General features: G+C 52.0%; 94 protein-coding genes, 3 rRNA genes, 2 pseudogenes and 4 riboswitches (1 of these 103 cut by a window edge). Of the genes and pseudogenes, 81 read left to right on the top strand and 18 right to left on the bottom strand.

Annotated features, from left to right (window positions below; translation table 11 throughout):
• The first annotated feature begins 434 nt into the window (after positions 1-434).
• From NST07_RS02940 to nadE, 3 genes are all read left to right on the top strand, one after another.
• Positions 435-1,793: an ATP-binding protein gene (locus NST07_RS02940; RefSeq protein ID WP_342481020.1), complete on the top strand. Its 1,359-nt coding sequence runs from the start codon at positions 435-437 to the stop codon at positions 1,791-1,793.
• A gap of 159 nt (positions 1,794-1,952) precedes the next feature.
• The gene (locus NST07_RS02945; protein ID WP_038585544.1) at positions 1,953-2,387 is read left to right on the top strand and encodes a BrxA/BrxB family bacilliredoxin; all 435 of its coding nucleotides are present in this window, start codon (positions 1,953-1,955) and stop codon (positions 2,385-2,387) included.
• A gap of 146 nt (positions 2,388-2,533) precedes the next feature.
• Positions 2,534-3,343 carry an ammonia-dependent NAD(+) synthetase gene (gene nadE / locus NST07_RS02950; protein WP_341089610.1) on the top strand — a complete coding sequence of 270 codons (810 nt, stop codon included), beginning with the start codon at positions 2,534-2,536 and terminating at the stop codon, positions 3,341-3,343.
• A 92-nt stretch (positions 3,344-3,435) separates the two neighbouring features.
• Here nadE and NST07_RS02955 read toward each other — a convergent pair whose 3' ends face one another.
• On the bottom strand, positions 3,436-4,254 hold the full coding sequence (locus NST07_RS02955; RefSeq protein ID WP_341089611.1) for an alpha/beta fold hydrolase: 819 nt from the start codon (positions 4,252-4,254) through the stop codon (positions 3,436-3,438).
• A gap of 268 nt (positions 4,255-4,522) precedes the next feature.
• Here NST07_RS02955 and acpS point away from each other — a divergent pair, with 268 nt between their 5' ends.
• On the top strand, positions 4,523-4,915 hold the full coding sequence (gene acpS, locus NST07_RS02960) for a holo-ACP synthase (RefSeq protein WP_341089613.1): 393 nt from the start codon (positions 4,523-4,525) through the stop codon (positions 4,913-4,915).
• A gap of 108 nt (positions 4,916-5,023) precedes the next feature.
• Positions 5,024-6,091: pseudogene (gene mutY / locus NST07_RS02965) on the top strand (A/G-specific adenine glycosylase); the annotation flags it as partial.
• A 959-nt stretch (positions 6,092-7,050) separates the two neighbouring features.
• Here mutY and NST07_RS02970 read toward each other — a convergent pair.
• Entirely contained in the window at positions 7,051-7,659 is a 609-nt protein-coding gene (locus tag NST07_RS02970; protein ID WP_341089615.1) for a superoxide dismutase, read from the bottom strand.
• Between the two features lie 597 nt (positions 7,660-8,256).
• On the opposite strand from NST07_RS02970, the gene NST07_RS02975 reads away from it, so the two are divergent.
• The 6 genes from NST07_RS02975 (at position 8,257) to folE (ending at position 12,260) form a co-directional block, all read left to right on the top strand.
• Positions 8,257-8,676, top strand: coding sequence for a GNAT family N-acetyltransferase (locus tag NST07_RS02975; protein ID WP_076112803.1), 420 nt, complete (start codon positions 8,257-8,259; stop codon positions 8,674-8,676).
• Positions 8,677-8,857: 181 nt separating this feature from the next.
• Complete coding sequence (gene lepB, locus NST07_RS02980; RefSeq protein ID WP_341089616.1) at positions 8,858-9,475, top strand: signal peptidase I; 618 nt, start codon at positions 8,858-8,860, stop codon at positions 9,473-9,475.
• Between the two features lie 18 nt (positions 9,476-9,493).
• The gene (gene queG / locus NST07_RS02985; protein ID WP_341377206.1) at positions 9,494-10,720 is read left to right on the top strand and encodes a tRNA epoxyqueuosine(34) reductase QueG; all 1,227 of its coding nucleotides are present in this window, start codon (positions 9,494-9,496) and stop codon (positions 10,718-10,720) included.
• Complete coding sequence (locus tag NST07_RS02990; protein WP_341089618.1) at positions 10,686-11,261, top strand: methylated-DNA--[protein]-cysteine S-methyltransferase; 576 nt, start codon at positions 10,686-10,688, stop codon at positions 11,259-11,261. The genes queG and NST07_RS02990 overlap by 35 nt, the downstream gene beginning before the upstream one ends.
• 103 nt (positions 11,262-11,364) lie before the next feature.
• Positions 11,365-11,616: a YneF family protein gene (locus tag NST07_RS02995; protein ID WP_341089619.1), complete on the top strand. Its 252-nt coding sequence runs from the start codon at positions 11,365-11,367 to the stop codon at positions 11,614-11,616.
• 50 nt (positions 11,617-11,666) lie between these two features.
• Entirely contained in the window at positions 11,667-12,260 is a 594-nt protein-coding gene (gene folE / locus NST07_RS03000) for a GTP cyclohydrolase I FolE (protein WP_341089620.1), read from the top strand.
• A gap of 146 nt (positions 12,261-12,406) precedes the next feature.
• On the opposite strand, the gene NST07_RS03005 is transcribed toward folE, so the two are convergent.
• Complete coding sequence (locus tag NST07_RS03005) at positions 12,407-13,582, bottom strand: Fe-Mn family superoxide dismutase (RefSeq protein WP_341097534.1); 1,176 nt, start codon at positions 13,580-13,582, stop codon at positions 12,407-12,409.
• 253 nt (positions 13,583-13,835) lie between these two features.
• The gene (locus tag NST07_RS03010; protein ID WP_341089621.1) at positions 13,836-14,876 is read right to left on the bottom strand and encodes an alpha/beta fold hydrolase; all 1,041 of its coding nucleotides are present in this window, start codon (positions 14,874-14,876) and stop codon (positions 13,836-13,838) included.
• Between the two features lie 288 nt (positions 14,877-15,164).
• Here NST07_RS03010 and NST07_RS03015 point away from each other — a divergent pair, with 288 nt between their 5' ends.
• Positions 15,165-15,911 carry an IclR family transcriptional regulator gene (locus NST07_RS03015; RefSeq protein WP_341089622.1) on the top strand — a complete coding sequence of 249 codons (747 nt, stop codon included), beginning with the start codon at positions 15,165-15,167 and terminating at the stop codon, positions 15,909-15,911.
• A gap of 2,200 nt (positions 15,912-18,111) precedes the next feature.
• Positions 18,112-18,306 (top strand): annotated as a pseudogene (locus NST07_RS03020) (helix-turn-helix transcriptional regulator); the annotation flags it as partial.
• Between the two features lie 174 nt (positions 18,307-18,480).
• Here NST07_RS03020 and acnA read toward each other — a convergent pair.
• Positions 18,481-21,225: an aconitate hydratase AcnA gene (gene acnA, locus NST07_RS03025; protein WP_341089623.1), complete on the bottom strand. Its 2,745-nt coding sequence runs from the start codon at positions 21,223-21,225 to the stop codon at positions 18,481-18,483.
• Positions 21,226-21,491: 266 nt separating this feature from the next.
• Here acnA and NST07_RS03030 point away from each other — a divergent pair, with 266 nt between their 5' ends.
• The 9 genes from NST07_RS03030 to NST07_RS03070 all read left to right on the top strand — a co-directional run bounded on the left by NST07_RS03030 (position 21,492) and on the right by NST07_RS03070 (position 29,236).
• Positions 21,492-22,520: an amidase domain-containing protein gene (locus tag NST07_RS03030; RefSeq protein WP_341089624.1), complete on the top strand. Its 1,029-nt coding sequence runs from the start codon at positions 21,492-21,494 to the stop codon at positions 22,518-22,520.
• A 19-nt stretch (positions 22,521-22,539) separates the two neighbouring features.
• Positions 22,540-23,631, top strand: a complete 1,092-nt coding sequence (locus tag NST07_RS03035) for a D-alanine--D-alanine ligase (RefSeq protein WP_342481021.1) — start codon at positions 22,540-22,542, stop codon at positions 23,629-23,631.
• Positions 23,632-23,680: 49 nt separating this feature from the next.
• Positions 23,681-23,998: a hypothetical protein gene (locus tag NST07_RS03040; protein ID WP_038585586.1), complete on the top strand. Its 318-nt coding sequence runs from the start codon at positions 23,681-23,683 to the stop codon at positions 23,996-23,998.
• Entirely contained in the window at positions 23,995-25,002 is a 1,008-nt protein-coding gene (uvsE, locus tag NST07_RS03045) for a UV DNA damage repair endonuclease UvsE (protein ID WP_341089627.1), read from the top strand. Before NST07_RS03040 ends, uvsE begins: the two co-directional genes overlap by 4 nt.
• Positions 25,003-25,164: 162 nt before the next feature.
• Positions 25,165-26,043: an inositol monophosphatase family protein gene (locus tag NST07_RS03050; protein ID WP_340895002.1), complete on the top strand. Its 879-nt coding sequence runs from the start codon at positions 25,165-25,167 to the stop codon at positions 26,041-26,043.
• A 22-nt stretch (positions 26,044-26,065) separates the two neighbouring features.
• Positions 26,066-26,356 (top strand): hypothetical protein, encoded by a 291-nt coding sequence (locus tag NST07_RS03055; RefSeq protein ID WP_341089629.1) that lies wholly within the window; start codon positions 26,066-26,068, stop codon positions 26,354-26,356.
• 105 nt (positions 26,357-26,461) lie between these two features.
• Positions 26,462-27,748 (top strand): stalk domain-containing protein, encoded by a 1,287-nt coding sequence (locus tag NST07_RS03060; protein WP_342481022.1) that lies wholly within the window; start codon positions 26,462-26,464, stop codon positions 27,746-27,748.
• A gap of 151 nt (positions 27,749-27,899) precedes the next feature.
• Positions 27,900-28,463 carry a peptide deformylase gene (gene def, locus NST07_RS03065; protein ID WP_341097536.1) on the top strand — a complete coding sequence of 188 codons (564 nt, stop codon included), beginning with the start codon at positions 27,900-27,902 and terminating at the stop codon, positions 28,461-28,463.
• Positions 28,464-28,615: 152 nt separating this feature from the next.
• Positions 28,616-29,236, top strand: a complete 621-nt coding sequence (locus NST07_RS03070) for a hypothetical protein (RefSeq protein ID WP_342481023.1) — start codon at positions 28,616-28,618, stop codon at positions 29,234-29,236.
• Positions 29,237-29,376: 140 nt separating this feature from the next.
• On the opposite strand, the gene NST07_RS03075 is transcribed toward NST07_RS03070, so the two are convergent.
• Both NST07_RS03075 and NST07_RS03080 read right to left on the bottom strand, forming a co-directional pair.
• A complete protein-coding gene (locus NST07_RS03075; protein ID WP_341089635.1) occupies positions 29,377-30,693 on the bottom strand; it encodes a glutamate-1-semialdehyde 2,1-aminomutase in 1,317 nt (438 codons plus the stop codon).
• Positions 30,694-30,792: 99 nt separating this feature from the next.
• The gene (locus NST07_RS03080; protein WP_341089636.1) at positions 30,793-31,845 is read right to left on the bottom strand and encodes an LCP family protein; all 1,053 of its coding nucleotides are present in this window, start codon (positions 31,843-31,845) and stop codon (positions 30,793-30,795) included.
• 102 nt (positions 31,846-31,947) lie between these two features.
• Here NST07_RS03080 and bcp point away from each other — a divergent pair, with 102 nt between their 5' ends.
• Positions 31,948-32,412 carry a thioredoxin-dependent thiol peroxidase gene (gene bcp / locus NST07_RS03085; RefSeq protein WP_341089638.1) on the top strand — a complete coding sequence of 155 codons (465 nt, stop codon included), beginning with the start codon at positions 31,948-31,950 and terminating at the stop codon, positions 32,410-32,412.
• Between the two features lie 119 nt (positions 32,413-32,531).
• Positions 32,532-36,821 (top strand): acyl-CoA dehydratase activase-related protein, encoded by a 4,290-nt coding sequence (locus tag NST07_RS03090; RefSeq protein ID WP_342481024.1) that lies wholly within the window; start codon positions 32,532-32,534, stop codon positions 36,819-36,821.
• A gap of 97 nt (positions 36,822-36,918) precedes the next feature.
• Here NST07_RS03090 and NST07_RS03095 read toward each other — a convergent pair whose 3' ends face one another.
• On the bottom strand, positions 36,919-37,605 hold the full coding sequence (locus NST07_RS03095) for a DinB family protein (RefSeq protein ID WP_341377214.1): 687 nt from the start codon (positions 37,603-37,605) through the stop codon (positions 36,919-36,921).
• A gap of 231 nt (positions 37,606-37,836) precedes the next feature.
• Here NST07_RS03095 and NST07_RS03100 point away from each other — a divergent pair, with 231 nt between their 5' ends.
• Positions 37,837-38,283 carry a MarR family transcriptional regulator gene (locus NST07_RS03100; protein ID WP_341089642.1) on the top strand — a complete coding sequence of 149 codons (447 nt, stop codon included), beginning with the start codon at positions 37,837-37,839 and terminating at the stop codon, positions 38,281-38,283.
• Between the two features lie 2 nt (positions 38,284-38,285).
• Positions 38,286-39,815 (top strand): DHA2 family efflux MFS transporter permease subunit, encoded by a 1,530-nt coding sequence (locus tag NST07_RS03105; RefSeq protein ID WP_341089643.1) that lies wholly within the window; start codon positions 38,286-38,288, stop codon positions 39,813-39,815.
• A gap of 79 nt (positions 39,816-39,894) precedes the next feature.
• Here NST07_RS03105 and NST07_RS03110 read toward each other — a convergent pair whose 3' ends face one another.
• Together NST07_RS03110 and NST07_RS03115 are read right to left on the bottom strand one after the other, a co-directional pair.
• Positions 39,895-40,197, bottom strand: a complete 303-nt coding sequence (locus tag NST07_RS03110; protein WP_341377215.1) for a zinc ribbon domain-containing protein — start codon at positions 40,195-40,197, stop codon at positions 39,895-39,897.
• Positions 40,198-40,567: 370 nt separating this feature from the next.
• Complete coding sequence (locus NST07_RS03115) at positions 40,568-41,500, bottom strand: YafY family protein (protein WP_341377216.1); 933 nt, start codon at positions 41,498-41,500, stop codon at positions 40,568-40,570.
• A 149-nt stretch (positions 41,501-41,649) separates the two neighbouring features.
• On the opposite strand from NST07_RS03115, the gene NST07_RS03120 reads away from it, so the two are divergent.
• Complete coding sequence (locus NST07_RS03120; RefSeq protein ID WP_341089646.1) at positions 41,650-42,912, top strand: MFS transporter; 1,263 nt, start codon at positions 41,650-41,652, stop codon at positions 42,910-42,912.
• A 155-nt stretch (positions 42,913-43,067) separates the two neighbouring features.
• Here the strand turns inward: NST07_RS03120 and NST07_RS03125 are convergent, their stop codons facing one another.
• A complete protein-coding gene (locus NST07_RS03125) occupies positions 43,068-43,697 on the bottom strand; it encodes a DedA family protein (protein ID WP_341089648.1) in 630 nt (209 codons plus the stop codon).
• A 108-nt stretch (positions 43,698-43,805) separates the two neighbouring features.
• Between NST07_RS03125 and NST07_RS03130 the strand changes: the two genes are divergently transcribed.
• The 16 genes from NST07_RS03130 to NST07_RS03205 all read left to right on the top strand — a co-directional run bounded on the left by NST07_RS03130 (position 43,806) and on the right by NST07_RS03205 (position 68,649).
• Positions 43,806-45,236: a polysaccharide deacetylase family protein gene (locus tag NST07_RS03130; protein WP_341089650.1), complete on the top strand. Its 1,431-nt coding sequence runs from the start codon at positions 43,806-43,808 to the stop codon at positions 45,234-45,236.
• 233 nt (positions 45,237-45,469) lie between these two features.
• On the top strand, positions 45,470-46,798 hold the full coding sequence (locus NST07_RS03135) for a DUF58 domain-containing protein (protein ID WP_342481025.1): 1,329 nt from the start codon (positions 45,470-45,472) through the stop codon (positions 46,796-46,798).
• Complete coding sequence (locus NST07_RS03140) at positions 46,767-49,148, top strand: transglutaminase domain-containing protein (RefSeq protein ID WP_342481026.1); 2,382 nt, start codon at positions 46,767-46,769, stop codon at positions 49,146-49,148. Before NST07_RS03135 ends, NST07_RS03140 begins: the two co-directional genes overlap by 32 nt.
• A gap of 218 nt (positions 49,149-49,366) precedes the next feature.
• Positions 49,367-50,905: a glutamine-hydrolyzing GMP synthase gene (guaA, locus tag NST07_RS03145; RefSeq protein ID WP_341089653.1), complete on the top strand. Its 1,539-nt coding sequence runs from the start codon at positions 49,367-49,369 to the stop codon at positions 50,903-50,905.
• Between the two features lie 108 nt (positions 50,906-51,013).
• Positions 51,014-51,340, top strand: coding sequence for a hypothetical protein (locus NST07_RS03150; protein ID WP_341089654.1), 327 nt, complete (start codon positions 51,014-51,016; stop codon positions 51,338-51,340).
• 117 nt (positions 51,341-51,457) lie between these two features.
• A riboswitch (purine riboswitch) is annotated at positions 51,458-51,557 on the top strand.
• A 128-nt stretch (positions 51,558-51,685) separates the two neighbouring features.
• Positions 51,686-53,086 (top strand): NCS2 family permease, encoded by a 1,401-nt coding sequence (locus NST07_RS03155; RefSeq protein WP_341089655.1) that lies wholly within the window; start codon positions 51,686-51,688, stop codon positions 53,084-53,086.
• A 175-nt stretch (positions 53,087-53,261) separates the two neighbouring features.
• On the top strand, positions 53,262-55,265 hold the full coding sequence (locus NST07_RS03160) for a glycosyltransferase family 39 protein (RefSeq protein ID WP_341377220.1): 2,004 nt from the start codon (positions 53,262-53,264) through the stop codon (positions 55,263-55,265).
• On the top strand, positions 55,262-59,086 hold the full coding sequence (locus NST07_RS03165) for a phospholipid carrier-dependent glycosyltransferase (protein WP_342481027.1): 3,825 nt from the start codon (positions 55,262-55,264) through the stop codon (positions 59,084-59,086). The genes NST07_RS03160 and NST07_RS03165 overlap by 4 nt, the downstream gene beginning before the upstream one ends.
• A 42-nt stretch (positions 59,087-59,128) precedes the next feature.
• Positions 59,129-60,109 (top strand): glycosyltransferase family 2 protein, encoded by a 981-nt coding sequence (locus NST07_RS03170; protein WP_341089659.1) that lies wholly within the window; start codon positions 59,129-59,131, stop codon positions 60,107-60,109.
• Entirely contained in the window at positions 60,099-60,503 is a 405-nt protein-coding gene (locus tag NST07_RS03175) for a GtrA family protein (RefSeq protein WP_342481028.1), read from the top strand. Before NST07_RS03170 ends, NST07_RS03175 begins: the two co-directional genes overlap by 11 nt.
• A 96-nt stretch (positions 60,504-60,599) precedes the next feature.
• Positions 60,600-61,211: a class D sortase gene (locus NST07_RS03180; protein ID WP_342481029.1), complete on the top strand. Its 612-nt coding sequence runs from the start codon at positions 60,600-60,602 to the stop codon at positions 61,209-61,211.
• Positions 61,212-61,288: 77 nt separating this feature from the next.
• Positions 61,289-61,370, top strand: a riboswitch (cyclic di-GMP riboswitch).
• A gap of 73 nt (positions 61,371-61,443) precedes the next feature.
• Positions 61,444-61,526: riboswitch (cyclic di-GMP riboswitch) on the top strand.
• 13 nt (positions 61,527-61,539) lie between these two features.
• Entirely contained in the window at positions 61,540-62,346 is an 807-nt protein-coding gene (locus NST07_RS03185; protein WP_341377225.1) for a transglutaminase-like domain-containing protein, read from the top strand.
• A gap of 361 nt (positions 62,347-62,707) precedes the next feature.
• A 16S ribosomal RNA gene (locus tag NST07_RS03190) occupies positions 62,708-64,263 on the top strand.
• Positions 64,264-64,508: 245 nt separating this feature from the next.
• A 23S ribosomal RNA gene (locus tag NST07_RS03195) occupies positions 64,509-67,436 on the top strand.
• Positions 67,437-67,514: 78 nt separating this feature from the next.
• A 5S ribosomal RNA gene (gene rrf, locus NST07_RS03200) occupies positions 67,515-67,631 on the top strand.
• The 16S, 23S and 5S rRNA genes sit together here, the layout of an rRNA operon.
• A gap of 262 nt (positions 67,632-67,893) precedes the next feature.
• On the top strand, positions 67,894-68,649 hold the full coding sequence (locus tag NST07_RS03205; RefSeq protein WP_341089663.1) for an acyl-ACP thioesterase domain-containing protein: 756 nt from the start codon (positions 67,894-67,896) through the stop codon (positions 68,647-68,649).
• A 100-nt stretch (positions 68,650-68,749) separates the two neighbouring features.
• On the opposite strand, the gene NST07_RS03210 is transcribed toward NST07_RS03205, so the two are convergent.
• Together NST07_RS03210 and tsaA are read right to left on the bottom strand one after the other, a co-directional pair.
• Positions 68,750-69,685: a helix-turn-helix domain-containing protein gene (locus NST07_RS03210; protein WP_342481030.1), complete on the bottom strand. Its 936-nt coding sequence runs from the start codon at positions 69,683-69,685 to the stop codon at positions 68,750-68,752.
• Between the two features lie 66 nt (positions 69,686-69,751).
• A complete protein-coding gene (gene tsaA / locus NST07_RS03215) occupies positions 69,752-70,195 on the bottom strand; it encodes a tRNA (N6-threonylcarbamoyladenosine(37)-N6)-methyltransferase TrmO (protein WP_341377227.1) in 444 nt (147 codons plus the stop codon).
• Positions 70,196-70,323: 128 nt separating this feature from the next.
• Here tsaA and NST07_RS03220 point away from each other — a divergent pair, with 128 nt between their 5' ends.
• From NST07_RS03220 to ilvA, 19 genes are all read left to right on the top strand, one after another.
• Entirely contained in the window at positions 70,324-72,462 is a 2,139-nt protein-coding gene (locus NST07_RS03220) for a DNA topoisomerase III (RefSeq protein WP_076110164.1), read from the top strand.
• Positions 72,463-72,721: 259 nt separating this feature from the next.
• The gene (locus NST07_RS03225) at positions 72,722-73,966 is read left to right on the top strand and encodes an MFS transporter (RefSeq protein WP_341377228.1); all 1,245 of its coding nucleotides are present in this window, start codon (positions 72,722-72,724) and stop codon (positions 73,964-73,966) included.
• An 80-nt stretch (positions 73,967-74,046) separates the two neighbouring features.
• On the top strand, positions 74,047-74,310 hold the full coding sequence (locus tag NST07_RS03230; protein ID WP_038585652.1) for a DUF1294 domain-containing protein: 264 nt from the start codon (positions 74,047-74,049) through the stop codon (positions 74,308-74,310).
• Positions 74,311-74,362: 52 nt separating this feature from the next.
• Positions 74,363-74,797 (top strand): universal stress protein, encoded by a 435-nt coding sequence (locus NST07_RS03235; RefSeq protein WP_038585655.1) that lies wholly within the window; start codon positions 74,363-74,365, stop codon positions 74,795-74,797.
• A 165-nt stretch (positions 74,798-74,962) separates the two neighbouring features.
• A riboswitch (purine riboswitch) is annotated at positions 74,963-75,064 on the top strand.
• Positions 75,065-75,309: 245 nt separating this feature from the next.
• Positions 75,310-75,795 carry a 5-(carboxyamino)imidazole ribonucleotide mutase gene (purE, locus tag NST07_RS03240; RefSeq protein WP_341089667.1) on the top strand — a complete coding sequence of 162 codons (486 nt, stop codon included), beginning with the start codon at positions 75,310-75,312 and terminating at the stop codon, positions 75,793-75,795.
• Entirely contained in the window at positions 75,792-77,330 is a 1,539-nt protein-coding gene (purK, locus tag NST07_RS03245; protein WP_341089668.1) for a 5-(carboxyamino)imidazole ribonucleotide synthase, read from the top strand. Before purE ends, purK begins: the two co-directional genes overlap by 4 nt.
• A gap of 6 nt (positions 77,331-77,336) precedes the next feature.
• Positions 77,337-78,632: an adenylosuccinate lyase gene (purB, locus tag NST07_RS03250; protein ID WP_038585664.1), complete on the top strand. Its 1,296-nt coding sequence runs from the start codon at positions 77,337-77,339 to the stop codon at positions 78,630-78,632.
• Positions 78,633-78,668: 36 nt separating this feature from the next.
• Positions 78,669-79,559, top strand: coding sequence for a phosphoribosylaminoimidazolesuccinocarboxamide synthase (locus NST07_RS03255; protein WP_341377231.1), 891 nt, complete (start codon positions 78,669-78,671; stop codon positions 79,557-79,559).
• A gap of 310 nt (positions 79,560-79,869) precedes the next feature.
• Positions 79,870-80,115, top strand: a complete 246-nt coding sequence (purS, locus tag NST07_RS03260) for a phosphoribosylformylglycinamidine synthase subunit PurS (protein ID WP_019913657.1) — start codon at positions 79,870-79,872, stop codon at positions 80,113-80,115.
• Between the two features lie 5 nt (positions 80,116-80,120).
• On the top strand, positions 80,121-80,810 hold the full coding sequence (purQ, locus tag NST07_RS03265; RefSeq protein WP_341089673.1) for a phosphoribosylformylglycinamidine synthase subunit PurQ: 690 nt from the start codon (positions 80,121-80,123) through the stop codon (positions 80,808-80,810).
• Complete coding sequence (gene purL, locus NST07_RS03270; protein WP_341377232.1) at positions 80,788-83,034, top strand: phosphoribosylformylglycinamidine synthase subunit PurL; 2,247 nt, start codon at positions 80,788-80,790, stop codon at positions 83,032-83,034. Before purQ ends, purL begins: the two co-directional genes overlap by 23 nt.
• On the top strand, positions 83,019-84,515 hold the full coding sequence (gene purF, locus NST07_RS03275; RefSeq protein ID WP_342481031.1) for an amidophosphoribosyltransferase: 1,497 nt from the start codon (positions 83,019-83,021) through the stop codon (positions 84,513-84,515). The genes purL and purF overlap by 16 nt, the downstream gene beginning before the upstream one ends.
• An 876-nt stretch (positions 84,516-85,391) precedes the next feature.
• Positions 85,392-86,432 (top strand): phosphoribosylformylglycinamidine cyclo-ligase, encoded by a 1,041-nt coding sequence (gene purM, locus NST07_RS03280; protein WP_341377235.1) that lies wholly within the window; start codon positions 85,392-85,394, stop codon positions 86,430-86,432.
• A complete protein-coding gene (gene purN, locus NST07_RS03285) occupies positions 86,432-87,046 on the top strand; it encodes a phosphoribosylglycinamide formyltransferase (protein WP_341097537.1) in 615 nt (204 codons plus the stop codon). The genes purM and purN overlap by 1 nt, the downstream gene beginning before the upstream one ends.
• A gap of 385 nt (positions 87,047-87,431) precedes the next feature.
• On the top strand, positions 87,432-88,979 hold the full coding sequence (purH, locus tag NST07_RS03290; protein ID WP_342481032.1) for a bifunctional phosphoribosylaminoimidazolecarboxamide formyltransferase/IMP cyclohydrolase: 1,548 nt from the start codon (positions 87,432-87,434) through the stop codon (positions 88,977-88,979).
• Positions 88,980-89,003: 24 nt separating this feature from the next.
• Positions 89,004-90,269: a phosphoribosylamine--glycine ligase gene (purD, locus tag NST07_RS03295; RefSeq protein ID WP_342481033.1), complete on the top strand. Its 1,266-nt coding sequence runs from the start codon at positions 89,004-89,006 to the stop codon at positions 90,267-90,269.
• Between the two features lie 288 nt (positions 90,270-90,557).
• Positions 90,558-91,871 (top strand): SEC-C metal-binding domain-containing protein, encoded by a 1,314-nt coding sequence (locus NST07_RS03300; protein ID WP_342481034.1) that lies wholly within the window; start codon positions 90,558-90,560, stop codon positions 91,869-91,871.
• 132 nt (positions 91,872-92,003) lie between these two features.
• Positions 92,004-92,249, top strand: a complete 246-nt coding sequence (locus NST07_RS03305; protein ID WP_341089688.1) for an aspartyl-phosphate phosphatase Spo0E family protein — start codon at positions 92,004-92,006, stop codon at positions 92,247-92,249.
• A 667-nt stretch (positions 92,250-92,916) separates the two neighbouring features.
• The gene (gene ilvA, locus NST07_RS03310) at positions 92,917-94,179 is read left to right on the top strand and encodes a threonine ammonia-lyase IlvA (protein ID WP_341089689.1); all 1,263 of its coding nucleotides are present in this window, start codon (positions 92,917-92,919) and stop codon (positions 94,177-94,179) included.
• 79 nt (positions 94,180-94,258) lie between these two features.
• On the opposite strand, the gene NST07_RS03315 is transcribed toward ilvA, so the two are convergent.
• Positions 94,259-95,203 carry a hypothetical protein gene (locus NST07_RS03315; RefSeq protein ID WP_342481035.1) on the bottom strand — a complete coding sequence of 315 codons (945 nt, stop codon included), beginning with the start codon at positions 95,201-95,203 and terminating at the stop codon, positions 94,259-94,261.
• A 39-nt stretch (positions 95,204-95,242) separates the two neighbouring features.
• Positions 95,243-95,905, bottom strand: a complete 663-nt coding sequence (locus NST07_RS03320; RefSeq protein ID WP_341089692.1) for a DUF1129 family protein — start codon at positions 95,903-95,905, stop codon at positions 95,243-95,245.
• Positions 95,906-96,096: 191 nt separating this feature from the next.
• Here NST07_RS03320 and NST07_RS03325 point away from each other — a divergent pair, with 191 nt between their 5' ends.
• The 9 genes from NST07_RS03325 to NST07_RS03365 all read left to right on the top strand — a co-directional run bounded on the left by NST07_RS03325 (position 96,097) and on the right by NST07_RS03365 (position 104,109).
• Positions 96,097-96,297: a hypothetical protein gene (locus NST07_RS03325; protein ID WP_341089694.1), complete on the top strand. Its 201-nt coding sequence runs from the start codon at positions 96,097-96,099 to the stop codon at positions 96,295-96,297.
• Between the two features lie 189 nt (positions 96,298-96,486).
• A complete protein-coding gene (locus NST07_RS03330; protein ID WP_341089696.1) occupies positions 96,487-97,317 on the top strand; it encodes an alpha/beta fold hydrolase in 831 nt (276 codons plus the stop codon).
• An 85-nt stretch (positions 97,318-97,402) separates the two neighbouring features.
• Positions 97,403-98,179 carry a class III extradiol ring-cleavage dioxygenase gene (locus tag NST07_RS03335; protein ID WP_341089697.1) on the top strand — a complete coding sequence of 259 codons (777 nt, stop codon included), beginning with the start codon at positions 97,403-97,405 and terminating at the stop codon, positions 98,177-98,179.
• Positions 98,180-98,372: 193 nt separating this feature from the next.
• Positions 98,373-99,473 carry a DUF3048 domain-containing protein gene (locus NST07_RS03340; protein ID WP_341089698.1) on the top strand — a complete coding sequence of 367 codons (1,101 nt, stop codon included), beginning with the start codon at positions 98,373-98,375 and terminating at the stop codon, positions 99,471-99,473.
• A gap of 205 nt (positions 99,474-99,678) precedes the next feature.
• Complete coding sequence (locus tag NST07_RS03345; RefSeq protein ID WP_038585709.1) at positions 99,679-100,296, top strand: DUF47 family protein; 618 nt, start codon at positions 99,679-99,681, stop codon at positions 100,294-100,296.
• Positions 100,297-100,309: 13 nt separating this feature from the next.
• On the top strand, positions 100,310-101,299 hold the full coding sequence (locus tag NST07_RS03350) for an inorganic phosphate transporter (protein ID WP_038585711.1): 990 nt from the start codon (positions 100,310-100,312) through the stop codon (positions 101,297-101,299).
• A gap of 362 nt (positions 101,300-101,661) precedes the next feature.
• Positions 101,662-102,390 carry an amino acid ABC transporter ATP-binding protein gene (locus NST07_RS03355; protein ID WP_038585714.1) on the top strand — a complete coding sequence of 243 codons (729 nt, stop codon included), beginning with the start codon at positions 101,662-101,664 and terminating at the stop codon, positions 102,388-102,390.
• A gap of 32 nt (positions 102,391-102,422) precedes the next feature.
• Entirely contained in the window at positions 102,423-103,292 is an 870-nt protein-coding gene (locus tag NST07_RS03360) for a glutamate ABC transporter substrate-binding protein (RefSeq protein WP_342481036.1), read from the top strand.
• A 166-nt stretch (positions 103,293-103,458) separates the two neighbouring features.
• Positions 103,459-104,109 (top strand): amino acid ABC transporter permease, encoded by a 651-nt coding sequence (locus NST07_RS03365; RefSeq protein ID WP_038585717.1) that lies wholly within the window; start codon positions 103,459-103,461, stop codon positions 104,107-104,109.
• A 508-nt stretch (positions 104,110-104,617) separates the two neighbouring features.
• Here NST07_RS03365 and NST07_RS03370 read toward each other — a convergent pair.
• Entirely contained in the window at positions 104,618-104,752 is a 135-nt protein-coding gene (locus NST07_RS03370) for a hypothetical protein (RefSeq protein ID WP_342481037.1), read from the bottom strand.
• A gap of 42 nt (positions 104,753-104,794) precedes the next feature.
• Between NST07_RS03370 and NST07_RS03375 the strand changes: the two genes are divergently transcribed.
• From NST07_RS03375 to corA, 4 genes are all read left to right on the top strand, one after another.
• A complete protein-coding gene (locus tag NST07_RS03375; protein ID WP_341089702.1) occupies positions 104,795-105,445 on the top strand; it encodes an amino acid ABC transporter permease in 651 nt (216 codons plus the stop codon).
• Between the two features lie 87 nt (positions 105,446-105,532).
• The gene (locus tag NST07_RS03380; RefSeq protein WP_341377241.1) at positions 105,533-106,828 is read left to right on the top strand and encodes an ATP-binding protein; all 1,296 of its coding nucleotides are present in this window, start codon (positions 105,533-105,535) and stop codon (positions 106,826-106,828) included.
• A gap of 3 nt (positions 106,829-106,831) precedes the next feature.
• Positions 106,832-107,734 (top strand): response regulator, encoded by a 903-nt coding sequence (locus NST07_RS03385; RefSeq protein WP_342481038.1) that lies wholly within the window; start codon positions 106,832-106,834, stop codon positions 107,732-107,734.
• 190 nt (positions 107,735-107,924) lie between these two features.
• Positions 107,925-108,884: a magnesium/cobalt transporter CorA gene (corA, locus tag NST07_RS03390; RefSeq protein WP_341089705.1), complete on the top strand. Its 960-nt coding sequence runs from the start codon at positions 107,925-107,927 to the stop codon at positions 108,882-108,884.
• A 22-nt stretch (positions 108,885-108,906) separates the two neighbouring features.
• Here the strand turns inward: corA and NST07_RS03395 are convergent, their stop codons facing one another.
• Positions 108,907-109,455 carry a tyrosine protein kinase gene (locus NST07_RS03395; protein ID WP_342481039.1) on the bottom strand — a complete coding sequence of 183 codons (549 nt, stop codon included), beginning with the start codon at positions 109,453-109,455 and terminating at the stop codon, positions 108,907-108,909.
• 426 nt (positions 109,456-109,881) lie between these two features.
• On the opposite strand from NST07_RS03395, the gene NST07_RS03400 reads away from it, so the two are divergent.
• From NST07_RS03400 to NST07_RS03420, 5 genes are all read left to right on the top strand, one after another.
• A complete protein-coding gene (locus tag NST07_RS03400) occupies positions 109,882-110,172 on the top strand; it encodes a YerC/YecD family TrpR-related protein (RefSeq protein WP_019913624.1) in 291 nt (96 codons plus the stop codon).
• Entirely contained in the window at positions 110,173-110,949 is a 777-nt protein-coding gene (locus NST07_RS03405) for a CbiX/SirB N-terminal domain-containing protein (RefSeq protein ID WP_342481040.1), read from the top strand.
• 222 nt (positions 110,950-111,171) lie between these two features.
• Entirely contained in the window at positions 111,172-112,065 is an 894-nt protein-coding gene (locus tag NST07_RS03410) for a diacylglycerol kinase (RefSeq protein ID WP_038585736.1), read from the top strand.
• A 93-nt stretch (positions 112,066-112,158) separates the two neighbouring features.
• The gene (gene rlmD, locus NST07_RS03415) at positions 112,159-113,760 is read left to right on the top strand and encodes a 23S rRNA (uracil(1939)-C(5))-methyltransferase RlmD (RefSeq protein WP_342481041.1); all 1,602 of its coding nucleotides are present in this window, start codon (positions 112,159-112,161) and stop codon (positions 113,758-113,760) included.
• Positions 113,761-113,784: 24 nt separating this feature from the next.
• The gene (locus tag NST07_RS03420) at positions 113,785-114,117 is read left to right on the top strand and encodes a hypothetical protein (protein ID WP_342481042.1); all 333 of its coding nucleotides are present in this window, start codon (positions 113,785-113,787) and stop codon (positions 114,115-114,117) included.
• A 49-nt stretch (positions 114,118-114,166) separates the two neighbouring features.
• Here NST07_RS03420 and NST07_RS03425 read toward each other — a convergent pair whose 3' ends face one another.
• Positions 114,167-115,111 (bottom strand): 2-dehydropantoate 2-reductase N-terminal domain-containing protein, encoded by a 945-nt coding sequence (locus tag NST07_RS03425; protein WP_341377244.1) that lies wholly within the window; start codon positions 115,109-115,111, stop codon positions 114,167-114,169.
• A gap of 149 nt (positions 115,112-115,260) precedes the next feature.
• On the opposite strand from NST07_RS03425, the gene NST07_RS03430 reads away from it, so the two are divergent.
• Positions 115,261-115,343 carry the 5' end (the start) of a TetR/AcrR family transcriptional regulator gene (locus NST07_RS03430; RefSeq protein WP_038585744.1) on the top strand. Its footprint extends 508 nt past the window's final position, so the window shows 83 of its 591 coding nt (coding positions 1-83); its start codon is at positions 115,261-115,263; its stop codon lies off the right edge, out of view.

Below are 115,343 nucleotides of genomic sequence, written 5' to 3' on the forward strand. Positions count from 1 at the left end.
GATTATCGTTGTCAGAAAAGCCCGGCTGTGCTTTAATCTAAGTGGAAAGGGTAATTTGTCCAACTTGGGGAGTGATTGCAATTTTAGATGCGGTAAAGGATATTTTATTGCAAATCTTATCTGCCAGTTCCTTTATATTTCTATTTCAATGGTGGCTGGATCAAAGCCACATTATACGCAGAAATCGGCAATTCCCGGATGATCAGGCTTTGCTGATGATTTGCTGTGCCATTAGCATTACCCTTTGCACCATTTTCTCAACAACATTATTCGGGGTTGTTTATTTGAATTTGGCTATATTACCCGCTTATATCGGTATATTATATGGGAATTTCCGCTCCGGGATAAGCCTGGCTGCTTTTTTTATGCTCTGCACGGCTCTGTTTTCGGTATCACATGGAATAGACAAATGGGTAATTAATACTGGGGTTCTTATGTATCCGCTATTGTTTGCCTTTGTCCGGCCGTTTAAGAAAGCAAAGATTGTCCAGAAGATAGGCAGGTTATGGGCTGTTTTAGCCCCCAGCATGCTCTTTATTGTGCTCGTACCCAAAATGTACGGCAAGAATACATATGAAACCCTTTCGGCAGATACCTTGCTGATCACGGTATATCTGTTTATTACTATCATGCTCGGCGGATTATTTATATTTTGTATCGAAACCGCTTGGGATAAGCTTCAATATAAGGAGCAGATGAAGGGGATCTCTGAGAAATTCAAGCTGGAATCAGAGAAGCTTCAGCAGATTACCGATGCAGTACAGCTGAATATTATGTCGATGGATGACAGCGGGTATGTGACAGAACTTAACGAATTTATGCTCAAGCTGATTCATCGCCATTATCCTGAACTGACAAGGGAGACTATAATGTCCCAACCTGCAGGCCAGCTATTCAGAAAATATATTGACGAGCAGACCTATTCCCGGCTGGAGGACATCGTCCGCAGCAAACAGCGCACCAATGCCAAAATTACATGTGCAACGAGTACATATCAAATTTATACAGAGCCTCTGCTGCGGGATTCCGGAATTCCTGGCGGCGTTGTGATGATCGTTCAGGATCTGACCGAGGAGGCGAAGCTTCGCAGCGAGCTTGATAATGTAGAGCGGCTAACGCTGGTTGGACAGATGGCTGCAGGCATCACGCACGAGATCCGCAATCCCATGGCAGTCGTACGCGGATTTCTCCAGCTTATGAGAGAGAAGAGTCCGGGCGAGCTGGATTCATACTACCAGATCGTGATGGATGAGCTAGACCGGGCCAACGCTATCATCAATGACTTTCTGTCCCTGGCACAGACCCGTGTATCGGATAAAGAAATGGTGCAGCTTCATCTTATAGTAGAAGAGCTGAGTCCTTTGATCTGGGCAGATGCCAATCTCAGGGGCCAGAGCATTGAACTCCGGCTAAACCCGTCATTGCCTCTGCTGATGCTGAATGTCAGGGAGATTAAGCAGCTCGTCCTTAATCTGGCCCGCAACGGGATGGAGGCCATGGACCCGAAGGGGGTGTTGACCTTGGAGACACGTGTGAATGAGGATAGAGTTGAGCTGATGATTAAGGACACTGGAGGCGGAATTTCAACAAGCCAGATTGAGAATTTATTTGTCCCCTTTTTCACAACAAAAAATCATGGAACCGGGCTCGGGTTATCGCTTTGTCTGAGCATTGCCGAGCGGCATAACGGAAAGATCGCGGTTGAATCGCAGGAGGGCGTGGGCACAGTGTTCACCGTATCCTTTCCTTTTGAGAAGGAAGAAAGTGCAGCAACGACTAGGCTGCTGAAGTGAACATCCCTTGATAGAGGCACAAGTCACAGACGATGGGCTCCGCTGCAGCAGCAGGGCCCTCCTTGCTTTCACAGAGTATGCATGTATAATAAAGTTAGTAAGTGCTGCTGTAATGCAGCCTGACCAAACACTTTACAAGGCAAAGGAGAGTGCAGAGGAATGTCCATGTCATTTAATCAATATATGAGAGATTCAATTCAGCCTATGCGTGATGACCTGACAAGTATCGGGTTCCAGGAGTTGTTGACTCCAGAAGAGGTGGAAACCACTCTTCCAACCGCAAAGGGGACGTCGCTCGTTGTCGTCAATTCTGTATGCGGCTGTGCAGCCGGCCAATGCCGTCCTGGTGTAGCCCAAGCTTTGCAGAACGAAATTCTGCCGGATCATCTGTTCACCGTGTTCGCCGGACAGGAGAAGGAAGCCACTGCTAAAGCACGTGAATACTTCGCTCCATATCCTCCTTCTTCACCATCTATCGCTTTGATGAAGGATGGGGAGCTTGTGCATTTTATTGAGCGTCATGGGGTAGAAGACCGTTCAGCTGCCGAAATTGCTGCTGAATTGAAGGAAGTATTCAACCGTTTGTGCCAGTAATAGCGGTTAATTCATAGGATCTCGCGGTGGCCGGCAATCCGGCTGCTGCGGGATTTTTTCAAAACATAAGAATTTATATGCTTCATGCTATAAATTATGTTGAACTTGGGATGAACCATTCAAAGTGATGAAACGGGGTGTGGTTTGTGAGCTTGCAAGAAGAGATTATTGCTGCCCTCGGCGTAAAGCCGGCCATTGATGAAGAGGCAGAGGTACGGAGGCGTGTCGATTTCCTGAAAGCATATGTACGGCAGGCAGGAGCAAAAGGGCTGCTCATTGCGATCAGCGGCGGAGTCGACAGTGCGGTGGCAACAGGCCTGTGCAAACGGGCAACCGATGAGCTGACCGCAGAAGAAGGCAAGGAGTACATCACCCTTGGCGTATTCCAGCCTTACGGTGTTCAGGAGGATATCGAGCACAGCTACGCGGTGGCTGAAGCTTTTGAACTGACACATAAGGTTGAGACCAATATTGAGGAAGCTGTAAATGAGATCGCACTTGAGGTTGAACACAGCCTGAAAGCGCTGGGCCAGCACCGTCACATTACACATCAGGGCAAAGGCAATGTGAAGGCGAGAACCCGCATGGTTATGCAGTACGCACTCTCCTTCGAGAATAATCTGCTGGTAGTGGGAACGGATCATGCTTCCGAGGCCATTACCGGCTTTTACACCAAATGGGGCGATGGCGCAGTCGATATTACACCGCTGAGCTCGCTGAACAAGCGCCAGGTACGCCAGCTTGCAGCCTATCTGGGAGTACCAGCGGATATCGTGACCAAAGCACCGACGGCCGGCCTCTGGCCCGGACAGACGGATGAAACCGAGCTGGGTATTACGTATGATGACAACAGCGACTATCTGGAGGGCAAACAGGTCAGCACTGAGGTTGCCGGGAAACTGGAAGCTTATTACCGGAGAACGGCGCACAAGCGCAATGTAATACCGGGCATCTAGAAGGAGAATTTTATACAAAAAACCGCCGGAGAATCTGTGTGCATACTCAGACTTTCCGGCGGTTTTGTGTGTAGTACTATATGATATGGCGGTTATCCGGCCAGTACGCTGCGGATGAATTGGCGGGTAGCGTCGATCGCCTGTTCCAGCTGCGGAGTGGTACCGGCAAAAGGATGAACACTGCCAAAGGTATGATTTCCCTCCGGAATTTGCACCCGCTCTATATCGGGCCGGAGGTTGACCAATTGCTCCGAGCCGCGGCGCAGCCGTTCGCTATCCTGGGTCCCTTGAACAAGGACAACGGGAAAAGCGGCGGTCTTCATTCGCTCCAGAAGATTGTAACGCTCGGCCTGCCGCTCCAGATCTTCAATAATGACGGCATCGAGCGGCATTTGCTGACCCGTGCGGCCATTGAGTACATGAGTCCGGCCGCTTTGTTTCATTTCGCGTTTTTGTTCATCTGTGAATAAATCCAGATCGGTGATTCCGTTCCAGGAGATGACTCCGGCAATCTCCTCCGGGTGGTCCAGTGCGTAAAGCAGACAATCGCCGCCGCCGCGGCTGTGACCCAGCAGGAATAAGGGCAGGCTGCCAAATTTATGATGCTGGCTGAGATAGGAGAGCAGAATCTCCATGTCTTTGATCTCGCGGTTATAGGTATTGCGGGCGAACTTCTCAAGCTCGGTGAAATTCTGCAGATCCTCACCGATTCCCGCATGGGAGAAATTGAAGGAGATCACTTCATGCTCCTGGCTGAGCGCGGCTGCTAGGTAGGGGAACATTCCCCAATCCTTAAAGCCCTTGTACCCGTGGGCAATAACAATCAAACTATTGGCTTTGCCTTGAGCTGGAAAATGTGAGCAGCGCAGGACGGCATCTTCTCCGGCAGGCAACTGAAAATTGCGGTTCATGGTCGATTCCCCTCTCTATAGCTTTCAGAGATTATTATGTCTTCTTAATGTAGAATTGAGATTCTGTGGTTAAGATTCATGATGAGGGAAGCAGCAGAATAGACTTCAGCAGTTTTTTCTTTTAAGATAGCAGAAAGAATCCGGGACAACTATAATCTATATGATTTACGGATAATGTATATGAAGATCATACCATTAACAAAGCTATTAAGGATAGCTATCAGATTGAAGCGGTTTATGACTGCACGTCCATAAGGAGCGTGGGATTTTGATATACGGGATCGGGCATGATGTGCTGGAAATCCAGCGGATTGAAGCATTAATGAATAAAGGATCTGGAGCGAAGTTTATCCGGCGCATCCTTACAGAGGCAGAGCTTGAGCTTCTGGAGCGGCGGGGCGGTAACGCTGCGGAGTTCATAGCCGGGCGGTTCGCGGCCAAGGAGGCGGTTGTGAAAGCGCTGGGCTGCGGCATCGGCCGGGAAGTGGGGTTTCAGGATATTCAGATCCTGCCGGATGTATATGGCAAACCGATCGTTACACTCTCGGAGGAGGCCTGGGAACGGCTCCGGCTGAAAGGCCGGGAGTACCTTATTCATCTTACCATTACCCACAGCCGTGAGCTGGCTTCGACCTTTGCGGTAATGGAACGGACGGTTTGAGCGGCAAGGAAGGCTGGAGCTTATAGTATGGGACTTGAATGAACTGACAGGCCGTAGCTCCACTGATGCCTGTGTGAAGTGAATATAAAGAATCAAGGAGAATAAATGATGACAACGCATGAACAACAGGAGCAGGCGCAGCAAGATACTAAGTTGTTTTTTAGCCGTAATTTGCTGGAATGGTACCATGGGCAGAAACGTGATTTGCCTTGGCGGCGCCATCGCAATCCGTATTATATCTGGATTTCGGAAATTATGCTGCAGCAGACGAGAGTCGATACGGTTATTCCGTATTTCAACCGCTTCATTGAGCGGTTTCCTACGGTGGAATCGCTTGCCGACGCACCGGAGGAGGATGTGCTGAAATGCTGGGAGGGTCTTGGTTACTATTCCCGTGCACGGAATCTTCAGCATGCCGCGCGGCAGGTGAAGGAACAATACGGCGGAATGGTTCCGAATGACCGCGATGCCGTATTCAGCCTTAAAGGGGTTGGCCCCTATACGGCAGGAGCTATTCTCAGCATTGCGTTCAACCGGCCTGAACCTGCGGTAGACGGAAATGTGATGCGGGTATTGTCCCGCTACTTTCTGATGGAGGATGACATCGCTAAGGGGCCGACGCGGGTGAAGATGGAGCGGCTGGCGGCGGAGCTGATCCCGGAGGGGGAGGCTTCGCATTTCAACCAGGCGCTAATGGAGCTCGGGGCGCTCGTCTGCACGCCGAAATCACCGCGGTGTCTGCCTTGCCCGGTGATGGAGCACTGTGCCGCGCGCCTGGCGGGCTGCGAGACGTCGCTGCCCGTCAAGACCAAGGCCAAGCCGCCGCGCCCCGAGGAGCGGCTGGCGGCCCTTGTTACGGGCCGCGGCGAGCACGCGGGCCGGGTGCTGATCCGGCAGCGGCCATCCAGCGGGCTGTTGGCCCGCATGTGGGAGCTGCCGCACTGGCCGGCGCCGCCTGCGGAGGGCTGCGCTTCCGCAGCGCTGCTGCCTGAGGCGGCAGCGCTGGACCGGCTGCGCCGGTCACTACGGCAGGCCGGGATCTTCGCCCGGCCTGAAGAGCACTGGATGGCTGCGGAACATACGTTCAGCCATATCGTGTGGACCCTGCAGGTGTACCGCTGCAGGGAAGAGGACGCCCCGGCGCTGCCGCTGGCGGCGGAGGGACGGGCGGCATACGCGGCTGGGAACGCGGCTGCCGCCGTGCCCACGGCTGGTAGCGAAGGGCCCGCAGATGGCACGCAGGCTGGTGCTGCACCTGCTGATGGCCTGCAAGGCGGTGCTGTGTCTGTAAATGGCACACCAGGCACTACTGTGCCCACAGATGGCACACTAGGCGGCGGTGTGCCTGCTGATGGCACACCGAGTAGCGCTGCACCCGCAGATGGCACGCAAGCTGGTGCTGCACTGGCCTCAGGCATGCCGGCAGCCAGTGTTGTGCCCGCCATGGACACGCCAGATGCGTATGTGGTTGATCTCTTCTCCGCCGCGGACAGCCCGGTCGAGCAGTTCGCAGACGGCAGCGGAAATCCGGAGGATGCCGGAGCCGTGCGGTGGATCAACCGCGAGGACATGGCGAACTACGCCTTTCCGAACGTTTTTTTAAAGCTGCTTAACCATTATTTCGATGAGTTGGAAGCACAGAAGCTGTAAGACCGGAGGAGATTGGTTTGATGAGGGGAATAGGGCTGAATAGGCTGGCGGAACGGGCGGTACGAAATGGTGTTCAAAGTCCGGGAAAGAATAGAATCTATTGCACGCTGTACAGCAGAATCTAGTGGAAAAGGCGTTTTTGGCGATAAATCCAGAAATCTGTTGTACAAAATACAGCAGAATGTCATTTATTGCTGAGCAATGAGCTCTACTGCAGAAAGTGCATTCACATATAAATGCCTGGCAGGAATCAGACATAAGCGCTACGAATCAAGTTCAGTCTAGATAACGGGCCTATCAATGAAAAACGGCTGCACTATGTCCAATCCGGACACGGCGCAGCCGTTTTCACATCTAGGGATAAGGTGTAAGCTGGACACCACATCCTGCGTACAGCAACGGCCCCGTCCTTAAAAAAGGACGGGGCCGTTTGAGTTATAGATTAGAGTAGGCTGAGCGAGGCGCGGCGTTGTCGCCGCAGTTCCTTACTTCGCGCTTTCGTAACGCTTGCCGACTTCTTCCCAGTTTACTACATTCCAGAAGGCTTTGATGTAGTCAGGGCGTTTGTTTTGATAGTTCAGGTAGTAAGCATGCTCCCATACATCGAGGCCGAGGATCGGAGTAGCACCTTCACTGATTGGGTTGTCTTGGTTCGGTGTGCTTGTTACAGCAAGTTTGCCGTCCTTAACCACGAGCCAAGCCCAGCCGCTGCCGAAACGGGTAGTTGCTGCAGTAGCAAAATCTTCTTTGAATTTGTCGAATCCGCCCAGCTCGCTGTCAATCGCAGCTGCCAGTGCACCTGCAGGTGCGCCGCCGGCGTTTGGTCCGATGACTTCCCAGAACAGGGTATGGTTGGCGTGTCCGCCACCATTGTTGCGAACAGCAGTGCGGATAGCTTCAGGTACAGCGTTCAGGTCGGTGAGAAGCTCTTCGATGCTCTTGTTTTGAAGTTCAGGTGCTTTTTCCAGAGCGGCGTTCAGGTTCGTCACATAAGTATTATGGTGCCTGTCATGATGAATCTCCATCGTCAATGCGTCGATGTGCGGTTCAAGAGCGTTGTTCGGATAAGGAAGTGCCGGTAATTGAAATGCCATGGAAAAATCCCTCCTGAGTTTATTAGAATTGTATAGATAAAGAATTTTGGCAGTCTTGACGTCAAAACCCCTTATTTCCAATGCCTCTTATTGGTTATATCCGATAAGATACTTTTATTAAACCGTATCTGGAACAATAATGCAACATTAAACAAACATAAACGTTTAAAAAGTTGCGATCTAACAAACCTGACCGGAAGTGTAAATGCTGTGTTAAACTTATAGAATTCCGTGGAGACTCTACTTTTATACCTTAGAATTTACCTTTATAAAGAAAATATGTAAACATACTTCATGAAAACGCTTGATATTAAGCGCTTTCAAAAGAAAAATGGTGATATAACGGGAAAAGTGTGCTTTAATAGAGTCAAAAGCAGGTATTCCTCGGTTTTTGGAGATTAGAGAAGTTTCCGACTATTTTACATTAGGTTAATACTTCTTTGATCGCACGAAAAGCTGCTTGAAATGATGGATTCGACAACATTCTCGAAATTCATCCATTTTTGCTTTTCTGATGCCTTTTTTCCTCTTTATACTGTTACGGGAACTCCTTCTTTTTGTTAAATTCTAAGCCATAGAAAAGGGAGATTTTAAAGAATGCACGTTCGTTCCTTTCAATTAAGCGACGTTACCCCTGTGACTGAACTGCTGCAGAGCGCATTATCGGAAGAATGTTTTGAAAGCACGATCGAGCCCTTCTCCAGACAGCTTTCTTGGGATTCAGATCTCATTGTAGTTGCTGAGGATGAAGAAGAAATTGTTGGTGCGCTGATAGGTACAATCGAGAAGAACCACGGCTGTTATTTCCGAATTGCCGTCCATCCCGACTACCGCCGCAGAGGAATCGGCAGAAGTCTTGTAACGGCGATGGAACACAGATTTCAGGCGCGCAAGGTCAGCGGTATTTTCGTAGCCGTTGATGAGCACAATTCCTTTGCACTGCCGCTGTATGAAGCTATGGGATATGACGAGAATCAAATCTTCAAATCAGTACGGAAGCTCAGCATCGTTGGATAATGTCCTTTATCTTGGGTGCTGCGTAAGCGGAAACATTTACTAAATAGAGAACTATAGCGACTTGCATAGTCTGATCCATTATACTAAAGCATATCTCCCTGGAGTCCATTGCAAATGGCCGGGAGATATGCTTTTCTATTGTTATAGACTTGATCTACCAATCTGGGCAAGAAGGTGGCATATGGACCAGGAGCTTGAAGGGGAATTTATGCGAAGCCGCAAGCAAAGATACAGATCTGTCACACATCACGGCTCCAAACTGCAGCCGGGAAACAGATGGATTCTAGAACTGCGGGATTGGGTAATCACCGCGGCAATTGTATTTGGGTTCATGTCGCTTTTGAATATATTTATTTTCAACATATCTACTGTGGTCGGCCAGTCCATGCAGCCTACGCTGGTTGAGGGGGAGAAGCTGATCATTAACAAGATCACTTTGAGCTTTGCGAACCCGTCGCGGGGAGATGTTATTGTGCTGCATGATCCCAGCACCGGCCCGGACCGCAAGGAATATCTGGTGAAACGCGTCATTGGGGTACCCGGTGATTTCATAGAGGTACAGGGCCATAAACTGTATGTTAACGGAAAAATGGCCGATGAGCCGTATATTGATACGGAGATTCAGGATCCTGATTTTTCGGGGCTGACTGTTGAAAAGGGAAGCTATTTTGTGATGGGTGATAACCGGCATGCCGGAGCCAGCAAGGACAGCCGTTACTTTGGCACCGTCCCGCAGAAGAGTATTGTCGGCAAGGCAGTTTATATCTGGTGGCCGCTTTCCAAACTGAATTCATTATAAGAGAAGGTGAAGGCGGAAATGAACATTAAAACTCAGTCATCCTATGCTCCGCCGCCTTCCATATGGGAAGATCTCAAGGCGGAGATCAAGGCTGCCGCTCCGGCGCTGGGCATAGATGATATCGGTTTTGCGACAGCGGAGCCGTTTCTATATTTAAAAAACATCCTGCAGGATCACCGGGACAAGGGGTATGAATCCGGTTTTGAAGAGCCTGATTTGGATAAGCGGACTATTCCGGCACTTCCGTCCGGTGAGACGCCGCTATCCATTCTGGCGATTGCGGTGGCCTATCCTTCCAAGATGGAGAATCCGCCCAAATCTGAACCGGGTGCACGCCGGGGCATTCTGGCCCGGGCTTCCTGGGGCCAGGATTACCATCATGTGCTGCGTGAAGCGCTGGGGAAGCTGGAGGCTTTTATCCGTGAGCGTGTGCCGGATGCTGTGCTGGAGAGTATGGTGGATACAGGCGTGCTGGTAGACAGAGCTGTAGCGGAGCGGGCAGGAATCGGCTTCAGTGCCAAGAACTGTGCGATCATCTCTCCCAAGTGGGGGTCATGGATCTATCTTGGGGAAATGGTGACGAATATTCCGTTTCCCCCGGATGAACCCGTGGAGGAAGGCTGCGGAGATTGTACGAAATGTATTGACGCTTGTCCTACCGGGGCACTTGTTGGCCCGGGTCAGCTTAACGCCCAGGCCTGTATTTCCTATTTAACGCAGACCAAAGGGTTCTTAAGCGATGAGTATATGACCAAGATCGGCAACCGGCTGTATGGCTGCGACACCTGCCAGATTGTCTGCCCGATAAATCGCGGGAAGAACTGGAACCACCGTCCGGAGCTGCTGCCTGATCCGGAGATCGTCAAGCCGCTTTTGCTGCCGATTCTTGAGCTCAGCAATCGTGAGTTTAAAGAGAAATTCGGCAGCAGTTCGGCGGCCTGGCGCGGCAAAAAGCCGATCCAGCGCAATGCGATTATCGCGCTTGGCAATTTCAAAGAGGCTGGCGCTGTACCGAAGCTGACCGAAATTGTGCTGCGGGAGTCACGCCCGGAAATGCGCGGGACTGCGGCCTGGGCGCTTGGGCGCATTGGCGGCGGAGAGGCGCTGGCGGCTGTTGAAAAGGCACTGTTGGCTGAAGAGGACAACCAGGTCCGGGAGATGCTTGAACGGGCGCTGGAGAAGCTGCTGAAGCGGGAGGAGACGGAGAGTAATGAGCAAGCTGGCGGGGGGCAGTCTGGGAACTGAAACTGCTGTGTATTATAGTGAAATGGAATCGCCGATTGGCCCGCTGACCTTATGTGCAACAGAGGCGGGATTATGTCTTATAGAATTCGGGACATTTGCCGGGAGCCGGGAGAACCTGGAGAAATGGCTCAAGGTACGGATTGGAACCGTGATATTAATCGAAGATGAGTCCCGGCTGAAGCCGGCTATAGCACAGCTTGAGGCATATTTTACCGGAGGACTGCAGGACTTCACGCTGGCTCTGGATATGCGTGGCACGGCCTTCCAGCTTCAGGTATGGGAGGCGCTGCGCGGTATTCCCTACGGAGAGTCCGCTTCCTATAAGGATATTGCTGTGCGGATCGGCAATCCGCAGGCTGTGCGCGCTGTAGGCGGAGCTAATAACCGCAATCCTGTTCCGGTAATTGTACCGTGTCACCGGGTAATCGGTGCGGGAGGAACGCTGGTCGGCTACGCCGGTGGCCTTGCGATCAAGACCCGGCTGCTGCAGCTCGAAGCAGAGCACGCCCTCCCGGATGGCACCGGAACCTACCTCTTCTGACTCATGGGATTTACCAATTGCTGTCCAGTTCTTGAAATGCTATGATAGATTCGCATGCCCGCAGCGGGCGCTGCAGACAATTGAGTACAAAGGTGGATTCCAGATGGATATTGTATGGCCTATTATTACGCTTGTTGTTGGTCTGATCGGCGGATTCTTTATCGGCGTATATTATCTACGCAGACAAATGACAACGATGCAAAATGATCCGGAAATGCTGCAGAAGGTTGCGAAGCAAATGGGTTACAACCTGAACGGCAAGCAAATGCAGCGTGCACAGCAAATGATGAAGAACAATAATCAGCCTGGACGTGCTCCTGTTGCAAACAAAGGGCAGCGGCGCAAGGGCAAGTAACACGGTCCGGATAGATGAAGGTGTACGCGGGTGCGGAAGGGGGAGGTTTCATGGGGGGCATCAAGGAATACGTAAACGGCAAGGTCACGGTGAACCGCGAGCAGATCGAGTACCATGTTGAGAAGATATTGGAGTTAATCGGAGAGGACACCGGCCGCGAAGGGCTGTTGGAAACACCGGCACGGGTCACGCGGATGTACGAGGAGATATTTGGCGGTTATTCGATAGATCCCCGAGAGGCGCTAGGTGTAACTTTTGATGAATCTCACGAAGAGCTGGTCATTGTAAAGGATATCGTCTATTACAGCCAATGCGAGCATCACATGGCTCCTTTCTTCGGCAAAGTGCATATCGGCTACGTCCCAAGCGGGCGTATTGCCGGACTAAGCAAACTGGCCCGTCTCGTTGAAGCGGTTAGCCGCCGTCTGCAGGTGCAGGAGCGGATCACGACTCAAATTGCCGACATCATGACCGAGGTACTGAATCCTCATGGGGTTATGGTCGTCGTGGAAGGCGAGCATCTGTGCATGTGTGCCCGTGGGGTGAAGAAGCCCGGCAGCAAGACGGTGACCATGGCGACGAGAGGAAGCTTCCGTGAGGATGCTGCCGCACGCGCGGAGTTTTTGGCTTTGATCAAGGAATAAGATGATAGGGGAGATTCTCCCGGATTTGTACACATACAGAGCCCTGCTTTCACTTTAGATGAGAGCAGGGCTCTGTTTATTTATAAGTTGCCGTAACGCAATGGCAGTCCACGGGGCTTAGAACTTATTGGTTTTTTCCCGGAGTGTCAAAAGGGCTGCCAGACCAGCTTGCGGGCGGCGGCATAACGCTGTGAGACATAAGGCCAATTGACGACCTTCCACCAGTCTTGAATATAGGCGGCGCGGTTGTTCTGATGCTTGAGGTAATAGGCATGCTCCCACACATCCAGGGCGAGCAATGGCACAACATCCCATTGCGACAAATTCTGGTGTTTCTCTGCAGTGAGAATTTCCAGTCTGCGGCTGCGCGGGCTCCAGACAAGAATAGCCCAGCCCCCGCCTTCAACCTTATTCGCTGCTTCGGTGAATTGCGTTTTAAAGGCATCATAGCTGCCGAAGCTGCGTTCAATGGCGTCCAGCAAGGCGCCGGTTGGACGTCCGCCGCCTTGTGGAGACATTACGTTCCAGAAGATGGTGTGAAGATAATGTCCGGCACCATTAAAAGCAAGCTCTCGTTCCCAATGTTTGACGAGATCGAAATCGTTGGTTTTGCGGGCCTCCGCCAGCTTGATTTCTGCTTTGTTCAGTCCGTCTACGTAGCTTTGGTGATGTTTGTCATGATGGATAGTCATGGTCTTCTCGTCGATATACGGTTCAAGCGCATTATAAGCATAAGGGAGCGGAGGCAGCTTATGCCCGCCTATAGGCACAGAACCGGGTTCACGGGTTTGGACTGCCGGGGCTGCAGGCCCAAACCCGTTGCCGCTGCCCTCTGCAGAAGCTACAGACGCATACTCCGCCGGGTCCGCTGCGCTATCCCGCATTAGAACCGAAACCTGTCCGGGCGTGCCCAGTCCCTCCAGAACAGCAAGGAAATACTCGGACTCGCGAATAATATGCAGCAGTACAATAGCCGCCAGCGGCTGGGCTTTCACCGCCTTGCTGCTTTCGCACAGTGCGTATAGCTGGCGGATGAACTCACGCGACTGGGAACAGACGGTCTGCAGCAGCAGCTCTGTTTGGGCAGCGAGCTCACGCTGTCCGGCAAATGCCGGAGTGAGCGAAGTTTCCAGCAGCCGCCGCGCGGCTTGCTCTGTGGCACCAAAGACAACAGCCCATTCATCGAGCAGTTTGACATAAGGCTCTTCCAATTGAGGCACAATTGCTTTGATGACTTCGGTATGCTCTTTCTCCTGGGTTTTCCAAAATACAGTTTCTTCGAGTATTCGTGCTGGCAGCAGCGGTCCGTATACATATAGCATTACATGCAGTCCCCCCCGTCCGATTTCTTAAACGGTTCATTATATGAGCGGAAGCAGTGTCTTATGTGGCCTTGCCGGGAGAGAACATCTTTAAAGAGATCATTTGCAAAGCTGCAGACTGCAAAGGGTTGGCTGATTTCATGGGCTTTGCTAAGACGGTAGCAGCTAAATAACAAAAATAGCGTGCAGAGTTGTATTTTATGAATACATTCTGCACGCTATTATTTTTGAAAAAAGATGATACCTTATGAGGTTATTTGCCAGCAATGGAAGTCTGCTCATTCTCCTGGTTCTTAGCCAAATGCACATTGCCCAGAAAAGCGGAAACACGGCGCAGATATTCGCGGGGATGCTCGCGGAACAGCAGCTCATGGTGGCTGTCCTCGACGATCCATGAATCCGAGTACGGGTTGCTCTGGTTGGCCGCAAGCTCTTCGGCAATCGGGTATGGCGCCTTGTCATCCTTCGTGCCGTGCATGAACAGAACGGGAAAAGGATAATCTTCAGCTTTTACCTTGGAATACGGAATTTGATTCAGCCCTGTGCCGTTCAGTACCGGAAAGAGCAGCTCCATAATTTCCAGGGAAGGCTGGCGGGGAAGATCGATATTTTGTTTGATATTATGGTAAAGTGTATCCGGCTCCAGCAAAAAAGTGCTGTCCAGAATCATCGCATCGACGTCCTTGGTAACTAACCCCGCCTGAAGCGCTGTGCCGGCACCCATGGAGAAGCCCCAAACGACGATCTCTCTGGCCCCCCGGTCCTTAGCAAACTGTATGGCGCCTAAGAGCTGCTGGGATTCTTTTTTGCCGCCGGTAGCGATATCCTTGTTGGTCTGGGCAGCGAAGCCGTAGTCGAACATGACGACGTTGAAATTCAGGCTATGGGCATAATGGGCCAGATCATACATCGGTACCCAGGATTCCTCGCGGTTGGCGCCGTAGCCATGACTGAAGACAATGGTTTTGGTAGAGTCCTTGGACGGGATATACCAGCCCTGCATCGTCCGGCTTCCGTCATGCGCCTGAAAGGTCACATCTTCATAGTCCAGCCCCTTGGCCAGTGAAGGGTTGGAGTACAGGGGAGCCACTGTCGGATTAGACAGCACCCAGGCAATATAGCCATGCAGGGCAATGAAGCAGAACACAAAGAAGAAAAATACGGATAACAGCAATGCAACTACAATATGTTTAACGCGAATCATCCCCAGTGAAAGGTTGGGGGCGATGTCTGACTTATCCTCCTTGGTCTTGCGTGAGACCGGTCTGCCGGTACGGTGAGTTGCCAGATCCATAAGATCCACTCCTAAAATCGCAAAGTCAAAATCAAGCTGAACTGCTTCATGTTATGAACTATTTCCATTTGTATCGGCATAATTAATTCATATGTTTAATCGTATGGTGACGCCCTCATAAAGTCAATGAATTCGCCGTTTTTGTAATCTAACTGTAAAGTGCGGCCCAGCCTTTTCCTGTTAGTTAATATACTGGACTTTCCTTGGGCTTTTGCTCTAAGATAGAATTAACTATGTACAATTATGTAACCGGGTTTCATTTAATGAAACAGGTAAGGGGAGATTGCTGTGGAGGATCGTAAACTGACCGTACGTGCTGTAGAGCGGGCGCTGGATATATTGCTGTGTTTTACGAAGGAGAATGATGATTTAAGCTTGACTGAGATTGCTGCCAAAATCGGCCTCCATAAGAGTACTGTGCACCGGCTGCTCACTACCCTGGAGGAGAAGGGTTTTCTGATGCGCAATGAAAGTACCGAGAAATACCGGCTCGGTATGCGGATTTGGGAGCTGTCAACCCATCTGCCGACGCTGGATGAGCCGGCGGCACTGCTGCTTCCGGCGATGGAGCGGCTGCGCGACCGGCTGGGAGAGACGGTCAGCCTCTATCTGCGCGATGGTTTGGAACGTGTGCGCATTCAGGCTGTGCAGAGCCGGCAGGCAATCCGCCGGGTGGCGCAGATTGGTGCCCGGCTGCCCTTATCTGTTGGCGCTTCCAGCAAGGTGCTGGCCGCCTATGCGCCGCATGAGGTGCAGATCCGGCTGCTGGCAGATCCGGCTTGGCCGGAAACTGTAGATAGAAGCCTATACTTGGAGCAGCTTAAGGAAGTTACCCGCCGGGGTTATGCGACCAGCTTCGAGGAGCGGGAACCAGGAGCTGCTGCGGTGGCTGTGCCTATTGTCGGCCGCAATGGCAGCGTGGTGGCAGCCCTTTCCCTGTCCGGCCCTGTCAGCCGCTTGTCCCGGGAAACTCTCGAGGAATATGCTGTGGTTCTCTCGGAAAATGCAGCCGAAATGGGATTAATGATGGGTTAATCGGGAAAGTCTGGTTATGTAGTCGAATTATGGGGGTAAATTAAAGAGAAAACTGCCAGGAACAGTAATATTCAATTTGTAACTATAGTAAAAATGAACTATGATTACAAATTATAAGTTTCAGATTTTATAAGTAATTAAACTTTTATTCCGGGGGGGATGGGTGATTCCATTGAGCGCTGCAGTACCCGATTCATTAATGGAAGAGATTCAACAACTTCAAGACACATTCGGTGCTGTTACGAGTCAGGCTCTTGTGCTAACGGATCAGGAAGGAAACCTGATAACCCGTCCAACCATTGCAGGAAGGTTTTATAAGGAAATTATTGATTCCTTGCAGCACATACACCGTCCTTTTGAGCAGACACTGCGCCGCTTGGGGGCCTTGTCATATCCTGCCGTCTTGGACCGGTGGATTCCTGGATTGAAGTATATCATTACCCCGCTGGTTCCGGAGTACGGAGAGATTTACTATCTCTGGTCAGGCCTCTATATGGAGGAAGGTGCGAAGGAACTGGTATTGCAAGCCTTCGAGTCCAAGATGAAGAATCATCCGGAATATGATCAGCTAAGTTCCGAGCTATCTGCCTTACCCGAGAGCAGTAGTGAACGTATATTTGAGATCAGGGACAAGATAGCCGTTCTTGGCAGTATCCTGTGCAAATTAATAGGAGGCTCTGCCCTTAAGCCGGTGACGGAAAGAAACGCTATGATGATTTCGCGGCTTCTGACTCATCTGGAGGAGGATTTCCTGAAGATTGAAGAGGTGCTCCAGCAACTGGCAGGGACTTTTTCAGCCGCTGATTTGTATGCGTTTGCCAAGGAGAACGATGAAGGGCAATTCAAGGTGAATTATGCTGCGGGAAAAGAGGCACATCTTTTGCTGAATGCTGTATTTTCGCAAGGGGACGGTTTTTTTGGACAAGCGGTCCTCGGCAAAGATCCGAGACATTGGACAGACATTGCCAAGGATCCAAGATCTCTTTACTTCACCCGGCGGGGGATGACGCTGCCGGAATGCCTGTCCTGTTATCCGGTTTTGATCAACAACGGCAAAAGATCGCTTATGCTGGCAATCAGCTTTGGAAGAAACGAACAGGTTCAGGGCTACGACCGGCAGGAGCAAATCGTTGCCTCTTTGCTGGGAATATCCGACTGGGGAGAAATGCTGCTGCGCAGGGGAAAACTGCTTGAAGAAGGGACGTTCCTTCTTAAGGAAGCTGCTAGACTGCTGCCGCAAGCGTTGTCGAGGAAAGACCTGGGTATGCAACTGCTGGATGTTGTCATGGCCATGCCTTTTTATCCCCTATCCACGTTGGTTTACTTTCAGGAAATCGTGAGTTCAAACATTACGTATTTTTCCAGGGGCTGGGCCTCAGATGAGGATGCATTGTATGTCAAAGGGCTGGAGTCCCGCTACTCCCGGCAATCCTTTCTCTCGTCTGCTGTCATCTTTGAGGTGGCAGGAGGTTCGGTTCTGCTCGAATGTCCGCTGCTATCCGGGAACGAGTTCAAAGGACTCTTGTCTGTCGGATTCAGGGGGAGAAGTGAAGCAGAGCAATGGCAGACCTTCATCGAATCGGTAGCCTGTCTGGCCACTGCTGCCATTCGTCTTCTTGAGAAGGAAGAAAGGTATCTAGAGCAGGCCGAGGCCTTTTTGACCGAACTGCGCCGTTACCTCCAGAATGTAAACACTGAACTGAGCAGTCTATCGCTGGACGCTTCCAATATGGCGGCAGATTTTGCCCGTTACATAGGCCTGACTGAAGAGGAAGCTGAAAGGGTGGTAAGGGCGGCTCTGCTGTCTCCTTTCCAGATTGACGCGTTAACGGAGTTTGGATATTACCCGGATGAAATCCTGCTGTTGCAGCAGGTAGACGAGTTGGCCTCTCAATTCTTTACTGTGGAGAAGCCTCCCCTGCCTCTATCCGGCCAGGTGCTTGCGCTGATACTGCAGCATACAGGAAGAGGTGCCGATCAGCAACATCTGGGCAGCCTTCCGCACAAATGGATTGATCCATCCAGATACAGCAAGGACTACAATATTGCTTCCTGGATTGAGGATGAACGGATTTCCTCGTTCCAGTCGTTTCTGCTGAGCCGGGAGGATTCGCGGCCTAAGAAGAGAATCGTATCGGCAGCGAGGCTGCTGGATAGCCCGGCATTGACTACACTGAAGGAAGAATGGGGGGTCTCACCCCGGGAAGAAGAAGTACTTGAGCTAATTGTCCATGGGAAGACGAATAAGGAAATTGCCAGCACGCTGTTTATCAGCGAACATACCGTCAAAAATCACCTGAGCCGTATCTTTAACAAGATGAACGTAACCGACCGCTCGCAAATAATTGCACTTATCTATAAGAAGATACTAGATGCTGAACGCATCGAGATTTAGGCCCGATCCGAAGCTGCGGATACCGCTTGGATTGGATCAAGCATAGCCACAGGGTAAGCTAAATAGCCCCCGACAATCTCCCTTACGGGATTGTCGGGGGCTATTTAGTCTGTTCAGCACCGTCAGGATGGAAGGCAAGCCACAGTGGGTTCCACCCATCCTGACCAGCTGTAGTTATTCTACAGGCAGTGCAGTTTCCGAAGCGGCAGCATCAGCCAGCATCTGGCGGAGTACCGTCTGCAGAATGCCGCCATTGCGGTAGTAGTCGATGTCAACGGTGCTGTCTAACCGGGCAATGACCGGGAATTCAAACTGTGTGCCGTCCTCGCGGGTGGCGGTGACGGTGAGTTCCTGGCTTGGGAGCACGTAGTTGTCAAGTCCGGTGATATTGAAGGTCTCGCGTCCGGTCAGCCCCATGCTGCTCCAGCCGTGACCTTCCTGGAATTGCAGCGGCAGAACGCCCATGCCGACCAGATTGCTGCGGTGAATCCGCTCGAAGCTCTCGGCGATGACCGCCTTGACCCCAAGCAGCAGTGTACCTTTGGCGGCCCAGTCACGTGAGCTGCCTGTGCCGTATTCCTTGCCCGCGATAACGATCAGGTTCTGTCCAGCCGACTGGTACAGCATAGACGCATCGTAGATCGACATCACTTCTTCGCTCGGCAGGAAGGTGGTTACTCCGCCTTCCGTACCCGGTGCAACCGCGTTGCGGATCCGGATGTTGGCGAACGTGCCGCGCATCATCACCTCATGGTTCCCGCGGCGTGAGCCGTAGGAGTTGAAGTCGGCGCGTTCCACGCCATGGCTGCGCAGATATTCTCCGGCAGGACCGGAGGTGGAGATATTGCCCGCCGGTGAAATATGGTCAGTAGTGACGGAGTCGGCAAGCAGCGCTAATACCCGCGCGTTGCTGATGTCCTTGATATCTCCGACACCATCCGCCAGATGCTCAAAGAACGGCGGGTTCTGGATGTATGTGGAGTTGTCATCCCATTCATACAGCTCGCCTTCCGGCACAGGGATCGAATTCCAACGTTCGTTGGCAGTAAATACATTCTCGTATTTACGCCGGAACATCTCGGGACTTAGGGAAAGGCTGATTGCTTCACGAATCTCTGCCGAAGTCGGCCAGATATCTGCAAGGAATACAGGCTCACCCTGCGGATCATAACCCAGCGGCTCAGTCTTCAGATCAATGTTCACAGTGCCGGCCAGGGCATAGGCTACAACGAGCGGCGGTGAGGCCAGGTAATTTGCTTTAACCTGGGCATGCACACGGCCTTCGAAATTCCGGTTGCCGGATATTACTGCAGCTACTGTCATATCATGTTCTGAAATGGCCTGGCTGACTTCATCCGGCAGCGGGCCGGAGTTGCCGATACAGGTGGCGCAGCCGTAGCCGGCCAGATAGAAACCCAAAGCCTCAAGCGGCTTCAGGAGATTGGCTTTTTCCAGGTATTCCGTAACCACAAGCGATCCCGGAGTGAGACTGCTCTTCACGTAGCCTGGCTTAGTCAGACCGCGTTCCACGGCTTTTTTGGCCAGCAGCCCGGCTCCAAGCATAACGCTCGGGTTGGAGGTATTCGTACAGCTGGTGATCGCTGCGATTACGACGGCACCGGTGCTGAGCTTGCTGGTGCTGCCGTTCTTGTGCTGCACTTCCACGACTTCAGCAATCTTCTCATCACTGAGGCCGTAGCCTCCCTTGTCTACAGGTGTGCGGATGATGCCTTCGAAGTTCTCTTTCATATGTGTCAGCTCGACACGGTCCTGCGGACGTTTCGGTCCGGCAAGGCTGGGAACAACAGAGGCAAGATCAAGCTCGATGATGTCGCTGAACTGCGGGTCCGGTGTATCCGCGGTGCGGAACATGCCTTGAGCTTTGTAATAGTCACCAACCAGCTCGACCAGCTCATCCGGACGTCCGGTGCTGCGCAGGTAGGCCAGCGTCTCTTCATCAACCGGGAAGAACCCGATGGTCGCTCCGTATTCGGGAGCCATGTTGGCTACGGTCGCACGGTCAGCAAGGCTGATGTTGGCAAGGCCCGGTCCGTAGAACTCTACGAATTTGCCGACAACGCCTTTCTTGCGCAGCATTTGCGTTACTGTCAAGGCCAGGTCGGTTGCCGTAGCACCTTCCATCAGGCTGCCTGTAAGCTTGAAGCCAACCACATCTGGTGTAACAAAATAGAGCGGCTGCCCAAGCATGCCTGCTTCGGCTTCAATACCGCCCACACCCCAACCAACGACTCCAAGACCGTTGATCATAGTGGTATGGGAATCTGTGCCGACCAGGGAATCGGGATAGACTACAGTTTCACCGTCAACGGACTTAGTGGTGGCCACGGACGCCAAATACTCTAGGTTGACCTGATGCACAATTCCTGTTGCCGGCGGAACAGCGCGGAAGTTGTTGAAGGCTGTCTGCGCCCAGCGCAGGAAACGGTAGCGTTCTTCATTGCGTTCAAATTCCACATTCATGTTGTATTCGAGCGCATCGGCGGTGCCAAAGGCATCGACCATGACAGAGTGGTCAATGACAAGGTCAACCGGAACGAGCGGATTGATCTTCTTGGGATCGCCTCCCGCTTTCTTGACGGTATCGCGCATTGCAGCAAGATCGACGACCACGGGCACACCGGTGAAATCCTGCAGGACGATCCGCGCAGGAATAAAAGGAATCTCTTTATTGCGGTCTATGCCACCTGACCAGCCGGCCAGCTGTTTTACATGCTCTTCCGTGATCGCCCGTCCGTCATACTGGCGGACAGCCGCCTCAAGCAGTACTTTGATGGAAAATGGCAGGGATGAAATGCTGCCTGCGCCTTGTTCTTCAAGGGAATTAAGATGATAGTAGCGGTAGGTTTTGCCGCCTGACTCCAGGTTCTTAGCCAGGGAAAAATGGTCCTTGCTTGGCATATATGCGCCTCCTCGTTTCATCTGGTGAAACATCATTTCATATTGTTTGTATGTTAAGTATAACGGTTACAAAGGGGGGAGTAAAGTTTTTTTTGCTGCTTTTTTACCCAGATTTGCCCTGTCCCGTGCGCTTTCTTGCGCTTTGCCTAAAGCTTGGAAATTAGCTTGGCCTGCTTGTCATTCACTGATTCCATCTGTATAGCCGCAGGTATTCCTTCATATACATAGGACAGCAGCCAAACAGGGATGAAGGGGCGGGAAACGGGATGGAATTAGAGTGGAAGAAAAGCTTGTATGTTTATGTGGATCAGTTAAACAAGGCGCGTGTGGCACCGGGGGCCGATCCGCGCCGTACTGCCGTCATGGACCCGCGTTATCTCGTGGCCCAGGGGGAGCGCTCTCGGCGGCTTGCCCAGTGGTATAACCGCCGGGGGATTACTCCTCTGCGTGCGGAGACCGGTGTCAGGACACTGCGCACCGTCCGCCAGAATCCGGGTGAGGTCGTAGCCGATGTAGCGCTGCACAGTGCACTGTATTATGAGAAGGGCGGAATGACGCACCGCGAGGATACGATCGAGACGGAACGTCTGACTTTTGTGCGGGAAGGCAGTTCATGGGAGATAGCCACTGTGGAGCGCAGTGTGCAGGAAAGAAATACGCAGCGCAGAGCACTGGAGGCGGATCCCGCACTGCGGTTGTCCAAATGGGGTGAGGTACTGCCTGCCCCGCAGCCGTCGCAGCCCCTGCTTAACCGGAATGTGCTCCGCGGGATTGCCGGATCAAAGGAGGTGCGTTACCGCCGGGAAGAAGCGGCGGCTTATGCTGACCGCTGGTGGAAGGACGGCAACCCGGAGTTTGAGGTTTTTGATGTGGACTGCACAAATTATGTGTCTCAATGTCTCTTTGCAGGGGGCGCACCTATCAACTATACTGGTAAAAGAGAAACCGGCTGGTGGTACAAAGGCTACAATGGAGCGCAGGAATGGTGGAGCTTCAGCTGGGCTGTGTCGGACAGCCTGCAGCGCTATTTGAGCGGGGAGCGGAACAGCGGACTTCGCGCTGAGGCCGTGGAGCGGCCGGATCAGCTGATGCTTGGCGATGTCATCCTGTACGACTGGGACGGCAACGGCCATTACCAGCACAGCACGATCGTCACTGCTTTTGACGCGGGCGGAATGCCGCTGGTGAATGCAAGAACGGTCAGCAGCCGTCACCGTTTCTGGGATTACCGTGATTCCTATGCATGGACCGACAGAACGGCCTACCGTTTTTTTCATATCAATGACTACTTATAATCCAGAAAGAGGTTAGGGCATGGGGAACACAAAATTAACCGTAGGACTGGTGTACGGCGGCAAATCCGGAGAGCATGAGGTATCGCTGCAGACGGCATTCGCGGTTATGAACGCTTTTGACTACGATAAATATGAGATTATTCCTTTCTATATTTCCAAACAGGGGCTGTGGAAGGTCGGCGAAACACTCACTGCCGCTTACAGCGGAATTGAGCAGTTGAAGCTTGCCGGGGCAGCCGGAGATATGGGCGCAGCATTAAATACGGTATTCAGCGGGCTAGCGGGCGGGGAGAAGAGCATTGATGTGATGTTCCCGCTGCTGCACGGTACCAATGGGGAAGACGGTACGATTCAGGGCCTGTTTGAAATGGCGAATATTCCTTATATCGGCGCAGGTGTGCTGGCTTCATCCGCTGGTATGGATAAGGTCGTGATGAAGAAGCTGTTCGGCGAAGCGGGTCTTGCGCAATGCGAGTATTGTTATTTCAACGCTGCCGTATGGAAGCACAAAAGCCATGAGCTGATTATGGGGGTAGAGGATAAGCTGGGTTACCCTGTGTTTGTCAAGCCGGCCAATCTGGGCTCCAGTGTGGGCATTTCCAAAGCCGTAGACAAGGAAAGTCTAATCAAGGCTGTCGATTTTGCTTTCCGCTATGATACCAAGGTCATCATTGAAGAATTTGTTGATGCCCGCGAGGTGGAGGTTGCCGTACTTGGCAATGAGGACCCCGAGGCTTCCGTTCCGGGTGAAATCGTCTCTTCCGGAGAATATTATGACTATGCGGCAAAATATATCGACGGCAAATCGCAGATGCTGATTCCGGCTCCTGTCGATCCTGAGGTGGCGGACCGCCTGCGTGAATCGGCGATTGCTGCCTTCCGGGCGATCGAAGGCAGCGGGATTACCCGTGCCGACTTCTTCGTACGGAAGTCCGACGGCCAAATTCTGATTAATGAAGTGAATACAATGCCGGGCTTTACGCCGTTCAGCATGTACCCGCTGCTGTGGCGCGAGACAGGTGTATCGTATCCTGCTCTGCTGGACCGCATGATCGAGCTGGCGCTGGAACGTTACAAGTATAAACAAGGCCTCAAATACGACAATGAATAAAATCAGGTGAGCGGCGGGGTCCTTCCGGCCGGAAAGGAGAGACAACAGCATGGGGTTTCAATCGGAATTCAATTCGGTCTGCAAGTTCAAGAATGAGCAGGAGCTGTATGAACTGCTCGAGTACGGCCGCACCAAGATGGTGAAGCAGGGGTTTCGCGTGTATCCGACCGGCCAGAAGGTTATTGCCTATACACCGGAGAATGTGGCTGTGGCGATCGTCAAGATCTCCGCTTCGATCGCGGAGATCAACTTCCAGGGCAATGAGGTTACAGCGGTCGAGATGGAGCTGGTACGCAAGCTGAACGAAGAAGAGTCGCGGGTGCAGACGGCGCTTGCCTATGAGATGTTCTTCGGAGAAGAAGGATGATTGTCCGCTTCGGATATGTAGCCATGTCCACTGTCATCCCAGACTGTTCACCATCCAAGACAATGACGATGGCAAGCTTTGCGAAGCTGAACGACCGTGAAGCCGGGCTGCGGCGTCTGGCGACCCTTGCGAAGATGAACCTGCATAATACGCTGCGCCTCCTGAAGCATAATGCCGGCTCAGATATTATGGTGTACCGCATGACTTCCAAGCTGATTCCGCTGGCAACGCATCCTGATCTGCGGGACTGGAACCCGTTGGCCGTACTGGCTGAAGAGTTTGCCGAAGTGGGCAGCTATGTGAAGAAGCACGGGATGAGGGTGTCCTTTCATCCTGATCACTTTACGGTGCTCAGCACGCCCCGTCCTGAGGTGCTGGCGAGTTCTATCCGTGATTTGCAGCATCATACGGATATGCTCGTTGCAATGGGGCTGCCGGCAACGGCCAAGAGCAACATTCATATCGGCGGAGCCTATGGGGACAAGCCTGTGGCGGCAGCGCGGTTCCGGGAGCAGTTTGCAGGGCTTGCGCCTGAACTGCAGGAGCGGATTACGCTCGAGAACGACGATAAGACATTTAACGCGCGGGAGACGCTGGAGGTTGCCCGTAGTCTCGGGCTGCCGATGGTGCTCGATATTCATCACCAGTGGGTGAATAATGAAGGCGAGCTTCCATGGGAGCTGTGGCCGGAGATTCAGAAGACCTGGAAGAGTCCGCTGGCACTGAAGGATGTGCTTCCAGGTGAACTGCTGCCGCCTAAGATCCATGTCTCCAGTCCGCGCAGTCCTTCTGATCCCCGCAGCCATGCCGATGGTGTGGAACCGGCGCCGCTGCTGGCTTTTCTAAAGCGGATTGCAGCCGATACCCCTGCTGTGGATGCCATGATTGAAGCGAAATCGAAGGATGGTGCCTTGTTTGGTCTGATGGAGGCTATGAAGGAGCTGGCGGAGGCCGGCAACGGAATTACGATATTGGACGGGGCGAGTATTAATATTGAGCCGTAACCTGCACCATGCCAGAAGATTTGGGCAGGAAGCCTGGCAGGTTTGACTTGATAAGTAGACTGAAATAAGGTACGTTGAATGAAACTTAAGCAGCAGTGAGCCTGTGTGTAGCAGCAATGTTTCATGGGAGAGCGATTAAGTAAAAGAAAGTGGAGTGAAGATATGAATCCTTTAAATCCTGAGAACCGGAAGGAACGGGAGCCCTATGTAGTTACAAGTAAGGGGCACACGGCGGCAGCGATTAACGCGGCAGCCAAAGCGGGGGAATGGATCAAGAGCAGACAAGGTCAAGTGAAGGAGCTGGGCAGCAAGACATCGGCCCAGGACCTGGTAACGGAAGTTGATAAAGGCGTGGAGCAGATGATCCGCCGGCTGATCCTGACCCATTATCCCGACCATGCTATCCTTGGGGAAGAGGGTGTTCAGCCGGGAACAGATTCGGTTGCCGCCGCTCTGGAAGAGGGACGCCAACACGAATACCTGTGGATTGTCGATCCGATTGACGGCACCACCAATTTTGTGCACGGATTTCCGTTCTACTGTGTTTCCATCGCTCTCGCCGTTAAGGGAGAACTGACTGTTGGTGTTATTTACGACCCTATCCGTGACGAGATGTTCGTCGCCGAGAAGGGTAAAGGAGCTTACATGCACGGCGTGCCTACCTCGGTTTCTGCCGAGACGGTGCCTGGGGACAGTCTTATTGCGATGGGTTTTCCACCGGACCGCACCTTTGCACAGCCGGCAAATATGGCGGGACTGCAGCAGATTCTGCCTCAGGTCCGCGGCATCCGTGCCGGAGGTTCAGCTGCGTTGCATCTGGCCTACGTGGCGGTTGGCCGGGTGGATGGTTACTGGGAGGTCGGCCTGAGTCCTTGGGATTGCGCAGCGGGCGTGCTGCTCGTTAGGGAATCCGGCGGCAAGGTTACCGATACCTTGGGTAATCCTTATGACATCGGCACTCGCCATGTTGTGGCGAGCAACGGTAAAATTCATGATTATCTGGTTTCATCCCTGAAGGAAGCCAAAGCAACGGGATTTTAGCTTTAAGGAGGCAACTGGAACCATGAGCAGTAATGATGATCTGGAGCGCAAGCTCAGTGAGCTTTTGGAAGACGGGGACATGGAGCAGGGCGACAACAAGGACAAAGAAATCCGTCAAATCTCGCCCAAGTATGAAATCCGGATCCAGACTACACTCGATCCTATCGTAGAAGAAACCTTGCGCTACCGTAAAATAGCTTATGAACTGGATGACCGTTATGACAGATATCTGGAGCGTGCAGGGAAGAGCCATGCTCCCCGCAACGCCGAGGGTACAAAGAACAGCACCGGGTCCGGCAGCGGACAGGAATAAGTCACCGGGCCAACAGCAGGAGCGGTTTCCCGAACGGGAAACCGCTCTTCTGCGCAGAGCGGCCGAATGTTAGAATGGAATTATATTACTTTTAGGAGGGGAACGATGCTGAATACATGGAGGAAAATAGCGGCTGCCGGAACAAGCGGTCTGCTGCTGCTCGCCATACTGGTTAGCGCAGGTGCAGGATACGCCAAGGCCGAGGAGGCTGCTGCAGCAACCCAGGGAGCGGAGCAGGATATCTTTCGCATTGTAGCACTGGGAGATTCGATAACTGCCGGATATGAGCCGGGGATGACCGATGTAAACGTGAAACCCTACGGTTACGCAGAAAGACTGCTGGAACAGGGGTATTATCATGGAAGAAGCACACTCGGCAATTACGGTATTCTGGGGCTAACCTCAACAGGGCTGCTTAATTATACCGGAGCGATTAAAGACGGGGCTGTGATTACAGCTGAGGGTATTCAGGCAGGGCTGCCCGATCCGCGGATAGAGCAGTTTGCGGCACTGACTCCGCAGATTCGGACCGAGCTTGCTCAGGCGGATCTAATTACAGTCACGATCGGCGGAAATGATGTCAGCAGCCTATTCCTTCAGTACAAGCAACTGACGGATGAAGATTTCCAGGCTCAGCTGGAGCAGCGTTTGAGCGCCTACAATACGAATGTGAAGACAGCGCTTGAGAACATCCGTGCCGTGAACCCGCAAGCAACCATTCTGCTAGCCGACCAGTATCAGCCGGCTCCCAAATTTGCGGTAAAAGAGGCCTATCCCAAGCTGATGGGCGCAGCGGAGCGGTTGACAGCCATGGCGGACAGTATTGCGGCCAGTTTCGACCAGACCGGAGCACCGGTGCGGGTAGCCCATATTGCCAAACAATTCGTGGGTCTTGAGGGCTCGCTGACACATATCATATCGTTGGATTTTCATCCCACACAGCTGGGGTATGAGAAAATCGCCCGGGTGTTTGCAGAACTGCAGTGGGGAGAATACCGCACACCGTCTGCTCTTGCAACAGCGCCGGGTTCGGCACCGATGTCGATTGTGGTAAAAGGCACAGAGCTTAATACCCCAAATAAGCCAGTCATTAAGAACGGCCAGAACTTTCTCGCACTGCGCGATGTTCTTAATGCTGTGGGTGCCAGTGGAAAGTGGGACAGGAAGACAGCCAGCGCAACAATTGTTTACGGTGACCGGACGGTGGTTATTACCATTGGCTCGAAGTATATTAAGGTCAACGGGGAAGATCAAGCAATTGATACACCGGCGTTTCTGCAAAATGTCGGCAAAGAGGAGAAAACTTACCTGCCGCTTGCCGCACTTGCTACGGGACTCGGTTTCGACGTGAAATACAGCAGCCAGTTGAAGACTGCTTTCATAAATCCATAAAGCTGCATAAGATAATAGTGTAACGCCTTGAGCAAATACTTATAGGTGCAAGTTGCAATTTATAAATCATCATTATGAATTTAGCCCGCATGGCAAAGGTGGATGAGTGTTGTTGTCTAGTACAAAATATAGTGCAGATTATGTGATCACGATGGATGATATTATACGGGAAGGTCATCCTATTCTCCGCAGTGTAACCGAGCCGGTACAGCTGCCGCTGCAGGATACTGACCGTGAAGCGCTGCAATGCATGATGCAGTTTCTGAAGAACAGCCAGGACCCGGAGGCTTCCGCCAAACATAAGCTGCGTTCCGGCATTGGCTTATCCGCGAACCAGATCGGCCTTCAGAAGCGGATGTTCGTGATGTACCTGAAGGATGACAAGGGCAAGATTGTGGAGCATACCTGGGTGAATCCCAAGATCATCAGCCATTCGCTGGCGATGGTGTATTTGCCGGAGAGCGAGGGCTGCCTGTCTGTGGACCGCCCGGTTCATGGTTTTGTTCCGAGATATGAGACGGTAAAAGTAAAGGGCTATGATCTGAGCGGCAAGGAAGTCGTCCTGAAGTTCAAGGGTTACCAGGCCATTGTGATTCAGCATGAAATGGACCACCTGGACGGGATTATGTTCTATGACCGGATCAACCAGGAGAATCCGTTCAAGCTTCCGCAGGATGTAGAAATCCGCAGCCTATATGATCAGAAAGCAAACTGAAGAGAGTTGTTGATGGCAGAAAGCTGTTGTCCTTAGGGATGACAGCTTTTTGTGCTGTGTATCTGAATTTCTTATAAATGGAAAAAATGATACAATAGAACAATCGTAGATAGGATGTTAACAGATTACACTGAATCCGGGAGGGGAAAGAAATGGGCTGGAGCAGGATGCCACTACGGGGAATACCGAATGATTATAATGATGAGGCCAGAGTAATTGATGAACAGATCTTAAGACTGGTGCAGCAGCGCAAGGCGCTCTCCGGAGGGAGGGGGCTTTTTCCGGAAGAGGAAGCCATGAATCAGCTGGCGGTGGAGTCTGGTCTTGAGGTTTCGGAAATATCGCTGATTCTAAGCAATCTGAACGAAGCCCGGCCCAGACGGCATTTCTGGGATGAGCCCGGGCCGCTGCTGGGGGTGCTGGCAATAATGAAGACTACGCTGGATGGCGATTTTGAATATATGCTGACCCACTCCATGCAGTATGAGAAGTTAAGCATCGTCACCCTGGAAATCAAGTGCTTGAAAGAAACGGTGGAGCGTGTCCATATTAATCCCATGCTTAAGCTTGCTGTTCTAAGTGAGACAAGCTATGAAGTAGAAAATCACGGTGCAAACGGCGGCGGAGCGCATGTTCACATGCAGTTCATGATCTCTCCGCCGCTTCCGGACGATCTCAGCACCACACAGTTTTCTCTGGTGCCCGGAAGCAGCAGATTCCAGCGTCCCGCGTTCGAAGAGGTCAAACTGGACAAGCAGATTGATTTCTATTGATCAGCTGGCTTGATTCTCACACCTGAATCCGGCAATGCAAATGACCCACTGCGGCTTGCCGCAGTGGGTTTGAATTTGTTAATGGAAGCAGGTCTAGTAAGCTTAAGTAATCAGTGTTGCAGCCGGGCAGGTGTTAAAGATTATTTCTCTGCCGACATTGCCTGGAAGGAAGCTTCTGCAGCTTCCAGTGTTGCGTCAATATCGGCATCCGTATGCGCTGTGGTCAAGAACCAGGCCTCATATTTGGACGGGGCAAGGTTGATCCCGCGGTTCAGCATATGGCGGAAGAAGCTGGCGAACATTTCGCCGTCTGTATCTTGGGCTTCCTCATAATTGGTGATCGGATGAGCGCAGAAATGGGTGGAGAACGCCCCGCGGATCCGGTTGATCGTCAGCGGAATGCCGTGACGGTCTGCCGATTGCTGCAGTCCCTCTGTCAGCCGGATGGCGAGCCGTTCCATTTCCTCATACACCCCTTCACCCTGCAGCACCTCAAGACAGGCGATACCTGCTGAGATGGAGGCAGGGTTGCCGGCCATAGTTCCGGCCTGGTATGCCGGACCGAGCGGCGCAACCTGCTCCATCACATGCTTGCGGCCGCCGTAAGCGCCGATCGGAAGACCGCCGCCGATGATTTTGCCGAGCGCGGTCAGGTCAGGTGTAATGTCTTCGTGATTATCAAGGCCTGCATAAGTTTGAGTAGAACCGTAATGGAAACGGAAAGCGGTGATGACCTCGTCATAAATGACAAGCGATCCGTTATCATGGGCCAGCTTGCACAGCCCCTCCAGGAAACCTGGCTCCGGCATAACCATACCGAAGTTGCCGACGATCGGTTCCACCATAACAGCGGCTACGTCAGCACCCCATTTCTCCAGCGCCTCGCGCAGTCCGCCAAGATCGTTGAACGGAACGGTGATGACTTCCTGGGCGATGCTGCCGGGAACTCCGGCGCTGTCAGGAATGCCCAGTGTGGAAGGGCCGGAGCCGGCAGCGACCAGCACTAGGTCGGAGTGGCCATGGTAGCAGCCGGCGAATTTCACGATCTTGCTGCGCTTGGTATAAGCGCGGGCCACCCGGATTGTGGTCATTACGGCCTCCGTGCCGGAGTTGACGAACCGCACTTTATCCATCGAAGGGATTGCTTCCTTGAGCATTTTGGCCAGCTTGATCTCAAGCTGGGTGGGTGTGCCATACAGGATGCCATTCTGTGCGGCTTCCGTAATCGCCGCTGTGATATGTGGATGGGCATGGCCGGTAATAATCGGCCCGTAGGCTGCGAGGTAATCGATGTACTCGTTGCCGTCCTCGTCCCAGAAGCGTGAGCCACCCGCGCGTTTCATAAATACCGGCGCGCCGCCGCCAACAGCCTTGAAGGACCGGGAGGGGCTATTGACGCCTCCGACGATATGCTGAAGGGCTTCCTGATACAACTGTTCTGATGTGGTACGGTTCATGAATAATCATCCTTTCATATGTCTTGGGGCAAGGGAACGGGCGAACTGGCGGCGGATGCCGCTGTTCGCCCGTCCTGAGGCCAAGCATGGGTTGTTGATTTAATTGTTCTCTGCGCTAGCGGACGGACTGCTGTCCGGGGAAGCCTCAGTCGATGGCGTCGGCTCAGGTGCAGTAATGGTATCCTGCACGAATTGCTTCAGTTTATCTTCACTGCTGATGCCAATAACGGAGGAGCCTCCGCTTGTTGTCTCTTCAGTCAGCAAGTTCATCGGCGGTATTTGCTCACTGCCGCCCATCGAGCCGTCATAACCGACGGTGGCAAGCTTCCACATATCGCTGATTTCCATGTTGGTATCGATGTATGGGATCACCTCAGACAATATGTTAGGCAGTTTAAGAATGGAAGTGGTGCTGATCACCTTGTCCGCAACAGCTTTGAGGAAACCCCGCTGCCGTTCCGTCCGGGTGAAGTCGGATGTCTTATCATGACGGAAACGCACATATTGCAGCGCCATGTTGCCGTCAAGATGCTGAAAGCCTTTCTTCAGATCAATGTCGAATTCCGGCCCGTCAGCTTTTGTCTTATAGACCATGTCTTTTTCAACTTCGTAATCCACCCCGCCGACGGCATCCACCAGTTTGATGAAGCCCTGGAAATCGGTATAGACATAATATTGAATCGGGATGCCCAGCAAGTCGCTTACTGTCTGCATCGCCGTATTGGGTCCGTGTGTAATTGCCGAATTAATACGGTCTTTGCCATGTTCTGGTATAGATACATAGGTATCCCGGAGAATGGAGAAGACATAGAACTTCTTTCGCACCGGATCAAGGGAGGCAACCAGCATCGTATCCGAGCGCGGGACTTCCCCTTTCTTCACACCACGGGCATCCACGCCCATAAGCAGGATATTTACAGGCTCCGTGCCTTCCCATTTAGGAGGCTCAGCTATATCCGCCGAAGGGGAGGGAACAGACGCGAACGGCGATTTATCACCCGTCTTGTGCATATTGTCGAGCTGGTTGTAGACAGAGGAGAAATAGTAGACAATTCCGCCGATCACTAGGAGAAGTATAATTGCCAGAGTCCAGAGCAGCGGTTTCTTCTTCGATTTGCCGGCTTTTACGTGCCGTTTCTTTCTTGGAGGCATTTCGTTCTTCCTTTCACATTTGCATTCTCTACATTATAATTTCTTTTAGGAATACAAGCAATTTCGGATTATTCCCCCAATAACTTTAGGAGTGAAGCATAAATGAAGGAAATCGAAATCGGTGATGAAGTCCCTGACTTCAGCCTTCCCGCCTCCACGGGCCGGAACATCAGCTTAAGCCAATATCGCGGCCGCAAGGTGCTGCTTTATTTTTACCCGAAGAATATGACACCCGCCTGCACACAGGAGGCTTGCGATTTCCGTGACGCCCACGACCGGATTGCTGCGCAGGGTGCCGTGGTACTCGGAATCAGTGCCGACAATCTGGCCTCGCACGCTAAGTTTGCCCTGAAGAACAGCCTGCCTTTTCCGCTCTTGTCCGACGAGGAGCATAGTGTAAGCGAGATATTCGGGGTGTGGCAGCTCAAAAAGCTGTACGGCAAGGAGTTTATGGGCATCGTGCGCTCCACCTTTCTTATAGATGAGCAAGGCAAGCTTGCGGCGGCGTGGAGAAAAATTCGTGTTAAAGGTCATGTGGAGACAGCATTGAGTGAAATCACGAAATAATTAAGTATGCTAGTAGTGAATTGTAAATGTCTGTTACATTTTTAACAGCCTTCCTAATGCGCTCTCATGATATAGTTGCCTCATATTACTTCAAATTTGGAGCAAGGCATGGTGATGGCATGATGATACTGCGTATTGGGCTGGACGTCGGATCAACTACGGCCAAATTGGTTGTTATGGAACGAAGTACAATTATTTATCAGGATTACGTGAGACATTATAGCGATATAAAAAAAGCGGCTCTATCCCTCCTGTCAGACGTACAGCACAGGTTCCCGGATAGAGAGGCAGCATTGACTGTAAGCGGTTCCTCGGGGTTGTCCTTATCAAAGCTTGGCGGAGTACCCTTTGTCCAGGAGGTCATCGCCTGCACCAAAGCGATCAGCGAGCTGATTCCAGGATGCGATACGGCGATTGAGCTTGGCGGGGAGGACGCCAAGATTATTTATTTAAGCGGCGGCATCGAACAGCGCATGAATACCGCCTGCGCCGGCGGCACCGGAGCGTTCATCGACCAGATGGCTTCGCTGCTGCAGACTGACCCTGCCGGACTGAATACGCTGGCAGAGAAGCATGAGCGGATCTACCCGATCGCCTCGCGCTGCGGCGTATTCGCCAAGAGCGATGTACAGCCGCTGCTGAACGAAGGGGCGCGGCGTGAGGATGTCGCGGCTTCGATCTTCCAGAGTATCGTGAACCAGACGATCAGCGGCCTCGCCTGCGGCCGTCCGATTCGCGGGCGGGTGGCTTTCCTGGGCGGACCGCTGACGTTTCTGCCCGCCTTGCGGGAGCGTTTCGCGGAGACGCTGGGGCTGAGGGAAGGGGAGGTGCTCTTCCCGGAACGCTCGCAATATTTTGTGGCGATTGGTTCGGCGCTGTCACAGAGCGATCAGCTCGTGCTGCCGCTATCCGGCTGGCTGGAACGGATTGAAGCGGTGGACTTCAAGGCGGACCGTGCAGAGGATGCTGAACTGGCGCCTCTGTTTGAGACGGCGCAGGATTTAGCCGAGTTCCGGCTCCGCCATGGCAGGGCCTCGGTTGCCCGCGCTGAGCTGGCTTCATACCGCGGACCTTGCTATCTCGGCATTGATGCCGGTTCGACGACAACAAAGCTTGTTATTACCGGCGCCGCCGATGAAATTCTCTATACCTTTTACGGAAGCAACAAAGGCAATCCGCTGCAGTCCGTCACCGATGCACTGAAGGAGATTTACCGGATTCTGCCGGAAGGCTGCTATATTGCCGGCTCCTATGCGACCGGTTATGGCGAAGGATTGGTTAAGGCCGGGCTTCGTACCGACGGCGGTGAAGTGGAGACAGTGGCCCACTATAAGGCTGCGTCCAAGTTCATGCCTGAGGTGGACTTTATTCTGGATATCGGCGGACAGGATATGAAATGCATCAAGATCCGCGGAGGGGCAATTGACAGCCTGATGCTGAATGAGGCCTGCTCGGCGGGCTGCGGCTCTTTTCTTGAGAGCTTCGCCTCCGCGCTGGAGCTCGGTATCGAGGAATTTGCCAAGTCCGCGCTGGAGTCTAGCAAACCGGTGAATCTGGGCTCGCGCTGTACCGTATTTATGAATTCCAAGGTGAAGCAGGTGCAGAAGGAAGGGGCTTCCCTGGCTGATCTGTCCGCAGGACTCGCCTATTCCGTAATCAAGAACGCCCTGCAAAAGGTTATCAAAATCCGCAACCCCGAGGACCTCGGGCGCAATATCATTGTGCAGGGTGGCACCTTTTATAACGAAGCCGTACTGCGGGCCTTTGAGCTGCTGACTGGCCGGACTGTGGTCAGACCTGATATTGCCGGTGTTATGGGAGCCTACGGCTGTGCGATTATTGCCAGAGAACATGCCGGCTTGGACGGCTTCAGCACGATTCTTGGCCCGGAAGAGCTGGAAACCTTCCAATATCAGGTATCGCCGGGCCGCTGCAGCCGCTGCGCCAACAATTGCGCACTGACCATCAGCCGTTTCCCCGATAAGAGCTTTCACGTTACAGGCAACCGCTGCGAACGCGGTGCGGGAGGCAAGAAAGAGAAGAACAACCTGCCGAACCTGATGCAGTATAAATATGAACGGTTCTTTGACTATGAAGGGCTGCCGGAAGAACAGGCAGAGCGGGGCACCGTCGGCATTCCGCGGACCATGAATATGTTCGAGAATTATCCGTTCTGGCACACCTTTTTTACAACACTGCGCTACCGGACAGTGTTGTCGCCGAAGTCCAGCAAGAAGCTGTATGAGAGCGGAATGGATACGATTCCTTCGGAATCGATCTGCTATCCCGCGAAGATGGCCCATGGACATGTGCAGAGCCTGATCGGCAAAGGCGTCGATTTTATCTTTTATCCGGCGGTTGTGTATGAGAAGAAGGAGGACGATGCGGCACAGAATCACTTCAACTGCCCGGTGGTTGCTTCTTATCCTGAGGTTATCCGCAATAATATGGATGGTCTCAAGGAAAGTGGGGTTCCGCTCGTCAGCCCGTTTCTGACCTTCGACGATATTTCGGCCCTGACCAAGAGCCTGATCAAGACCTTTATGGATATTCCGAGAGAAGAGATAGCATCAGCGGTACAGGCTGGAATTGCCGAAGCTGAGCAAGCCAAAAATGATCTGCGTACGAAGGGCGAAGAAACGCTGGCGTTTCTGACCTCCACCGGGACAAAGGGGATTCTGCTCTGCGGCCATCCCTACCATGCCGATCCGGAAATCAATCACGGCATCGCCGATATGATTACCGGAATGGGGCTCGCCGTGCTGACCGAGGATTCGGTCTGCCATCTGGACCGCAGCGAAGGCGATGTGGCTGTGGTGAATCAATGGACGTACCACGCCCGGATGTACCGTGCCGCCCGCCTTGCAGCCGGCAGAAATGATCTGGAGCTGGTGCAGCTCACCTCTTTTGGCTGCGGCATCGACGCGATCACTTGCGATGCCGTGCAGGAGATTATGGAGCGCCACAACAAGGTATACACCCTGATCAAGATTGATGAGATCAGCAATCTCGGCGCTGCGCGTATCCGGCTGCGGTCGCTGCAGGCAGCGATGCGTGAGCGTGAGAAGGGCGATGTGCAGCCGCAGATCCTCTATAAGACACAGGCCAACGTTCCGTTTACGAAGGAAATGAAGGAGACCTATACCATTCTGGCGCCGCAGATGTCGCCGGTTCACTTTGAATTGTTCGAACGCGTCTTCCGTGACGCCGGGTACCGTCTCAAGGTACTGGAAACCACCGGTCCGCAGGAGACCGAGGAAGGCCTCAGATTCGTCAATAATGATGCATGTTATCCGGCGATTGTCACCATCGGGCAAATCCTCTCGGCTCTGAAGAGCGGGGACTACGATCCTAACCGGACGGCGGTCATCATGTCGCAGACAGGCGGGGGCTGCCGGGCTACCAACTATATCTCGCTGCTGCGCAAGGCGCTGAAGGATTCCGACCTGGGGCAAATTCCGGTCATCTCTCTCAATGCTTCAGGGATGGAGAATCAGCCGGGCTTCCGCATCCACCTCAAGCTGGCGAACCGGCTGATCGCCGCTGCCTGCTATGGTGATCTGATGATGCGGCTGCTACACCGCTTCAGACCCTATGAGCGGATTCCGGGAAGCACGGAAGCCCTCTACCGCAAAGGAATGGAGCGCTGCAAGAGCAGCTTGTCGACGTTCTCCTTCCGGGAGTATAAGCGGGTGATCCGCGAGATCGTCGCCGAGTTCAGCCGCCTGGCGGTCACACCGGCAGTGAAGCCGCGGGTGGGCATTGTCGGCGAAATACTGATTAAGTTCCATCCCGACGCCAACAACCGGATCATTGAGATGATCGAAGCCGAAGGCGGCGAAGCAGTAATGCCGGACTTCCTCGATTTTATCTTTTATTGCGTGTACAATCCGATCTACAAAGCGGAGCAATTCGGCAAAAGCAAGAAGCTGGGATACATCAATCCCATGCTGATCTCGTACCTGGAAATCTACCGCAAGCCGGTTAAAGTGGCGCTGGAGGAAGCGGGACTGGCCAAAGGCCGCGAGAATATTTACGGCCTCGCGGAGAAGGCCAGCCGGCTTGTGTCTGTCGGCAATCAGATGGGCGAAGGCTGGTTCCTGACGGCGGAGATGATGGATTTGCTGGATAACGGTGTGAATAACATTGTCTGCATCCAGCCGTTTGCCTGTCTGCCGAACCATATTACCGGACGCGGCTCTATCAAAGGACTGAAGGAGCTGTATCCCGGGGCCAATATCGCAGCTATTGATTATGATGCCGGGGTCAGTGTAGTGAACCAGGCCAACCGGATCAAACTGATGATGTCGATCGCCTGCGGTCTGGAAAGCGGCAGTAGTTCAACGCCTGCTGAAATCTCAGGACCACAGCGGCCGGTGGTGGTGGGGAGCTTAGGGAGCGGGATATAAGAAAAGTACAATCCATAAAGTGCAATCCACATTAAACAGCGGGTCCGGGGCAATTCTCCCGGGCCCGCTTTAATTTATAAGAAACATTTGAATGATCTTATTTCTGAAGTTTAAGCTTTACGCGCATCGCCTTGTTGAGGTGGATGAAATTATGCCTTGTGGCAGGCATCAGCACCAGACCGGCGATGTTTTTATTTCCCCAGTAGTCAATCAGCCATTGCTCCGTATCTTTTACCGCCTCTTCTTCTGATATTCTTCTGATCCTGGCAGGACTCAGCTTCGCCCTCAATTGCTCGGAACTCAATGAAGATATGATGCTCCGCGTTCTGCCGGCAACCGCTCTCCTGTACTCCAATAAAGACTCGATATGAACCGACGAGCTGAAACCGGAAATTTCCTCATCGGTCATGCCATTGCCTGAATGGATGTAAACTGTCTGTAATTTGTCGGTAAAATTCGCCTCGTGAAGAATCTGCCCGCTGCCGGCGGCAAGAATATTCATTGTGATATCTTCAATTCTCGCACTGTGCCAAAGATGCCACACTATAGAATTTTTACTGCCGGGGGTATGTACCGGATAGCTGCGCAGGGTCGACTCGCGGATATCTTTCAGAAGTTCGTCTTCAAAGGTTGGCTGCTCCGGATGTTCCCCGTTTGACGCGTAAAGAGAGGCATGCAATCTCAGGAATAAAGCAACCGCATTCTCATGCTCCTCCGGCCGCTTCAAGAGTCCCGTTAAAGTTTTATGTCCGTCACTCCAAATTTTTCGCTGTTCAGGATTCATTGCACAATCACCGCTTTCGAGTATTGTCATCCATCTGAATTATATCTAAAATCCCCAAAGCTGGGCACTCTGGAAGGGTGTCTATTCCGGGGCGGCAGAGCATGTTAGTTAAATGAAACAAAGAAAGAGTTTTTCAGAAATTTTCAGTAATTTGATTGACGGATAAATAGGTAAATAGTAAAATAGTTCGTATACGAAGTATTTATTTATCAAACTAACGGGGTGATGGTGTTGGAGGAAAAAGAACAGCAGCTTGATGATATTCTGAGCTCTTTCCGCTGTATCAATCATAATTTCCAGCAGCTTTTGTGGAAGGACGCAGAGGAGCTGCAGATTACCTCCACCCAACTGATGGTGCTGCGCAAATTGGCCATGCACCCGGACATCGGAATTACCGAGCTTGCCGACCTGCTCCATTTAGGGAACAGCGCTGCTAGCGGAGTAGTTGACCGTATGGTAAAGGCAGGACTGATCACCAGACAACGCTCTCAGAGCGACCGGCGTATATTCAATCTTGCGGTGACGGACAAAGGTCAGGAAATCCGGGAACGAAGCAAGCAGTCCATGAGAAAGCATTTGCAGCCGCTGTCCGGCATCCCTCCAGAGGATGTCAAGGAACTGCTGCGGCTTCATGGTGAAATCGTAAAAATTTTGGTACAAGGGAGAGATAAAAAGTAGCCATGAGTACAATAACTGCTAACGCTGCTGCGGAAACTAAGGCTATACGCAAAGGGCCTATCATCGCAGCGCTCTTAATTGGCGCTTTCGTCGCGTTGTTGAATCAAACGCTGATGAATGTGGCGCTTCCGAAAATGATGGAGGATCTTAACATTGTCGCCAATACGGCACAATGGCTGACCACAGGGTTTATGCTTGTGAACGGTGTGCTCATTCCAATCAGTGCTTATCTGGTGGAGAAGTTTACCACCCGCCAATTGTTTACTACAGCAATGATACTATTCTCTATAGGTACGCTTGTCTGCGGTATCGGAACCGGATTTGAAATGATTATGGTCGGCAGAGTAATCCAGGCCGTCGGTGCTGGAATTCTGATGCCGCTGATGAACATTGTGTTCCTGCGTATCTTCCCGATTGAAGAACGCGGTAAAGCCATGGGACTCATGGCGGTAGCGATGATTTTTGCCCCGGCGATCGGACCTACCCTCTCGGGCTGGGTTGTGCAAAACTATTCCTGGCGCGTACTGTTCTTTATCGTACTGCCGCTGGCCATTTTCTCCACACTGCTTGGGATGAAGACCATGCAGAACGTCGGGAAGCTGACTTCTCCGAAGCTGGATAAGACCGGCATCGTGTTCTCGACCCTTGGGTTCGGCGGACTGCTGTACGGCTTCAGTGATGCCGGAACAGACGGCTGGGGCAGCACGACTGTTATTGCCTGTCTGATCCTCGGAACCCTGGCATTGGCCCTGTTTGTATGGCGCGAGCTTACCGCCGACAAACCACTGCTCGAATTCCGCATTTTCCGTTATAACATGTACTCACTTACAACGGTAATCAATATTATTATTACCATGGCCATGTACGCAGGTATGATCCTGCTGCCAATCTATCTTCAGACCATCCGCGGCTTTACACCGATGGAATCCGGGTTGATGCTGCTGCCGGGTGCCATTCTGATGGGGATTATGTCTCCGATCACCGGAATTATCTTTGATAAGATTGGTGCAAGATGGCTGGCGGTTATCGGATTGCTGATTACCACCATTACAACATGGGAATTCAGTCAAATTACGGATTCCACAACCTATACACATCTGATCCTGACGTATACGGCGCGGATGTTCGGGATGTCGATGCTGATGATGCCGATTGTGACAGCCGGACTTAACCAGCTGCCGCAGCGGCTCAGCTCGCACGGTACAGCGATGTCGAACACGCTGCGTACGGTCGGGGGAGCACTTGGGATGGCGCTGTTTGTCAGCCTGATGACCAACCGCACGAAGAGCAATATTACGGAAGCAGTAACCAGCGGCGCTGTCTCACAGACCGATAAGGCGGCGATGCTCAAACTTACACAGGAAGCGACAATCAATGGGATTACCCATGCATTCGCCGTGGCAACCTGGGTGACTGTAGTGGCTCTGGTGCTGGCCTTGTTCATCAAGAAGACTTCACCGCAGCCGGACTTTCTGAAGACGGAAGAAGCCGAGTCTTTACAACCTCAAGCAGTTAAATCTCAACAGGCATAACTTGTGATGTACTAAAGAAGGGACTATCCAGCACCGGCGGGTGTATGGCTAGTCCCTTTTGTTATGGAGAAGACCCCGCTTACTGCACCGCGGCTGCCGTCTTCCAGCGTTTCAGTAAAGGAAGCGTCTCGGCGAGCAGCTTGTGCGCCGCAGCCTCATCCATGCCTTCCTCCACCATGAATCCGGTGCAGAGATCGGTCATACCCTGCAGTGTTATTTCAGGCTGCTTGAATTCTCCGGCTTCGTAACAGTAGATACAATAATCCTCATTCTTAGTGCCATCCTGCTCACTGCCCAGCAGCTCCGCTTCAGGCATTGGCATTCCGCAGCTCTGGCAGAATACGGCCTCATGTTGATGGGGCGAAGTCTTTTCTATATTCATATCAACACACTCCCTTAGATTTCGCGGGACGAGTTCCGCCCGCATTCCAGTCCAGTATAAACCATCAAACTAGACAGCATTCAGTCAGGTTTGTTGGAGAGTTGCTATATAGATTGAACTTATAATTCTTCTATTTTGGGACTGGCAGTGACTACAGAGAATGTTTGGACTTCCGGCCGCTGCTAGGTTTGGATTTCCTGAATTTAACTGCGAATCGCCGTAGAAATCCAAACCTTGCCCATGCGTCCGCCTGAAAGCTTTCCGTAGGAAAGCTTTCAGGCGGACGCTATCGCTCCTACAGTTCCAAAATTCCCCTCCGCACTTTTCCCAAATGTATATTCTCAAGTTCAATCTACATAGCGTTTGGAAATTATTTGTATTTTGCTGCGATGCCTGCAGCGAGCTCGCCCATCCGGAGGCGGATATGTTCCGGCTCCAGCACCTCAACCGAGGTTCCGAATCCCAGCAAAAAGCTGTAAAGCCAGTTATCCTCCGGATAATGAACCCTAACGGTGTACCCGCCGCTGCCGTCCGGCTGAAGTTCAGTAGCATCAAAATAATCTTCGGCTAGATGTTTGCCTGCCGCCGAGAAATGCAGTACCACGGGCAGTGAGTCAGCGGGCCGCATCCATCCTTTAGTCCAGGGGAAATCCTTCAAGGGGATATCTTGACGGACATACACCCGGTCTTCCTTCACCAGCGCTTTCATACGCAGCAGCTTGAACAGGCGGAACTCCCCCTGCTTTGCACACAGGCCGTACAAATACCAGGCTTGCCCTTTGAGCACCAGCGTGTAAGGCTCCACGGAGCGCTTGCTCATCCTGCCGTCGGCGTTCACATATTCGAAGGCGACAGTGACGCCTTCCTCCAGCGCTTCCTTGAGCAGGGTTAGCCGCTCTTCCAGGGGTCCATTCAATCCCCAAGGAGAGAAATCGACGATCAACTGGGTTGTTTTGCTCCGGAAGGCGGCGGATTGGGCAGGGGGGATTACACTGCTGATTTTTTCCATCAGCAGCGTGTGTTCTCCTCCGACATAGGAAGAGACGCTTTGCAAAGCGGTGAAAATATCGGCCAGCTCACGCTCCGTCAGCAGATTGCGGTCCAGGCGGTATCCCTCCATGAGGCCAATCCCGCCGTTTGCACCCTGATAGGTTACGACAGGTATGCCAGCACTGTTAATGCTGTCGATATCGCGGTAGATGGTGCGGACGGAGACCTCGAACATGTCGGCCAGCTCCTTGGCCTGAATGAGCGGGCGGTTCATCAACAGGATGACTATGGAGAGCAAACGATCTATTTTCAAAAGATGAGTCCCTTCTTTCCCGGAGAGTTCAGTCAACCCTCATTCTATAATCTTGGTCAAAGAAAGAAAATAATACATTGTCATAAATATAATATTCGATTACTATCTAATTAGATATATATTTAATTTCGATTGTGAGGGCTCATGAAATGACACAAACCGGAAATGGATTATCTGTTCTGGGCGGGCAGGGGTATTCCAGGCTGTTCGCAGCCGGATTAATCAATGGAATAGGCGACCGGTTCAGCAGTGTGGCCATGCTGGCGCTGGTGCTTCAACTGACCGGATCGGGAATGGCGGTAGGCATATCGCTTGGTGTAAGGGTGCTGCCCTATCTTTTTATGGCTCCGCTCGGCGGGATGCTGGCTGGCAGGCTGCCGCGCAAAACGATTATGATAGCCGTTGATATTATGCGAGTGCCTGTAGCCTTATCCTTTCTTTGGATCAATGGGGAGGACCGGCTGTGGCTGCTGTATGCAGGCAGTTTTATACTGGCAGCGGGAGAGGCGGTTTACAGTCCGGTCCGCAAGTCTTCTATCCCGCTCCTGGCTGCTCCGGGTTCATTGCTCCGCATTAATGGCCTGGAACAGCTGATGAATGGCTCTGTGCTCATTCTAGGGGCCTTTACGGGAGGGCTGGTGTCCCTTTGGTTCGGGCCGGAGACGGCATTCGTCATGAACGCCGCATCTTTTCTGGTTGCAGCTTTATTGCTATGGGGTTTGCAGTTTCCGCATAATGCCGGGAAAGCTGAAGCGGGAACAAAACATGATTCTTCTGCAGAACAGAGCGAACTAAAGCAAGGCGATAAAGGGCGCTTGCGGACGCTTAAATACGTGGCAGGGGGAAGTCTCGTGCTGCAGGTTATTATTGGTTATGAGCTGCTGGTGCCGGTTATCAACGGCTGGGACAATGTGCTGATCAGTGTGTATGCCGTGCAGGTGTTTCATGCCGGCGATGTCGGAGTCGGAGCGTTTTATGCGGCACTTGGCATCGGGCTAAGCCTCAGTTTTTTTGCCGGCCGCCTGGTGAAGAAGAGGCTGCTCGCGGTGGCGCTGGCAGGATTGCTGGCGGAAGGTTTGCTGCTGATGGGGATCAGTGCCAGCAGCCATTTTGCGGCCGCATTTCTCCTGTATATTCTGCTGTCTTTATCGGGTGGAATTGGCAATGCCTGTCTGGACACGCTGGTGATGAGAGAGACGCCGTCTTCCATGCAGCCGGTTATTTTCGGAATGCTGTCGGCGGCGGGCGGTTCACTGATTGGGATATCAATGCTAAGCGCAGGCTGGCTGCTTGACTACGTGAAACCCCGGCAATTAGGGTTTGCCGGAGGTGCCGGCTTTGCCGGAATTGCGCTGCTGCTGGGAGGATATTACCTGGTTCGCAGCAAACGAAAGAGTCTGTCCCGTATTTAAAGTCAGTAAATTCATCTCGAGTTGCATAAGAAAAGCAGCTGTCGATGCTCTTCGAAGGGTTCTTCGAATGATGCGTCAAACGGCTGCTTTTTTAATGTTTCAGGTTGCGTGGCGTCCCCGGAAACTCTCTATATTTTTTGCATTATGCTTAAGATTTAACCTTTGACCTTGCGCCGCAGCAGGCGGGCGGAAATGCCCCGGCGGTAGCGGTAAAGAAGGATCAGGGCTGCGATAGCCAGGATACCGGAGACAATCCATAGGGCATACAGCTCAAACAGGTGGAAGATGCCCATCCACTGCGGCCCGAATAATTTGCCTATGCCCAGAAAAGCCAGTACCCAGAGCAGCGCTCCTCCATAAGCATACAGGGCAAACTTGCGGAAAGGCAAAGCGATAATACCGGCGAAATAGCCGGTGAAATGCCGGACGCCGGGAATAAAATAACCGATCGAGATCAGAAAACTGCCGTAACGCTCGAACCAGCGCTGCGTTTTCTCCAGCTTGGCCGGTGAAAAGAGAAACCATTTGCCGTAGCGCTGGATAAACGGCATCCCTGCCTTGAGCCCGACGAAATAAGTAATGGTCATCCCGCTTGTTGTACCTGCAAAAGCCAGTACTACCAGTGTCATGAAATCAAGCTTGCCGGTATAGGAAAGAAAGCCTGCAAAAGCCATTGTTGTTTCCCCGGGAAAGGGCAGCGCAATAAATTCCAGCAGCAATCCGAAGAAGAGCACACTGTATCCGTAACTGGCGAACAATTCCTGTATCCATCTCAACATTTCCATAATATTGTCACTCTCCAAGGGCCGCATGCCTAATTCTATTTTGAAGCTTGTCTTCATACAATCTACCAAATGGTTCTGGAAGTGAATAGAATGCTGGAGGTAGAGAAGATGAAAGATAGCAAAAGTACCCAGATCCGCCGGATCCTTATCCGCGGGCTGCTTGCTATGGCAATTATATTATTGGTAAAGCCTGATTGGGAAACTGGACAGTCTTCGGCATCGCCGAAAATGTATCCTCTACAGGCTGGTAAAATTGAGCCTGCACTCTCTAAGAATAATCTGCCGGCTGCCCAGACGCAAGATTTGCCTGCCCCGGCTGTGAATTCAGGAGGCTCTGCCTCACCAGCCCCGGTTGTCTCCACGGCAATAACATCGACCCAAAATCTCCAGAATCCAGAAGATTCGGCAGCTATATCAGCGTTAGTCAAATCCAAGGCTGCACCCGCAGCAGCTGTGGTGGCCGCTGCCCCAAAGAAAACACAGAAGACAGTATATCTTACGTTTGACGACGGGCCCAGCAAAGTCACTGCAAAGGTGCTGGAAATACTGCGCCAGCAGGAGGTGAAGGCAACCTTCTTCGTGCTGGGAGAGCGGGCCCGGAGCAGCCCCGAGCTGATTAATGCGATTTGGGAGCAGGGGCATGTCATTGGCAATCATACCTATAATCATAATTATCATGATTTATATAGCGGATTCACAGAATTTTGGACGCAAATCAAGAAAACTGAAGAGATTGTCAGAGAGATTACCGGGGTCCGTCCACAGCTTGTCCGTGCGCCGGGAGGCACCTTCGGACATTTTGATGCAACCTATTTCGACCTGCTGAAGCAAGCGGGCTACTCGGTAATGGACTGGACAGTGGACAGCGGAGATTCCAGACGCAGGGGTGTGCCGGCGTCGGAAATCCTGCAGGGATCGGTGGCGGACATGTCTTCCTCCCAAGTCATCCTGCTGCTGCATGACGGTGCGGGACATGAAGAGAGTGCCAAAGCACTGCCCAAGATTATTGAGCGTTATAAGGCTGCCGGGTATAACTTTGGTCAGCTGGACGCAAGTCAGCAGCCTGTACACTTCAGAGTATCTGCAACTATGGCAGGCGCCAACCGCTCGAAACCTTCACAGGACTGGATTCATTCTAACATTGTGCCGAATGCCGGATTATTTGCCTCCGGCAAGCCGCTGGTCCTGGAGGTGGGCAGGCTGGAGACCAAACTGGACCCGGGAGAATACAGAATCAGCCAAGGGCAATACATGGTTCCCTTGCGCGCGGTCATTGAACGGCTGGGCGGACGGGTTAGCTGGGATAGCGCCAGCCGCAGCGGACTGATTGCCTGGAACGGGCGGAACCTGACAGTGGATGCATTACAGAAGCAGCTAAAACTTGCTTTGCCTGACGGAAGTTTGGAAACAAGCGGGGCAGAGGTGCAAATGATTGGTTCCTCTCTCTGGATATCCCTGCGGGAATTGCTCACAACAGCGGGGCATTTGCCGCAGGAGGCCCGCGCGACGGCAGAGGAGCGCAGAGTTAGAACAACTTAAGCAGCCCTTCGGCATGCCGTCCAAGTACGGGACCAAAGTAACTCCAAGGGTTTGGGCACTCTTTTTCGTGGGAAGAATAGACAGTAATAGGCTCCCGAAAGTACTTCCACGTTGATCGCGGCAGCAGGGCGGAGCTAGTCTATCGCCGAAGGAAGGGTGTCACCTTGTCCTCTTCATCATTAATAGAGCAAGAAAAAAATATGCAGCAGCAGAAGTCTGATTCTCCGGGAGACATGCTCCGGCCTGTCCCGCGAAACCGCAGCGTTTTAGGTGAATGGCTGCGGATGCTGGCTATAACGGCAGTCATCGGTGCTTTATATGCATGGCGCGGAGGTGCGTCTCTGCTGTTCCTCTTGTCGGCAGCCGGAATTCTTATGTTCGGCGGACTCCTGCTGCAGCTCTGCGGTCCACGGAAAGTGCAGATTGTCCGCCGTATATCCCCTTTGCGTCCGGCAGCCGGAGATACGTTGACAGTAGAAGTACAGCTTAGCTTCTCTTCACGGATTCCACTCCCGTGGATGATCATTGCCGATTACTGGGGCGGACGGCGGCATCAGGAATTACTGTTTCCCGGGTTCCGGCGCAAATTCACTTATTCTTATGAGCTGCAGGAAGTCCCCCGGGGAACTCATCGGCTTCAGAGCTGCAGCATAAGCTGGGGAGATCTGCCGGGGCTGTTCACAGGCGGAACCAAGCCGGAGTTCAAGGACAGCTTCAAAGTGCTTCCCAGACCGCTCTATGTAGGGGCAACTGTACCGGGGAGCGGCCTGCTGGCCGGAGATATGATGCTCATGGGCAGGGGAAGAGACAGCGGCAGTGAAGCGGCAGATCTCCGTGAGTATGCCCCGGGTGATCCGCTTAGCCGGATTGACTGGAAGAACAGCGCCCGCAAGGGAACGCTGCAGAGCAGGGTACCGGTGCGTGAACAGGGCAGGATGGCTTGTATCGTTCTTGCCAACAGCCCGGAAAATTATGAGATTCCCTACGGAGCACTCACTCCGCGCGGGCTGCGTGGCACAACAACTCCGGCATTCGAAAAAGCCGTATCTGCAGCAATGGGCCTGATGCTTGCAGCGGAGCGCTCCGGCACATATGTGCAGCTGTTCAGCGGCGGATGGCCGGAAGGTATAGCCAGACATGAGGGACTCGGCAAAATCCCTGCCAGAGTTCAGGATATGCTAACGGAAATTGCTCCCGACGGTACCCGAAGCCTGAGCGGCCTGCTGGAAGATGCTTCACGGAGCTGGATTCCGGGGATGACGGTAACGGTGATCACAGGAAAGCTGGAGGAGGAATCCGCGCGGACGCTTGCCCGGTTCTTGGTACAGGGCGTGCAGGTGGAGATTTATTATGTGTGGGACCAGCCTGCTCCGGTAAATCAGCAGCATTCAACGGAGATGAAAGAATGGCCGGGGAATGGCACACAGCGTAATACCGGGACGGTAAGGGGCAGTCTGGAGCGGCTTGGAGCGCGAATCTACTGTCTGGAGAATTCCTCTCTGTCATACGGGTACAAGGGGGCGGAATTCCATGAATCTCCGGGGAAACGGACAGAACGGTAGATATCGGGGGACTGCCGGAATATCGGCTGATTCTTCCAGCACCTGGAAGGACGAAGGGCCGTTCGGCAAACCGGCAGTGACGGTTAAACCGCAGGCGGTGGATGGACAAGCTGAGAACAGTTATACCGATAACAGGGAGGACATCCCCCTGCATTATCGTTTGCTGTTCTCTTTGGCCATTATGGGTTTGTTTATGGCATGGCTGCTTCCGCTGCACAGATCCACAACTTTGCCCTCTACTGCGGAGTTGCTCGAAATTCTGATGCTCTCTGCTGCGGCACTGCTGCTATGGGGCTGCTTTAGGCTCCCGGGATTGCTGCAGCTCAGTATCCGGTCTATTCTGATTGCTCTGACTTGGCTATACACCTGCGCCAGCAGTGAAGGAATAGCGCAATTTGGCCCTTATGTTGCAGGAATTCCGGAGGACGCGGTCCTGTTGTTCACGGGACAGGTTTCGCAGCTAAGTGAACACAGCCGGCTGTTGATTCTGATATTGGGCTGGGGTTTGCTGGTTTCTTCCGTGCAGCAGCTTGCGCTGTACAGAGGAAGCACGGCTCTGTTCGCAGCTGTGACTGTATGTTATCTTCTGATGCTGGATATAGGATTTGGGGTAAAGACAACCGGCGAAGTGCTGGTCTCTGCGGGACTGATTCTGTGGATGCAGGGCATGAGCGGGCTGCTGCGCCTGAAGGAGCGAACCGGCCGGGTTAGTCTTCCCTATGTCCGCTGGGGAGGTTCTGCTCTCGCAGGAGCAATGCTGCTGACGGCAGCATCCTGGATAGGCGGCCAGCTGTATGGAACGCAGCCGGCTGTACCTATTACCCTGAAGCCGGTATTTAACCAATTACAGGAATGGGCGACTGGACAAGTTCAGCGGCAGACGGAGGAGGAAATCCGGCTTGAGGCAGGAACTACAGGTTACGGTTCGGGCAAAGGTGAGCTTGGGGCAGCGCTATCCCCCAGTACAAAAGCCGTATTTACGGTCACATCCAGCCGCACGGCTTACTGGAGAGGAGAAAGCTCAGCTTATTATGATGGCCGCCGCTGGATCAGGGAAGGGACGGCATACATCCCGCTTAGTTTAACGAGCTTGCCTGCCGGGGACTTGCCGGTATTCGCTAATAACGAAGATCAGACATTGGTACAGGAAATCCAGTTTGCCGTGCCTTCCTCCGGCAACCTGCCGCTGTTCAGTGCCGGAACCGTGGTGAACGTGGAACAGGTGAGGCTGGCGGACGGCAGCCGGCTAGGCTATGTGCTGGCGAACCGGGAGAAGAATAGCTTCCGCCTGCCCGAGACGGCAAGCTCTGCGAAGATTGCCGGGTATACAGTGAGCTCTCTGTTGCCGGAGAGTGATCCGGCTGTGCTGCGCGTTCTGGGCAGCGAGGATCCAGAGTCCATTGCCGATAGTTATTTGCAGCTTCCCGCGGCAATGCCGGAGCGGGTCGCCGCATTGGCACAGCGGCTCACAGCTTCTGCCGTAAGCCGCTATGATGCCGTTGCTGCTGTACGCAATTATTTGCAGAGCGGCTACTCTTACAGCCTGCAGACTAGGATTCCGCCGGCCGGCGCCGACTTCGCCGATGATTTCATCTTCACGACGAAGCAGGGCTACTGCGTGCATTTCGCCACGGCGATGACGGTGCTGCTGCGGAGCAGCGGCATTCCGGCCCGTTATGTCCAGGGCTATGGACCGGGGACACCGGAGGCCGATTCCTCGCCGCAGCGTTATGCCGTTACCCAAGGCGATGCCCATGCCTGGGTGGAGGTCTATTTCCCCGGCGCCGGCTGGATCCCGTTTGATCCCACCCCCGGCGCTGCCCTCGCCGCAGCAGGTCCGGCGGCGGCCCCCGCTGCGGCTGCATCTGCGCCGCAGGGAACCCCCGCGTCCGCAGCTGCCGGCGCGGACATCCTGCCCGCCCTGCCGCTGGCAGGCGGGAACCCCGCGCCGCCCGCTGCTGTGGCGGCGATTGTGCTCGCCGCCGCCTGGCGCTGGCGGCGCAGCCTGGCTCTGCTGCCGGCGGCGCGCCGCGCCGGCAGCGTGAGCCGCGAGCGGCAGCTGCGCGCCGCCGCTCTGGCCTGGCACGGGCTGGCGGCGCGGTACGGCCCGCCGCTGCCCGGTGTGACGGCCAGGGAGTACGCTGCCTCCCTGAATATAGAGGACGCGGGGCTGCGCGCCGCCGTCCGGGGGTTCGTCCGCCAGTGGGAAACCCTGGCGTACAGCGGTACGGCACAGGCTCAGCGTGCCACGCCGCGTCCCGGCCCGGCGCCGCCACCGCCGGATGCAGCCGCTGCGGAGGCCGCAGGCTTTATCAGCCGCTGCCTGCTCATCATTTTTCGCCTGACCTGAGGCTTTCTGGCAGGCACCGGCTGGGCAATAAATCCTTACGGGCCGCATGGAAGCGGATACCTTGACCAAAAGATGCCATAAGTCTTTTCCGCTATCCTCAGATCGTTCAAGCGGCCGGATGAACTGCGCCAAAAGCGTAAGAGATACGTGTCCTCCTTTCCTTGACGATGAGATTTATCCATGAGTATAATGAATCCAATAATCAAGGGAGGCACGTAATGAACAAGCCAAATGAAATGATCGTCGTTCTCGATTTCGGGGGACAGTATAATCAACTTATCGCGCGCAGAATTCGGGACCTGGGGGTATACAGCGAGCTTCTGCCGTACAATACGCCAATTGAGAAGATCAAAGCACTTTCGCCGAAGGGGATCGTATTCTCCGGAGGACCAAGCAGTGTGTATGCTGAGGACGCACCACATCTGGATCCGGCTATTTATGATTTGGGACTGCCAATTTTCGGCATCTGCTACGGCATGCAGCTCATGGCTCACCAGCTCGGCGGCAAGGTGGAACGTGCAGCCAAACGCGAATACGGCAAAGCTGATGTCGATTTCGAAGCGGGAGCTGTGCTTGCAGCAGGGCTTGAGAGCAAACAGATGGTATGGATGAGCCACGGCGACCATGTAGTGGAGCTTCCGTCCGGATTTAATCTGGATGCCGGTACGGAAAGTGCGCCGATTGCCGCAATGAGCCATGCTGCCCGAAAATTCTTCGCTGTTCAGTTCCATCCGGAGGTTCGCCATTCCGTAAGCGGCAATGAGATGATTTCGAACTTCCTGTACGAGATCTGCGGCTGTGAGGGCAAATGGACGATGGAATCGTTCATTGACGATGCCATTAAGGATATCCGTGCTAAAGTCGGGGACAAGAAGGTGCTTTGCGCACTCAGCGGCGGTGTGGATTCCTCCGTTGTGGCCATGCTGATTCACCGGGCCATCGGCGATCAATTGACCTGTATGTTTATTGACCACGGCCTGCTGCGCAAAGGCGAAGCAGAGAGTGTAATGGAGACATTCGTCGGCAAGTTCGATATTCATGTCGTGAAGATCGATGCCCGCGAGCGATTCCTGGGCAAGCTGGCCGGTGTATCTGATCCCGAACAAAAACGTAAAATCATCGGCAACGAGTTTATCTATTGCTTTGACGAAGAATCGGCCAAGCTGGGTGACTTCGCATTCCTCGCCCAAGGTACACTGTACACGGATATTGTGGAGAGCGGAACAGCAACAGCACAGACTATCAAATCGCATCACAATGTCGGCGGATTGCCGGAAGACATGAAGTTCAGCCTGATCGAGCCTTTGAACACGCTGTTCAAGGATGAGGTCCGCAAACTGGGAGAAGAGCTGGGCATGCCGCGTGCCATCGTCTGGCGACAGCCATTCCCGGGTCCTGGACTTGCTATCCGCGTATTGGGCGAAGTGACCGAAGAGAAGCTGACGATTGTCCGCGACTCCGATTACATCCTGCGCGAGGAAATCATCAAGGCCGGTTTGGATCAGGAGATTTGGCAGTATTTCACTGCACTTCCTAACATGAAGAGTGTCGGGGTTATGGGAGACGAGCGCACTTATTCCTACACCGTGGGCATCCGTGCAGTAACTTCCATCGACGGTATGACCGCCGACTGGGCGCGTATCCCGTGGGATGTGCTGGAGAAGATCTCCGTGCGGATCGTCAACGAAGTGGATAACGTGAACCGCATCGTTTATGATATTACCTCGAAACCGCCTGCAACAATTGAATGGGAATAGCAATCAGTTGAATAAGAGTATATCCAGAGCCGGAACACCATTTTAACAGGGTGTTTCCGGCTTTTTTTTGTTTAATGTAAGAAAATGAATTTCGTGTCAGGTGGTAAAATGATAGCATGCAATTGCACGCAGACATTAACGAATGAATGGAGAACGGAGGCGGAGGTCAGAATAGAAGAATGCGATGGGGCAGAATACTCCGGCATTCTCGAATGTCAGGAGTGGTTTCGCGGCTGGCATGATTCAGGGAATAAGGTTCTGCAATGGGATATCCTTGAATCCTTTTTTGATGCCAAGGAGCAAACCGTAAGCAATGTTTGGCGCTTTACTTGTCTTTATGATGGCAAAACCAGCACTTTTGACGGATGCTCCATCATCTCCTGCAGTGAGCCAGAGAAATACCGCCCGTATCCTATGAGTGAGGTTCCAGATTAACCATTCCTGCAGATTTTGTCATGAAAATGTTTGATTTACGAACAATATTAAAAATATAACGCGTATTGTTCGTATTTGCCATTGACAACTTATGTGATGTACACCTAAAATGATAAAGCGTTGAGCAACATAAATATTCGTATAATTTCGGGAATCGGCCCGAAAGTCTCTACAAGGTCACCGTAATGACCTGGCTACGATTAAGAAGAGCGAGTTCCCGGACATCTTTGGCCTTTGCGCTGAAGACAGGCAGGTGAATCCTCTTTTTTCGGGCCGGTGTCTACCAAGATACCGGCTTTTCTGTTGCACGCGAGACACTCACATAGATCTTAGGGGGAGAACAATTTGAATCGCTTTTTCAAGTTGAAAGAAAACGGCACCACAGTACGCACAGAGATTATGGCCGGTCTGACCACATTCATGGCAATGGCTTACATTCTCTCGGTTAATCCCGGGACTTTGACGGCTTTTGGGCGGATTGACATGGGCTGGTATTCCGTGTTTCTGGCTACAGCGCTGGCAGCTGGTATTTTTACAATTGCCATGGGACTTTTCATTAATTTCCCGGTAGCTCTGGCGCCTGGTATGGGCCTTAATGCATATTTCGCATCCGTGGTTTTATCCTCGGCTACAACTGAACATGAATTTACCTGGCAGATGGGTCTGACTGCCGTATTCATTTCCGGTATCATCTTCATCCTGCTGACGGTAACGAGGGTGCGGCAAATATTACTCACAGCCATCCCTGACAATCTGAAGCATGCCATTACCGTGGGGATCGGGATGTTTATTACCATTATCGGATTGAAGAACAGCGGTCTTATGACTATCGGCGTTGAAGCCGGCAGCGACATTGCTGCTAACAAGTTCACTGATGTTTTGTCCTTCGAAACTGTTATTCATATGGGCAGCCTTGAAAATACCAATGTCCAGCTGGTCATCATCGGCTTGCTGCTGATTTCTATTCTGATGGTGCTGCAAGTCCGCGGCGCGATTTTGTTCGGAATTCTGGGAACTACCGTTGTCGCCATCCTCATGGGTGCAGTTGATTTCAGCTCGCTGAACAATCCACAGACGCCTTGGGTTCCTGATTTCACACAGCTGAATTTTTGGGAATTTGACTGGGAAGGCATTATGCACACCGGTATTGTTTCCGCCATTGCCACCTTTACGTTCGTAGAATTGTTTGATACCTTTGGCACGCTTGTCGGTACTGCTGAACGTGCAGGAATTATGAAGGACAAGGAAGATGGCAAGAGACGTGTCGGCAATGCGATGTTTGTTGATGCGGTTGCTGTTGCCGGTGGTGCGATGCTGGGTACTTCCACAACTACTGCTTATGTAGAAAGTGCTGCCGGGGTTGCTGAAGGCGGCCGGACAGGTCTGACTGCTGTAACAACCGGTGTTTGCTTCTTGCTTGCTCTGTTCCTTGCTCCGGTGGTTGCGCTAATTCCTGGTTCCGCTACGGCAGCGGCATTGATTGTGGTCGGCGTGCTTATGGCGCAATCGATTCGCGAGATCGACTTTCAGGATATGGTTTATGCTATTCCAGCCTTCCTGACTTTCGTCATCATGCCATTCACTTACAACATTGCCAACGGCATTTCGTTCGGGATTGTTACCTATGTAATCTTGGCTTGTGTAGCCAATCTGGCCGGCAAGAAAAAATACGATATCCACTGGATGATGTGGGTGCTTGCCGTTCTAATTGTGCTGCGCTACGTGTTGATCGGCAGCCAAGGCTAAGTTTACTTTTAATATAAACCCGAATATTACGGCTCCTTCAGTGATGAAGGGGCCGTTTTGCTATAGCAGAACAAGAATCAATGCACCTGTATCTTACAGTTTCGGCCAGGGACATCAACCGGTCCCGGTCTTTTCTTCAACCGGCATTTAGATTATATTGTTGAAGAGGTGATTAATGTTGTCCGGCATTGTTAATAGAGCGTACAGCTCCTGGAGGAACAACCCTTGGCCATTGCTGATCTTCCTGCTGGGGGCCATCGTGCGGGTGATATACATAGGGAGTATCCCTCCGGGACTTAACCAGGATGAAGCATCCATAGGCTATGATGCTTATGCTATCCTCCATTATGGGATAGACCGGAACGGCGTTCATCTGCCCATTCATCTCATTTCCTGGGGCAGCGGGCAAAATGCACTTTATGCCTATTTATCGCTGCCTTTTCTCCTGCTGTTCGGTCTGACACCACTGTCTGTGCGGGCGGTAAGTATCGTGATGGGGCTGCTGGGCATGCTATTTTTCTATTTAATTATGAGGCAGCTGTTCCCATCAAAAGTGGCGGGTCTTGCCGCCATGTCTTTTATCGCGATTAATCCTTGGCATATTATGATGTCGAGATGGGCACTGGAGTCCAACCTGCTGCCTACCCTGGTATGTATTGCGGTATATTTTGGGCTGAAATCCTTCCGCAGCGCCAAATGGACTTACGGTTTTACAATCATGCTTGCCCTGTCGCTTTATGCATACGGAACAGCCTACTTTTTTGTACCTTTATTTGCCTTAGGCACCGCACTTCTTCTATTGTATAGTAGAGCGCTAAAATTACGGACATTATTGTGGAACGGGGCACTATTTATCCTGCTGGCCCTTCCCATATTTTTATTTGTAGTTATCAACCGCTATGAACAGCAGGGGATAGCGACTCCATTCTTTTCTATTCCCAAATTAACTATGCCGCGTGTAGAAGAGGTCTCTTCCGTATTCAGCGGACAGCTGCTGCAGACCGCTGCAGACAATTTTAGTGCTTTTGGCAAAATACTACTCAGCGGAAGCGACGGCCTGCCGTGGAATTCAATCTCACCGTATGGCTATGCTTACCCGATCGCTTTGCCTTTTGCTATAGCTGGCCTTCTTGTGATGATTCATGCGCTGCGGACACGCGGCCGCGAGGGTATCCCGCATGCGGTTGTGCTGCTGTGGCTCTCCCTTGCCGTACTCATGAGCTTTATCACGACTGTGAATATCAACCGGATCAACATTATCTTTTATCCGTTGATCCTGCTGGTTGCAGCTGGTTTTACATGGCTATACCAAAAAATAAAAATTGCAGGTATCCTGTCTGCTCTTACTTTCACCATTTTGTTCGGGTCATTCACGAATGCATATTTCCGTGATTTCCCCGGGCGTATCGGTCCGGCGTTTTATGATTCGCTGGGTGAGGCGATACAATATGCATCTGAACACAGTACAGAAGACGTCTACATTACGGACGAAATCAATATGCCTTATATCTTTGTGCTGTTTTACGAAAGAATCAATCCGCATGATTTTCTGGAATCTGTTGTCTATGCCAATCCGGGGGCGGCGTTTCAGCAGGTATCTGCTTTTGGCAGATACAGGTTCGGCAAACCGGATGTTGTGACTGGGAATTCGGCATACCTCTTCAGGAATGGAACCCCCCTCCCTGAAGCCGTGGCAGGAGAGGGGACGGTCAAGCATTTTGCTAATTATAGTGTTCTTCTTGTTAAAGAGTATGCAGACGGGGGAACGCCCCTGGACACAACAGCGGATAAGGAGTTTTCAAACGGTGGTTTTGAAGAGGGGGCCGCAGGCTGGAGTTTTTCAGAGGGAACGGGGGTTGCCAGCAATAACCCGGGTGCCGGAACTTATCTTGCCTATCTTGATGCCGGTGGTGACAAAAGTGTCGTGCAGGCTTTTGCAGCACCAACAGAGCCGGGGGAATACAAGCTGGCAGCCATGGTCAGTGCCGGCGGCGAGGGTGGAAGGATCGGCTTGCGGGTGAACGGTATCGTGCAGGCTGAAGCAGAGCTGACCAAGGGAGATGAATACCATCAGATTACACTGCCGCCTGTTGCTCTAAATCAGGGAGATCGGGCAGAGATTTTCATAACCGGCGGGAACGGCTGGATTAACATTGACGAGGTGAGGTTGGAACGATGATCAAAAATACACGCGCGGCTGCTATCATTGTTTTGATGCTGTTATTGTTTGTGCTTCCGGCAACAAGCATCTATGCAGAAGGAAACTTATTGCAGAATCCAGGCTTTGAAGATGGGGAGGAGGGTGCACCCTCCAGCTGGACCAAGGATGCATGGATATCCGGAGACGGCTCCGGCGTATTGTCGGTCCAGTCTGAGGAGGTTCATTCCGGCAGTAAAGCCGCAGTCATTGAGAATCTTGAACCGAACCATCTGAAATGGGTGCAGAACATAAGCGTTGCTCCAGACAGCTATTACAAGATCTCGGGGTTTGTCAAAATCGCCAGCGCCGCAGGCCAGGGGCTGGGGGCTAATATATTCCCGGTCGGCATCGGCAGCGGGTATCCTGCTACAACGGATACTGCCGGAGACTGGCAGTATCTTGAGTTTATCGGTCAGACCGGGAAAGAGCAGACCGAACTTGGTATAGGTGCAGCCCTTGGCGGATACGCCAATTTGATTCAGGGCAAAGCTTATTTTGATGATTTGGCTGTAGAACAGCTGGATGCCGCCCCCGAGGGAACTGGCGTCATTTCGCTGGATAGCGGCGCCGCCGCCCAGGGAGGTGACAATCCGGCAGAGGAAACACCGCATAAGGTATCACCAGCCAAGCTGCTGCTGATCTCGGCGTTATTCAGTGTGTTCTTCGCTTTTCTATATAATAGAGCCTTCAGGAGCGACAGATTGCTGAAGCAGCCGGATGTGATTTATACAAGATGGCTTTATCTCATCGTTGGAGCTGCTTTAATCCTGCGGGTCTGGATTGGCCTGACTGCGCAGGGCTATCAGAATGACATGAATACCTTTATAGCCTGGGGTCAGCGCATGGTGGATTTGGGTCCGGGCAAGTTCTATGAGGAGGGGTATTTTGCAGACTATCCTCCAGGGTATTTATATATATTGTACCTGTTGGCCTCGATCCGCGGTTTATTCGGCTTGGCGCATGGCTCAGGCGGGGAAACGCTGCTCTTTAAACTGCCGGCGGTCCTTTCCGATCTGGTGCTGGGGTATTTGATTTACAAAGGCGGCCGCAAAAAGCTCGGATCAGGCATGGCAATCGGCTTAACGCTGCTCTTCCTGTTTAATCCGGCGGTGCTGATGGATTCTGCTGCCTGGGGACAGGCAGATTCGTTCTTTTTAGTGTTCCTGCTGCTTAGCATTGCCGGGGCCTCCGATAAGGCCTTTGTGCGTGCAGCGATATTTTTTGCCTTGGCCACGCTGATCAAACCGCAGGCACTTATCTTCACACCAGTCCTGCTGTTTGCCTTCTATCATCACCGGGCCTGGAAGCAGCTTGCGGTGGGGGCTCTTTACGGACTTGGGATCTTTGCCTTGCTGGCGGCACCATTCTTCTGGAATAACGGCGGGTTAGATGCGCTTATTGATCTGTATAAGAGCACGCTGTCTTCCTATCCGTACTCTACGGTTAATGCGTTTAATCTCTATGCACTGACTGACCCGATGTGGTCCCCGCTCGATTTTACATGGCTTGGGATTACATACCGAGTCTGGGGTTATGTCTGCATCCTGGCAGCGGTAGCCGTGGCGGCTTATTATTCCTTCAAGCGGGACCGCAAGGAGCTGTCCAAATCTTTCTTCATCGGCATGGTGCTGATTGTCATTATGTTTGTACTCGGAACCAAAATGCATGAGCGTTACATGTATCCGGTTCTTATTCTCTCGCTGTTCGCTTATATTGAAAGCCGGGACCGCCGTTTTCTGACGTTGTTTCTCGGATTTTCGCTGACGCAATACATTAATGTAGGCTACACGCTTGCCCATCTGAACGCCGGAAATAATCCGCCTTCGGACGGAATAGTTCTGGTTACGTCGATTGCCAATCTCGCTTTGTTGTTATATATGCTGTACATTGGGTATTCGGTGTATATCCGTAACGAAACGAAGCTGCTTCCGCTGCCTTCTGCCCCTGCAGAGAAGTATGAAGCTGATATGAAACTCGCCGGGGAGCTTCGTCCGCTTCCGCAGCCGGGTAAGAAATCCAGGTTCAGACTGCAGCGTAAAGACTGGATCTGGATGCTGGCTATTACTGCCATCTACGCAGCCCTGGCTCTTTACCACTTGGGCTCATCAAAAGCTCCCGAAACCTTATGGGAACCAGCTGCCAGCGGCGAAAGCTATTATGTCGACCTGGGCCAGAGCCGCCAGTTGGAGCGTGTCAACGTATTTGGAGGTGTCGGGACCGGTAAATTCAAACTCGAATTCAGCCAGACGCCGGATGCCTGGAGCAGTCCGCTCGATGTGAATGAGGATGTCGGCAATGTATTCATCTGGAAAAGCCAGCCGCTGAACGTTGCGGCAAGATACGTGAAACTTACAGTGACTTCACCGGGTTTTACTTTAAATGAAATGGCCTTCTACGAGCAGGGGGGCGGAAAAACTCCGCTTCCGGTTACAAGTGTCACCCCGGATGCCGGTGCAGCGCCAAAAAGAGGCGTCCCCTCCAACCTGTTTGACGAACAGTCAATCATACCTGAAAATACCGGTTTCATGAACAGCACCTATTTTGATGAGATTTACCATGCACGGACAGCTTATGAATACACGCATGGCATCGTCCCTTATGAGAATACCCACCCGCCGCTCGGCAAGCTTCTGATTGCTATCGGCATGGAGGTATTCGGTGTTAATCCGTTCGGCTGGCGGATTATCGGTACCTTGTTCGGAATCGCTATGTTGCCGCTAATCTATATCATGGCGCTGCGTTTGTTCAAAAAGAGCATTTACGCCGCCCTTGCCGCGGGACTGTTCGCACTGGATTTCATGCATTTCACGCAGACGCGGATTTCTACAATTGATGTATACGGCGTATTCTTCATCATGTTAATGTTCTATTTCATGCAGCGGTATTTCATGATGAATTTCTACCGTGTTCCGCTGCGCAAGACACTCGTCCCGCTGTTCTGGTCCGGATTGTTCTTCGGCATCGGCGTCGCCTCCAAATGGATTGTGCTCTATGGAGGAGCCGGGCTGGCCATTATGCTGGCGCTTGCCTTATTTGAACGCTATAGGGAACATAAGGCCGCTGGGCGTGTGCTGGCAGAAGGCAAATTAAGTGACCAGGAGCTCAAGGACGCCTGCCGGACGGCAGATAGTTCCTTCTGGAAGAACACCATCGTTACGCTGGCCAGCTGTGTTGTATTCTTTGTAGTTATTCCTGCCGTGATCTATAGCCTGTCCTTTATCCCTGTGCTGTCCGTAACAGCCGACGGGTTTACTGTAAAAGGCTTGATCGATGCGCAAAAGAATATGTATAACTACCACAGCCAGCTTGTCGCCACGCATCCGTTTGCTTCCTCCTGGTGGGAATGGCCGTTTATGAAAAGGCCGGTATGGTTCTTCAGCGGCGGCGAAGGATTGCCGGAAGGCAAGGTAAGCAGCATAGTCACCATAGGCAATCCGCTAATCTGGTGGACCGGGATCTTCGCGATGCTGGCTACGGTATGGCTTACCATAAAACGGAAAGACAAAAGCATGTATATGATCTGGATCGGCTTTTTCTCGCAGTATGTCCCTTGGATGCTTGTACCGCGTGAGACGTTCCTATACCATTATTTTGCGATGGTACCGTTCATGATTCTTGCTATTGTATATATCATGAAGCTGCTGGACAGCAAATATCGGGAAGCTAGGTACATCCGGTATGCATACGTGGCTGTCGCTGCCCTGCTTTTTGTACTGTTCTATCCGGTATTGTCGGGAATGGTGGTTGACAAAGAATATGTGACGGATGTGCTGCGCTGGTTCCCTTCCTGGGTATTCTAGGAAGGGAGGCGTAATGCTACAAAACTTTTAGGAGGAACAAAGGTGAAAGCCAGATACAGTGTAATTGTCCCCATGTACAATGAGGAAGAAGTTATTCAATATACGTATGAGCGGCTTAAGAAAGTCATGGACGAATGCGGTGATACCTATGAACTGATCTTCGTCAATGACGGGAGCCGTGATCGCACAGCTGAGATCATGAGTGGAATCAGCAGCAGCGACGAGCATGTTAAGCTGATAGACTTCTCCCGTAACTTCGGTCATCAGGTCGCGATTACGGCCGGAATGGACTATGCGCAAGGCCAGGCTGTCGTGGTGATTGACGCGGATCTTCAAGATCCGCCCGAGGTCATTTTGCAGATGATTGCCAAGTGGAAAGAGGGCTATGAGGTAGTTTACGCCAAACGGCTGAAACGGCATGGGGAGACTATTTTCAAAAAAGTGACCGCCAAGCTCTTTTACCGCCTGCTCAGCAGCATGACCAGTGTGGAGATTCCAACCGATACAGGCGACTTCCGGCTCATCGACCGTAAAGTATGCGATGTGCTGCGCGGTCTCAAAGAGAAAAACCGCTATGTCAGAGGTTTGGTAAGCTGGGTCGGCTTCCGGCAGACGATGGTGGAATATGTGCGGGAGGAACGTTTTGCAGGTGAAACCAAATACCCGCTGAAGAAAATGATCCGGTTTGCGGTTGACGGCATCACCTCATTTTCACATAAGCCGCTGAAGATAGCCTCATATATAGGCTTCTTTCTCTCCTTCTCCAGTTTTGTGTATCTGTTCTTTGTATTGTTCCAGAGAATCTTTTTCACCTCATGGACGGTTCCGGGCTGGGCTTCCATCGTCGGCGTCAATTTGTTGTTTAACGGCATCGTGCTGATGCTGCTTGGCGTAATAGGTGAATATATTGGACGGATATATGATGAATCCAAGGATAGACCGCTGTATATCGTGCGTGAGACCAAGGGTTACCGGGGTAGAGAGCATGAGGAGCGGCAAGAGGACAATGATTATGGCAGATAGGAAGCTGAATGCGGGATTTGTCCAGTTTTTAAAATTCAATGCTGTAGGCTTACTGAATACGCTGATTGATTTCGCCGTATTTACCTTGCTGCATTCTCTGGGTATGATGAATACCCCGGCACAGATTATTTCTTATAGCGCAGGGACAGCGAACAGTTTCTTTTGGAACAAGAAGGTGACCTTTAAGGATAAGAGTCAGACTAGCAAGGACAGTTTTGACCGTATGCAATTAGTCCGATTCATCATACTGAACCTGGTTGTATTGGGGATATCAGTGCTGCTGATGCATCTGCTAACGGACAAATTTGAAGTTCAGGTGCTGATTTCCAAAGTACTGGTTACGTTTGTTACCGTCATCATCAATTTCTTTGGCAGCCGTAAATGGGTATTTTAAGTAAGATGTTGGGCCGTGGAGTTTCTTTATCTTAAAGATCGGGGGGATTTGATGCGTAAGTTTTCCTATTTGATTATCATTGCAGGAGTTCTAGTTATGCTGTATCCAAAAGCGAGCGAATGGTATAACGACCGGCAGCAAGAAAAGCTGCTGAAGGAGGCTGAACAGGCTTATAGTGAGCTAGCCCCTTCGTCAGAGCCCGATCTGAAAAAGCATTACGCCGAGGTCACTGCACTGCTGGCAGAAGAATCAGCTGGAGATGAACAGGCGCAGGCTAACGAACCGGCAGAGCAGGAAATAGAGGTCGGCGGTAAAGTGACCGGAATTATCACAATCGACAAAATCGATTTGAAATTGCCCATATTGGAAGGGGCGACCAAGGCCAACATGAAGCATGCCGCAGCCCATATGAAGGAAACCGCTCCAATCGGTGAAATAGGCAATGCTGCCATAGCTGCACACAGATCCAGAACTGCAGGGAGATTATTCAACAGACTGAACGAAGTAAAGGTCGGAGATACCATTTCCGTCAAGACAAGCGATCAGGAGTATGAATATGAGGTTTATGATATCTCGATTGTTGAGCCTACGGATGTGTCTGTACTGAACGGGAATAAACAAGATAAAATCCTTACCCTCATTACATGTGATCCTTTGGTAAATCCGACCCATCGGTTGATTATCCATGCGAAAATTATAAAAATTTAAATGAATGAAGTAGAAATCTAGTGATTTAGGTCTTGTAACTAGGCATTAATATGATACTATATAACTATAAAAGCTAAACACGATAACGGCAAACCTATCGAAAGGTAGGGACGCAAAGCTAAAGGGCCTTCCCTGTAAGGATGGCAGCCAGCTACCGAATGAAGAGGCTTTTTTTGTTTGTTCTTAAGATGAATCTAGTATATTCCAATAGTAGTAGGAACAGATAAAGCTTAAACGATAACGGCAAACCTATCGAAAGGTAGGGACGCAAAGCTAAAGGGCCTTCCCGGGTATGGATGGCAGCCAGCTACCGAAAGGGGTTTTATCCATGAAGAAGTTCTATTATATGTTCTTGACCTTGTTCGTCCTGGTTACTTCAGTTCAAGTAAGCACAGCTAATGCTTCCGGCGTAGAGTCGGGCTGGTTAAATACATCGCAATTGAGCCAAGGGGTTGTCCAAGTTTCCTATGATGTTCCCAAAGACAAACGTATCAAGCTCATGATTACCAAAGACAATAAGAGCTACTCTTATAACTTATATGCCTCCAAATCTACAGAAACGTTTCCACTGCAGCAGGGGAATGGCGCTTATAAAGTGTCAGTCTTAGAGAACACCAGCGGCAACAAATATAAAGTGCTTTCTTCCGAAACCGTAGACCTGAGCATGAGTAACACCAACGCCGTATATTTGAGTTCCGTACAGAATGTGAAATGGAATTCTTCCGATAAAGCAGTACTGAAAGCCAAGCAGCTCACGCAAGGGCTGACCACTGATGAAGCAAAGGTACAAGCTATCTATAATTACATCGTGGCGAATGTAAAGTACGACTACACCTTAGCAGCTAATGTTACGCAGGATTATATCCCGAACAACGATAACACACTTGCTAGTAAGAAAGGGATTTGCTACGATTATGCATCTTTGTTCGCCACCATGCTCCGCAGTGAAGGGATTCCGACGAAGCTGGTAATGGGCAATACGAGTTATGTATCTGTATACCATGCCTGGAATGAAGTATTGCTTAACGGCAAATGGGTAACGATCGATACGACAGTGGACGCCGGTTTGGGTAAGAACAAAGAAACAGGCTTCACCAAAGCGTCGAGCAAATATACAGCAGCTAAGATCTACTAATCCTGTAGAATGATGATTACCCTAAGATAACCCGCTTAATATTTAAGCCGGTTATCTTTTTTTGTTTAAGGGGTTGCTTTTTTATATTGATGTGGGGTATTATAGGTAAGCGTTGTTAGAGCGCACCCAAGTAAATAAGAAGTGGCTGAAAAGTTGTTTCAAAAAAAGCTTGCGTTTCTAAATCAAACATGATATATTATAAGAGTTGCTGGTGACGAGATAATCGGCACTGACAACGAGCTTGATCTTTGAAAACTGAACAACGAGTGAGTATGGAAATCACGCAAGTGAGATCCAAAAATTAGAGAATGTAAATTCTCGTCAGATGTTTCAAATTGAGCAATCGCTCTTTCTAAATACCAATTTGGAGAGTTTGATCCTGGCTCAGGACGAACGCTGGCGGCGTGCCTAATACATGCAAGTCGAGCGGAGTTATGAAGGAGCTTGCTCCGGAATAACTTAGCGGCGGACGGGTGAGTAACACGTAGGCAACCTACCTCTTTGACTGGGATAACTACCGGAAACGGTAGCTAATACCGGATAATTCCTTTGTTCACATGGACGAAGGATGAAAGGCGGAGCAATCTGCTACAAGGAGATGGGCCTGCGGCGCATTAGCTAGTTGGTGGGGTAACGGCTCACCAAGGCGACGATGCGTAGCCGACCTGAGAGGGTGAACGGCCACACTGGGACTGAGACACGGCCCAGACTCCTACGGGAGGCAGCAGTAGGGAATCTTCCGCAATGGGCGAAAGCCTGACGGAGCAACGCCGCGTGAGTGATGAAGGTTTTCGGATCGTAAAGCTCTGTTGCCAGGGAAGAACGTCCGGTAGAGTAACTGCTACCGGAGTGACGGTACCTGAGAAGAAAGCCCCGGCTAACTACGTGCCAGCAGCCGCGGTAATACGTAGGGGGCAAGCGTTGTCCGGAATTATTGGGCGTAAAGCGCGCGCAGGCGGCTATTTAAGTCTGGTGTTTAAACCTTGGGCTCAACCTGAGGTCGCACTGGAAACTGGGTGGCTTGAGTACAGAAGAGGAAAGTGGAATTCCACGTGTAGCGGTGAAATGCGTAGATATGTGGAGGAACACCAGTGGCGAAGGCGACTTTCTGGGCTGTAACTGACGCTGAGGCGCGAAAGCGTGGGGAGCAAACAGGATTAGATACCCTGGTAGTCCACGCCGTAAACGATGAGTGCTAGGTGTTAGGGGTTTCGATACCCTTGGTGCCGAAGTTAACACAGTAAGCACTCCGCCTGGGGAGTACGGTCGCAAGACTGAAACTCAAAGGAATTGACGGGGACCCGCACAAGCAGTGGAGTATGTGGTTTAATTCGAAGCAACGCGAAGAACCTTACCAGGTCTTGACATCCCTCTGAATCCACTAGAGATAGTGGCGGCCTTCGGGACAGAGGAGACAGGTGGTGCATGGTTGTCGTCAGCTCGTGTCGTGAGATGTTGGGTTAAGTCCCGCAACGAGCGCAACCCTTGACTTTAGTTGCCAGCAGGTAAGGCTGGGCACTCTAGAGTGACTGCCGGTGACAAACCGGAGGAAGGTGGGGATGACGTCAAATCATCATGCCCCTTATGACCTGGGCTACACACGTACTACAATGGCCGGTACAACGGGAAGCGAAGCCGCGAGGTGGAGCCAATCCCAGCAAAGCCGGTCTCAGTTCGGATTGCAGGCTGCAACTCGCCTGCATGAAGTCGGAATTGCTAGTAATCGCGGATCAGCATGCCGCGGTGAATACGTTCCCGGGTCTTGTACACACCGCCCGTCACACCACGAGAGTTTACAACACCCGAAGTCGGTGGGGTAACCCGCAAGGGAGCCAGCCGCCGAAGGTGGGGTAGATGATTGGGGTGAAGTCGTAACAAGGTAGCCGTATCGGAAGGTGCGGCTGGATCACCTCCTTTCTATGGAGAATCGTTTCCTGCAATGGAAACATTCAAATCGGAAGCTTAGCTTCCAAAACTCAGGTTTAGGCCTGTTACTCACTCGTTGGTCAGTTTTGAGAGTTTAAGCTCTCAAGTAGTACCTTGATCCTTGAAAACTGGATACCGAAACGAATTTGCGTTTTAGAACATCTTTTAGCTGAAACTTGTGTAAACAAGTTTTAATTATAGCGATGCTAGCGATTTTCCCTCTGGGAAAACGCATTGGTTAAGCTAATAAGAGCACACGGAGGATGCCTAGGCGCCAGGAGCCGACGAAGGACGTGGCGAACAACGAAACTGCCTCGGGGAGCTGTAAGCAAGCTTTGATCCGGGGGTGTCCGAATGGGGAAACCCAGCTGTGGTAATTCGCAGTTACTTCTCTCTGAATACATAGGAGAGATAGAGGCAGACCAGGGGAACTGAAACATCTAAGTACCCTGAGGAAGAGAAAACAATAGTGATTCCGTCAGTAGCGGCGAGCGAACGCGGAACAGCCTAAACCAAGGGGCTTGCCCCTTGGGGTTGTGGGACGTCTCACATGGAGTTACAAAGGAATATGGTAGGCGAAGAGGTCTGGAAAGGCCCGCGATAGAGGTAAAAGCCCTGTAACCTAAACTGTGTTCTCTCCGAGACGGATCCCGAGTAGTGCGGGGCACGTGAAACCCCGTATGAATCCAGCAGGACCATCTGCTAAGGCTAAATACTACCTGGCGACCGATAGTGAAACAGTACCGTGAGGGAAAGGTGAAAAGCACCCCGGAAGGGGAGTGAAATAGAACCTGAAACCGTGTGCTTACAAAAAGTCAGAGCCCGATCTAGGGGTGATGGCGTGCCTTTTGTAGAATGAACCGGCGAGTTACGTTTAACATGCAAGGTTAAGGTGAGAAGCCGGAGCCGCAGCGAAAGCGAGTCTGAATAGGGCGACTTAAGTATGTGGACGTAGACCCGAAACCGTGTGATCTACCCCTGTCCAGGGTGAAGGTGCGGTAACACGCACTGGAGGCCCGAACCCACGTATGTTGAAAAATGCGGGGATGAGGTGGGGGTAGCGGAGAAATTCCAATCGAACTCGGAGATAGCTGGTTCTCCCCGAAATAGCTTTAGGGCTAGCCTCGGTGAATGGAGTGGTGGAGGTAGAGCACTGATTGGGTGCGGGGCCCGCAAGGGTTACCAAGCTCAGTCAAACTCCGAATGCCATTAACTTCTTGCCGGGAGTCAGACAGTGAGTGCTAAGATCCATTGTCAAAAGGGAAACAGCCCAGACCATCAGCTAAGGTCCCCAAGTGTGTGTTAAGTGGGAAAGGATGTGGAGTTGCACAGACAACCAGGATGTTGGCTTAGAAGCAGCCACCATTGAAAGAGTGCGTAATAGCTCACTGGTCGAGTGACTCTGCGCCGAAAATGTAACGGGGCTAAACACACCACCGAAGCTATGGCTAGATGCTTTGCATCTGGGGTAGGGGAGCGTTGTATGTGGGTTGAAGGTGTACCGTAAGGAGCGCTGGACAGCATACAAGTGAGAATGCCGGTATGAGTAACGAAAAGATCAGTGAGAATCTGATCCGCCGAAAGCCCAAGGTTTCCTGAGGAAGGCTCGTCCGCTCAGGGTAAGTCGGGACCTAAGGCGAGGCCGAAAGGCGTAGTCGAAGGACAACAGTTTGAAATTACTGTACCACCGTAATCCGCTATGAGCGATGGGGTGACGCAGGAGGGTAGTGACGCGGACTGATGGATGTCCGTCTAAGCAGTGAGGCTGGTGTGTAGGCAAATCCGCACACCGTTAAGGCTGGGCTGTGATGGGGAGCGAAAATTATAGTAGCGAAGGTCATGATCTCACACTGCCAAGAAAAGCCTCTAGCCAGGAGAAGGTGCCCGTACCGCAAACCGACACAGGTAGGCGAGAAGAGAATTCTAAGGCGCGCGGAAGAACTCTCGTTAAGGAACTCGGCAAAATGACCCCGTAACTTCGGGAGAAGGGGTGCCTCGGTAGGGTGAATAGCCCGAGGGGGCCGCAGTGAAAAGGCCCAAGCGACTGTTTAGCAAAAACACAGGTCTGTGCGAAGCCGCAAGGCGAAGTATACGGGCTGACGCCTGCCCGGTGCTGGAAGGTTAAGGGGAGCGGTTAGGAGTAATCCGAAGCTGTGAACCGAAGCCCCAGTAAACGGCGGCCGTAACTATAACGGTCCTAAGGTAGCGAAATTCCTTGTCAGGTAAATTCTGACCCGCACGAATGGCGTAACGACTTGGGCGCTGTCTCAACGAGAGATCCGGTGAAATTTTAATACCTGTGAAGATGCAGGTTACCCGCGACAAGACGGAAAGACCCCATGGAGCTTTACTGCAGCTTGATATTGAATTTGGGTACGATCTGTACAGGATAGGTGGGAGCCGTAGAGGCAGGAGCGCAAGCTTCTGCGGAGGCGCCGTTGGGATACCACCCTGATCGTATCTAGGTTCTAACCTGGTGCCCTAATCGGGTACGGGGACCGTGTCAGGCGGGCAGTTTGACTGGGGCGGTCGCCTCCTAAAGAGTAACGGAGGCGTTCAAAGGTTCCCTCAGAATGGTTGGAAATCATTCGAAGAGTGCAAAGGCATAAGGGAGCTTGACTGCGAGACCTACAAGTCGAGCAGGGACGAAAGTCGGACTTAGTGATCCGGTGGTACCGCATGGAAGGGCCATCGCTCAACGGATAAAAGCTACCCTGGGGATAACAGGCTTATCTCCCCCAAGAGTCCACATCGACGGGGAGGTTTGGCACCTCGATGTCGGCTCATCGCATCCTGGGGCTGAAGTAGGTCCCAAGGGTTGGGCTGTTCGCCCATTAAAGCGGTACGCGAGCTGGGTTCAGAACGTCGTGAGACAGTTCGGTCCCTATCTGTCGTGGGCGCAGGAAATTTGAGAGGAGCTGTCCTTAGTACGAGAGGACCGGGATGGACGTACCGCTGGTGCATCAGTTGTTCCGCCAGGAGCATGGCTGAGTAGCTACGTACGGACGGGATAAGCGCTGAAAGCATCTAAGCGTGAAGCCCCCCTCAAGATGAGATTTCCCAATTAGTAAGACCCCTTGAAGACGACGAGGTAGATAGGTTGGAGGTGGAAGTGCAGCAATGCATGGAGCTGACCAATACTAATCGGTCGAGGGCTTATCCAACAAATTAAGACGCAGATTCGTTTCGGATTCAGTTTTCAGGAATTAAGGTTCCTGAAGCATTTACGCTGTAAATGCCCGTTTGGTGGCGATAGCGGAGGGGTTCCACGCGTACCCATCCCGAACACGACCGTTAAGCCCTCCAGCGCCGATGGTACTTGGACCGAAGGGTCCTGGGAGAGTAGGACGCCGCCAAGCACACAAAGCCATTGTTGAGTTTCTCAACAGTGGCTTTTTTGTTGCCTTTTGCGTTAAGATTTAACTGCTGGCTATTGAATGTGGATAGGATAGGGGATAAAGTGAACAGAAGAAAAACTTGTCCACATGTGGATAAGAATCATGAAACATACAGCGAATCAAAAGTACTCCCCAATTAATGTGGATAGTATTGAGTATTTGTGGATATATGTGAATTTTAATGTTGATAATAAGGAGCTTGGCAAGTAAAGGGGATATTTCAGTGGATAATACAGACAATCTTGTGTGGATAGAACGATTTGTAGTTCAAGCCAGCGATACGGATTACCGTTCCCAGGCTAAGCTGTCTTTTATTCTGGAAATGATGCAGCGTACGGCTGACTCAGCGGTAAGTGCACTTGGCCTCAGTCTTGAACAGATGCTGGAGGCAGGGATGGGCTGGATGATGATCACTCTTGATCTGGAGTTTCAACGCATCCCCCGGCTGAATGATGAGTTGACAGTGCACACATGGAGTAAAGGGACCAAGGGAGCCATGTGGCAGCGTGACTACCGTATTTATGATAAGGATCATACAGAGGTAGCTGTGGCGCGTTCAATCTGGGCGCTTGTGGATACGGAGAAGCGTAAGCTGCTGCGGCCATCTGCTCTTCCCATATCAGTACTGCATTATGAAGGTGATTCGGTCGGCAGTATTCCAGATAAGGTAACCATTCCTCAGGACATCTCCATGGAACAAGCTTACCGGTATCAGGTCAGATATAGTGGTCTGGACAGCAATAATCATTTGAACAATGCACGTTATGGTGATTTATGCTGCGATGTTTTGTCTCTGGAAGAATGGGGTTTGAAGGAACTGAAGCGGTTCCGGATTACTTATGTACAGGAGGCAAAGTATGGGGATGAACTGATGATTGTGCGGTCACTGCTAACAAGTGAAGGTGCATTTGTTCAGGGAAAGCTGGAGCAGGTCATATCATTTGCAGCTTGTCTGGAACTTGGTGAAGAAGTACATTAACGGAAATACATATAGGAATTATACATGAGGGGGAACTATCCGATACTTAGACCCTCCTATACAAATGTCCGTGTCTGCTTAGCAGATACGGACATTTGTGTTATAGCAGTTCCAAGGGAACATAAATCTCGCTTATTGAATCTTTGTCATCCGGGCCCAGATATTGCTCGCCATAATATTCGAATTCGTAAGGCAGGGAAAGCCGGTATTCACTTTTTGGAAGCCAAGTCTCATAAATATATTTGTAGGTATAAGAGACATCCTTCGACAACCCTTTATGTATGAACTTTAAATAGGTGGCTGCAGGCAAGGTATAAACAGGAAAATCTGCCGATAGTTGCGCTTGTTCAGAGGCGGAATGGCGATAAGCGGTTTGAGTTACGGCATATTGATGACGGCCCGATATCTCTGGCTGAAGGTAAAGCTCGCAAGCACATATAAAGGAAGCCCCGCTGTTTTCAAAATCGTCAGCCCAGTAGCCCACTTGATAATACCGTTCGGGAAGCCTGCGGCCGTGCAGGCTGGGCACTCTGGTGAACAGCTGGGACCAGGCTTCGGAGATTACAGAATAGTCAGCGATAACGTTCACAATAGGTCCCTTGAGAGTAATTTCATCTAGCTTTACGATCTGCGGAGGCGTTCCTTGAACTACAGGCAAATGAAGCAGATCCTGTTCGTGAAGCCGGTGCAGCAGTGGAAGCAGAGGATTATTTCGTTTATTGCGGACCTGCGTCGGTGTGGTATGCAGCAACCTTTTAAAGGCCCTGGTGAAGGTCTCGTAGTCGTTAAAATGATAATCCAGTGCAATGTCCTGGAAAGAACGCTCCGGCCATCGTTTAAGATCCTTGGCAGCCTCGGTAATTTTGCGTCTGGCTATATAATCCCCCGGTGTTATCCCCGTAATGGCCTGGAATAAACGAATGAAATGATACAGAGAATAGCCGGTTCTCCTGGAGAGGGCAGTGACAGACAATGGAGATTTCAGTTCAGCTTCAATATGGTCCAAAGCCTGGACGATGAGCTGGGAATTGTTCATGTCTACCCCCTCAAGAATTAATGGAATAAAATGTGATTTGCTGCAGCTGAGCAGCTATCACAATAATTAATCAGCTACCCAGTCTCCCCAGCCGGCGGCCCATTCAGGGACAGAGACATCTTTGACGCGGTCCGTACTGGGAAAGTAAGCCTTGATATCGAGAATTGGCGTACCAGGGTAAGCATCCAGTCCGGCAACCTCCACAATGCCCGATCCCATATCGACAGACACTATGGCAGCTACACTAAGGCCTAAAGGATTGGGGCGGACAGGAGAGCGGGAAGCAAAAACTCCACTTACAGGTGCCTCATATGGAGGCTGAACCTGTGTGGTTTGCCGGAAGTGGTCATCTGCAAACTCATGAATCCACCAAAGGATTTGGCAGTGGCTGAAATTTTGCAGGCCTTTCAAGGCAGGGCGAAATTCAGGTTTAAGCTCAAGACGCAGATTGTCAGGCTGCCCGGCAACCACACCTACTGGTATGACATTATACACTTCTTGCTTGGACATTTGCTGTGACTCCTTTCGGATAACGGATACAGCCTATTGTATAATGTGGAGGCAGAATTCAGCCTGACGATATTTGCGGTCTTTTAGATCATGGTATAATAGGTTGTTGGCAAGGGAGGGAGAGAATTATGAAGGTATTGGTATTGGCGGAAAAGCCGTCGGTTGCGCGTGAGATTGCACGGGTGCTGGGTTGCGGGAATAAACAGAAGAGCTATATTGAAGGTCCGAAATATGTAGTTACCTGGGCTTTAGGGCATTTGGTTGGTCTGGCAGAGCCTGAAGACTATAACAATAAATTTGCTTCTTGGGCATTGGAGGATTTGCCGATTCTGCCGGAGAAGGCCAAACTGAAGGTGCTGCGTGAGACAAGCCAGCAGTATAAGGCTGTGCAGCAGCTGATGAAACGCCAGGATATCGACGAACTGATCGTTGCAACGGATGCAGCGCGGGAAGGGGAGCTTCTGGCCCGCTGGATTATGAATATGGCCGGCTGGAAAAAGCCGTTCCGGCGTCTATGGATTTCTTCGCAGACGGATAAGGCGATCAAAGAGGGATTTGCGTCACTGCGTCCGGGCCGGGATTTTGACCGTCTGTATGAATCGGCGCGCTGCCGCGCAGAGGCGGATTGGATGATTGGTCTTAACGTTACGCGTGCTTTAACCTGCAAGTTCGGTGCTCCGCTGTCGGCAGGCCGTGTGCAGACACCCACGCTCGGCATGATCATGGACCGGGAGAACGAAATTACAGGCTTCCGTTCCCAGGAGTATGAGATGTTGACCGCAGATTTCGGGAATTTCCAGGCGGGTTGGCGTGCTCCGGGCGGGGATGGCCGGATTTTTGACAAGGAGAAGACAGCGAAGCTCAATGACAAGCTTACCGGCCGCAGCGGGCGTATCGCCAAGGTGCAAAAAAGCGAGAAAAGCGAGCCGCATCCACTGGCGTATGATCTCACCGAGCTGCAGAGGGATGCCAACCGCAAGTTCGGCTTCTCGGCAAAACAAACATCCAGTGTGCTGCAGCGTCTGTACGAGCAGCATAAGCTGGTCACTTATCCGCGTACGGACAGCCGTTATCTAACCTCGGATATGACGGGAACGTTAAAGGAACGGCTGGACAGCATCGCTGTCGGACCCTATGCGGCATTGGCACGGCCGCTGCTGCGTAAACCGCTGCCCATTACAAAGCGGATAGTAGATGACAGCAAGGTGAGCGATCACCATGCCATTATTCCTACGGAGCAGACAGTGCTCTTAAATCTGCTTAGTGCGGAAGAACGTAAGCTCTATGATCTGATCGTGCGGCGTTTTATCAGCCTGTTCTATCCGCCGGCCCGTTATGACGCGGTGGCCGTCACGGTAAGCGTGGAAGGCGAGAGCTTTCATGTGAAAGGCACCACGGTAAAGGACGCAGGCTGGCGTGAGGTATACGGCGGTGATATGAGCAATGACGACGAAGAAGACAATACAGCCGATGAGCCTGCGGCAAGCAGTGTGAAGCTTCCGGAGCTGCGTGAAGGTGAGGCCGTTAAGGTTCTGCGCTGTGTGATCCGTCCAGGGCGGACACAGCCGCCCAAACGGTATAACGAGGCTTCACTGCTGACTCAGATGGAGAAGCATGGCCTCGGAACACCCGCAACCCGGGCCGATATCATTGAGAAGCTGGTCAGCTCGGATACTATCGAGCGGCAAGGCAATTCTCTTCACCCGACAGGCAAAGGGAAGCAGTTGATTGAACTAGTATCGGCGCAGCTGCGCACGCCGGAGCTGACGGCGCGCTGGGAGGCCGAGCTGGAGAAGATTGCCCGCGGACAAGGGCGGCCCGAGCCTTTTCTGCAAGGCATCCGCAGTATGGCGCAGGAGCTCGTATCCGGCGTCAAGAGCAGCGGCGCAGAATACAAGCCGCATAATGTCTCCAGCAGCCATTGTCCTGAATGCGGGACAAGAATGCTGGAGAAGAAGACCAAAAAGGGCAAGCTGCTGGTCTGCCCTGCTGATGACTGCGGCTATACCCGTGCCGGAGAGAAACGGCTTTCAAACCGCCGGTGTCCGCAGTGCCATAAGAAAATGGAGCTTAAGGAAGGCAAGGCGGGTCTCTATGTGCAGTGTCTGGGCTGCGGAATAACAGAGACGATGGACAAGGACCACAAGCATATCAATAAACGTGAGCAGCAGAAGCTGGTGCAGCAGTACAGCAAACCTGAAAGCGTAGGCTCAAATCTGGGTGAGCTGCTCAAAGCGGCAATGGAGGCCAAGCAGAAGGGGAATTAAGCGTAATAACCTCTGTGGAGCGGACTTTTAAACTATAGATTAAGAAACCTAAATAAGTCTGCCGGAATCCCCGGCAGGCTTATTTAGGTTAAGAAGGGCGACTTGGGTGCTGCATGCACCGAAGTCTTGGAGAGATACAGGTTCCAAATCACTTTCCGTTTTAGGGCTGTCAAACAAAAGACAGATATGTTTTACTAAGAAGATCGGCAAAAGAGCAGGAGCAACTCTAAAAAATGAATAAGCGGGTGGTAAAGTGACAGTGCCTAAGCCAAAAGAAAACGGGGCCCAGGCGGTAGAAGGTTCAAAGACTAAGGAATGCAGCCGTTTCTTCTTCCTGGTCATCGTCTTTATGTTCTGGTTCTCTTCATATATTTATGTTCCGGTGCTCTCTCCCTATGTGGAGCATCTCGGAGCTTCGTATGTTATGGTCGGCTCAGTGCTGGGGATATACGGTCTGATGCAGATTCTGTTCCGGCTGCCGATCGGAATCGGCTCGGATTATTTGAACCGGCGGCGGCCGTTCATTTATCTGGGGCTGATCGCCAGCGGCGCAAGCTGCCTGCTGTTTATGGCGGGAGCGCATCCGGGCTGGGCACTGGCGGCTCGTGCCGTATCCGGAATAGCAGCCTCCGCCTGGGTAGTGTACTCGGTGATGTTTGCCGGCTATTTTCCGAAAGAGGAAGCGGGAAAAGCGATGGGTATGCTGCAGTTCACTACGGTCATCGCCCAGTTGATGAGCATGATGATCAGCGGCTACATGGTGGAGCACTGGGGCTGGAATGCCCCGTTTGTTATCGGGGGGCTTGTGGCGATAGCGGCTCTGGTACTCGCCCTGCGTCTGCCGGAACAGCAGCAGGAGAAGCGGGAGAATGCGATCCAGCTTAAAGACCTTGCTGCGGTAATTAAAGAGCCGCTGCTGGTCAAAGTCTCGCTGTTATCCGTGCTGGCGCACTGTGTGCTCTTTATTACAATGTTCGGCTATACTCCGAACCAGGCGCTGGACATCGGTGCAAGCAAGGAGAGCTTAGGCTGGCTGACTTTGGCATTTATGCTGCCCCATGCCATTGCGACACTCTATGGTTCCCGTCTATTTGGCAGGCTGCTTGGCGACCGGGGGACTCTGCTGCTGGGTTTTGCCGGAAGCGCGCTGTTCACGCTGCTGATTCCTTCAATGCCGACGCTTGCCGCCTTGTGTGCGACACAAATCGGGAACGGCTTTATGCAGGGACTTATTTTTCCGCTGCTGCTTGGCAAATCGGTATCGGGAGTGGCGCCCTTTAAACGGGCAACTGCGATGGGCTTCTATCAGGCGGTGTATGCGATTGGCATGTCAGGAGGGCCATTTGTGGCGGGGTGGATGAGCTCTGCTTATGGCTTAAGCGGCGGATTCTGGCTGGGAGGGATCGCGGCAGCCCTTGCTGCCGTATTATCCTGGGTATGGATTACGGATGCTGGCGGGTCCCGCGAAATAACAGGAAAACAAGGGCGCATGCGTGGCAGGTAATGTGAGGATTATTGGTTTTTTGCCGGAAAGGGTACTATAATATGAAGTAGATAGGATAAGAGGGAGGAGAGCCGGAAGGAATGGTCAAGGGTGTGTTGCTGTGGTTTGCACTAATTAATATTATCGGGTATGTGGTAATGTCCGAGGACAAGAACAAGGCCCGAACAAGGCGGGAACGCGTACCTGAGAAGACGCTTTTTCTGCTGGCATTTATGGGCGGTGCGCTGGGTGTGCTGACTGCCATGTACCGCAAGCGCCACAAGACGCGGCATACTTCTTTCAGGATCGGAATTCCGCTGCTGTTGCTGCTTAATATCCTGCTGTATGGGTACTTTTTAAGGTAAGCTTTTTTGAATTACGTTATGGCTACACAAAACAGAAAAAGAGGTGGCGTACATGTTATTCTCAAAAATTTTGCTCGCCTATGACGGTTCCAAGGCATCCAATCAGGCATTGGAGCGTGCGATCGAGCTGGCTAAGGTAACTCCGGGTTCATCTCTTTACGTTGTACACGCATTTGAATTCCCGCGCTTTTTTATTGGGGAAGCTCTTGCACCTCTACCAGCTTCTGTAAACAAAGATTACTATGATCTGGCGGTGCAGACCACAGAAGAAGTGAAGAGCCGGCTTGAAGCGGAAGGACTGAATGCTACGGTGGAGCTGCTGCAAGGATCTCCTGCAGAAGTGATCTTGAATTATTCCAAGGAGCATGATGTGGATGTTATTGTAATCGGCAGCCGCGGTCTTGGCGGAATACGTGAATTTGTTCTGGGCAGCGTAAGCCATAATGTGGTGCAGAGCGCCCGTATTCCGGTACTGGTCGTAAAATAATAGATTTTATTCTGGGAGGAGCACAAAGGTGTTCCCCCCTTTTTCTTTAGTTTCCCTGCCCAATTAGCCAAGAACAGGAATTAGAAATTGGCAAAAAGCGAACGATTTAACGTGTAAATTTTACAATGTTCGTGTTTAAGTTGACATGAAGTGTAGGCCATTGTTAAACTGAACCTATGAAGAGCTCGTATAAAACCGGGGATAAGGCCCGGAAGTTTCTACCCGGCAACCGTAAATTCCCGGACTACGAGGAAATAGGATGACTAGAATGGCCATCAGAGCGCCCCGGGGTATTTGGGCAGTGCACTATGTGCTTGTCCCTGTATGCTCTGCCGAGGCGGAGACAGATGGGGTAGTCCCTCCTGATTCCTGCAGTAGTCTGGGTCCACCCGCAGCAGAATGCGTTTGGAATCCGGGCTTTTTTTTTCGGAATTATGGGAAACTTGCGGGAAATGGGACAAACTTAAAGCAGATAAGAGTATCTATATCGGGAACGGAAGGTAGGTTGAGTCATGTCTGTGCAAGTTGGGGTTATTATGGGCAGCAAATCCGACTGGGAAACGATGGAGCATACCTGTGCGGTGCTGGAAGAGCTGAGTGTGCCTTATGAGAAAAAAGTGATTTCCGCACACCGCACACCGGATCTGATGTTCCGTTATGCGGAGGAAGCGGCGGGCCGCGGACTTCGCGTTATTATCGCCGGAGCAGGCGGCGCGGCGCATCTGCCGGGAATGGTGGCAGCGAAGACGGTATTGCCCGTTATCGGTGTTCCGGTGCAGTCCAAGGCGCTTAACGGCCTGGACTCGCTGCTCTCCATTGTGCAGATGCCGGGCGGCATTCCGGTGGCGACAGTAGCCATTGGCCGGGCCGGGGCCGTCAATGCAGGGCTGCTCGCGGCGCAGATCATCGGCGCGTTCGAGCCAGAGGTACAGAGCCGGGTGCAGCAGCGGCGCGAAGCTACAGAGCGCGAAGTGCTGGAAAGCAGCGACACCTTATGAAACCGGAAGAGCTGAAGCCGGACGGTTTGGAAGTGAGCACGATGCGGGATGGGAGACAATCGCGGGGCGAAGCAGCGGATGGCCTGGAAGTCCTGGCACAGCAGGGACAGGCTGGACAGCGGGGCGGAGAGAATGGGCTGGAAGTCCTGGCACAGCAGGGACAGGCTGGACAGCGGGGCAAAGAGAATGGCCTGGAAGTCCTGGCACAGCAGGGACAGGCTGGACAGCGGGGCGAAGAGAATGACCTGAAAGCTCAAGGCCAGGAGGCAGCGGTGTCCTACGGACTCGCCGCACCGGGTGGAGACAGGCCCCGGACGCTGCGCCCCGGTGCAACCATCGGCGTGCTGGGCGGCGGCCAGCTCGGGCGGATGATGGCGCTGGCCGGCAGCGCCATGGGCTACCGCTTCGTGGCGCTGGACCCGGCGCCGGATGCGCCCTGCGGGCAGGTGACGCCGCAGATACACGCGGCGTACAACGACCGTGAAGCGGCGCGGGAGCTGGCGCACCGCTCGGACGTGATCACGTACGAGTTCGAGAACGTCGATGCGGGCGTGGCCGCGCTGCTGACGGCAGAGTCGTACGTGCCCCAGGGCAGCGCGCTGCTGTACACCACGCAGCACCGGCTGCGCGAGAAAGCGGCCATCGAGGCGGCAGGCGTGCCCGTTGCCCCGTACCGCAAGGTCGGCAGCCTGGAGGAGCTGAACGCCGCAGCCGCCGACCTGGGCCTGCCCTGTGTGCTGAAGACAGCCACAGGGGGGTATGACGGCAAGGGACAAGCCGTCATCCGCCGGCCGGAAGAGCTGGAAGCAGCCTTCCGGCAGGTCGCGCCGGAAGCTGGCGGAGCGCAGGAGGCGCCCCAAGCTGGCGGAACAGACAGCTCCACCCATTCCGCAGCCTCAGCCGGAAACGTTATGCCGGAGCTGGTGCTGGAGAAATTCGTTGCTTTTAGCTGCGAAATCTCTGTCATTGCTGCCCGCAGCGCATCCGGTGAGGTCAAGAGCTTTCCGCCTGCCGAGAATATTCATGTGAACAACATCCTGCATCTGTCGATTGTGCCTGCCCGTGTGCCGGAAGAGATTCAGCGGAGAGCCTGCGAGCTTGCCGAGCAGCTGGTGTCCGGACTGAATGCCGTCGGACTGCTGGCGGTAGAGATGTTTGTTACAGACGACGGAGAATTGTTCGTCAATGAACTGGCTCCGCGCCCGCATAATTCAGGGCATTACACGATGGACGCCTGCGTCACCTCGCAGTTCGAGCAGCATGTCCGGGCGATCTGCAACTTGCCGCTTGGAGATACCTCGCTTTTGACTCCTGTAGTCATGGTGAATGTGCTTGGGCAGCATCTGGACGGGGCAATGGAGCAGATTAGTGGGATGGACGAAGCAGCAAACCGGCTGGGGATTTCACCCAAGCTTCATATATATGGCAAGACTGAGAGCAAGACCGGCCGCAAGATGGGCCATATCAACCTGCTCTGCAAGGACACCGGAGACGGTCTGTCCTGGGTGGAGCAAACTAACCTTTGGAGGAACTGACAAGATATGATCGAACGATACAGCAGACCTGAGATGCGGGCCATTTGGACCGAAGAAAATAAATTCAATGCATGGCTCGAAGTGGAAATATGTGCGTGTGAAGCCTGGGCGGAGCTGGGAGTTATTCCGCAGGAAGACGCCGCTAAGCTGCGCAAGGACGCCAAGTTTGATATTGAACGCATCAACGAGATTGAGCTTGAAACCCGCCATGACGTGATCGCCTTTACCCGTGCGGTATCCGAAAGCCTTGGCGCGGAGCGCAAATGGGTGCATTACGGATTAACCTCCACGGATGTTGTCGATACGGCGCTGGGTTACCTGCTGCGCCAGGCGAACGAAATTCTGGAGCAGGACATCATTAACTTCATTGAAATTCTTAAGGATAAAGCGGTAGCTTACAAGGATACGCCGATGATGGGACGCACACATGGCGTTCACGCCGAGCCGACGACCTTTGGACTCAAGATGGCGCTGTGGTACGAGGAAATGAAACGCAACCTGGAGCGCTTCCGCCATGCCGCGAACGGCGTGCAGTTCGGTAAAATCTCCGGCGCGGTCGGCACTTATGCCAACATCGACCCGTTCGTGGAAGAGTTCGTCTGCCGCAAGCTGGGCACCAGCCCGGCACCGATCTCCACGCAGACCCTGCAGCGTGACCGCCATGCCGAATATATGGCTGCGCTGGCGCTGGTCGCCACTTCACTGGACAAGTTCGCCACCGAGATCCGCGCGCTGCAAAAGAGTGAAATCCGCGAGGTGGAAGAGGCTTTTGCCAAAGGTCAAAAAGGCTCCTCCGCCATGCCGCATAAACGCAATCCGATCGGCTGCGAGAATATTTCCGGCCTGTCACGTGTCATTCGCGGTCATATGGTTACTGCTTATGAGAATGTACCGCTGTGGCATGAACGCGACATCTCGCACTCTTCGGTGGAACGGATTATCCTGCCGGATGCGACCATGCTGCTCAACTATATGCTGAACCGTTTCGGCAACATCGTGAAGAACCTGACCGTGTTCCCGGAAAATATGAAGCGCAATATGAACCGGACCTTCGGCGTGCCGTTCTCCGGCCGTATCCTGACCAAGCTGATCGACAAGGGCTTCAGCCGCGAGCAGGCTTACGATACCGTTCAGCCTCGTGCGATGCAGGCTTGGGAAGAGCAAACCCAGTTCCGCGACATCGTCGAAGCCACACCTGAAATCACCGCTGTACTTAGCCCGGAAGAGATTGAAGATGCGTTCAACCCTACATGGCACCTTAAGCATGTCGACACTATCTTCCGTAAGCTGGAGCTTATCTAATATATGCAAGATCATTTGTACAAGGGAGGAAAGGTCATGACACACCCTGCCGTATCCACGGCTGTGGATCTCGTAAATGCACCGCTGCTCTATAAAGGAAAGGTTCGCGAATTGTATGACTTGGGTGAACAGACCCTGATTGTCGTTACGGACCGGATCTCTGCATTCGATTATGTGCTTGATCCGGCGGTGCCGGAGAAGGGCAATGTGCTGAACCGGCTCAGCGCTTTCTGGTTTGGCTTGACGAAGGACCTGATGGAGAACCATGTCGTGCATATTGATGTGGACCAGCTAGGAGATATCGCACGCGACAGAGAGGCGCTCAAGAACCGGATCATGGTTGTCCGCAAAGCAGAGCGCATTGATATTGAATGTGTCGTGCGCGGCTGCATCACCGGGGGGGGCTGGCGGCAGTACCAGGAGACCGGCAAAGTTAACGGAATCGAACTGCCCAAAGGCCTGCGCAAAAACGCTGTACTGGCCCAGCCGATCTTCACCCCTGCGGCCAAAAATGATGTAGGCCATGATGAGGATATCTCTTTTGAGCAGATGCAGGAGCTGATCGGTGCCGACCTGGCGCTTGAGCTGAAGGAGAAAAGCCTGAAGCTGTTCGCTTTTGCCAAAGAGTACTGTGAAGAGCACGGTATCATCCTTGCGGACTGCAAGTTTGAGTTCGGTCTGCTGGACGGCAAAGTGATTCTGATCGACGAGATTTTCACCCCTGATGCATCCCGCTTCTGGGCCAAAGATAAATACAGTCTGGATATTGAGATTGACAGCATGGACAAAGAGCCTGTCCGGACATATCTTGCCGCATCCTCCTGGGACAAGAACAGCACGCCGGACCCGCTGCCGCTTGAAGTCGTGGAAGAGACGAGCCGCCGTTATCTGGACATCTATCATCGCCTAACCGGCAAGTCTTTATAGTTTATTAACTTGGCCTGCTGTAATGTATCCGCTAGTTGCACTCTCTGCAGTTATTTTGAGCAAAATCGCCGCGGGCTGCCTTTTAAATGTATCCGGTACAACTAAATCAGGCGAACAAGCCTGGAACGGCGGTTATTTCAAAATATAGCTGTATGGAATGCAACTAAAGTGGATTTTGCCCGAAATAAAAGGAATTTAGCTGTATAGAATGCAGTTATCTCAATAGTAAGTACAGGTACAACCGAGTTCTTGTTAATTCTTGTTGATTGCCCATTGAGGCCTATAAAATTTTAGGAGGAACTACAAGCGTATGTTAAAAGCGACAGTCTATGTCACCATCAAGAAAAGCGTGCTCGACCCCCAAGGTGTAGCCGTGCAAGGAGCATTGCATTCGGTAGGGTTCCAGGAAGTTGAAAGTCTGCGTATCGGCAAATATATGGAGCTTACTCTCGATACAGATAACCGCGCCGAAGCGGAAGGACGCCTCAAGGAAATGTGCGAAAAGCTGCTGGCCAACACGGTGATCGAGGATTACCGATACGAATTGGAGGACTAAAAGTCATGAAATTTGCTGTACTCGTCTTTCCAGGCTCGAATTGCGACATTGACTGCTATAAGGCGGTAGAAGACAGCCTTGGCGAACCCGTGGATTATGTGTGGCATACTGCGACAGACCTGTCGGCGTATGACTGCATTCTAGTACCAGGCGGCTTCTCTTATGGTGACTATCTGCGCTGCGGCGCGATCTCCCGGTTTGCTCCGGTGATGGCTGAAGTGGCCAAAGCTGCGGAGCAGGGCAAATTCGTGCTTGGCATCTGCAACGGGTTCCAGATTCTGACCGAAGCTGGACTTCTGCCGGGTGCGCTGCGCCGCAACATGTCGATGAAATTCCGCTGTCATGATACCGTGCTTAAGGTCGTTAATAACACAACCCCGTTTACTGTTGATTATGCGAAGGATGAAGAGATTGTCATCCCGATCGCGCATGGCGAAGGCAATTATTACTGTGATGAAGAGACTTTGGCGTCGCTCAAAGCAAACAATCAGATCGTATTCACATATAGCGACAATCCGAACGGTTCGGTATCCCATATTGCAGGCGTCAGCAACGTAGCGGGCAATGTGGTGGGCATGATGCCTCACCCGGAACGTGCAGCGAACAGTCTGCTGGGCTCGGAAGACGGCAAACGGATGTTTACATCTATACTCAAAAGCTGGAGGGATCGTTATGAAGCAGCAAGTATCCGCTAAGGAGCCGACCGCAGAGCAAATCGCGGAGCAGAAAATCTACAGTCAATTCGGCGTGTCGGACAGCGAATATGAACTGATCACATCCTTCATGGGCCGCAAGCCTAACTATACGGAAATCGGTGTGTTCAGCGTGATGTGGTCCGAGCACTGCGCCTACAAAAATTCAAAGCCGCTGCTTAGCCGGTTCCCGACAAGCGGGCCGCGTGTCCTGATGGGACCGGGCGAAGGCGCCGGCATTGTCGATATCGGTGACAACCAGGCGGTTGTATTCAAAATCGAAAGCCACAACCATCCGTCGGCGGTAGAGCCCTATCAAGGTGCGGCTACAGGTGTGGGCGGGATTATCCGCGATATTTTTTCCATGGGTGCTAGACCGGTAGCACTGCTCAACTCCCTGCGTTTCGGGAAGCTAGAGAGCGACCGGGTAAAATATTTGTTCGAGCATGTCGTATCCGGTATCGCAGGTTACGGCAATTGTATTGGTATTCCGACTGTGGGCGGCGAAATCATGTTCGACAACAGCTATGACGGCAATCCGCTGGTCAATGCGATGTGTGTCGGGTTGATCGACCACGATAAAATCCAGCGCGGTGTCGCCAAAGGTGTAGGCAACCCCGTATTCTACGTAGGTCCGCCTACAGGGCGTGATGGTATTCACGGGGCGACGTTTGCCTCCGTGGAACTGAGCGAGGAGTCGGAAGCCAAGAAGACAGCGGTGCAGGTTGGGGATCCGTTTATGGAGAAGCTGGTGATGGAATCCTGCCTGGAGCTGATCGACAGCGGCATCGTGCTTGGCATTCAGGATATGGGCGCGGCAGGCCTGACCTGCTCCAGCGCAGAAATGGCCAGCAAAGCGGGCAATGGCCTGGAGCTGTATCTGGATCAGGTGCCGCAGCGTGAAGAAGGCATGACACCTTACGAGATGATGCTGTCGGAATCACAGGAACGGATGCTGTTTGTGGTGGAGCCTAAGGATGAGGCGCAGGCACAGGAGATTTTTGACCGCTGGGGCGTCATTTGCCGCAAAGTGGGCAAGGTAACCGATGACGGCCGCCTGAAGCTGTTCCATCACGGTGAGGTTGTCGGCGATATGCCGGTAACGGCTCTAGTAGATGAGTGTCCAATCTACAACAAACCGTCAGCAGTTCCTGCTTATTATGAAGAGAATGCATCGGTCGATACTCTGCGTTATGCCGAGGTTACCGATCTGGGCGGCGCGCTGCGCACGGTACTCGCTTCCCCTACCGTAGCAAGCAAAGCATGGGTATACAACCAATATGACTATATGGTTCGCACCAGCACAGCGGTTCGTCCCGGTTCCGATGCGGCAGTGGTTACGATCCACGGCACACGCAAAGGCCTGGCAATGACTACGGACTGCAATGGCCGTTATGTCTATCTGGACCCTGAAGTCGGTGGCCGGATTGCCGTCAGCGAAGCGGCCCGCAACATTGTCTGCTCCGGGGCTAAACCGCTGGCGATTACAGATAACCTGAACTTTGGCAGTCCCGAGAAGCCGGAGATTTTCTGGCAGATGGAACGTGCGGTAGACGGCATGGCGGAAGCCTGCCGTGTGCTGGATACGCCGGTTATCGGCGGAAATGTCAGCCTGTACAACGAAAATGCTTCCGGAGCGATCTATCCGACACCGGTTGTCGGCATGGTGGGTCTCGTGGAAGATACCGATCACATTACCACTCAAGCCTTCAAGCAAGAGGGTGACGCCATTCTGCTGCTTGGGGTGACCAAGGCTGAGCTTGGCGGCAGTGAGTTCCAATATGCTGTACATGGCCTGACGGAAGGCCGTCCGCCGGCACTGGATTTGGCTACTGAACAAAAGTTGCTGGATGCTGTGCTTGGCACGATCCGCGGCGGTCTGGTCCGCTCGGCGCATGACCTTTCCGAAGGCGGCCTTGCGGCTGCACTGGCAGAGAGCTGCATCAGCGGCGGTATTGGCGCTAACGTAGAGCTGTCCGCGAACGGGCTGCGGCCCGATGTGGCCTTGTTCAGCGAGAGCCAATCCCGTATCGTACTGACCGCTGCTCCTGATCGTGCGGAAGAGCTGAAAGCAGCAGTTGCCGCTTACGGCGTGCCGGTGGAAATCATCGGAACCGTCGGCGGGGACAGACTGCGCCTGGCCCTAGACGGTACGGCTGCATTGGATGAAGCTGTAACGGAACTAAAAACCATTTGGGAGGATGCTATTCCATGTCTTATGAAATAAAGACCGGGAAAGAGCAGGCGGCTCCTATCCTGTGGACCGGCGATTTTTACAACGAAGGATCGGGATCGGGAGATATTTTTGACACTTTAAAAGAAGAATGCGGCGTATTCGGGGTCTTCGGACACCCGGAAGCCGCCTCCATGTCTTATTATGGACTGCATGCGCTGCAGCACCGGGGAGAGGAAAGCGCGGGCATCTGCGTGGCAAACGGACGCGACTTCAACTATCACCGCGGCATGGGCCTCGTCAAGGAAGTATTCGATAAAGATAAAATTGCTTCACTGATTGGTGACATGTCCATCGGCCATGTGCGTTATTCCACCAGCGGCGACAGCCGGCTGACCAATGCGCAGCCGCTTGTCTTCAAATACCGTGATGGCGATCTGGCCATTGCCACCAACGGTAATATTGTCAACGAACCGCTGATCCGCAAGCAGCTGGAGCAAGGCGGCTCTATTTTCCAGACTACAAGCGATACCGAGGTACTGGCGCATCTGATCGCACGTTCGCAGAAGGATTTTGTCGAAGCCACGAAAGATGCCCTGCAGCAGCTGGTCGGCGGTTTCGCCTTCCTGCTGATGACCAACGATAAGCTAATCGTTGCTTCTGATCCGCACGGACTTCGTCCGCTCGTCATGGGCAAGCTCGGTGAAGCCTATGTCTTCGCTTCAGAGTCCTGTGCGCTGGAAGTTATCGGTGCCAAGCTGGTGCGTGATATTGAGCCGGGTGAATTGCTCGTGCTTGATAAAGACGGCCTCCGGGAAGACCGCTTCGCTGAGCCGAAGCGCAAGGCGCTTTGTGCAATGGAATATATCTATTTTGCCCGGCCGGACAGCGACCTGAACGGCTCGAACCTGCACTCCGCCCGCAAGCGGATGGGGAGCCGGATGGCGCTTGAAGCTTTTGTGGATGCGGACATTGTAACCGGCGTACCGGATTCCAGTATCTCCGCAGCCATCGGCTTTGCCGAGCAAACGGGTATCCCTTATGAGCTGGGACTGATCAAGAACAAATACACAGGCCGGACGTTCATCCAGCCGAGCCAGGAGCTTCGTGAGCAAGGCGTGAAGATGAAGCTGAGCGCCGTGCGCCGCGTCGTTGAAGGCCAGCGCGTCGTCATGATCGACGATTCCATCGTGCGCGGCACCACCTCGCGCCGGATCGTGAACCTGCTTCGCGAGGCCGGGGCGCTTGAAGTGCATGTGCGGATTACCTCGCCGCCATTTAAGAACCCTTGCTTCTATGGCATTGATACACCTGACCGGCGTGAACTCATCGCCTCCTATAAGAGTATTCAGGAAATGTGCGAGGAGATCAACGCCGATTCCCTGGCCTTCCTTTCACCGGAAGGGCTGATCCAATCCATCGGCGGCTATAATAGCAATGATTACAAAGGCGGTTTATGCCTGTCCTGCTTCGATAACGATTACCCGACGCAGGTGGATTTCGGCGGGGAAGAGAAGGACGGGTGCAGTTGCTGACGCCCATCCCCCTAAGTCCCCCTTGCGAAGGGGGATTCCGAAGGGCACTGCCCTCCGGCCACCCGAAAGTTTGGCGGTAGGAGTTTGCTTTTAACTTGCTAAGAAGGCTGGGGTGCGGGTGCCCGCTTTGTCCCTGTGTGCTGCGCACGGCCGGGACACGCTCTACGGCGCTCCGCGTCCTGGCGGCATGCTGCCTCGCCGGGCCAAGGGCTCAAGAACCCATCCTGTTTGCTGCGCAAAATCGGGGGTTCTCTCGCTCAAGGCGCGCCCGGCTTTGTCCCGGGCGCCAAGATCAAAGGCTCAAGAACCCGCCCTGTTTGCTACGCAAAATCGGGGGTTCTTGAGCTCAAGGTGCGCCCGGCTTTGCCCCGCGCGCCAAGATCAAGTGCTCAAGAACCCATCCTGTTTGCTGCGCAAAATCGGGGGTTCTCTCGCTCAAGGCGCGCCCGGCTTTGCCCCGCGCGCCAAGATCAAGTACTCAAGAACCCATCCTGTTTGCTGCGCAAAATCGGTGGTTCTCTCGCTGAGGAGGCGCTTGTCTTTGCCAAGCGCCGAGGTCTTGCTGCTGCTGTGCAAGGCGCGTACAGCGGCTTGCGGCTGGGTTTGCCCCGGAGTGGTTCGGAAGCCATGGAGAGGAATTTTGGAACTGTAGGAGCGTTAGCGTTCGCCTGAAAGCTTTCCGCAGGAAAGCTCGCGTCGAAAGCAGATGCTTATATATTTGGGTTTCTACCGCGAAGAGCGGTTTAAATCAGGAAATCCATATATAACAGCGACCGGAAGTCCAAACATTCATCGCAATGGCGTCCAAGAACCACACACCCAATCCCTGCCGCCCCGAAACGCGCTCTAAACTAACTAATAATGAGGTGTCCAAAAGTGTCGGAAGCTTATAAAAACGCCGGAGTGGATATTGCGGCTGGCAATGAAGCCGTTGAACGCATGAAGAAGCATGTAAAGCGCACGTACCGTCCGGAGGTTATGACGGAGCTGGGCGGATTCGGCGCGCTGTTTGGTCTCAATAAGGACAAGTATGAAGAACCGGTGCTCGTATCGGGAACTGACGGCGTGGGTACAAAGCTCAAAATCGCTTTCGCGGCCGGCCGCCACGACACGATTGGCATCGATGCCGTAGCCATGTGTGTGAATGATATTGTAGTGCAGGGCGCAGAGCCGCTGTTCTTCCTCGATTATCTCGCCTGCGACAAGGTTGTGCCGGAGAAGATCGAGGCTATTGTTGCCGGCATCGCGGAAGGCTGCCACCAGGCAGGCTGCGCGCTCATCGGCGGCGAAACGGCTGAGATGCCGGGGATGTATTCGGCGGGCGAATATGATATCGCCGGCTTTACAGTTGGCGTAGCCGACAAAGCGAAGCTGGTTACGGGCGCGAACATCGCACCGGGAGATACGGTGATCGGTCTCGCGTCCAGCGGTGTGCACAGCAACGGCTTCTCACTGGTACGCAAGCTTCTGCTTGAGGAAGACGGCTATGCGCTGAACGATGTGGTCCCTGAGCTTGGAGCTCCGCTGGTGGATGTGCTGCTGGCTCCGACGAAGATTTATGTGAAGCCGCTGCTCGCGCTGCTGGAACAGCTGCCGGTCAAAGGCATGGCGCATATTACCGGAGGCGGGTTCATCGAGAACATTCCACGCGTACTGCCGGATCATGTGAATGTGGAGATTAATTATGGCTCCTGGCCGATTTTGCCGATTTTCGGCTTGCTGCAGAGCAAAGGCAATGTAAGTAACCGCGATATGTTCACTACCTTCAACATGGGCGTAGGCCTGGTGCTGGTAGTGTCTTCTGAAGACGGAGAAAAAGCGCTGGAACTGCTGAAAGCAGGCGGGGAAGAGGCTTATCTGATCGGCACAGTAACGGAAGGGGAACGCAAGGTTACCTTTACGGGAGCTGAAGTGTGATGCAGTACAGCCGGATCGCTGTGTTTGCCTCCGGGCAGGGCAGCAATTTTGCCGCGCTGGTTCAGGCTCAGAACGCAGGGAAGCTTGGCGGAGGCCGCATTGAGCTGCTGGTATCTGACAGGCCGGAAGCGCTAGTGGCACAGCGTGCGGAGGAAGCGGGGATTCCTGCCCTCCTGCTGCGGCCGAAGGAATTCGCAAGCCGGGAGCTGTATGAAGCGGAGATTGTTGCCGAGCTGCAGCGCCGGGATATCGGGCTTGTCGTACTGGCGGGATATATGCGGCTGATTACTCCGGTGTTGCTTACACCTTACGCCGGGCGGATTATCAACATTCATCCTTCACTGCTGCCAGCCTTTGCCGGCAAGGATGCCATCGGCCAGGCATTGGACTACGGTGTGAAGCTGACGGGGGTTACGGTGCATTTTGTCGATGGGGGCATGGACACCGGACCGGTTATTGCCCAGCGCGGCGTTGCCGTAGAGGCCGAAGATACAGTGGAAACCCTTGCCGGACGAATTCATCAGGTAGAGTATGAGCTTTACCCTGAGGTAGTATCTGCTTTTGCCGCCGGGAAAATTGGACTGGACGGAAGAAAAGCTACAATTTCCAAATAGAAGTATAGGCACGATTGCTGCTAAGGACAGGGAGCTTGCCATAAATGAAGTCATCCTGTGTCGCATACTATGGACATGAGCTGCGATTCCGCAGAAATTTTTAGAACAGCATTGTGTAGCACGTCTATAGCGTTAAATACTGGCGGATTGCGCGGTGCGCTGAGCTTTTTATCGACAAAGGTTAATCTCTGCGGTCACTTCCGATATTTCTCGGGAAATATTGCACAAGCGGGCAAAGGGTGTCGGAGAGTGATGGAATGCCTGATTTATACCTTAGGAAGAATGCTGTAAGCTGCTGAAATTTCAGTGATTTGGCAAGGCTGGTTTATTCGTTAACCATTCAAACACAACTAATCGAGCATCATCCGGAGGAGGACTATTCAAAGTGAGTATCAAAAGAGCGCTGGTCAGCGTATCGGATAAACAGGGCATCGTGGATTTTTGCCGCGAGTTGTCTGCATTGGGCGTAGAAATCATCTCCACAGGCGGCACTAGCACACTTTTGGCTAAAGAAGGTGTACCAGTCATCGGTATTTCCGATGTCACTGGGTTCCCGGAAATTATGGACGGACGCGTCAAAACGCTGCATCCCGCCGTACACAGCGGCCTGCTGGCTGTTCGTGACAACGAGGAGCATACGCGTCAGATGACCGAGCTTGGGCTGGACTACATTGATCTGGTCGTGGTGAACCTGTATCCGTTCGCGGAGACGATCGCCAAGCCGGATGTATCGTACGAGGAAGCTATCGAGAACATCGATATCGGCGGACCGACGATGCTGCGTTCGGCGGCGAAGAACCATGCTTTTGTCAGTGTGGTGGTGGACGCGGCCGATTATGCAGGTGTGCTTGATGAGGTACGCGCAGGCGGAGATACGACCCTTGAGACCCGCAAACGTCTTGCGGCAAAAGTGTTCCGCCATACGGCGGCTTACGATGCCCTGATTGCCGATTATTTGGCTAATGTGACCGGTGAACCGCTGCCGGAGCGCTATACGGTGACTTACGAGAAGATTCAGGATCTGCGTTACGGGGAGAACCCGCATCAGAAGGCGGCGTTCTACCGCAAGCCGCTCGCTGCGCAGGATACGCTGACGGCTGCTGAGCAGCTGCACGGCAAAGAGCTGTCCTACAACAACATTAACGATGCCAATGCGGCGCTGCAAATCGTCAAAGAATTCGAAGAGCCGGCGGTTGTGGCCGTTAAGCATATGAATCCATGCGGCGTGGGCGTAGGCGCAAGTGTATACGAGGCTTACCAAAAAGCCTACAATGCTGATCCAACCTCCATTTTCGGCGGGATTGTGGCTGCGAACCGTATTATTGATGCGGATACCGCTAACCTGCTGAAGGATATTTTCCTGGAGATCGTACTGGCACCGGGCTTCACAGAAGAAGCGCTGGAGATCCTTACGAAGAAGAAGAACATCCGCCTGCTCAAAATCGGCAGCTTAAGCACGGCCTCTGCACGCAAGAGCAACTTTGTCGTTACCTCCATTGAAGGCGGTATGGTGGTGCAGGAGAGCGATGTGCACTCCGTGAATCCGGAAGAGCTTCAAGTGGTCACTACCCGCAAGCCAACCGAAGAAGAGCTCAAGCAGCTGCTGTTCGGCTGGAAAGTGGTTAAGCATGTGAAGTCCAATGCGATTGTACTGGCGGCCGATGATATGACTGTTGGTGTAGGTGCCGGACAAATGAACCGTGTCGGAGCGGCCAAAATTGCCATTGAACAGGCCGGAGAGAAGTCCAAGGGCGCTGTACTGGCTTCGGATGCCTTTTTCCCGATGGGCGATACGCTGGAAATGGCTGCGAAGGCTGGAATTACCGCAGTCATTCAACCGGGCGGCTCGATCAAGGATGAGGAATCCATCAAGGTTGCGAATGCATATGGAATTGCCATGGTCTTCACCGGCGTCCGCCATTTCAAACACTAGAAGCCCGGGGAGGATTTCGTTTATATGGATATTTTAGTGGTTGGCGGCGGGGGCCGGGAGCATGCGATCATCTGGAGTCTATCCCAAAGCCCCAAGGCCGGTAAAATCTACTGTGCACCCGGCAATGCCGGGATCGCGTTGCTTGCCGAATGTGTGCCGATCGGCGTGTTCGAATTCGACAGGCTGACTGCTTTTGCCAAAGAGCGTGAGGTTGGTCTTGTAGTTATCGGACCGGATGATCCGCTCGCGGCAGGTATCGTTGATGTCTTTGAAGCGCAGAATATTCCTGTGTTCGGCCCGCGCAAGAATGCAGCTGAAATCGAAGGCAGCAAAACGTTCATGAAGGACCTGCTGCACAAATACAGCATTCCGACAGCAGCTTATGAGAAGTTCAGCGGTTATGAAGCGGCGCTTGCTTATTTGCACGGACAGGAGCTGCCGATCGTCATCAAGGCCGACGGCCTGGCTGCGGGCAAAGGCGTTACCGTAGCTTATTCGCGTGAAGAAGCCGAGCGGGCGCTGCGTGATATTATGGTGGACAAGGTATTTGGGGAAGCCGGTGCGCAGGTAGTCATCGAAGAATTCCTTGCCGGGCAGGAAATGTCGATTCTTGCATTTGTTGACGGTGAAACGGTGCGGCCAATGGCGGCGGCGCAGGATCACAAGCCGATATTCGACGGCGACAAAGGACCGAACACCGGCGGAATGGGCACGTATTCACCTCTGCCGCACATCGCTGAGGATATTATCCGCGAGGCGGTGGAGACAATCATCGAGCCAACAGCCAAAGCCATGGTGGCCGAAGGCCGCCCTTTTAGCGGCGTACTGTTTGCCGGGCTGATGATTTCACCGGATGGCAAGCTGAAAACGATTGAGTTCAATGCCCGCTTCGGCGATCCCGAGACCCAGGTCGTACTGCCTAGGCTGAAGAGTGATCTGCTGGAGATTTTTCTGGCTGTCACTGAGGGCAGGCTGGCGGATATTGAGATTCAGTGGAGCGATGAAGCGGCTGTATGCGTAGTGCTGGCTTCGGAGGGTTATCCGGGTCCTTATCCTAAAGATGTGCCTATCTCCGGTCTGGAGAGCAGCCAGGACGCGCTGATCTTCCATGCCGGAACGGCACGCGGTGAAGATGGAAGCTGGGTTACGAATGGCGGACGGGTGCTTGGTGTTGTCGGCAGGGGCGCGAGTATTGCGGATGCCCGTGCGGCCGCATATGCCAGTGCAGAAACAATATCTTTCCAGGGAAAGCAGAGCCGCAGTGACATCGCCATGAAGGCGCTCATCTGAGGATAAAGGACTGCAGCCTAGCAAATTTTTACGCTATTAGTCCCAAAAAAGGACTGACAAGTGATAGAAGAAGTGCTATAATACAATTCGTACGGGGGAAAATGTGCGGATATATACAGATAAAGGGTCTTTCCTTTCATGGAAAGGCCTTTTTTAAATTAGGTTTTTGGAGTGCCCGTGAAGTTCCCGTAATATAGAATACGTCTTGCCGGGAAATGATACTTATAGTGCAAAAGTAGCGATGCGCTTATGTGTATGGCTAGTCACAGATTTAAGGGGGAATTATTTTTGAGTAAGGTTGGAAGAAATGACTTGTGCCCATGTGGAAGCGGGAAAAAATATAAAAGATGCTGTCTTGGTAAAGAAACCTCAGCGGTTGAATCCATACTTCGGCTCGTAACAACGGAGGAGGCGGCAGCCCGTGAGGCTGCAGTAACTGAATCTGTCATCAGCCCTGAGGCTTTGGAGCCTGTCCTTCGCCCAGAGAGCAAGCTAACCCTGACCAAGCTGAAAAAGATGGTAACACGCGAGCTGAAATGGGAGCATCCGGCCCACGAGCAGCTGGCGATGCAGCTTATCGAAAGCATGAGGAACCAGTACGAGCGGGAGCTGATTTTTGAAGCATTAGTGCTTTGGAACGGCTTCTCCCGCCAGACTAAACCTGCTGTGAAGAAAATGGGCTCCTTCTGTGCCGCGATCGAGTATTTGCTGTCCGAGGAGTACGGCTTTATGATTTCGCAGGCGGAACTTGCAACCAAATATGAGGTTACTGCGGCTACGATTTCCCGCAAGGTTAAGGAATTGCTTAACTACGTGGAGGAATACGGTATGGGCGGCGAGTCTGACGAGCTGCTAGTACTGAACGGTCCGGGTACTCCTAAGGAGAAAGCACAGGCTCTTCTGTATCAGGCAGCTTCAGCCACTTCTACTAAACGGCGGATTCAACTGGCTGAAGCTGCACTTGAATTGTATCCGGACAATTCCGACGCTTATCTTATTCTGGCTGAGGAATCGGAGAATGAGCAGGAGGCGCGTGCCTACCTCAAAGCGGGAATTGCTGCGGGTGAGCGTGAGCTGGGTGAGCTGTATTTTAGCCAAAATAAAGGATACTTCTGGGGCCTGCATGAAACCCGTCCATACATCCGCGTCTGCAAGAGCTATGCCGAGTCTTGCTGGTTCAGTGGCAACGCGGAAGAAGCGGCGCAGATGCTGGAACGCATCATGGAGCTTAATCCGGAAGACAATACCGGTGCGCGGTATTTGCTGGCCGCTGCGTACTTGTACACCAACCGGTTGAATGATGCAGAACGTGTGCTGAAGAAATATGGCAAGGACGATGCAGCGGCCGCGTTTGCTTATGACCGGATTGTCCTTGAATACAAGAAGACCGGAATTACTTCCCAGCTCAAGATGCTGTACCGTGTGGCGCGTGGCGTGAACAAGCATGTTCCGGATTATTTACTGGGCGTGAAGCGGCTGCCGCATAACCTGCCGGATTTTGTAGGCTTGGGAGATTCTAATGAAGCGATTGAATATGTCATCATGCACTCCCGTTTATGGGCCAGCATGCCGGACCTGCTCAAGTGGATGCTGAAACAATAGTTCATCATATGATGTATACCGGACACAGCCGCTCAGGCTGTGTTTTTTTAGTTTCTATGGGAATTCTCTGAAAAAAATTTTCACTGGAAAAAGAAATACTCTTCTAAAATACTTAAATGAGGAGGGATAAGAGTGAAGGAAGCGGAATGTTTGAAACAACGCATTGAACAAGCCCGGTATAAGCTGAATAAGTTGGAAAATCAATATACTCTGGGCCATCCCGCCGTGCTCCATCAATCAATGGTGCTCGACGAACTTATAAATGAATACAACAGGAGTTCTGACACGCGTTCAGCCATGAAATCGTTCCATAGCAACAATGAACCTGTAAACGAGGAGCTTTGGCCTACCCACTCCCTGCGTCTCCGGTTTGTCTGAACACAGAAGGATTGATAGTTAAAAGTTATACAAACTTGCGTGGTTGCGGCAAATCGTTTGCACAATCTTCGAAGTATCATCTGGTGCCGCAACTGCAATCCTCTCCCAGCGCTAAGCTTTAAGAATATTATCGGATCACCTCCCTCTTCACTCACTATTTAATCCCCTTACTGATATAAATACTGACATAAAAACCAATTATATCCATGATATCAGCATAAATAGGGTCGAATTACGCATTTTTACATAAAAATGTGGTTTTTATTATGCTGTTTTGTGAAAATACGGTGACATGTACACAGTTTTTTCACAACTGTAGTAAAACGTTAAAGGGACAAAGGGATTTTTAGAAATAGGTCGAAAACAAGGGAACATTCATAGAGAGAGTATTGTCGGCCCTATTTTATGGAAGGCGGGGAGTCCTGTGGAACTAAGAAAAAATAAGGAAGAGAAGATCAAGAACGGGCAGCCGCCTGAGCTTAAGGTTCTACACTTAAGATGACAAACGGCTATAGTGAAATCCGTACACTTAACCCGATTAAGGACAACAACAAGAACCTAGGTATTCATGTGTTGCCCGGAGAGGACAATGCTTGATAAAATGTCCTTGGAAGAGTATGTTACAAGAAGCAAATAGATTAGATAGAGACAGTGAGGCGAGGAATTGATGAGAGAAGGCGAAAACCGGATCGTAGGAATGGAAGATATTGTGCGGGCACACCATGTGCTGCGGGAGGTTATCGTCCGTACACCGCTGCAGTTGGATGCGGTGTTGTCGGCCAAATACGGCTGCAATGTGTATTTGAAACGTGAGGACTTGCAGATTGTCCGTTCTTTCAAGATTCGCGGCGCGTACAATATGATTCGCAGCTTGTCTGCGGAGGATAGAAGCAAGGGAATCGTCTGTGCCAGCGCGGGAAACCATGCGCAGGGCGTGGCGTATTCCTGCAAAGCACTAGGCATTAAGGGCAAGATCTATATGCCAACCACCACCCCTAACCAGAAGATCAAACAGGTCCGGAAGTTCGGCGGTGAATATGTTGAGGTTATCCTAAAGGGGGATACCTTCGATGATGCGTATGACGAAGCCTTGCAGGCTTGTATTGATCACGGGATGACACTGATCCATCCCTTCGATGAACCACGTATTATCGCCGGCAACGGGACGGTTGCCATGGAGATTATGGAAAGTCTGGACAAGCCGGCGGACTTCATGTTCGTTACCATTGGCGGGGGCGGTCTGGCTGCGGGTGTAGCCACCTACGTGAAGACTGTAAGCCCGAATACCAAGGTGATTGGTGTAGAGCCGACTGGTGCGGCTTCCATGAGTGAAGCCATGAACAACGGGGCTGTAGTGACCCTTGAAGAAATCAATAAGTTTGTGGACGGCGCAGCCGTGAAGCGTGTCGGCGGACTTACCTATGATATCTGCTCCCGGCATCTGGATGACGTTATTAAGGTGCCGGAGGGCAAGGCATGCACGACGATTCTGGAGCTGTACAACGAAAATGCTATTGTCGTTGAACCGGCAGGCTCACTGCCCATGGCTGCACTTGATCAGTACCGTGATCAAATCCGCGGCAAGACGGTGGTCTGCATCGTGAGCGGCGGCAATAATGACATTGACCGGATGCAGGAAATTAAAGAACGGTCATTGATTTATGAAGGTCTGAAGCATTACTTTATGGTCAACTTTCCGCAGCGGGCCGGTGCATTGCGTGAGTTCCTGGCCGAGGTGCTTGGGCCTAACGATGATATTACACGGTTCGAGTATACGAAGAAGAATGACAAAGAGAACGGCCCGGCGCTGGTCGGCATCGAGCTTCTGAACACAGATGACTACGCTCCGCTGATCGAACGGATGCAGCAGAAGGGTCTTGATTATACCGAGATCAACAAGGATCCCAATCTGTTTAATATGCTGATTTAAGCAGGGAAACACGGTATACCGGTTATCTATAGAAAATGCCCGCCCCCGAAACAGCAGGGGGCGGGCATTTTTGCATAGCTCAGGAGAGGGGGACTTCTGTCTTCAGATACTGCTGGACACCTTCATCAAGCTTATAGCCATTCTCCTTCAACAGTTTCATAAGGCCATCCAGCTTCTGGAGAAATTGACTGCTGCCGTTGTGTTTGGCCAGTATGCTGCTATAGGCTTTCTGGGCTTCCAGATCCATCTCCAGATTGTCATAGTGGAAGAGCGGCGTATTGTTCTGGCCATAGAAAGTATCGCCAACATACATGGAATACAGCGTCTTAACTGCCGCGATCCGGTTCGATTTGGGGTAGGACAGGGTGAACTCTTCCTGGGACAGCGCCCGGGCAACAACATCGGTCCAGGAAATCACAAGGCCGTTGTCCTTGGATGAAGGCAGCTCCGATTCGATGGCCATAATCGTAATATAATCGCGGATGTCATCCGTAACATACATTTTATATCTGCGGTAGGTTGAATAATCGATGATTGGAAAAAAAGTCCCTTCCGCATTCTCCAGCTTGTAGCCGCTCTCTCCGGCGCTCTTCAGCAGGCTGCGCAAGGCAGCATCCTCCGTACTCTCGGCAAGCTTGGCCATGCTGCTGCCCTCTTTGTAGATGGAGGCGAGTTTACGCTGGATTTCGTTGCTGCTGAATTTGCTCTCCCAGGATTGCAGCAGCGATTTTTGCAGATTCTCCAGCCTCAGGGTCATTAATGCCGCCTGGTAGGGGGTGACCGAGTAAATATTGCTGTTCAGGTAGCTTATCCCCTGATGAAGCGTGCTGGAAGATTTCAGCAGCGACAAGGTCGTTTTATAGACCGCCTCGGCATGTTGCTTCTTGGCGGCTTCAGTTACCACCGATTTGGAGGCTCCGGCAGATGCGGCGGCTGATCCTTCCGCCTGCACGGATGCAGCGAAGCCCGGCTGGATTCCCAGTACTGCAGCAATAACCGCGGTTAGTATGATGTGCTTCTTCATGGAAGTTCCTCCTGTTTGGTCGGAAGTAGAATAAGAAATCTATGATCTGAAGAATATAAGTTTTAGTCCAAGCCCTCCGCCCATACACAGAATCAGGCTCACCCAGGGGGAGATGGAGATGACCGGAAACAATTTTTCGAGGAATGTCCCGGCAAATACGGCGATGATGACGATAACGACATAGACGCCCAGCCCTTTAAGATCAAAGGGTTTAGGTTTGGGTGCATCGCTTTCGGACAGGGAAGACAGCCATTTCATAAGCAGTTCAATGATAACCACGGACCCTGCGCCTACGAGGAGAATCGTAAACAGGCTGATCTGGCTGAATATGCCTGCTGACCCGGTGATCCATAATAGGATGAGCCCGGCAATCGCGAGTACAGCGAACAGACTCGTCAGAGATGCCCAGGATATCATCAAATAATAGTTCCACTGGCTGCGCACAGGCCGTTCTGGAATGCTGTCTATAATCTCCCGGAAATAATCTCCCGGATGCTCTCCGAATATTTGCTTGGCATCTTTGCCTTTACTCTGTTCCCGCAGCATTAGGTTTGCTGCTTCAAGCAGCAGTTCCTCCGCGCGGACAGCTTCTACCCGGCTGCTCCGCAGCTCCAGAATCATATCCTCCATATAAGAGCGGTTAGAGGGTGTCATCTGCTCGCGCAGAACGTTATTTTGTTTAATCATAGCTTTGACTTTCATAGTATGGATGTAAACCTCCAGTAGTCTTGATCGGGATCGCCTATAACCTAGAGTATACGGTTGGGCGGCTGTTGTGTGCAAGGACATCCATTTTGCCTGTCCCGTGAATAATCCTTTTGGAAGAGTGAACACTGATAATGAAGTTTGAAGTTGCTTCACCAAATACAGCTTATAGGAAGGCGGGCAGCGTTATGGCGCATGAGAAAAAAGAAGAATCAGGCAAATTCATGGGTGACGGCTTCGCGCCTGCGCAGGCTAATGAAGTGGGCGATTGGGGCAATTCCGACGGCTTCAGCCTGTGGGACGCAGCGGGGCAGGACCAGGATAACGGCCTGGAGGATTGGGAAGGCAGAAGGGAAACCCATGATATGTTTTACGACAGCTACGATTGAGTGAGTTTTGCGGGCAGGGCCTCTTTTGTTCCTTTGGGAGCGGAAGGGGCCTTTTCGATCATTAATGATTTCCGCTGGCTTCTTGTTGACAATAATAACGTAAACCGTATAATAAAGATACAAATCACACTAAGTCAATCGGAATTATTATACTTTGGAATAGCTTTACTTTTAGAGGAGGATAAGGCCATGGAACGGAACATTATTATCCGGCATAACCAGGAGGAGCTCACAGCAAGCATACATTATCCATCGCGTGAAAAGGGGAGCAGCGGCCGCTGCAAGGACCGTGTGCCTCTGGCGGTTATTTGCCATGGTTTTGTAGGCAGCCGGATCGGCGTTGACCGGATCTTTGTCAAGGCTGCCCGTGAATTGGCGCAGGACGGATATATGGTGATCCGCTTTGATTATGCGGGATGCGGAGAGAGCACCGGGAATTACGGCAGCGAGGATATGGAATCCATGATTGCCCAGACCCGGGCTGTGCTTGATTACGGGATCGGTTCTGCAGATGTGGATCCGCAGCGCGTTACGCTTATCGGACACAGTCTAGGCGGTGCCGTAGCTCTCTTGACCGGAGTCCGCGACCGGAGGGTGAAGAATCTGGTCCTGTGGTCTGCCGTCGGCTATCCTTTCAATGATATCGTAAAGATTGTAGGAAGGGAAGCTTATGACCGGTCGGTGAAGGGCGGGTCGTCCGATTACGCCGGATATACGTTTACTCCGGTATATTTCAACTCGCTGGCTGCTTTCCAGCCTTTTCAGGAGGCCGGCAAGTTCAGTGGAGATGTGCTCGTTATTCATGGAACCTCCGACGATGTCATTCCGGTTGATTACGCCTTCCTTTATCAGAAGCTGTTCTGGACCCGGCCGGAGGGACGCTGCGACAAGGAGATCATTTTTCAGGGAGACCATACCTTTTCCTCAGGCCCGGCGCAGGAGCAGGTGCTGAAACGGACCCGGGAGTGGATGAACCAGCAGGAGCATCTGCAGCAGGAATGGCAGAACTGGATGATATAGGTGATATGTAGCATTAGCAATAACTGTGATTTAGCGGTAAAATAAAGGGGCACACCATATACTGGGTTATGGAGGTTGGCACCCTATGAAATTACCGGCATTTTTTATTGCGCACGGTTCTCCGCTCCTCGCTCTGGAGGATAATGAGTACACCCGTTTCCTGGAGCGGCTTGGTCAGGATCTGGGGAAGCTCCGCGGTATTGTAGTTTTCTCCGCGCATTGGGATAGCCCTGAGCAGCTAATTACCGTGGACGCACAGCATGAGACGCAGCACGATTTCTATGGATTTCCGGAAGAAATGTATTCGCTGACCTATCCTGCCCCGGGTGATCCCGCACTCAGCAACCGTATTTCCGAGCTCTTCAAGGAGAATAATCTCGCCCATCAGCCTGTTCTGGGGCGCGGCCTTGATCATGGCGTATGGGTGATCCTGAAGAAGATGTTCCCGCAGGCCGATATTCCGGTAGTGGCTTTATCTGTCGATTCTTTGCGCTCTCCCGAGGAGCAGTATACTATCGGGCGCATGCTGGCTCCGCTGCGTGATGAGGGAATACTGCTGATCGGAAGCGGAGGATTAGTCCACAATCTGCGGCTGCTCAAGCAGGATGACACACCCGAGCAATGGGCGCTCGATTTCGATGAGTGGGTTGCCAAGGGACTTGCGGCATGGGATCTGCCGTCTTTGTTCGCGTACGAGAAGCAGGCACCGCATGTGCGCGAAGCGGTTCCGTCTTATGGAAGGGAACATTTTGTTCCGCTCTTCTATATTATGGGCACCGCAGATGAAGGCAAGCGGGCACAACTGATGATTCAGGCGTATCAATACGGAACGCTCAGTCTGAACTGCTGGATGGTAGACTAGGGCAAATTCATACAATAAACATAGGATACAGCTGGTAACGGGCTGTATCCTTTTTATTTTGCAGGTGAAGAAGGCAGTGTGCAAGACAAATCTGCTAGCCTATGATTAAATGGAGGAAACGCGAAGCGGGTTTTGTACGAAGTGATTTCAAAGAAGTAAAGCTCACAAAACTTTTAGGAGGAACAACAAGTTTATGACCATGAACCGCTATTCTTCCCGTCTCATATCCGGTCTTATGCTTACTGCACTACTGCTCTCCGCCTGCGGAACACCAAGCGCGGAGAATCTGCCTGCCCCGTCCCCGTCGCCTACACTGTCTCCGGTGCCAACAGCTTCCATAGAGCCGTCGCCGACAACCGACCCGGCTAACACCGGGCAGTTGTCCGGATTGACCGGGCTTCCGGTGCAAGGGGAGCTGCTGAGGCCCTTGGCTGTAATGATCAATAATGCACCCGCTGCCCGGCCGCAGTCCGGTATCAGCGAAGCGGACATGCTGTACGAAGTGTTGGCCGAAGGCGGAATTACCCGGCTGATCGGGATCTTCCAGAGTCATACCGGAGTCGTCAAAATCGGACCTATCCGCAGTATCCGCCCTTATCTGATCGATATCGGTGAGAGTTATGGGGCGGTCACGGTACATGCCGGCGGCAGTCCTGCTGCTTATGCGATTCTTCAAGGTCAGAAGAAGGAGGATATGGATGAGATCGGCCGGGCCGGTGCCTATTTCTGGCGGGACAAGGAGCGCAAAGCTCCGCATAACCTCTACAGCAATGCAGCCAAGCTGCGGGAGGGTGCCGGAAAGCTGGGGTATGCCGAGAAAGCGCAGGTTCCCGGGTATCCCTTCACTGATCCGGATTTCTTGCCGACTGAAGGTGAGGCTGCTGTGGAGTTGAATGTTAACTTTCTGCTGACGAGTTATAACGTAGGTTATAAATATAATCCCGAGACGCGGACCTACCTGCGCTGGGTGAACGGGAAGCCGCATTTGGATCTGAATAATGCCAGTCCTGTGGAAGCGGCGAATGTCATGGTGATAGGATCGGACCATAAGGTGCTGGATGATGTCGGCAGACTGCAGATTGATGTGGAGCTGGGCGGCGAAGCCCTGCTGTTTCAGCGCGGGCAGGTGATCAAAGGCAAATGGTCACGCAAGCCGGACGATGTGATCCGGTTTGTGAAGAGTGACGGGACAGAAGCGCTGATGTATCCAGGCGTCACACATATTCTGATCGTCCCTAATGCGCCAGCCTTCAGCAGCCATGTGAACTATACAGCGGTTCCAAGTACAACGTGATTCCAAACCTGAAAAATGGCTGTTCAGAGAATTATTTCTGTTATTACTGGGAATTGTTAATATAGTGTAAAAAAGTTCGTTCTTTTTACTTCTATCCCTTCTATTGATATGATAAGATAACAAGGGTTGTCATTCATTTTCATGCTGTTTACATATGAGTGGCTTCAAGTTTTCACGGCAATTTTATGTAAAGGGGTTTAAACTAATGAAGTTTAAAAAGAAGGACATTTTCTTTGAGACGCTGGAAAATATGGCTGACACCATTGTCCAGGCTGCAGACTACTTCGCTCAGAATATTACAACTCTCCAGGAGAATGTCGAAAACTTCGCTGCGGTGATGAAGAAGTACGAATCCCAATGCGATACTTACACGCACACTGTCATTAAAGAGTTGAACAAGACGTTCATCACGCCGCTGGAACGCGACGACATTATGGACTTAATTACCAGTATGGACGATGTCATTGACGGCCTGGAAGCTTCGGCCTCGCGTTTCTATATGTATAACCTGCTGGACCCTGATGAATATATCGTTCAATTCGCGGAAATTCTGCGCCAATCTGCCTATGAAATCCAAAAAGCCGTTCATTTGCTGTCCCAGAAGAAACTCCTGGCGATTCGTGAGTATACCATTCGCCTGAATGATCTGGAGAATCAAGGGGATGAAGTGCTTCGCATTTGCACCAAAGCCTTATTCGAGACCGTAAAAGACCCGATTGAGCTGATCAAGCGCAAAGAACTGTATGAGCGGTTGGAGACGACCACGGATAAATGTGAAGACGTAGCCAACATGCTGGAATCGATCATCATGCGTAACTCATAAGGGGCTCTGAAATATGGAAACATCATTATTTATGCTAGGTTTTGTTATATTTCTCGCGCTTGCGTTCGATTTCATCAATGGCTTCCATGATACAGCCAACGCAATCGCCACCTCCGTCTCCACACGTGCGCTAAAGCCGCGTACCGCTATCATTATGGCGGCGTCGATGAACTTTGTAGGGGCTCTGATGTTTACAGGAGTAGCCAAGAAGATCGGCGGCAGCATTACCGACCCTACCTTGCTAGATAACGGGATTGATATTGTTATAGCTACCCTGATAGCCGCGATTATCTGGAATCTGGTTACCTGGTGGCTGGGGATTCCTTCTTCTTCTTCACATGCACTTATCGGGGCATTGGCAGGTGCTGTATATGTAGGGGCCGGTACGGACCACATCAAATGGAGCGGTTTTGTTGAGATTGTGGAAGGTTTGATTTTCTCCCCGCTCATTGCCTTTGTCATTGGTTATATTGTTATGACGATACTGAAATGGATCTTCGCCAAACGCAGTCCGCACACGGTGAATAAAGGCTTCCGCTCGATGCAGATCATTACAGCGGCGCTGCAATCCTTCACGCACGGCACGAATGATGCCCAGAAGGCGATGGGGATTATCACCTTTGCGCTCGTGACCTCAGGACGTTTGGAGACTATGGAAGTTCCGCTGTGGGTTAAGATTGCTGCAGCCACATCAATGGCACTCGGAACGTCGATTGGCGGCTGGAAGATCATTAAAACGATGGGAACCAAGATTTTCAAAATCGAGCCGATTAACGGCTTTGCAGCGGATATATCCGCAGCTTCTGTTATTTTCTCGGCCACGCTGATGCATTTGCCGGTAAGTTCAACGCATGCCATTACATCCTCTATTCTTGGTGTAGGCTCTGCCAAACGCTTCTCCGCTGTGAAGTGGGGAGTTGCCGGACGGATTATCGTCACCTGGTTTATTACAATTCCGATCAGTGCAGTGCTGGCGGGAGTGATCTTCACAATTTTCTTCTAGAGCACGGGTATGAAGATGTCACGGAAGCCACGGATGGCTGCGGACATCTTTTTTTGTTGTCTTGTTAGATGAATGGAATAGGATCAGAGCGGAGACACCGAAAGGTGTCTTTTTATATTTCAAGAGAGGAATGTCACAAAAAGTAACGCGATCCCGATAAAATACATTAATCAGAGGTAAAAGAAAAGGAAATATATCACGTTTAAAAAAGAAAATGACATGAAAAATTTGTGATTCGCGTAGTATTATGTAGGATTTCGTAGTCTTTGAAGTAAGGTGTGTTTTAAGTGTTACCATAGCTGACAGAGAACGGTTCGAAGATTGTTCAAGAACTTAAAAAACGTGGCAAAGGAGGCCTGTCGTTGATCGACTTTCATCAAGTAGACAAACATTACGGACATTTTCATGTACTGAAAGCAATCGACCTGCATGTTCAGGAAGGGGAAGTAGTTGTCGTAGTCGGTCCTTCCGGCTCCGGAAAAAGCACAATGCTGCGCTGCATTAACCGGCTGGAGACGATTACGAGCGGCGGATTGACCGTGGACGGGATAACTGTAAATGAACGCAAGACGGATATCAATAAGCTGCGCAAAGAAATTGGAATGGTGTTTCAGCATTTCAACCTGTATCCGCATAAAAAGGTGATCGACAATATTACACTGGCACCGATCAAGGTGCTGGGGCTTTCCAAGGCGGAAGCGGAGAAGACAGCGATGTATTACCTGGAAAAGGTAGGGATTGCCGATAAAGCTCTGGCTTATCCGTCCCAGTTGTCAGGCGGCCAGCAGCAACGCGTGGCGATTGCCCGGGGACTGGCGATGAAGCCGAAAATAATGCTTTTTGACGAACCAACATCCGCGCTGGATCCGGAAATGGTGGGTGAGGTGCTGGACGTGATGCGGACGCTGGCCCGTGAAGGCATGACGATGGTTGTGGTCACCCATGAGATGGGGTTTGCCCGCGAGGTTGCGGACCGGGTTATTTTCATGGATCAGGGACAAATCGTAGAGGAAGCGGAGCCGGAGCAGTTCTTCGCCAGCCCGCAGGAAGAGCGGACACGCACATTTCTCAGCCGTGTATTAAGTCATTAACCAAATAGACAGCCATAAGGGGAGGAAGAGAAATGAAAATGTCCAAAAGCTTCAAACGGTTAAGTGTGCTGATGATCGCTGCCTTATTCGTAATTGCCGGCTGTGGCAACAACAATGCGGGCAGTAATAATGCGAGCAGTAATAATGCGGCCGGCGGCAGCAATGCTGCAGGGGGATCTACGGATTCCAAAGCCATTGCCAAGATTAAGGAACGCGGCAAGCTGCTGGTAGGTGTGAAATACGATACGAGACTCTTCGGACTGAAAGATCCGGGATCGGGCAACGTGGAGGGCTTCGACATCGACATTTCCAAAGCCATAGCCAAGCATATCCTCGGTGACGAGAACGCAATTGAACTGAAGGAAGTAACCTCCAAGACACGGATTCCAATGCTGAACAATGGTGAGATCGATATGGTTGTCGCTACCATGACCATCACCGAAGAGCGCAAGAAGGAGGTTGACTTCTCCGACGTTTATTTCCAAGCTGGACAATCGCTGCTAGTAAAGAAGGGCAGTGCGATCACTGGTCTTGAGGATGTAACGAAGGATACCAAGATACTCGGCTCCAAGGGTGCAACCTCGATCAAAAACATTAAAGAGAAGGTTCCGGGTGTAACTGTACTGGAATTTGATAACTACCAGGATGCGTTCAGTGCCCTAAAGGCCGGTCAAGGGGACGCGCTAACAACAGATGATGCTATCCTGTATGGCATGGCTTCGCAGGACCCGGGCTTCGAGGTTGTAGGCGAACCGTTCACCGACGAACCTTACGGCATTGCTGTACAGAAGGGCAACACCGATGTAGTTCAAGCCATTAATGATACCTTGGACGGACTGAAAGCAAGCGGTGACTATGCTGCCATCTATACGAAGTGGATCGGTAAAGCTCCGACAAGATAAGACTGGCCAGGGCATTATTAACATCATGCTCTACATTCACCCTCGGTCCTTGCATGAACGGTAGCCGTCCTTTAAAGGGCGGCTCTGCCGTTTCTGCTTGTAAGATCAAATGGATGACGAACGGGGCAAGTGAGCAAGTATCTTTAGGCAAGGGTAGGTGAGATCCATGGATTTTACGATATTAACCGATTATTTCGGCCAGTATATGGAGGGCTTCAAGGGCACTTTACTCTCCAGCGTACTCGCTCTCCTCGGCAGCTTTCTGGTGGGGACAGTAATCGCCGTCTTCCGCATTACATCGGTGAAGGGGCTGCGCTGGTTCGGAACGGGCTACGTCGAGTTTATCCGTAATATTCCGCTATTGCTCGTGGTGTATATTTTCTATTACGGTCCTTCTGCACTGGGATTCACACTTGATGGCTTCAAGGCAGGAACCATCGGCCTGGCCGTATACACCTCAGCCTTTATCGCCGAGGCGATCCGCGCGGGAATCATGGCTGTTCCCAAAGGACAAATGGAGGCCGCACGTTCGTCCGGACTCAGCTACATACAGACTATGCTGCATGTCATTCTCCCGCAGGCGATTAAGCTGGTCATCCCGCCGCTTGGCAACCAGTTTATTAACCTGATTAAGAACTCCTCGGTGCTGACCATCGTCGCCGGTCTTGATTTGATGTATTTTGCGGATAGCATCTCAACTGAAACATACCGCACATTCGATACCTACATCTTCGTAGCGCTGTTCTATCTCGTATTGACTCTTCCGCTCAGCTATGGCGTGCGGGTATGGGAGCGCCGTCTGCAGCGCAATTACTAGAATAGGATGTTAGTAATTAACAGTCCGCGAAGCGGCTGTAAGGTTTGCGGTTTAGGGTTAAGGTTTTACAGTCCGTGAAGCGGCTGTAAGGTTTGCGGTTTAGGGTTAAGGTTTTACAGTCCGTGAAGGGGTTGTAAGGTTTGCGGTTTAAAGTTTAAGGTTCGTAAGGATGAGAGAAGGCCGGGACAACAGGTCTTCGATCAATAGCTCGCGATCTTAGCTTTGCTTGGGGAAGCTTTGAATTCCAGTTGATCAGCAGGAATGAATGGAGAGAGGGTTTGGCGCTGAGGGGGCGGAAGCGATAGCGCCCGCCTGGAAGCCTAAGCTATACCGGATAAATAATGATGAAGATAAGCAGGCCATAGAGAAGGTGAAAGTAACGGAGGGGAATTTTGGAACTGGAGGAGCGTCAGCGTCCGCCTTTATGTTTGGATTTCTACCGCAGCCAGCGGTTCAAATCAGGAAATCCAAACATAACAGCGGCCGGAGGTCCAAACATTCACCGCAGTTACCCGTCACCGGCTCGAACCAAGCCCGCATCTTTAGAATCTATGTCTCCAGCATAGCCCAGCCTCCAGCCAGCTACCGCATCACGTTCCCTGCTCCAAACCCTACGGACAATCATCCGTCCGTATATCAACATTTCAACACTTCCCATGCAAAGCACCTAAGGAGGGTTACTATTTTGGATTTTACCGGCGCATACTCCATTGATAACTTAAAATTTCTGCTGGATGGGCTGTATATTACGCTCATCGTGGCTTTTGTATCGATCATCCTGAGCTTTGTCATTGGCTGTATTATGGGAGTGATCCGTTATTCGGAAATACCGGTATTGTCGCCGGTAATGTTCATACTGGTGGAGCTGATCCGTAATCTGCCGCTGCTGCTGATTATTTTCTTCATCCGCTTTGCGCTGCCGGAGGTGGGGATTAAGCTGGGATTGATCACGGCAGCTATTGCCGCATTAACGATATTTGAAGCTGCAATGATTGCAGAAATTGTGCGCGGCGGATTAACCTCGATTGACAAGGGGCAAATTGAAGCGGCGCGCTCCTCCGGTCTCAGCAACTTCCAGACCTTGTGGCATATAGTGCTGCCTCAAGGATTGCGGCGCATGGTTCCGCCTCTGGTAAGCCAATTCATCTCACTGCTAAAAGATACCTCGCTCGCAGTTGTGATCTCTTTGCCGGAGCTGATGCATAACGCCGGGATTGTCATCGGGCACGGTTACAGCTATGCAATTCCTACGTTGCTGCTCGTAGCACTGATTTATTTTGTAGTCAATTTCCTGCTGTCGATCCTCTCGCGAAGATTGGAGAATAAAGTGGTCTGACGGACAGGAATCGTGTACTTTAGCGTAGGAAAGCAGGGGCGGTTATGGTAGTATAAATGTCAACATCTTTGGCAGGAGCAGTGGGCGATGGGACATTTCATACTGAAATCCAAATATGCGCAGATTATCATAGTAGCCGCCGGGACGGCATTGGCCGGTGAATTCAAAATAAATCCGTTTGATGGCGACATCTTCCGGATTGCAATGGGCAGCAGTGCGTTTCTGCTGTTTTTGCTTTTAATGAGGCGGCTGCCTTACATTAGTACAGGTATTGCCACAGGCATTGTGGTGCTGCTGTTTCGTACCGGATTGGATGCTGCGGGAGGCGCTGAGCTGAGCTTTGTGCAGAGTGTAACCAGCCATTTCTCGGCAATGGTCTATTATATCGTCTTCGCAATATTGATGCATTTGCTTAAGAGCCGGCTGGATACCTTCCATCCGCTTGTGCTCGGCGGTGTTGCGTCGCTTATTGATCTGGTATCGAATGAAATGGAACTGCTGACCCGGCTGCTTGTGCTGGACTCGTCCTCTTTCCGGCTGAATGAATGGACTTATCTGATGGTTATTGCTGTCATTCGCACGTATTTTACGACCGGAGTGTACAGCAGCATTTCCGTCAGCCAGCTGCGAATCGCGCAAAGAGAACAGAAGCAGAGGATTGAGCAAATGCTCGGATTCGGTTCGGGCCTCTACGGTGAAGTGTTTTATCTGAAAAAGTCGATCGGAACACTGGAGAGTGTTACCTTGAGCAGTTATGACCTATATCGGAATCTTAAGGCCGGTGAGGAGCATCAGTTATACAGCCGCCAGGTGCTGGATATTACCCAGCAGATTCATGAGGTGAAGAAGGATACCCAGCGGATTCTGGCCGGTCTGGTGAAGCTGGTGGAGCGCGAGGTTACCGGGGACATGCGTCTATCCGGCATCCTGAGTTTTACCGTGAAGAGCAATGCCAAATACGCCGAAATGCTGGGTAAGAGTATCAGTTTCAGTACCCATATTTCCCAGGACTCCGATTATACCACCGCAAGCTACATTCCACTGCTTACCCTGCTGAACAATCTCACCGCCAATGCGGTTGAGGTTATAAAAGGAAGAGGTAGCGTATCCCTAGATATCTATGAGAAAGCCGGGTCTACGATCCTCACCGTAACTGACAGCGGCGGCGGAATTATGGAACGTGATCGTGAGCTGCTGTTCGAGCCCGGGTTCACAACGAAATTTGATGAAGAGGGCATTGCTGCTACGGGAATCGGACTTTCGCATGTGCGGGATATTGTTGATGCATTTGAGGGCGAGATTACGGTTCATAAGGCCTCCCATACCGGAGGGGCGATGTTTCAGATTATTTTGCCGACGGCAAAGCTGCGGAAGGAGGAATAAAGGATGCCGCTTTCTTTCTGTATAGTGGATGACGATGCGGCCGCCAGAAGAATGCTGCAGCATATCATTGAGGATAGCGGGCTTGGCGAAGTGGCGGGTACGGCGGAATGCGGGCAGGACGGGGTGCGGCTGATCTTAAGTGAATGTCCGGACATCGTGCTCATGGATCTGCTCATGCCGGATCAGGATGGGATCGAGACGATCATCTCGCTGCAAGCCCAAGGCTGCCGCTCCAAATTCGTGATGATCTCGCAGATTGAAAACAGTGACATGGTAGGCCGCGCTTACCGCAGCGGAATCGAGTTCTTCATCCGTAAACCGATCAATAAGATCGAAGTGGAGGCCGTGCTGTATAAGGTGAACGAGCGTTATGCGATTAACCGCTATCTGGATGAGATCAAATCTAGCCTTGGCAAGCTGGAGGGACTGCAGCTCGGACTGCCGCCGGTGCAGGTCAGCAAACGTTCCGTACGGGAGATCATTCAGCCGATTTTGATGAATATGGGCATGGTGTCGGAAAGCGGAAGCCGCGATATTATCACGATGATGGAGCTGGCCGCAACGCACAGTAACCGCGGAAGCCTGCCACCGCTTAAGGAACTCTACGAAATGGCTGCAGCCAGCTATAAAACCGTTCCCGCCGAAGCAGCGAAAGAGGTTAAAGCAATTGAACAGCGATTGCGCCGCGCGTTGTCTGCCGGACTGACGAATCTGGCCTCCATTGGACTGACGGATTACGGGAACCCCAAGTTCGAATATTACGCGCCGCTTTATTTTGATTTTGAGGAGGTGCGGCTGAAGATGAGGGAGATCGAGCAGGGCCGGGATTCCGGCAAGGTTAAGGTGAACATCAAGAAATTTCTGCAAGTGCTGCATCTGGAACTGCTGGACGGCATGGGCCGCTAAGGTGCAACTATAGATGTAGGGATAATAGGACCTCCGGAACTGCTGTACAGCAGGCTGGCGGTTATTTTTTTCGCGGATATGTAAGTGAGGTAGGCTTCACACCAATATTTGGGGTGGAGATGCTTCATGCGGTACAATGGTAACATGAAGTTGCTGCAAGGCGTAAGTAGGAACAAACGGAGGATTCATTATGATACGTACATTAGTAATAACACATCAGGGTGAAGTGCTGACTGGGCTGGCACTGCAAAATATAGTGATCGCTGATTATGCCTGGATCTGGGCGGATTTTGCTATGCCTACGGCGGCGGAGTCCCTGCTGCTGGACACCTATTTTCATTTTCATCCCTTGGCCATTGAGGATTGTATGCATATCTTGCAGCGGCCGAAGCTGGATTATTACGAGGATGTGCAGTTTTTTGTACTGCATGCGCTCAATGAGCGCACGCTGGCGGCGGAAGAGGTCGACCTGTTTCTGAGCAAAAACTTTCTCGTATCCTATCACCATCAGGAGAAGTCGGAGATGGATGAGGCCTGGGCTTCGGTGCAATCGGAGATTCACAGCCGCAAGGGCTGGTCGGGCGGTCCAATTGCGGCAGCCTACACCGTAATGGACAAGCTGGTCGATAAGTATTTTCCTAGCCTGTACAGCCTTGAAGATGAACTGGCCGATCTGGAAAGCAGCGGCGGCAGCGAGTCAGTGGAAGAGCTTATGAGCCAGGTCTTCAATGTGCGCGGACGGCTGCTTAAGCTGCGCCGGACGATTGTGCCGATGCGGGACCTGATGTACCGGATCGTCAATTCGCAGCATGTGCAGAGCAATGGAGAGGAACGGATTTATTTTGGCGATATCTATGATCATCTGTTGAAGCTGACCGATATGATCGAGGTGGACCGGGAAATGACCGCTGATCTGCGCGACAGCTATATTTCGCTTAACTCCAACCGGATGAATTCCATCATGAAGACCCTCACGGTAATCACTACCGTATTCATGCCGCTGACCCTGATTGCCGGGATATACGGGATGAACTTCCAGGTAATGCCGGAGCTCAACTGGACCTACGGTTACCCCTTGGTGCTGCTGCTCATGCTGGTACTCGGAGTGGGGATGTTCAGATGGTTCCGGCGGAGCGGCTGGTTTAAGTAAAGGAAAGCGTAAACGCCACCGCCTAAGTGCGGCGGCGTTTACTGGAGGCGGGAGCCGTTTTTTTACGGTTCTTCTTGGGTGAGGAATGGCGTCGCTGCGTCGCGGGGCGTCTTTTTTTACGCCGTTTGGGGCTATACAGAGCGGCATCCTCTTCCGCTGCGAGCGCACCTGCCCCGCTTTTTTTGCCTTTTCCGAAGCTTCCCATTACGAGCTTAACCATAGGGGCCATCTGCTGAAAACCCTGCATCACCTTCTGCACCTTGCCCATGGAGTTTACGATGCCGTCAATTCCGCCCAGCCGGTCGACGATACCTTTGATCTGCTCCATATTCGCGAGATTGCCGAGTCCGCCGAGATTGCCCAGCAATCCGCCTGCTTTGGGGGCGGCGGCTTCTGCGGCAGGCAGGACAAGCGCTGTTTCGGCAGCTTCCGCTCCAAGGGCAGGAAGCAATCCGGTTTCCACGGGAACAGGCGGCGCATATGAAGTGATACCGGGATAGGGGGAAGACGTGTACGGCCCGGCCAGCGAACGCCCATCCCGGCGGGAATGATTATAGTAATGATGAGGCATAACATCACATTCCTTCGTTAGTGGTTTGCTATACTGTATGTCATGGGCGAACATAAGGTATAGACGAATGCCCGGGTTACCGGGATAGTAGCGGAAAAGGGCGAATGCCTACAAGGAGGGACGGGAAGTGAAGAAACCGTGTCTATGCTTGATTTTCGGTGCTTATGTAGTACTATAATTATGGCGGTAATCCTCTAAGGATTTTGAAGGAAGACTGTCGAATACATAAATTGTGTGCGTCTGGGGTGGACGTTTGTCCATGATTTTCGTTCTTTACAGCGTGAAACCGTTAATGCTTGAAAAAACTGCTCCAGTACAATATAGTAGAGGCAAGATGTCATATTAAATTATGTATTTAATGTCAGTTTTGTACGATGCTTATTCAATGATGCTAATGCTGACCAAACTTTTAGGGGATGATCTACGATGCAGCTTAAGAAGCTAAACGATAAAAGTATTGACCAATTATTTGAGGCTATTTTAACATTGAAAAATATGGAAGAATGTTATGTTTTCTTTGATGATCTTTGCACAGTAAACGAAATCCAATCGCTCTCACAGCGTCTGGAAGTTGCGCGGATGCTGGGCAAAGGCTCTACTTATAATCAGATTGAAGCAGAGACTGGCGCAAGTACGGCGACCATTTCACGTGTGAAACGCTGCCTGAATTACGGCAATGACGGGTATAAGCTTACACTGGAACGTCTGGGACGATAATTGATGAAGCCGGGCGTACTCATTATTAGTCACGGCTCACGGGACAAGACATGGGTTTCTATTGTTGAAGAAGCCGTCGGCCATTTATCACTGGAGAAGGAGCTGCCTGTGGCGGTTTCTTTTTTGGAGCTGGTAGAGGGCTGTCTGATACAGGATGGTATAAATGAATTGGAACATGCAGGGGTCACAGATATTATTGTGATCCCCTTGTTTGTGTCTTCGGGAAGTACGCATATTGATGAAATAGAGTATGCGCTCGGCGCCAAAGCTGCCCCTGAACGTGAAACGGATCTTGAACGTTTTGCGGTTAATGCGCGTATCCATTTCGGCTACCCCGTCGATGATGATCCGGATATTGCGGTCATGATCTGGGACAAGGTCCGTGAGCTGTCCGCTAATCCGCAGCGGGAGACGATTCTGCTCGTGGGACACGGCAGCAAACATGACGGCTTCCGCCAGCGCTGGGAGCAGGGCATTTCCTCCCTGGCGGAACGTGTGCGCACAGTGAGCGGAGTGGCGGCGGCCGATTACGGCCTGCTGAACCCGGACAGTGTTAGAAGCCGGACGGAATATTGGCAGGAGCAGGGTTATGATGTACTGGTGGCTCCGCTCTTTTTAAGTGAAGGCTATTTCACCAAGGTAGTCATTCCGGAGAGACTTCAGGGATTAAAGTATGCTTATTCGGGACGGACACTGCTGCCTCATCCGCTGCTGCCGCACTGGATTGAAGAGCAGGTAAATACGATGCTGGTGAAGCTGCGGGCGCAAGCTGACTAAGGTCCGGTGAAGCTCCCAACTTTGAAAAGATCGCGTTTCCATTGTGTTTTTTTCGGTGGCTGCCGCATACATATATTTATACTTTTCTGCTGCTGCTGCTAATTTGATGTCATCGCAATAAGTAAAATATATACATTACTAGGCTCTGGCATTGCTTGTGGGGTGCAGAATTGGGTATAATCAGTAAGGTTATCTATTATAAAAACAGGTGGCGTTCCGGTAATGAAAACTGCGAGACTGATTTATAATCCCACTTCTGGACGGGAAGAAATGAAAAAGCGGCTCGCCGACATTTTGGACCGGCTGGATATTGGCGGCATCGAAACCTCATGTCATGCAACAACCGGTGAGGGCGATGCTACGGCAGCCACAATTGATGCGGTCGAACGCGGAACTTATGATCTGATCATAGCGGCCGGCGGTGACGGCACATTAAATGAGGTAATCAACGGCATGGCGGAGAGACCGAATCTTCCCCCGCTTGGTGTACTGCCGCTGGGTACAACCAATGATTTTGCCCGGGCTATGGGTATTCCGAAGAACTGGGAGGATTCCTGTGATCTGATTCTTCGCCAGGAGTCGCGCCTGATTGACCTCGGCAAAGCCAATGACCGATACTTCATTAATATAGCCGGTGGCGGCAGCCTGACCGAGCTGACATACGAGGTTCCAAGCAGACTTAAGACGATGATGGGCCAGCTTGCTTATTACCTGAAGGGTATTGAGAAAATGGCCAGTCTCTCTCCGCAGGAGCTCTACATCCGTGCCAATGGCCAGGAGCTGATTCATGACGAATTCATGCTGTTCCTGATCGCCAACACCAATTCGGTAGGCGGCTTTGAGAAGCTTGCCCCGGATGCAAGCATTGACGATGGACTGTTCGACGTCATTGCTGTTAAGAAATGCAACCTTGCAGAGTTCATCCGTCTCGTGACTTTGGCAATCCGTGGCGAGCATTTGCAGGATAAGAAGGTCGTTTATTTCCGTACTGATGCCATGGAAGTCACTTCCCCGGGATATGTCCAGCTCAATCTGGATGGTGAACTCGGCGGCACTTTGCCAGGTAAATTCCAGATCCTGCCGCAGCATTTGCGGATTTTTGCGCAGAAGCCTTGAGACAGTTAGATGAAAGGAAGTGCAGGTGGCTGTAAGGCTAGCCTGCACTTTTATTGCAAAAGCGAAGATAATGAAAGAAGTGAACCTATAGATATGAGTAAACACCGCAGTGGACGCAGCGCAAGCCGTCGGGAAGGCACGGCGCCTGTCGCCGGACTGCCAGTGAATAAGAATGACGAGGTTATGCTCGATATCATCGGCATGACCCATGAAGGCGAAGGGGTAGGCCGCGTAGAAGGCTTTACCCTATTTGTGCAGGGCGCCCTTCCCGGTGAGAAGGTCCGGGCGAAGGTGCTTAAGACGAAGAAGCAGTATGGCTACGCCAAGCTTCTGGAGCTCGTGCAGGCCAGCAGCGACCGCATCGCGCCGCCCTGTGCCATCTATGACCAATGCGGCGGCTGTCAGCTGCAGCATATGGACTATACTGCACAGCTGGCGTGGAAACGCCAGCTGGTGGTGGACAACCTGCAGCGGATCGGGAAGCTGCAGGTGGCGGGTGCGCAGGGCAGAGGCGCAGGTGCTGGGAGCGCTGGTGCAAAGGAAGCCGTTGAACCGGCGGACCTGACTGCCGGGGCAGAAAGCGGGGCGACTGAGGGCCAGGGCGATGGCGTTGCGAGTGCAAGTGTAAACGCAAATGCAAATGCAAGTGCTGTGGGGGCCCAAGCTGACGGCATAATCGTCCGGCCTACCCTGGGCATGGATGAGCCTTGGCGCTACCGCAACAAGGCCCAGGTGCCGATCGGCGTTACCGAAGGCGGACTGGTCGGCGGATTCTATGCCCGCGGCAGCCACCGGATCGTCGACATGGAGACCTGTCTGATCCAGCATGAGCATAACGACGACGTCGTTGCCGCAGTGAAACGCATCGGCAGAGAGCTGGGCATCTCCGCCTACAACGAAGAGACCGGACGCGGCCTGCTGCGCCACGTCGTTGTGAAGAAAGCCTTCCGCACCGGGCAGATGATGCTGGTACTGGTCACGAACGGCCGTGACATCCCGCATCTGGACGCCTGGCTCGGCAGCATCCGCGAACAGCTGCCGGCTGTGGCAAGCATCTGCCAGAACATCAATACGCAGAAGACAAATGTCATTTTCGGAGATGAGACCCGTGTCTTATGGGGCACCGACGTCATCTACGATTACATCGGCGATGTGCAGTTCGCCATCTCCGCCCGTTCGTTCTATCAGGTGAACCCGGCGCAGACTGAGGTGCTGTACAGTAAAACCGTAGAATATGCCGGTCTGACAGGCAAGGAGACTGTAATTGATGCCTATTGCGGTATCGGGACAATCTCGTTGTTTCTGGCGCAGCACGCGTCTAAGGTGTACGGCGTAGAGATTGTGCCTGAAGCTATTGAGGACGCGCGTGCAAACGCACGGCTTAACCATATGAACAACGTAGTGTTCGAGGTAGGTGCCTCAGAGGACGTTATCCCGAACTGGAAAGAGCAGGGCGTCACGCCGGACGTCATCGTCGTTGATCCGCCGCGGAAGGGCTGCGACCCGCGCCTGTTGGATACGATTCTGGCGATGAAGCCGGAGCGGGTGGTGTATGTGTCTTGTAATCCATCGACACTGGCGAGGGATTTGCGGGTGCTGGAGGATGGCGGGTACAGAACAGTGGAGGTAACTCCGGTGGATATGTTCCCCCATACGGTGCATGTGGAGTGCTGTTCACTGTTGGTGAGGGAGTAGTGATTTGGAGCCACATTTACCTGAATGAGTCCTAATGTATCACTAATTTTGGCTTACGCTTTAGAAGAACAATCGGATTCTACAAATAAATTAAGATATCGAAGACGAGTTGGAGAAGGCCGGTATCCCGCCGCTTCATGTTCTTCAGATGAAACCCTGAACGGGGCTGGATTTCTGGACCGGATGAATGATATGGGGACCGTGGATATCGGCAAAAACGCCGATTTGGTCCTTCTGGACGCCAACCCCATAGAAAGAGTACAAAATCTTTATGGTATTAACGCTGTGATACGGGCGGGTGCTTACCACGATAATCAAAAGCTAAGCTCAATGAAGGAAAGGATTGGAACAAAATAGAATCTAAGGCCAAAATTATCCGCATGATGACAGAGAATCCTGGAAATTTTTATGATATGAAATTTTCAATAGCTTTGTGTTGTTCAGTGTTTTCAAATGCCAAAGTAAGACGTGGTAAAGGTATACCTAACTTTTTTGCTTCTCTCACAACTTCAAGTACCGCAAAACCTGCTTTACTATTGTTGTATTCGATGAAAAGTCGTGGTAAGCTGCCCTTTGCAAAAATAACCTTGTTAAAAAGCGTGCCGAGAAGTGCCGGTGGAATCTTAGTTAACAGTAGAGAAATCGTATCAATCTTTGCACCTCTTGCTTTAAGTACAGGGATAATTCCCCTCATATTCTTACCAACATTTGCAAATGAGTCACTATGATTCATGAGTGCTGGAAAACTTCCCAGTTTTAACACCTCGGTCTCTATAGCCGCATTCATGGCAAAGTGATTCCATAGCCAGTTTTGCATATCCTTTATCCAACTAATTTTAAAATGGGCACTTTCAAATAGTTCTTTGACCTTGTTGTTAATATGTTCAGTGCCTACCCGTGGTTTTTCCAGAAATAGCATTTTTAAAAAGCCACCTCTAAGCCTATTGTCCGCGATGCCGCCGCCTCCTCCTGGGAACCCAAAGACAACATTGTTCATAGACAATGGTGAGATCGATGATTTCAAATCTTGCCAAACGTTATTGAATATTAGGACAGGGGTGTTTCCAGCAGCAGTCGATAGTAATTGTGCTGCTTCTGGAAGTTGTTCCGTGTTGACACTCACAATAATGAGATCATAATTTGGGCTCATCTCCTCATGCAGTTTGACGTTCCAGCTTTCTTTTATTAACTGTTTCCCTCTTCGTGCGTCCCACATTTCAAGCTCTATGTTGCTTCCGAAGGTTTCTTTTCTCCCTTTTCTAACATAAAACTCAACTGTATGCCCTGCCTTTTCAAAAGCCCAAGCATATTGGGTCGATATTACACCTCTACCGAAGAATAAAATTCTCATATTAGCCTCCTGAAAATATATATTAATCCTTGTTGATGATCAAACAACGTGTTGTATAATGTTATTGTATAGATTCACTATACGGTCATCAACCATCAGATTTTTAATATCTGTTGTATAATCGATTGAACAGAAAATGGAGGCAAATAATGAATAAGCAACCTGAAATTACTGACAAAACTAGGCAAACATTTATAAATGTATTCTGTGATTTATATAGCCAAAAACCAAT

Origin of the sequence: Paenibacillus sp. FSL L8-0340, from assembly GCF_038593145.1 — a bacterium.
In the GTDB taxonomy this organism is placed as follows: Bacteria; Bacillota; Bacilli; order Paenibacillales; family Paenibacillaceae; genus Paenibacillus_AQ.

Bases quoted from the DNA above. Each gene is read 5' to 3' on its own strand.
- NST07_RS02940 (WP_342481020.1), top strand. From the start codon at position 435: ATGTATCCGCTATTGTTTGCCTTTGTCCGGCCGTTTAAGAAAGCAAAG.
- NST07_RS02945 (WP_038585544.1), top strand. From the start codon at position 1,953: ATGTCCATGTCATTTAATCAATATATGAGAGATTCAATTCAGCCTATG.
- NST07_RS02955 (WP_341089611.1), bottom strand. From the start codon at position 4,254: ATGAACCGCAATTTTCAGTTGCCTGCCGGAGAAGATGCCGTCCTGCGC.
- NST07_RS02970 (WP_341089615.1), bottom strand. From the start codon at position 7,659: ATGGCATTTCAATTACCGGCACTTCCTTATCCGAACAACGCTCTTGAA.
- NST07_RS02975 (WP_076112803.1), top strand. From the start codon at position 8,257: ATGCACGTTCGTTCCTTTCAATTAAGCGACGTTACCCCTGTGACTGAA.
- lepB (WP_341089616.1), top strand. From the start codon at position 8,858: ATGGACCAGGAGCTTGAAGGGGAATTTATGCGAAGCCGCAAGCAAAGA.
- queG (WP_341377206.1), top strand. From the start codon at position 9,494: ATGAACATTAAAACTCAGTCATCCTATGCTCCGCCGCCTTCCATATGG.
- NST07_RS02990 (WP_341089618.1), top strand. From the start codon at position 10,686: ATGAGCAAGCTGGCGGGGGGCAGTCTGGGAACTGAAACTGCTGTGTAT.
- NST07_RS02995 (WP_341089619.1), top strand. From the start codon at position 11,365: ATGGATATTGTATGGCCTATTATTACGCTTGTTGTTGGTCTGATCGGC.
- folE (WP_341089620.1), top strand. From the start codon at position 11,667: ATGGGGGGCATCAAGGAATACGTAAACGGCAAGGTCACGGTGAACCGC.
- NST07_RS03005 (WP_341097534.1), bottom strand. From the start codon at position 13,582: ATGCTATATGTATACGGACCGCTGCTGCCAGCACGAATACTCGAAGAA.
- NST07_RS03010 (WP_341089621.1), bottom strand. From the start codon at position 14,876: ATGGATCTGGCAACTCACCGTACCGGCAGACCGGTCTCACGCAAGACC.
- acnA (WP_341089623.1), bottom strand. From the start codon at position 21,225: ATGCCAAGCAAGGACCATTTTTCCCTGGCTAAGAACCTGGAGTCAGGC.
- NST07_RS03030 (WP_341089624.1), top strand. From the start codon at position 21,492: ATGGAATTAGAGTGGAAGAAAAGCTTGTATGTTTATGTGGATCAGTTA.
- NST07_RS03035 (WP_342481021.1), top strand. From the start codon at position 22,540: ATGGGGAACACAAAATTAACCGTAGGACTGGTGTACGGCGGCAAATCC.
- NST07_RS03040 (WP_038585586.1), top strand. From the start codon at position 23,681: ATGGGGTTTCAATCGGAATTCAATTCGGTCTGCAAGTTCAAGAATGAG.
- uvsE (WP_341089627.1), top strand. From the start codon at position 23,995: ATGATTGTCCGCTTCGGATATGTAGCCATGTCCACTGTCATCCCAGAC.
- NST07_RS03050 (WP_340895002.1), top strand. From the start codon at position 25,165: ATGAATCCTTTAAATCCTGAGAACCGGAAGGAACGGGAGCCCTATGTA.
- NST07_RS03055 (WP_341089629.1), top strand. From the start codon at position 26,066: ATGAGCAGTAATGATGATCTGGAGCGCAAGCTCAGTGAGCTTTTGGAA.
- NST07_RS03060 (WP_342481022.1), top strand. From the start codon at position 26,462: ATGCTGAATACATGGAGGAAAATAGCGGCTGCCGGAACAAGCGGTCTG.
- def (WP_341097536.1), top strand. From the start codon at position 27,900: ATGGATGATATTATACGGGAAGGTCATCCTATTCTCCGCAGTGTAACC.
- NST07_RS03070 (WP_342481023.1), top strand. From the start codon at position 28,616: ATGGGCTGGAGCAGGATGCCACTACGGGGAATACCGAATGATTATAAT.
- NST07_RS03075 (WP_341089635.1), bottom strand. From the start codon at position 30,693: ATGAACCGTACCACATCAGAACAGTTGTATCAGGAAGCCCTTCAGCAT.
- NST07_RS03080 (WP_341089636.1), bottom strand. From the start codon at position 31,845: ATGCCTCCAAGAAAGAAACGGCACGTAAAAGCCGGCAAATCGAAGAAG.
- bcp (WP_341089638.1), top strand. From the start codon at position 31,948: ATGAAGGAAATCGAAATCGGTGATGAAGTCCCTGACTTCAGCCTTCCC.
- NST07_RS03090 (WP_342481024.1), top strand. From the start codon at position 32,532: ATGATGATACTGCGTATTGGGCTGGACGTCGGATCAACTACGGCCAAA.
- NST07_RS03095 (WP_341377214.1), bottom strand. From the start codon at position 37,605: ATGAATCCTGAACAGCGAAAAATTTGGAGTGACGGACATAAAACTTTA.
- NST07_RS03105 (WP_341089643.1), top strand. From the start codon at position 38,286: ATGAGTACAATAACTGCTAACGCTGCTGCGGAAACTAAGGCTATACGC.
- NST07_RS03110 (WP_341377215.1), bottom strand. From the start codon at position 40,197: ATGAATATAGAAAAGACTTCGCCCCATCAACATGAGGCCGTATTCTGC.
- NST07_RS03120 (WP_341089646.1), top strand. From the start codon at position 41,650: ATGACACAAACCGGAAATGGATTATCTGTTCTGGGCGGGCAGGGGTAT.
- NST07_RS03125 (WP_341089648.1), bottom strand. From the start codon at position 43,697: ATGGAAATGTTGAGATGGATACAGGAATTGTTCGCCAGTTACGGATAC.
- NST07_RS03130 (WP_341089650.1), top strand. From the start codon at position 43,806: ATGAAAGATAGCAAAAGTACCCAGATCCGCCGGATCCTTATCCGCGGG.
- NST07_RS03135 (WP_342481025.1), top strand. From the start codon at position 45,470: ATGCTCCGGCCTGTCCCGCGAAACCGCAGCGTTTTAGGTGAATGGCTG.
- NST07_RS03140 (WP_342481026.1), top strand. From the start codon at position 46,767: ATGAATCTCCGGGGAAACGGACAGAACGGTAGATATCGGGGGACTGCC.
- guaA (WP_341089653.1), top strand. From the start codon at position 49,367: ATGAACAAGCCAAATGAAATGATCGTCGTTCTCGATTTCGGGGGACAG.
- NST07_RS03150 (WP_341089654.1), top strand. From the start codon at position 51,014: ATGATAGCATGCAATTGCACGCAGACATTAACGAATGAATGGAGAACG.
- NST07_RS03160 (WP_341377220.1), top strand. From the start codon at position 53,262: ATGTTGTCCGGCATTGTTAATAGAGCGTACAGCTCCTGGAGGAACAAC.
- NST07_RS03165 (WP_342481027.1), top strand. From the start codon at position 55,262: ATGATCAAAAATACACGCGCGGCTGCTATCATTGTTTTGATGCTGTTA.
- NST07_RS03175 (WP_342481028.1), top strand. From the start codon at position 60,099: ATGGCAGATAGGAAGCTGAATGCGGGATTTGTCCAGTTTTTAAAATTC.
- NST07_RS03180 (WP_342481029.1), top strand. From the start codon at position 60,600: ATGCTGTATCCAAAAGCGAGCGAATGGTATAACGACCGGCAGCAAGAA.
- NST07_RS03185 (WP_341377225.1), top strand. From the start codon at position 61,540: ATGAAGAAGTTCTATTATATGTTCTTGACCTTGTTCGTCCTGGTTACT.
- NST07_RS03210 (WP_342481030.1), bottom strand. From the start codon at position 69,685: ATGAACAATTCCCAGCTCATCGTCCAGGCTTTGGACCATATTGAAGCT.
- tsaA (WP_341377227.1), bottom strand. From the start codon at position 70,195: ATGTCCAAGCAAGAAGTGTATAATGTCATACCAGTAGGTGTGGTTGCC.
- NST07_RS03220 (WP_076110164.1), top strand. From the start codon at position 70,324: ATGAAGGTATTGGTATTGGCGGAAAAGCCGTCGGTTGCGCGTGAGATT.
- NST07_RS03230 (WP_038585652.1), top strand. From the start codon at position 74,047: ATGGTCAAGGGTGTGTTGCTGTGGTTTGCACTAATTAATATTATCGGG.
- NST07_RS03235 (WP_038585655.1), top strand. From the start codon at position 74,363: ATGTTATTCTCAAAAATTTTGCTCGCCTATGACGGTTCCAAGGCATCC.
- purE (WP_341089667.1), top strand. From the start codon at position 75,310: ATGTCTGTGCAAGTTGGGGTTATTATGGGCAGCAAATCCGACTGGGAA.
- purK (WP_341089668.1), top strand. From the start codon at position 75,792: ATGAAACCGGAAGAGCTGAAGCCGGACGGTTTGGAAGTGAGCACGATG.
- purB (WP_038585664.1), top strand. From the start codon at position 77,337: ATGATCGAACGATACAGCAGACCTGAGATGCGGGCCATTTGGACCGAA.
- NST07_RS03255 (WP_341377231.1), top strand. From the start codon at position 78,669: ATGACACACCCTGCCGTATCCACGGCTGTGGATCTCGTAAATGCACCG.
- purS (WP_019913657.1), top strand. From the start codon at position 79,870: ATGTTAAAAGCGACAGTCTATGTCACCATCAAGAAAAGCGTGCTCGAC.
- purQ (WP_341089673.1), top strand. From the start codon at position 80,121: ATGAAATTTGCTGTACTCGTCTTTCCAGGCTCGAATTGCGACATTGAC.
- purL (WP_341377232.1), top strand. From the start codon at position 80,788: ATGAAGCAGCAAGTATCCGCTAAGGAGCCGACCGCAGAGCAAATCGCG.
- purF (WP_342481031.1), top strand. From the start codon at position 83,019: ATGTCTTATGAAATAAAGACCGGGAAAGAGCAGGCGGCTCCTATCCTG.
- purN (WP_341097537.1), top strand. From the start codon at position 86,432: ATGCAGTACAGCCGGATCGCTGTGTTTGCCTCCGGGCAGGGCAGCAAT.
- purD (WP_342481033.1), top strand. From the start codon at position 89,004: ATGGATATTTTAGTGGTTGGCGGCGGGGGCCGGGAGCATGCGATCATC.
- ilvA (WP_341089689.1), top strand. From the start codon at position 92,917: ATGAGAGAAGGCGAAAACCGGATCGTAGGAATGGAAGATATTGTGCGG.
- NST07_RS03315 (WP_342481035.1), bottom strand. From the start codon at position 95,203: ATGAAGAAGCACATCATACTAACCGCGGTTATTGCTGCAGTACTGGGA.
- NST07_RS03320 (WP_341089692.1), bottom strand. From the start codon at position 95,905: ATGAAAGTCAAAGCTATGATTAAACAAAATAACGTTCTGCGCGAGCAG.
- NST07_RS03325 (WP_341089694.1), top strand. From the start codon at position 96,097: ATGGCGCATGAGAAAAAAGAAGAATCAGGCAAATTCATGGGTGACGGC.
- NST07_RS03330 (WP_341089696.1), top strand. From the start codon at position 96,487: ATGGAACGGAACATTATTATCCGGCATAACCAGGAGGAGCTCACAGCA.
- NST07_RS03335 (WP_341089697.1), top strand. From the start codon at position 97,403: ATGAAATTACCGGCATTTTTTATTGCGCACGGTTCTCCGCTCCTCGCT.
- NST07_RS03340 (WP_341089698.1), top strand. From the start codon at position 98,373: ATGACCATGAACCGCTATTCTTCCCGTCTCATATCCGGTCTTATGCTT.
- NST07_RS03345 (WP_038585709.1), top strand. From the start codon at position 99,679: ATGAAGTTTAAAAAGAAGGACATTTTCTTTGAGACGCTGGAAAATATG.
- NST07_RS03350 (WP_038585711.1), top strand. From the start codon at position 100,310: ATGGAAACATCATTATTTATGCTAGGTTTTGTTATATTTCTCGCGCTT.
- NST07_RS03360 (WP_342481036.1), top strand. From the start codon at position 102,423: ATGAAAATGTCCAAAAGCTTCAAACGGTTAAGTGTGCTGATGATCGCT.
- NST07_RS03365 (WP_038585717.1), top strand. From the start codon at position 103,459: ATGGATTTTACGATATTAACCGATTATTTCGGCCAGTATATGGAGGGC.
- NST07_RS03370 (WP_342481037.1), bottom strand. From the start codon at position 104,752: ATGTTGATATACGGACGGATGATTGTCCGTAGGGTTTGGAGCAGGGAA.
- NST07_RS03380 (WP_341377241.1), top strand. From the start codon at position 105,533: ATGGGACATTTCATACTGAAATCCAAATATGCGCAGATTATCATAGTA.
- NST07_RS03385 (WP_342481038.1), top strand. From the start codon at position 106,832: ATGCCGCTTTCTTTCTGTATAGTGGATGACGATGCGGCCGCCAGAAGA.
- corA (WP_341089705.1), top strand. From the start codon at position 107,925: ATGATACGTACATTAGTAATAACACATCAGGGTGAAGTGCTGACTGGG.
- NST07_RS03395 (WP_342481039.1), bottom strand. From the start codon at position 109,455: ATGCCTCATCATTACTATAATCATTCCCGCCGGGATGGGCGTTCGCTG.
- NST07_RS03400 (WP_019913624.1), top strand. From the start codon at position 109,882: ATGCAGCTTAAGAAGCTAAACGATAAAAGTATTGACCAATTATTTGAG.
- NST07_RS03410 (WP_038585736.1), top strand. From the start codon at position 111,172: ATGAAAACTGCGAGACTGATTTATAATCCCACTTCTGGACGGGAAGAA.
- rlmD (WP_342481041.1), top strand. From the start codon at position 112,159: ATGAGTAAACACCGCAGTGGACGCAGCGCAAGCCGTCGGGAAGGCACG.
- NST07_RS03420 (WP_342481042.1), top strand. From the start codon at position 113,785: ATGAGTCCTAATGTATCACTAATTTTGGCTTACGCTTTAGAAGAACAA.
- NST07_RS03425 (WP_341377244.1), bottom strand. From the start codon at position 115,111: ATGAGAATTTTATTCTTCGGTAGAGGTGTAATATCGACCCAATATGCT.